Genomic DNA, 109765 nt, shown 5'->3' on the forward strand with positions numbered 1-109765 from the left:
TCGCCCATACCGGCTGCACCGAGCTGCACATCGTCGCCAACATGCACCAGCGCAAGGCGATGATGACCGACCTTGCCGACGGCTTCGTCACCATCCCCGGCGGCATCGGCACGATGGACGAGCTGTTCGAGGCGCTGAGCTGGGCGCAGCTCGGCTATCATGCCAAGCCGTGCGGGCTGGTGAACGTGGCGGGATTCTACGACCATCTCACCGCCTTTCTCGACGGCGTGGTCGCGGCCGGGCTGCTGCGGCCGGCGCATCGCGCCAATCTGGTGGAGGCGGGCACGATCGAGGAGCTGCTGGACAAGTTCGCCGATCACAAGATCGCGCCCAGCGTGGTGCAGATGGTGCGGCGCGACCTGTGATATTGTCGGCCTATCTGCTGCTGGCCGGCGCGGCCGTGCCCGAGATTTCCGATTTCGCGCGGCAGGGCGAATTCGCCGTCCAGCAGATCATCACCGACGACGCCGCGGCGCTGCTGCGCGAATGGAACGGGCCGGACCATGCGGGGCGGCCGCCGATCATCGACCGGATCGGCCGGGAGAAGGTGGTGGACAGCTTCATCGTCTTCACCGGCTGCACGCCCAATCCGGTCAACCAGTGCAACGTGACCGCCGATTTCACGCTGATCGGGCCGCAGGGGCAGGTCTATGCCCGGCATCGCGACACCGAATTATGGGTGGGCAAGGCCCCGCCCGCCGGCGGCGCGCTGACCCTGTCGGACGCGTCGCTCGGCATCTTCATCGACCCGGAGGATCCGGCGGGGGATTATGTGGTGCGCGCCAGGGTGACCGATCATGTCGCCGGCATCACGCTGCGCACCGAAAAGCGGCTGACCGTGGTGGAGGGCGACTGACTCCCTCCCGGATTTGCCGGCGGGGGCGGCCCTTCAGGCCGCCCGGTCGCTCGCCAGCCAGCCTGTGAGCAGATAGAGCAGGATCATCGCCGGACCGCACAGGCAGACCGTGAGCAGGATCGCGCCGACCCGGACGAGCAGCGGATCGATCCCGGTATAGTCGGCGAAGCCGGCGCAGACGCCCATCAGCTTGCCTTCGCGCTTGTTCAGATAATAACGGCTGGTCATCGTCTTTTCCCTTGAGAAGATATGGCGGCCGATCAGCAGCGGGGCGCTTCGATCGGCGCAGCGCGGACGGGGGCGACAGCGGCGGTGACGCAGGCTGCGCTCAGCATCAGCGCGCCGACCAGCGAAACCAGAACCTGCTGGACCTTGGATTTCTCGAACTTGAACATGGCCTTCACTCCCTTATGTGGCCGGGCGACGATCCCGCCCGGTGATGCCAGGAACATTGCAGGGAGCGTGCCAACTGCCCGAACCAGCCGGAATGCAGGGAATTTTCCCCTTCACGGGCATTTTCACTGGAAAATATCCGCCTGATGTTGGCTAATTTCACCTATAGACGGCGAATTCCACATATCGCCCGAAGCGTGCCGCCCGCAACCGTCCGATAGCGGACACCGGCTGTCCGGTTCCGATCAGGCCGGCAGGCGCGGCCCTTTGCCGCATCGCATCATGGCTGTTATGAGGACGGCCCGCCGCACAGCGACGAAAGGGCCCGGATGAAGCTCGCTTATCTGATGAACACCTATCCGGTGACGAGCGGCACCTTCATCCGGCGGGAAATCGCAGCCATCGAGCAGACCGGGGTTCCGGTGACCCGCTTTGCCGTGCGGCGCTGGACGGAGGCGCTGGTCGACCCGCTCGACCAGGCGGAACAGGCCAGGACCCGTTACCTGCTGAGCGGCAATGCCGCGGGGCTGGTGCTGGCGATGCTGGCCGAGCTGCTCACCCGGCCGCATCGCGTGGCCCGTGCATTGCCGGCCTGGGCGGGGCTGTGGCGGGCCGGCGGCGGCTTCGTCCGCCATGTCGCCTATCTGATGCAGGCGGCCGCGCTGCGGCGGCAAACGGCGGCGGCCGGCATCACCCATGTCCATTGCCATTTCTGCACCAACGCCGCCGCCGTGGCGATGCTTTCGCGGCTGATGGGCGGGCCGGCCTACAGCTTCACCGTGCACGGGCCGGACGAGCTGGTGGACCTGCCGGCGCAGGGCATCGCCGCCAAGATCGCCAACGCCGCCGCCGTGATCGCGATCACGCGATACTGCCAGGGGCGGCTGCGCGAACATGTGAGTGCGGATCTGTGGCCGCGCATCCACATCGTCCATTGCGGGCTGAAGCTGGAGGATTTCCCCGACACCGCCGGCAATCCCCGCGGCGAGACGCTGGTCTGCGTCGGCCGGCTCTGCCCGCAAAAGGGGCAGGTGCACATCCCCGCCGCCGTCGCCGCCGTGCGCGGGCGCTTTCCCGGCCTGCGCGTGATCCTGATCGGCGACGGCGAAAGCCGCGCCGCGATCGAGGCCGAAGTCGCCCGCCATGGCGTGGGCGACATGGTGGCCCTGGCCGGGTGGAAATCCAATGCCGAGGTGCGCGCCGCCATCGCCGATGCGCGCGCCCTGCTGCTGCCGAGCTATGCCGAGGGGCTGCCCATCGTCATCATGGAAGCCTTCGCACTCCGCCGGCCGGCGCTTTCCACTACGATCGCCGGCATCCCCGAGCTGGTCGACGCGGAATGCGGATGGCTGGTGCCGCCCGGCGACCATGACGCGCTGGTGGCGGCGCTCGCCGATGCGATGGCCGCTTCCCCCGAAAGGCTGGCGGCGATGGGCGCCGAGGGCCGGGCACGGGTGGAGGCCCGGCACGATCTGGCGGCGATCGCCCCGCGCCTCGTCTCCCTGTTCGCCGCATAACGCTTCGTCGATCCCGCGGCACGGGACGTCGACGGGCATGGGCTGGTTGCCTACCGTTCAGGTGGAGATCGCCATCAGGACCGCATCAACAGAACCGAACATTGCAAGGGGACTGATATCATGCGGAAATTGATGCTAGCGCTGGGCGCCGTTTCCCTCGCGCTGCCGGCGGCGATGACGCTGCCGACCGAAAAGGCCGAGGCCCGGAAGCATCATCGCTACAAGGAATGGCGGGGCCGCGACGGCCGCACCTATTGCCGCAAGTCGAACGGCACCACCGGCCTGATCGTGGGCGGCGCGGGCGGCGCGCTGCTGGGCCGCGCGGTCGATACCGACGGCGATCGCACCACCGGCACGCTGCTGGGCGCGGCCGCTGGCGCGCTGGTCGGCAAGGCGGTCGATAGCAAGCGCACCTGCCGTTGATGGGGTGCGCCTGACGGCGGCCGTTGATGGGATGCGCCTGACGGCGCATGGCGGCGGCCCCCGCTTTCCCACCCGGCTACCCAACGGCAGTTCTTATGGGTGGCGGGGTGAGGGAGCGGCTGGCACCGCACGCAAAATGCGCCCTTGCGCGCGTCTTGCCGATCAGGCCGGCGGCGCGAGTTCGGCCGGCGCGTTGTGGAAATAGCTCTTCTGTTCGCGCCGTTCGGCGATCCGCCAGCCCTTTTCGGTGCGGACCAGCTTGTCGCAATACCAGAGGCCGACGAAGAACACCTTGTCGTTGCCGGGCACTTCGGTGCCGTCCGGGAACATGATCATCGGGTTGAACAGGATCGTCCGCGCGGTGGCCTTGTCGCCGTCCAGCTTCAGCTCGGTCGTGGCGACCATGTGCTGGAAGCCCTTGAACTTCTTCATCGCCTCGCCCAGCCAGGCCTGAATCTCGCGGAACGGCCCGCGTGATCCGCCGACCTCGGTATAGTCGATGATCGCATCCTCGGTGAACACGTCGTCCAGCCCCGCCCAGTTGCGATCATCGATCGCGAAGGAATAGCGGGCGAACAGGTCCTGTATTTCGAGGCGGTCGGAAATCTCCTGCAGGCTGAGCATCGGCATCCCTCTTCCGTTTCGCATTTTCGATGGCCGGACCATAGATGGTCCAATGGCCGCCGCCTATCGGCCGCACTGTCGCCACGCGCGCCGGGACACGGAAAAGGAGACGGAAATTGCTGATCCGCGAGGGCGTGGCCCGCACGCCGGACGACCGCTTCGCCGGCCTGCCCGATTTCCCTTTCGCGCCCCATTATCACATGGCGCTGGACGCGCGGCTGGGGCCGCTGCGCATGCATTATCTGGACGAAGGCCCACACGACGCGCCGGTGATGCTGCTGCTGCATGGGGAACCGAGCTGGAGCTTCCTCTACCGCCGGATGATCCCGCCGCTCGTGGCCGCGGGCTATCGGGTGATCGCGCCCGATCATGTGGGCTTCGGCCGATCGGACAAGCCGACCGCGCGGGAAAGCTATAGCCAGGCCGCCCTGGTCGGCTGGCTTGCCGATCTGGTGACGGCGCTCGATCTCCGCCGGATCACGCTGGTCTGCCAGGATTGGGGCGGGCCGATCGGCCTCAACCTGCTGGCGGCGATGCCCGAGCGGTTCGAGGCGGCGGTGGCCGCCAATACGCTGCTGCCGACCTGCGAGCCGCCACCGCTGGGCGTGGCAGGCTGGCCGGGGCCGATCATCACCGCCTGGACCGAAACCTGCCGGACGAGCGACGACCTGGCGGTGAGCGAGGTGATCGCCGCCGTCTGCGTGAGCCGGCCCGATCCGGCGGTGCTCGCCGCCTATGACGCGCCCTTCCCCGATGCCGGATACAAGGCCGGCGCGCTGGCCATCACCGGCTGCATCCCGCTCGCCCCCTCGGCGCCGGGCATCGCGGCCAACCGGGCGGCATGGGCGGTGCTGGAGCGGTTCGACAGGCCGTTCCTGACCTTGTTCAGCGATTCCGACCCGTCGACCATCGCCTGGGAAGCTGTGTTCCAGGCGCGCGTGCCGGGCGCCGCCGGCCAGCCCCATGCCCGCATCGCCGGCGCCGGCCATTTCCTGCAGGAGGAACAGGGCCCGGCCATGGCGGAACGGATCATCGCCTGGAAGCGGGCGGGCCAGGCGGCGTGAGCAGATTCCGATAGTGATCGACTGTCGGGTTTCGGGAATCGCCTAACAACCTGCGGATGGCCGGAAAGTCGGGGGGAAGCGGACTATCCCAACTCGCTCTATATCGTCTTGCTAGCGGTGGTAACGAGCCTTCCATAGCAATAACAATTATCACCCAATGTCATCACCGCGATAAAAACGATAAACTCCGTGGAAATTAGAAACAAAAAATAACAGCAATCCGATAATAAATTCTGGAAGGCATGCGTCTCCACCGCTTCTCGAATATCCCATTAATGTCAACGAGAAGACAGTGAGAATGATTCGAGGAAATAGGAAATTTAGATATCCGTCATTGGAGCTGTATTGCCCGGCAAGCAGGCCGGCCAGCCGAGAGTATAGAATCCAATCGGTCATCAAGCCGAACAGAATTACGAGAGCCAAGTGCAGCATGTGGAGTGACGTGCTCCCCTTTTCTCCTCCACTCATAAGTAGAGTCCGGGGTTGCCAGGGTGCCCTGGCGGGTTGGGTTGTGCAACCCGCCCGGCAGCATTGGCGGGCGTCAGCCCGCCTATCCCGCTATGCGGCCGCACGTAGTTGTAGTCGTCGCGCCATGCCCGCAGCACCGACCGCGCATGGCTGAGGGACGCGAACAGCGTCTCGTTCAGGCATTCGTCGCGCAAGCGACCATTAAAGCTCTCGACGTAGCCGTTCTGCTGCGGCTTGCCCGGCGCGATATAGTGCCACTCGATCCCCCGGTCCTGCGCCCAACGCAGGATCGCGAGGCTGGTCAGTTCCGTGCCGTTGTCGCTCACGATCATCAGCGGCTTGCCGCGAACCGCGATGATCGCATCGAGCTCGCGCGCCACACGAGCACCCGACAGCGACGTATCGACCACCAGCGCGAGGTTCTCCCGCGTGAAGTCGTCCACCACCGCAAGGATACGGATACGCCGGCTGCACACCAGCGTGTCGCTCACGAAGTCCAGGCTCCAACGCTGGTTCGGACCTTGCGGTAACGTCATCGGTGCTCGCGTGCCCATCGCTCGCTTGCGGCCCCGCCGGCGCCGCACACGCAAGTTCTCCTCGCGATATAGCCGCAGCAGCTTCTTGTGGTTCATCACGATGCCCTCGCGGGCCAGCATGGTCCCCAGCCGCCGGTAGCCGAACCGGCGACGTTCAAGCGCGATCTCGCGAAGACGCGACCGCAGGTCGCCATCATCACCACGCCGATGCGCATAGCGCATCGACGATCGATCCACGCCAAGGATGGCACAGGCCCGACGCTCGCTGATGCCGAAGGCCTGCCGAACATCCTCGACAGCCCTTCGACGAGCGGCAGGCCCGAGGCGCTGCACGGCACCTACCGGCTGCGCAAGGCGCTGGGTGAGGGGCTTTGGGCGGAGATGCTTCCCGGGCAGCTTGATGGCGACACGTCCATGCCGCCATACGTCGCCTTCCACTTGTAGAATGTCGCACTGCTCACGCCGTGCTTGCGGCACACATCCCCCGTCTTCGAACCGGCCTCCTGCTCCCGCAAGATCCCGATAATCTGCTCCTCGGTGAACCTGCTGCGCTTCATCGTCGTCCTCCTTCATGAAGGACTCTAGCTCAGACTGGCGGAGTTTCAGGGGAGCACGTCAGGAGGCACAACCTTTCGTCAGCATGATGCCGCCAAATCGAAATGCCTGCAATGTCGTCGAGTCCGGAATGGCTGCTCTGTCGGCGCATCCCGACAGGCAGCAATTGGGTCGAAAATCCCAACAGCGGCCGTGATCCGAATTTGTCCAGGCCACCTAGGGCCGATCGGCTTTCAGCCCTGACGACCTGCAAATGGCGATTTTCGCTCCGCCCCACATCTGAATGTCGATCGGTCCTGGAATCGAGCCCGTTTTCAGTTTGCAGCGGCGGTTTTCCCGATCGGGCTTCGCCTGTGCCGATGGGTGGATGCTGAAACGAGTTCGGCATGACGGATTGGGGCCACGGCGCCTCCACCGGCGCCCCCGCACATCGAGACCAGGCCCCGCCTCAGTCGCCCGCCTCGGCGATCTGGGCGATATAGGCGTCGTCGACGATGCGGATGCGGCCATTGGCCAGCTCGATCACGCCGGCTTCCACCCAGGAAGCAAGCTGGCGGTTGATATTCTCCCGGCTCATGCCGACGAAATTGCCGAGCTCGCTCTGGCTGAGGTCGCCGGCCAGCTTGTGGCCGTCGGCCTTGCCGTCCGTCAGCCGCTTGAGGAAGCGGGCAAGGCGCGGGCCGGCGGCGAAGGCGCGATCGCTTTCGATCGTCGTATCGGTATCGCGCAGGCGGCGCGCCATATCGCGCAGCATCCGGAGCGCGACCTTGGGATGGCCTTCGATCAGCCGTTCGAAGGCGGCGCGGCCGATGCGGAGATAGCGGCCGGCATAGCGCGCGGTGGCCGATGCAGTGCGCGGCTGGCCGTCGAGCAGCGCGATTTCCCCCAGCACGGCGCCGCGTTCGGCATAATCGAGCACGATTTCCTGCCCGTTGGGGGCGATCATGCTGACCCGGGCGATGCCGGCCAGGATCACCACCGCCGCATCGCCTTCGTCCCCCTGCCGCAGGATGGTGTCGCCCGGCTTCATCGCATGGACGCTGGAGGAGGAGAGGAGATCGGCGAGTTCCGCCGGCGTGCAGGCCGCCAGCACCGAATGGGGCGGCAGCATCGCCAGCACTTCCTGGGCATCCATCGTCGGCACGGCCTTCCTGTTCGGCCGGGCGACGGCGGGTAAGAAACGGGTGCCACGCCCGAATACGCTACACGAGCGAGGCGAATCGTCCTTAACGCCCGCTGCCCGGCGGGGACTGTGATTGCCGTCACAGCATAGGGGCAATCCCCGCGACAGGGAAAGCCAAACCCCTGGAATCGAGCCGCAAGATGATCGCGGCCGCCGAAAGATGAAGGAATCCGCCGCCACAGCATCACGAAAAATCGGCAACAGAATTAACGAACGGCAAAGCATGTTCGCCCTAGGGTCGCCCGATATGCTGCCCACGGGTGATCGATGCGCCACGCCTTGCTGAAAGTTCCCCCCCTCGACCTGGCCGATTCGTCCGGCACCGGCGGGCAGGCGAGCCTGCGCAGCCGCATCGCCGCCGATATCCCGCCGGGCGATCCCCGCACCGAGGCCCTGTGGCGCGCCGCGCCGTGGATGGCGGGGCTCAGCGTCACCTGCGCGCTGGTGGTGCTGTGGGGCCTGATGCGATCGGTGCCGGTGACGGCGCTTTCGGCCTGGGCCGCGCTGATCGTGGCGGCGAACTTCGTGATCGTCCGCGCCCGGCGCCGGGCGGCCGGCTATGATTCGGACGAACTGCTGCGATCGCCCTACTGGACGGTGTTCGAGGCGGCGATGCACGCCCTGCTCTGGTCCGCCCTGCCCTTCTTCGCCTTTGCCGATCAGCCGCCCCAGACGCAGATGATGCTGGCCGGCGCGATGGCGACGATGATGGCCGGCGCCTTCCTGCTGGCGCTGGTGCCGCTGGCGGCGGCGGTGTGGGTGGTGGTGATCGCCACCGCCCTGCTGTGGGGCCTGCACAATGCCAGCGACTTCGCGATCGGCGTGGCGCTGCTGCTGATCGCCGGCTATGTCGCCGTGGTGCTGACCGGCTGCCTGACGATCGAGCGGCTGCTGACCCGGTTCATGCGCCAGGCGACCGAGGAACGCGGCCGGCGGGAGGCGATCGGGCTGCTCCTGAAGGAATATGAGGAACAGGGCGCGGGCTGGCTGTGGCAGATCGATGCCGCCAACCAGCTGACCTATGTGAGCCCGCGCATATCATCGATGCTGGGGCGTTCGACCGGCCAGCTTATCGGCCAGTCGCTGCCGGTGGTGCTGGGCTGCGATGCGCGGCTGGGCGGCGCGCTGGTGGCGCGCGAGCCCTTTTCGGGCTTGCATATCGATGTCGAGACGCCCGGAGGCGCGCGATCGGTGGCGCTTTCCGGCACGCCGATCTTCGCCCCGGACGGCGCGTTCGAGGGCTTTCGCGGCGTGGGCAGCGACATCACCGAGATCCGCCGCAGCCAGGACCGGCTGACCCACATGGCGCGCATGGACATGCTGACCGGCCTGCCCAACCGCCAGCACATGCATGAGCTGTTCGCCGACGGCGTGGCCCGCGCCAAGGCGAGCAATGTGCCCTGCGCGCTGATGTTCCTCGACCTGGACGGGTTCAAGCCGGTGAACGACAGCTTCGGCCATTCGCTGGGCGACGAGGTGCTGCGCACGATCGCCCAGCGGCTGCAGGCCGAGGTGGGGCCGCGCGGACGGATCGGCCGGCTGGGCGGCGACGAATTCGCCCTGCTGCTGACCGACGGACAGAGCCGGCAGGCGGTGGAGGAGCTGGGCCACAAGCTGATCCGCGCGGTGAGCCAGCCGCTGATGCTGCCTTCGGCCGAGATCCGCATCGGCATGTCGATCGGATCGGCGATCGCGCCGATCGACGGCGATCAGGTGGACGACCTGCTGCTGAAGGCGGACCTCGCGCTCTACGAGGCGAAATCGCGCGGACGCGGCACCTTCGTCCATTTCGAGCCCCGCCTGCAGCAGAATGCCGAGGACCGCGTGCGGCTGGAGCATGACCTGCGCCAGGCCCTGAAGCGCGACGAGTTCGAGGTGCATTACCAGCCGGTGGTTTCCGCCGTGACGCAGGCGGTGGTGGGGTTCGAGGCGCTGCTGCGCTGGCGCCACCCGGAACGCGGGCTGATATCGCCGGCCATCTTCATCCCCATCGCCGAGGAAAGCGGGCTGATCGCCGATATCGGCGAATGGACGCTGCGCCAGGCCTGCAAGCATGCCGCATCCTGGCCGGGCGACATCCATGTCGCGGTGAACGTCAGCCCCCGCCAGCTGGTGCTGCCGGCGCTGCCCAACGCGGTGAGCGACGCGCTGGCGGCCGCGCGGCTGCAACCGTCGCGGCTCGAGCTGGAAGTGACCGAAAGCGTGTTCCTGAGCGACACGGACGGATCGCTGGACGTGCTGCGCCGGGTGCGATCGATCGGGGTGGGCATCGCGCTCGACGATTTCGGGACGGGCTATTCCTCGCTCGGCTATCTCAACAAGACGATCTTCCACGCGCTGAAGATCGACGGATCGTTCGTGCGCGATGCCGCGCGGCGCAGCGAGACCGTGTCGATCATCCGCGCGATCGTGACGCTGGCCAACAGCTTCCGCATGACCATCACCGCCGAGGGGGTGGAGACGGTGGCCGATTTCGAGCGGATGCGCGACCTCGGCTGCCACCGCATCCAGGGCTATCTGTTCGGCCGGCCGGTGCCGTTCGGGGAAACGCTGGCGCTGGTGGGCCAGCGCTTCGAATATGGCGCGCGGGCGGCAGGGTAAGCCCCGCCGCCCCCGGCAATCAGATCAGGCTGATCCGCACGTCCAGCCCGTTGCGCGTGGCGTGGCTGTAGGGGCAGACGATGTGGGCCTGATCGACGATCCCCTGCGCGGTTTCGCGGTCGACGCCCGGCAGCGAGACCTTGAGCGCGACATCGAGGCCGAAGCCCTGGCCGTCATCGCGCGGGCCGATGCCGACGGTGGCGGTGACGCTGCTGTCTTCGGCGATCTTCACCTTCTTCTGCGCGGCGACGAACTTGATCGCGCCCAGGAAGCAGGCGGAATAGCCGGCGGCGAAAAGCTGTTCGGGATTGTTGCCGGCGCCGCCCGGCCCGCCCAACTCCCTGGGCGTGACGAGGGTGACGGAAAGCGCGCCGTCGGCGGTGGAAGCGGAACCGGTGCGGCCGCCGGTGGCGGTGGCTTCGGTGGAATAGAGCGTCTTCATGGGGCTTGCCTTTCGCTGTGCCGGCGCGGCCTTCGCACCGGGCTGATGGGGTATATATATCGTGCACGATCTAATCGTGCGATAGTTTATAGCTCGGATGGCCACAAGAATATCTTTCTTGCGATCATATCGTGCACGATATATATTCGCCGCGAAGGAGTGCGCCATGCCCGCCGCCGATCATCTCCGCCTCGACGAGCAATTCTGCTTCGCGGTCTATTCCACCGCCCACGCGCTGAACCGCGTCTACAAGCCCCGGCTGGACGCGATCGGCGTCACCTACCCGCAATATCTGGTGCTGCTGGTGCTGTGGCAGGATGACGGGCTGACGGTGGGCGCGATCGGCGAGCGGCTGGGCCTGGAATCCTCCACGCTGACCCCGCTGCTGAAGCGGCTGGAGGGCGCGGGCTTGATCGCGCGCGCGCGCAGCCGCGAGGATGAGCGGCAGGTGATCGTCTCGCTCACCGACAGCGGCCGGAACTTGCGCGAGAAGGCGCGGCGCATCCCGCTCGACATGCTGGCGGCGACCGGGCTGGAGGCGACGGCGCTGGGCCGGCTGCGCGATGCGCTGGTGGGCGTGCGCGAATCGCTGGCCGATACCGCCGAGGAGGAAGCCGCGTGAGCGAAGGCGATGTCCGCATCGCCGGCGACGGGATCGCGGCGACGATCGCCCCGCTGGGGGCCGAGCTGCAATCGCTGACCGACGCCGAGGGGCGGGAGCTGCTGTGGGACGGCGACCCCGCTTTCTGGGCCGGCCGCGCGCCCATCCTGTTTCCGATCGTCGGCACGCTCCGCAACGACAGCTATCGGATCGACGGCGAGACCTATCGCCTGCCCCGCCACGGCTTCGCCCGGCGGCGGCGCTTCGACCTGGTCGAGGCGACGGCGGCGCGGGCCTTGTTCCGGCTGGCGGACGATGCCGAGACACGGGCGGCCTACCCCTTCGCCTTCCAGCTCGACATGGCCTTCGCCATCGCCGGCGGCACGCTGGAGATGAAGGCGACGGCGCGGAACATGGGCGACAGGCCGCTGCCGGCGAGCTTCGGCTTCCATCCGGCGCTGCGCTGGCCGCTGCCGGGCGCCGGCCCGCGCAAGGCGCACCGGCTGGTCTTCGCCGCCGGGGAGCCCGCGCCGGTGCGGCGCGTGGATGCCGACGGCCTGATCGATCCCCTGCCCCGCCCCACGCCCATCGCCGGACGCGAGCTGGCGCTGGACGATGCCCTGTTCGCGGAGGACGCGCTGATCCTGGACGATCTCGCCAGCCGGTCGCTGCTCTATGGCGTGCCGGGCGGGCGGATGCTGGAGATCGGCTTCCCCGACATGCCGGCGCTGGGCCTGTGGAGCAAGCCGGGCGCGGGTTTCCTCTGCATCGAACCGTGGCAGGGCCATGCCGACCCAGCGGGCTTCGCGGGCGATTTCCGCGACCGGCCGGGCGTGGTGGAGATCGCGCCCGGTGCCGAGCGCAGCTTCACGATGACGATCAAGGTTTGAAAAGGCGCGGGAAGGGCAGGTTTTGCGTGCGGCGCGAGGCGCATCCTCAGGCGAGCCGCGGATGGACCTTCACGTCGCGGGCGATGGCCAGCGCGCCGAAGGCCGCCAGCACGCCGATCGAGCCGGCGATCATGAAGGCGGGGCCGTAGCTGCCGGTCATGTCGCGCAGCAGGCCCGCGCCGAGCGCCGCGACGGCCGCGCCGATCTGGTGGCCGGATGCCACCCAGCCGAACACGATCGGCGCATCGCGATCGCCGAAATGCTGGCCGGCGAGCTTCACCGTCGGCGGCACGGTGGCGATCCAGTCCAGCCCGTAGAAGACGGCGAAGACCGAAAGCGCGACGATATCGAAGCCGGTGAAGGGCAGCGCCACCAGCGAAAGCCCGCGCAGCCCGTAATAGACGAACAGCAATTTGCGCGGATCATAGCGATCGGTGAGCCAGCCCGAGGCGGTGGTGCCGAACAGGTCGAACACGCCCATCACCGCCAGCAGCCCCGCCGCCTGCACCGCGCCCATGCCGTTATCGCCGCAATAAGCGATCAGATGCGTGCCGACGAGGCCGTTGGTGGTGAGGCCGCAGACGAAGAAGGTGCCGAACAGCAGCCAGAAGACCGGCGTGCGCGCGGCCTTGCCCAGCGCGCGGAAGGCGAGCGCCACGCTTTCCCTGGGATGGGCCGGCGGCTCCGGCGGGCGGGGCGCATCGGCGCCATAAGGCAGCAGCCCCGCATCGGCCGGCCGTTCGGGCAGCAGCAGCGCGACCAGCGGGATCAGCGCCGCCGAGACGATCGCCACCGCCATCGCCACCGGCCGCCAGCCGCCCTGTTCGGAAAGCCAGGCGAGCACCGGCAGGAAGAGCAGCGATCCGGTGGCCGTGCTGGCGCTGAATATGCCCATCACGAGGCCGCGATGGCGATCGAACCAGCGCGACGCGACGGTGGCCCCCAGCACCAGCGCCACCGCGCCGCTGCCGAGGCCGGAAAGCAGCCCCCAGGTCAGCACATAATGCCACGGCTCGGTCATGAAGAGGCTCAAGCCCGTCGAGACCGCCATCAGGCCGAGGCCGCCGATCAGCGTGCGGCGGATGCCGATCGTCTGCATCAGCGCGGCCGCGAACGGGCCGACCATGCCATATAGGAAGATGCCGAAGGCCGCCGCCGCCGAGACCGTCGCCCGATCCCAGCCGAAGGCCGCCTGCAGCGGGGTCATCATCACGCCGGGGGCGGAACGCAGGCCCGCGGCGGCCAGCAGCGACAGGAACGTCACCGCCACCACCACCCAGGCATAGTTGCGGCCGAAGGGTCTCGCGATCATGGGGCCGGAGGTAGCCGTGCCCAGGGCAATCGAGAATTATCCTTGGGTATATGTCACGGCCGGCTGCCGAGCAGCGCGAGGCCGAAGCCGATGAAGATGCCGCCGGTCAGCCGGTTGAAGGCGCGCTTCAGGCCGGGGCGGGTGAGGAAGCCGGCGAGCTTCTGGCCGCCGATGCCATAGACCGCATACCAGAACATCTCGGTCGCGGCGAAGGTGGCGACCAGGATCGCGAACTGCGGGATTTCGGGCCGGGCCTTGTCGATGAACTGGGGCAGGAAGGCGGCCGCGAACATCAGCGCCTTGGGGTTGCTGATGCCGATCGCGAAGCCGCCCCGGAACATGGCCGGCGGCGAGAGTGAGGGAACCAGCGCCCGGCCATCGACGTCGATCGGCGCGGCATCGCTGCGCCACGCCCTGATGCCGAGATAGACGAGATAGGCGACGCCGGCATAGCGCAGCACATCGAACAGCCGGGGCGAGGCCATCAGCAGCGCGCTGAGCCCGGTGGCGGAGGCGAACAGGATCAGCACCAGCGCGGCGAGGCAGCCGGCCATCGCCGCGACGCTGCGCCGCGCGCCGAAATGCACGCTGCGCGTCATCACATGCAGCATGTTGGGGCCGGGCGTGCCGCACAGCAGGAACACCGCGAGGAAGAACAGCCACCAGGTGTGAAGCGACATCGGCCCGATCCGTTGGAGGAGACCGGCGCGGTTTACAGGAGCGGAGGCCGCGCCGGCAAGCCGGGCGCGCGATCAATCCCCCGCGCGATCCGCCAGCCGGGCATAAGCGATCGCGGCATCGCGGGTCCGCGGATCGTCCTTGAAGGCGGTGGCGGGATCGGGCGCCTCGCCTATGCCATGGAGCAGCGCCCACAGCGCGAAGCGGCGGCCGGGCTCCGTCTCGGTGGCGAAGGCGATCGCCAGCCGGTCCACGCCGTCCGCGAAGGCCGCGTCATCGAGCGAGGCGAGATCGGCCGTGCCGAAATAATTGGCGAGGAGGGCATCGAGGTCCATGCCCCGCCGTTGCGCCAGCCCGCCGCGAAACGCAAGGCGACGGGCTGGTCCTCCCGCCGCCTTGCCCGGATCACTCGGCGGCCATCGCCACGCCGTGCGCCGGATCGGAACGGGCATCCTGGCTGGCATCGGTGGTCCACGCCCAATGGCCGGCGGGCGGCGCGCCAGTGATGCCATATTCCTCGCGTATGTCCTCCACCTTCCAGTCGAGATGGTCGCGCCAGCACACGATCATCAGCGGCACCTTCCAGTTCTTGCCCTGGGCGGCGCCGATATCCTCGGCCTCCAGCATCTCCGGGATCACCTGCGGGTAATAGAGCCCCATCTTCATCGTCGTCTTGGCCTTCAGATAGGTGCCGACGCGATTGATGAAGGCTGCCAGCTCCGGCCGGAAATAGCGGAACAGGCTGCGGGCGTTGGCGGCGAGCAGCGCCACCTCCCCGCAGAAGTTCGTTTCGAACCCCGTTATCATATGCTCGATATCGTGGGTGAAGACGCGTTCCTTCAGGTAGAAGGTGTAATCGCTGTCGATCTTCATCCCCTGGAAGAAGTGATCGATATCGTAGCCGCTGTTGGCGAGGAAATCGTGGATCACATGGCCCAGCGTGCCGGGCGGATAATCCTTCACCTCGTCCGCCTTGAAGTCCGAGGTGACGCGCCGATCCAGCCAGCGCTTGAATTCGGGCAGGCGCTGCTTCTCCTCCTCGAACAGGCGGATGATGCCGGGCATGTCCTCCATCTCGTGCAGGATCGCGGCGACCTGCGGGATGAAGGCGGTGTTGGGCAGGTCCGCCCCGTTCCGGCGCAGCATCTCCTGCGCGATCAGCGCGCGCAGGCCGGCATGGTTGAGATATTTGGACGAGCTGATCAGCACCGAGCTTTCGGTGGTGAAGGTGCGCATCCCGTTGTGATAATAATCGATGTCCGCCTGGCTGACGTTCGACATGGCCGGATCCTCCCTTATTCGGCCGCGACGGCGGCGGCGTGGGCATCGTTGGCGGGGGCGAGGAAGGTGCCCGGCGTGGCCCCGGTATATTTGCGGCCGTCGAAGGTCGGCTCGCCATTCACCAGCGTGAGCCGCATCGGCGCGGCCTTGCGGGTGAAGCGCCAGGTGGTGCCGCCCTTGCCGTCCGGCACGTCGAACGCCTTCTCCATCTCGCGGCGCTGAATTTCCTCGAGGTTGAAGACGGCGATGTCCGCGCGCTTGCCGACCTTGATCTCGCCGCGATCGGCGAGGCCGAAGAAGTTGGCGAGCTTGCCGGTCATGACGTGGACCGCCTGTTCCAGCGACATCAGCTTTTCGTCGCGGACATATTTGGTGAGGAGCAGGATATTCTCGCCGCCGCCGCACAGCATCTGCCCGTGCGCGCCGGCGTCCGAGATGTTCCCCACCGTGCGAGGATCGATCATCAGATCGACCGTCAGCGCCTCGTCCTTAGGGAAGGGCGACATGTGCACCGTGGAGCGCGTGCCGTTGGCGAGGATCCATTCGGCCATCGCATCCGAACGGTGCAGCCCGCGGCTGTCGGCATAATCCTTGAGCGTGACGCCGACGGGGCCGGTGCCGTTTTCCGAATCGATCAGGTGCAGGTCCTGCGGATTGTTCATCGGCGAATGGGGCCAGGCCTTCGTATCCCAGCTTTCGCGGGCGCGGGCACGCCAGTCGGGATCGGCGAGCAGGCGGGCCTTTTCCTCGTGGGTTTCGGCCAGCACCACCTCGTGCCAGGCATAATCGTTCGACTGGGCGAAGATCAGCGACTTGACCAGGCTGAGCGTGCTGGTGGGCGAGACATGGGCGATGCCCGGCCACAGATCATAGCCCTTGGCGCGCATGTCAGCGACGCGGGCCTGCAAGGTCGGCAGGATATCCTTCTGGAAGGCCAGCGTCGGCACCGCGCCCGCCACCTGCATGCGGATGCCGCGTCCCTTGGTCAGCCGTTCCAGCCGTTCCAGCGAGGCCGGGCCGGTCTTGCGCATGAAGGTGTCGATGATGACCTGATAGGTCGCGGCCGGATAGCGCTGGAGCACGTCGAACAGCGCCTCGAACTCGGCATCGTCGGCCACCAGCGTCGGGATCGGCCGGTCCTGCCCGTCATGATCGTGGAGATTGTCCGACAGACCGAGCGCGCCGGCGGCCAGCGCGTCATCCAGCAGCTCGGCCATGCGGCGGATCTCCTCCGCCGTCGCCGCGCGTTCCCACGCATCGAGGCCCATCACCGCGAGCCGGATGGCAATATGGCCGACGAAGGCGGCATAATTGGCCGGCACCTTCACCTTCGCCACCATCGACGCCTTATATTCCGACCATTTCCGCCAGTCCCACGGCAGATGTTCGAGGAAGGGACCTTCGGGAATATCCTCGAAGAAGGAAAATATCTTCACCATCTCCAGCTGCGCCGCCTTTTCCGGGTGCAGCGGGGCGGCGGTGAAGCCGCAATTGCCGAGGATAACGGTGGTCGCGCCATAGCCGGGCAGCGGATCGAGATCGGGCTGCCACCACATCGTCGCGTCGAAATGGGTGTGGCTTTCGATGAAGCCGGGGGTGACGTAGCAGCCGTCGGCGAAATGGACGCGCTCGCCATCCGGCTTCAGATCGGGGCCGATCTCCGTGATCGTGCCCTGGTTGATCCGCACGTCCGCGCGATAGGCCGGCGCGCCCGTGCCATCGACGACGGTGCCGCCCTTGATGAGGATATCCGACATTCTTCTCTCCGTTTTCGAGGGTGCCTTTGCGGCCTTATCCCCGGCCGTGATCCGGCCTGACCAAGCGGAGAATAAGCTTGCCTTGCCGGCCCCGCAGCTACATTCAGGGGCTATGGATCATGAAATGAGCCCTTCGGGATCAACTGACGATCCCGTCGAAAAAGAGACCGAGGCGATGCTGGCCGCGCTGCGCCGCGCGCTCAGGGCCGCAGGCTGGACGCAGGCCCGGCTGGCCGAGACGCTGGGCGTGGGCAGCGCCACCGTGAAACGCTGGCTGCACGGGCGCGGGCTGACCTTGCGCACGCTGGAGCGCATCGCGGCGATCGCGGGGCTGAGCCTGGCCGAGCTGATCGAGGGCCGCCGCCCCGGCGACGCGGAAGCCGAACAGCTGACGCTGGCGCAGGAGGAGGCGCTGGGAAAGGATTCAATCCTTTCGACCATCTTCTTCCTCATCCTGAACGGCTGGCCGCCGTCGGAGGCGGTGGCGTCCTTCTCCGTGCCGGCCGAGGAGGTGGAGCGCCATGTCCACCGGCTGGAACGGCTGGCGCTGATCGACCGGCTGCCGAGCGGGCGGCTGCGCGCGCGGCTGGACCCGGCGCATATCTGGCAGCGCGAGCCGCTGCGCCGCCATTTCGACCGGCTGCTGAAGCCGCATTTCTTCGCGCTGGATTACAGCCGGCCGGAAACCATCTTCGGCGCGGAGACGATCAAGCTCTCCCCAACCGGCGTCGCCCGCCTGCGCGAATGGATCGAGACGTGGCGCGCACAGCTGCGAGCGCTGGAGCGCGAGGACCGCCGCACCGCCAAGCTGCCAGGGGAATGGTATGCCGTGCTGGCCGTCGCCCGGCCGATGCGGCAGATCGTGGAGATCAACCGCCGCCAGCGGCAGCGGAAGAATTGAAGGCCATTACCGCGCGTAGGGCCAATATTGGGGTTCGACCACGCGCCCGCGCGGCAGGCGGGTATTTTCGAACGAGATGATCGCACCGGCATTCTCGCCGAGCGGAACCGCCGCCGTGCCAAACACGCCGCGCGCGCCGCCGGTGCCGATCATGAAGCCCGCCTCGCCATGGATCTGGGGGCCGCCCGCCCCCGCGCCCGAGACCCGCGCCGGGGACGCATCGGCGCTTTCGCTGCCGCCGCCGCCCGAGGCGCGGCGCAGCGCGGCATCGGCGTCCGCTTCCGTATTGCGGCCGAGAAGCTGTTCCTTTTGTTCAGGCGTGAGGCTGATGACCTGGCCGCCGGCCGGGCCATCGGCTTCCTCCGCCGCCCAGGCGGGGGCCGCGATCATCGCGGCGAGGAGCAGGAGGGAACAGGATTTCATCATGCCACCCGAGGTGCGCCCCCGGAAATGAAGGCTGGCTGAACATGGGGATAGCCCGCACCGCCCTCCGGCGCCAGCCCGAACGCGCGCCGCGCGGTCAGGCGGGCTGGCGGCCACGCTGCGCGGGTTCGGCACGGCGCTGGACGATCCCTTCCGCCAGCCGGGCCGATACCTCGGCCAGATGATCGAAATGCGCCTCATATCGCGCCATGCCCTGGCTGAGCGACCGCAACTCGCCCTCCAGCCCGTGCAGCTCGGATTCGGGCACCAGCACCTCGATCGCGTCCCAGCGCGACCAGCCGTCCTCCGGCGCCATGCCCAGCATCTGCCCGCGCCGGCTGGCCACCGCCGATCCGATGCGCGAGGTGGCGCTGCCGGGGGCGTGGATCGTGACGTGCGCCACCGGCTCCAGCAGATAGGGCGCGGCGGCGGCCAGCGCCTCCGCCACGGCCAGCCGGCCGGCGGTGCGGAAGGCGAGTTCGGAGCTGTCGACGCTGTGGAAGGCGCCGTCCACCAACGTGACCGCCACGTCCACCACCGGGAAGCCGAGCGGCCCGCGCGCAACCGCATCGCGCGCGCCCTGCTCCACCGCCGGTATCCATTGCCTGGGCACCGCGCCGCCGGTGATGCGATCCTCGAAGCGGAAGCCCTCGCCGCGGTCCAGCGGGCGGATTTCCACGGTCACGTCGCCGAACTGGCCGTGGCCGCCCGACTGCTTCTTGTGCCGGCCACGCTGGCTGCAGGCCTTGCGGATCGATTCGCGATAGGCGACGCCCGGCTGGCGGACGCTGACCGCGACGCCATAGCGCCGCTTCAGCCGATCGAGCGCCACCGCGACATGCTCGTCATTGATGCCGCGCAGCAGGGTTTCGCGCGACTCGCCATCCTGCCCCCAATGGAGCCCGGGATCCTCCTCCGCCAGCCGGTTGAGCGCGGTGGACAGGCGAACCTCGTCCTTCTGGTTTTCCGCCGCCACCGCCCGCACGCAATTGGCGACCGGCGGATCGACGGGCAGGAGAAATTCGGGCGGCGGCGCGCCGATGCCGATCAGCTCGCCCGCGCGCGCCATGTCGAGCTTGGCGATGCCGACGATATCGCCCGCCTCCGCCCGGCCGACCTTAGCGGTCGCCGCGCCCTGGAGGGTGAAGAGCGCGCCCGCCCGCGCGGCCCGGCCATCGGCGGCGAAGAGATCGGCGCCTTCCGCCAGCGGCCCTTCGAACAGCCGGGCGATCGCCAGCCGGCCGATCGCGCTGCCATGCGATATCTTGAGGACGAGGGCGGCGGCGCGATCCACGCCGAGCCGGGCGGCCGCACGATCCGGGGCCGGCGCATCGTGGCGCAGCATCTTGAGCAGGCGGCGGATGCCGTGGCCGTCGGTGGCGGAGCCGAACAGCACCGGCACGACCAGCCCGTCGCGCGTTTCCCGCCCGAGATCGCCGAAGACGAGATTGAGATCGGGCACCTCGTCCGACAGCAATTGCTCGAGCAGCGCATCGTCATGATCGGCAAGCTGCTCCAGCATCGTCTGGCGGGCGGCCGCCTCCTGCGCGCGCAGGGCATCGTCGATCGGCACCTGTTCGGACGCGGCGCCCGGCCGGTAATGATATGCGCGTTCCAGCGCGAGATCGACGAAGCCGGCCACCACATCGCCCGTCATGATCGGGATCTGGCGGGCGACGAAGGGCGCGGCGCTCATCGGCTTCAGCGCGATCAGCAGATCCTCGATCCGGCCGTGGGCCTGATCGATTTTGTTGACGAACAGGGCATGCGGCACGCCCATCGCCTCCAGCCGGCGCAGGGTGGGTTCGGCAAGCGGCGCGCGCGTCGGATCGGGATCGATCACCACCAGAGCGAGATCGGCGGACGCCACCGCCAGATCGGCATCGGCGGCAAAGCCCGCGCCGCCCGGCGCATCGACCAGGACGAAGCCGTCGCCCTGCCAGTCGAAGCGCATCAGGTTGAGCTCGGTCGATCCGCCGCGCGCGCGCGCCTCGGCGCTGGCATCGCCCACGCTGCTGCCGGCGGCGACCGCGCCCTGCCGATCGATCGCGCCGGCGGCGTGGAGCAGCGCCTCCGCGAGACTCGTCTTGCCCGCGCCCGCCGGACCGACGAGCGCGATGGCCCTTATGCCTTTGCTGATCCCCACCATCGCTGCCATCCTCCTGCTGCGCCGTGACCGGCCAGAGCGGTGCAATCGTGATCGTGACGGCAGGGAGGGTCGCGCCATAAGCCGGCGAGCGCAAGCCCCCCGGAAGGGATAATCGCACGCCCCGTCGCGCGGAGGGATCAGGCGGGTTCGAGAACCTCGCCGCCCGCCGCCTCCAGCAGGCGACGTTCCAGCGCCTTGAGGCGGGTGGCGCCCGTCACCTTGTCGCCGGTGAGGTCGGTCACGTAGAACACGTCGACCGCGCGCTCGCCATAGGTGGCGATGTGGGCGGAATGGATCGTCACCTTCGACTGGAAGAGCGCGTGGGCCAGCGCGTTGAGCAGCGCGGGGCGATCCCGGGCGTTGATTTCCACCACGGTATAGCGGTTGGACGCGCGGTTATCGATCAGCACCACGGGTTCGATCGGAAAGGCTTCGGCCCGCGCGCGGGGCAGCGGCTTGGCGGCCAGGCGATCGGCGATGCGGCTGCGATTGGCGAGCGCGTCGTCGATCATCGACTCCAGCCGGCGCAGGCGATCCTCCTCGTCGAAGGGGCGGCCGAACGGGTCCTGCACCAGGATATTGTCCACCGCCATGCCATCGCGCGTGGTGTGGATGCGCGCATCGATGATGCTGCCGCCGGCCAGGTGGATGGCCCCGGCGATGCGATAGAAGAGGCCGGGATGATCGGCGGCATAGATGGTGACGAGGGTGGCGCCGCGTTCGGGATCGGCCACCGCCCCGATCGAAAGCGGGCGATCGCCGGCATCGGCATCGTGGATCAGCCGCATGTTGCGTTCGATCACGTCCACGCCCTCGGCCACCCAATAGGCTTCGGGCAGGCGCTTCACCATCGCGTCGAAGCGATCGGCCGGCCAGCCGAGCCGGTCGCGCACCGCCGCCTGCTTGGCCTCCACCCGTTCCTTCCGCCCGCGCTGCTTGTGGCCGAGGCGCAGCACCTCCTCCGCCGCCTCGTAGAGATCGGAGAGGAGCTGGCGCTTCCAGCTGTTCCACACGCCCGGCCCGACGGCGCGGATATCCACCACCGTCAGCACCAGCAGCAGGCGCAGGCGTTCCGGGCTCTGCACCGCCTCGACGAAATCGAGGATCGTCTTGAAATCGGCGAGGTCGCGCTTGAAGGCGGTGGCGGACATCAGCAGGTGCCAGCGCACCAGCCAGGCGACCAGCTCGGTCTCCGCCGCGGTCAGCCCCAGCCGGGGGCAGAGCTTGAGCGCCACCTCCGCGCCCAGCTCGCTATGGTCGCCGCCACGGCCCTTGGCGATATCGTGGAGCAGCACCGCGACATAGAGCGCGCGGCGCGACACGAGCTGGCGCATGATGAGGCTGGCCAGCGGATGATCCTCGTCCAGCTCGCCCTTCTCGATCGCGGAAAGCAAGCCGATGGCACGGATGGTATGCTCGTCCACCGTGAAATGGTGATACATGTCGAACTGCATCTGCGCGACGACGCGGCCGAAATCGGGCACGAAGCGGCCGAACACGCCCGCCTCGTTCATCCAGCGCAGCACCGTTTCCGGGTTTCGCCGGCTGGTGAGCACATCGAGGAAATAGGCGTTGGCGCGCGGATCGCGGCGGACGCGATTGTCGATCAGCCGCGCGTCGCGCCCCGCCTGGCGCATGGCGACGGGGTGGATCTCCAGCTCATATTTGTCCGCCAGCGCGAACATCTGGAGCAGGCGAACGGGGTCCTGCACGAAAAAATCGTCATGCGGCGTGGTGAGGCGCCCGCGATCGAAGGCAAAGCCTTCCAGCTTGCGCGGCTTCCGGCGCAGGCGCGGCAGCGCGAAGCGGCGGCCGCGCGCGGCGAACTCCTCATCCAGATGCGCCAGGAACACGCCGGTCAGATCGCCCACCCGCTTCGCGGTGAGGAAATAATGCTGCATGAAGCGTTCGACCGCCGATCGCCCCGGACGATCGGCATAGCGCATGCGCCGGGCGATATCGGGCTGGACATCGAAGGTCAGCCGGTCCTCCGCCCGGTTGGTGAGGATGTGGAGGTGGCAGCGCACCGCCCACAGGAAATTCTCCGCCTTCTGGAACTGGCGCAGCTCATCGGGCGTGAGCAGGCCGGTATCCACCAGTTCCGGCACGGACCGCACCCGGTTCACATATTTGCCGATCCAGAAAAGAGTGTGGAGATCGCGCAGGCCGCCCTTCCCCTCCTTCAGATTGGGTTCGACGACATAGCGGCTGTCGCCCATGCGGCGGTGGCGCTCGTCGCGCTCGGCCAGCTTCTCGGCGACGAAGGCGCGCGCGGTGCCGGCCACCACCTCCCGGTCGAAACGGGCCGAGGCCTCGTCGTAAAGCGCCTCGTCCCCCCAGACGAAGCGGCCTTCCAGCATCGCGGTGCGGATGGTGAGATCGCTTTTCGCCATGCGGACCATATCGTCCAGCGAACGGCTGCTATGCCCCACCTTCAGGCCGAGATCCCAGAGCAGGTAGAGCATGGATTCGATCACCTGCTCCGCCCAGCCCGTCTGCTTCCAGGGGGTGAGGAAGGCGATGTCCACATCCGAATGGAGCGCCATCTCCGCCCGGCCATAGCCGCCGACCGCCATCAGCGTCAGCCGCTCGCCCGCCGTGGGATTGTTGAGCGGGTAGAGCCGGCCGGTGGTGAAATCGAACACCAGCCGCAGGATCTGATCGGTGAGGAAGGCATAGCCGGTCGCCGCATCGGTGCCGCGCGTCGGGGCGGCCGCCAGCCGGGCGGCGATCTCGGCCCGGCCATGTTCCAGCGCCGCCTTCAGGATCGCCGTCGCCTCGCGGCGGAGGGCGGCCGTATCCTTCCCCTCGATCTCGTCGAGCCGGCCGGCGATATCGCGACGATCGATGATCGCGCGGCGATTGCTCAGGGATTCGAGGCGGACGGCCATGGCTCTGCCCTAATCAGGTTGCGGCGGTAAGCAAGCTTACTGGCCAGGAACCGCCAGCCCCGTCCACCGCGCGGCGAAGGCCCAGAGATCGGCGAACTCGGCGATCAGCTTATCCGTCGGCTTGCCCGATCCATGGCCGGCGCGGGTTTCGATGCGGATCAGGTGCGGGCGATCGCCGATCCGCGCGGCCTGCAGCGCGGCCACATATTTGAAGCTGTGGCCGGGCACCACGCGATCGTCGGTATCCGCCGTCGTCACCAGGATCGCGGGATAAGGCACGCCGTCGCGGATGTTGTGATAGGGCGAATAACGGCGCAGCACATCGAAATCGGGCTGGCGATCCGGGTAGCCATAATCGTCCACCCAATAGCGCCCGGCGGTGAAGCGGTCGAAGCGCAGCATGTCCATCACGCCCACGGCCGGAAGCGCCGCGGCGAACAGGTCCGGCCGCTGGTTGGTGACGGCGCCGATCAGCAGGCCGCCGTTCGACCGGCCCATGATCGCCAGCCGGCCCCTGCCGGTGATGCCTTCGTTGATCAGATATTCGCCGGCGGCGATGAAATCGTCGAACACGTTCTGCTTGTTGGCCAGCCGCCCGGCATCGTGCCACGCCTTGCCATATTCGCCGCCGCCCCGGATGTTGGCCAGCGCATAGACGCCGCCCATCTCCATCCAGGCGAGGTTCGCCGGGCTGAAGGACGGCCGCGAGGCGATGTTGAACCCGCCATAAGCGTAAAGCAGCGTCGGCAGGCCGGCCTTGAGGTTCGCGCCCTTGCGATAGACGACGAACAGGGGCACGCGGGTGCCGTCCTTCGAGCGGTAGAAGCGCTGTTCCACCACATAATCGGCCGGATCGAACGCCACCTTGGGCACCGCGAAGGGCGTGACCGCGCCGGTCGCCACGTCATAGCGGTAGATCGCCTTGGGCACGTTGAAGCTGGTGAAGGCGAAGAAGGTTTCCGGGTCGCCCGCATCGCCTTCGAAACCGATGGCCGTGCCGATGCCGGGCAGGTCCACCTTGCCGGCGGGCTGGCCGTCGAGGCCGAACAGCCGCACCTCCGTCCGGGCATCGACCAGATAGGTGACGACCAGCTTGCCGCCGACGATGGCGGCGCTGTCGATGGTCGCCTTGTCCTGCGGCACGATCTCCCGCACCGCGCCGGCGGCGTCGAGCGCCACGATCCGCTGGAGCGGCGCGTCCTTGTTGGTGACGAAATAGAAGGTGTCGCCCGCCGATCCGGCGAGCGTCCAGTTATTCTCCAGTCCCTTCACCAGCGTGACGGACGCGGCGCCGGGCTTGCGCAGGTCGATCAGCGTGATCTCGTAACGGTCGTCCGTGCCCTCGGCCGAGGTGACGACCAGCCAGGCGCCGTCCTCCGTCACCTGCGCGCTGTGGCCCAGCTTCGGCCGGTCGGGCGTGGCATAGACCAGCACGTCCTGCGCCTGCGGCGTGCCGAGGCGGTGGAAATAGACCTGCTGATTCTCGTTGAGCGCCTGGAAGGCGGCGCCGGCCGCCGGCTCGGCGAAGCGGGAATAATAAAGGCCGCTGCCGTCCTTCGCCCAGGCGAGGTTGGAGAATTTCACCCATTTGAGCTCATCGGCGAGCGGCTGCGCGGTCGCGACGTCGAGCAGGCGGACGGTGCGCCAGTCGGTGCCGCCGTCCTGCACGGCATAGGCCAGCTTCGTCCCGTCCTTGGAGGGCTTCCATTCGGCGAGCGCGGTGGCCCCGTCCTTCGCCCAGCCATTGGGATCGACCAGCGCGCGCGGCGTGCCTTCCAGCCCGGCGCGGACGTAGAGGACGGACTGGTTCTGCAGGCCATCGTTGCGGGTGTAGAAATAATTGGCGCCCGCCTTTTCCGGCAGCTCGAACCGCTCATAGTTCCAGAGCGCGGTCAGCCGCTGCTTGATCGCGGCGCGGCCCGGCAGGGTCGAAAGATAGGCGTTGGTGACGCCGTTTTCCGCCGCCACCCATTCCGCCACCTTGGGATCGGTGCGCACGTCATTTTCCAGCCAGCGATAGGGATCGGCGATGGGCTGGCCGAAATGATTTTCCACCACGGGTCCACGTTCGGTGACGGGATAGGTGATGGGGGCTGCGATCACGGGAGCGGCGGCGCCAAGCAGGAGGGCTGCGACAAGATTTTTCATCGGCGGCGGGAACTTTCAAGGCGAACGGGCAAAAAGAAAGGCCGGAGACTAACGCCTCCGGCCTCTCATGCAACTTTGCGAAGAAACCTGAAGATCAGGCCGCTTCGTCCAGATCGTCCTCACCGGCGACCGGGCCCGAATCCTGGCCCTTGGCCGAAACGTCGCGATCGACGAATTCGATGATCGCGATCGGCGCGGCGTCCGACGCGCGGATGCCGGCCTTGATGATGCGGGTATAGCCGCCGTTGCGATCCTTGTAGCGCTCGGCCAGCACCTCGAACAGCTTCTTGAGCTGCGTTTCGTCCTGCAGGCGGGCATGGGCGAGACGACGGTTGGCCAGGCCACCCTTCTTCGCCAGCGTCACCAGCTTCTCGACATAGGGGCGAAGCTCCTTCGCCTTGGCGAGCGTGGTGGTGATCTGCTCATGCTTGATGAGCGCCGCCGACTGGTTGCGGAACAGGGCGGTACGATGGGACGCGGTCCGCTGAAGCTTACGACCGCCAACGCGATGACGCATGGTATTTCCTTCCAGTTCGTTCAGGGGCCGTATCAGGTACCCCGGACCAGGCGGCCGTTAAGGGCGCCGCCCATTCCCCTTCTTCGACGTCATCCCAGCGAAGGCTGGGACCTCCCACGATGGAGAGCGGCGCTCCCGTCCGGCGAGACCCCGGCCTGCGCCGGGGTGACGATCGGCGGGAATGCCGCCGATCGTCAGAATTCCTGTTCGAGCTTCTTGGCCATTTCCTCGATATTCTCGGGCGGCCAGCCGGGGATTTCCATGCCCAGGCGCAGCCCCATCGAAGCGAGGACTTCCTTGATCTCGTTGAGCGACTTGCGGCCGAAGTTCGGCGTGCGCAGCATCTCCGCCTCGGTCTTCTGCACGAGATCGCCGATGTAGATGATGTTGTCGTTCTTGAGGCAGTTGGCCGAACGGACCGAAAGCTCCAGCTCGTCCACCTTCTTGAGGAGGTAGCGGTTGAGCTGGTTGGCGTTCTGCTCCGGCTCGCCACCGGCGGCGGGCGCCGCGGCGACGCCGCCGGCCGACGGAGCGGCCTGGACGAGCGCATCGTCGAAGTGGACGAAGAGCTGGAGCTGGTCCTGCAGGATGCGGGCCGCATAAGCGATCGCATCTTCCGGGGTGACGGTGCCGTCGGTCTCGATCGTCAGGGTGAGCTTGTCATAGTCAAGCTCCTGGCCGACGCGGGTGTTTTCCACCTTGTAGGCGACCTGGCGGACCGGCGAGTAGAGCGCGTCGACCGGGATCAGGCCGATCGGCGCGTCGGCCGGACGGTTGGCGGCGGCGGGAACGTAGCCCTTGCCGACATCGGCGGTCAGCTCCATGTTGAGCGACGCGCCCTCGTCGAGGTGGCAGATCACCAGTTCGGGGTTCATCACCTCGATATCGCCGGTGGTGGCGATGTCGCCGGCGGTCACCTCGGCCGGGCCGGTGACGGAAAGCTGGAGCCGCTTGGCGCCTTCACCCTGCATGCGCAGCGCGATCTGCTTCACGTTCAGCACGATGTCCGTCACGTCTTCGCGAACGCCGGTCAGCGACGAGAATTCGTGAAGCACGTTCTCGATCTTGATCGAGGTGACGGCCGCGCCCTGCAACGAGGAGAGGAGCACGCGGCGCAGCGAGTTGCCCAGCGTCAGGCCGAAGCCACGCTCCAGCGGCTCGGCGACGAAGGTCGCCTTGCGCTTGCCGTCGCCGCCCGCCTTCTTTTCGAGGCCCTGCGGCTTCTTCAGTTCCTGCCAGTTCTTTGCGTTGACAGCCATGGACTTCCCCTTGGGGGTTGGACCACGGCGCGTCCGCCGTGGCCGGAAAACTCAGCGGCGAAGGCCCGAAGGCCCCCGCCAAGCACAATCAGACGCGGCGGCGCTTGGAAGGACGCACGCCATTGTGCGGGATCGGCGTCACATCGCGGATCGAGGTGATGTGGAAACCGACCGCCTGCAGCGCACGAAGCGCCGATTCACGGCCCGAACCGGGGCCCTTGACCTCGACCTCGAGGGTGCGGACGCCATGCTCGGCGGCCTTCTTGCCGGCATCCTCGGCCGCGACCTGAGCGGCGTAGGGGGTCGACTTGCGGCTGCCCTTGAAGCCCATCATGCCGGCGGACGACCAGGCAATCGCATTGCCCTGCGCGTCGGTGATGGTGATCATGGTGTTGTTGAAGCTGGCGTTCACATGGGCGACGCCGGCGGTGATGTTCTTGCGCTCGCGACGGCGAAGGCGCTGGGGTTCACGTGCCATGGATAGATCCTGACCTTAATCTCTTGCGTGGCGCCGGGGCGGTCTCTGCGAGGCCTCGCCCCCGGCGGAAAAGTAAGGAAACCAGTCGCCCGGACTGATTTCTATCTTACTTTTTCTTACCGGCGATCGGCTTGGCCTTGCCCTTGCGGGTGCGCGCATTGGTGTGCGTGCGCTGGCCGCGGACCGGCAGGCCCTTGCGGTGACGCAGGCCGCGATAGCAGGCCAGGTCCATCAGGCGCTTGATGTTCATCGCCACCTGGCGGCGAAGATCGCCCTCCACGGTGTAGCCGGCGTCGATCGTCTCGCGGATCTGAAGGACTTCCTGGTCCGACAGGTCCTGAACGCGGCGCGCGGGCTCGATGCCCAGCTTGGCGGTGATTTCCTTGGCCTTGGCCGGGCCAATGCCATGGATGTAGGTCAGCGCGATTTCGACGCGCTTGTTGGTCGGGATGTTGACACCCGCAATACGTGCCACTTGTCTATTCTCCTGCTCCACAGGACGGGTGGCTTCCCCGTCCCATCTCGACGCACCCCGTAGAGAACGAAAAAACGGCGCACGCCGAAACGCCGCCGGAACCGGTCTCTAGGGATGAGCTGCGCTTAGGGCCGGGGCGGGGCGGAGTCAAGCACGCAATCCCGGCGGGCGGAGGCGGCCCATGCACCGCGCCCGCCTGCTTTGCAAGCGCCGCCGCCTTCCGCTAGGGCGCCCGCGATGGCGATATTGGACCAGCATCGGGCGGACCTCGCCGCGCTTGCCCGCCGTGGCCGGCGGCGCAGCCTTATCCCGCGTGCGGGCGCGGATTTCGCCTCCAACGACTATCTCGGCCTCGCCGGATCGGGGCGGCTGGCCGAATCGGTGGCGGCGGCGCTGGCGCGTGGCGTGCCGGTGGGCGCCGGCGGATCGCGGCTGCTGCGCGGCAACCATCCCGAGCATGAGGCGCTGGAGGCGGAGGCCGCCGCCTTCTTCGGCTGCGAATCGGCGCTGTTCTTCTCATCCGGCTTCGCCGCCAACGCGACCGCCTTCGCCACGCTGCCCCGGCGCGGCGACCTGATCCTGTATGACGAGCTGATCCACGCCAGCGCGCACGAAGGCATGCGCGCCGGCAAGGCGGACCGCGCCAGCGCCGCGCACAACGACGCGGACGCCTTCGCCGATGCCATCGGCTCATGGCGCGCGGGCGGCGGCAAGGGCCGGGTGTGGATCGCGGTGGAAAGCCTCTACAGCATGGACGGCGACCGGGCGCCGCTGGACGCGCTGGCGGCGCTGGCGGACGAGACCGACGCCTTCCTGCTGATCGACGAGGCGCACGCGACCGGCGTGTTCGGGCCGGACGGGCGCGGGCTGGCGGCGCCGTGGCAGGGGCGCGACAACGTCATCACGCTCAGCACCTGCGGCAAGGCGCTGGGCTGCGAGGGCGCGCTGCTGTGCGGCCCCGCCGCGATCACCGACTATCTGGTGAACCGGGGCCGGGGCTTCATCTTCTCGACCGCGCCTTCCCCGCTGATGGCCGCGGCAGTGCGCGCGGCGATCGGCATCGTCCGGCACGAGCCGGAACGGCGCGCGGCGCTGTCGGCGCTGATCGGCCATGCGGCGGCGGCCGGGCTGCCGGCGACGGGATCGCAGATCATCCCCGTCATCATCGGCGACGACAAGCGGACCATGGAGATTGCCGGCGCGGTGCAGGCGGCGGGCTTCGATGTCCGGGGCATCCGGCCGCCGACGGTGCCGATCGGCACATCGCGGCTGCGGATATCGCTGACGCTCAATGCCGGCGCCGATGCCGTGACCGGCCTGTCCGCCCTGCTGAGGGACCTGCTGTGAACGCGCATGTCGCCCACGCCTTCGGCCAGGCGCGCGATTATGACGCGGCGGCGCGGGTGCAGGCCCATGCCGCGCGCCGGCTGGCGGAACGCATCGGCGCCCTGTCCCTGCCGCGCCGGCCGCGCGTGCTGGAGATTGGCTGCGGCACGGGCCTGCTTTCCGAGGCGCTGATCCGGCGGATCGGGCTGGGCGACTGGCTGCTGACCGATATCGCGCCCGCCATGCTCGATCGCTGCGCGGAACGGATCGGCCCGCGCCTGGACGTGGGCTTCGCGCTGGTCGATGGCGAGCGGCCGGAGGTGGAGGGCGATTTCGACCTGATCTGTTCGAGCTTCGCCTTCCAGTGGTTTGCCGACCTGCCGGGCGCGATCGGCCGGCTGAAGGCGCTGCTGCGCCCCGGCGGGCGGCTGGCCTTCGCCACCATGGCCGCCGGCAGCCTGGCCGAATGGGATGCCGCCCACCGCGCCGCGACGGGCGAGGCCCCGGCCATGGGCGACTATCCCGCCCCCGAGGCCATGACGGCGCTGGGGGCGACGGTGGAGAGCGAATATTTCGTCGATCGCCATGCCGATGCCCGCGCCTTCCTGGCCGGGCTGCGGGCGATCGGCGCGCACCGGCCGCGCGTGCCGCGCCCGCCCGTGCCGGCGCCCGCCCTGCGCCGGGCCATGGCGGCATTCGAAGCGGAGGGCGCCGGGGCCACCTACCATATCGCCTACGGAACCCTGAACGCATGACCCGATATGTGATTACCGGCACCGACACCGGCATCGGCAAGACGGTGCTGGCGGCAGCCCTCACCGCGGCGCTGGACGCGACCTACTGGAAGCCGATCCAGGCCGGGCTGGACGAGGAGACCGACAGCGAGATCGTGGCGCGGCTGAGCGGCCGGCCGGTGCTGCCCGAGGCGCATCGCCTGATCCACCCGCTTTCCCCGCATCGCGCGGCCGAGCTGGAAGGGATCGCCATCGACGCGGCGGCGATCGCCCCGCCCGCCCTGCCCGGCCCGCTGGTGATCGAGGGCGCGGGCGGGCCGCTGGTGCCGGTGACGCGCACGACGCTCTATGCCGATATCTTCGCGCGCTGGGGCCTGCCGGTGGTGCTGGCGGCGCGCACCGGCCTGGGCACGATCAACCACAGCCTGTCCGCGATCGAGGCCCTGCGCGCGCGCGGCGTGCCGATCCACGGCATCGCCTATATCGGCCCGGCCAACGAGGATAATGAGGCGACCATCGCCGCGATCGGCCAGGTGCAGCGGCTGGGGCGGCTGCCCCACCTCGATCCGCTGACGCGCGATATGCTGGCGGCGGCCTTCGCCGAGGGATTCGATATCGCCGATTTCAGGGCCGGGCAGGCATGAGCGCGTCGCCCTCCCCCGTCTGGCACGCCTTCACCCAGCACGGGCTGGGCGACGAGATACCGCTGATCGACCGGGCGGCGGGCGCGACCCTGTATGGCGCGGACGGGCGCGCCTGGATCGATGCGATATCGAGCTGGTGGGTCATCACCCACGGCCATTGCGAGCCGCGCATCCAGGCGGCGATCCGCGCCCAGACCGACCGGCTGGACCAGCTGATCTTCGCCGGCTGGACCCATGAGCCCGCCGAGACGCTGGCGCGTGGGCTGATCGCCATGGCGCCCGCCGGCCTCGCCCATGTGTTCTTTTCCGACAGCGGATCGACCAGCGTGGAAGTCGCGCTGAAGATGGCGCTGGGCTACTGGCTGAACCGGGGCGAGCCGCGCCACCGCATCCTGGTGCTGGAACATGGCTATCATGGCGACACCATCGGGGCGATGTCCGTCGGCGAGCGCGGCGTCTACAACCGCGCCTACCAGCCTTTGCTGTTCGACGTGGGCACCATCCCCTTCCCCGCCGAGGGCCGCGAGCAGGCGACGCTGGATGCGCTGGAGGCCGCCTGCCGGGGCGCGGACAGGCCCGCCGCCTTCATCCTGGAGCCGCTGGTGCTGGGGGCGGGCGGCATGATGATGTATGGGCCGCAGGTGCTGGCCGCCATGCGGGCGATCTGCGCGGCGCACGGCGTGCTGTTCATCCTGGACGAGGTGATGACCGGCTGGGGCCGCACCGGCACGACCTTCGCCTGCGAGCAGGCCGGCATCGCGCCCGACATCCTCTGCCTTTCCAAGGGGCTGACCGGCGGCGCCCTGCCGCTGGCGGCGACGCTGGCGACGCCTGCCATATTCGAGGCGCATCTTTCGCCGGATCGCGGGCGGATGTTCTTCCATTCGTCCAGCTACACCGCCAATCCGGTGGCGTGCGCGGCGGCCAACGCCAACCTCGCCATCTGGCGCGAGGAGCCGGTGGCCGATCGGATCGCGGCGCTGGCGGCGATGCAGGCGGAACGGCTGGCGGCGCTGGACGGGCGCGGCCGGATCAGGGCGAAGCGCCGGACCGGCACGATCGCGGCGATGGAGTTCGTGGAGGAAGGCAGCGACTATCTTTCCGCGATCGGCCCGCGCCTCAACGCCTTCTTCCGCGACCGGGGGCTGCTGCTCAGGCCGATGGGCAATGTCGTCTATATCCTGCCGCCTTATTGCATCACCGCCGGCGAGCTGGACCGCATCTATACCGCGATCGAGGAAGCGGCCGAATGGATCGGGCGGGAATAACGAAGGGCGCGGCGGATCGGCGGCCTCAGCCCGCCGCGACCAGGCTCTGCGCCACGGCCTCGGCCACCTTGATGCCGTCCACGCCCGCCGAAAGGATGCCGCCGGCATAGCCCGCCCCCTCCCCCGCCGGGAACAGGCCGGCGGTGTTGAGGCTCTGGAAGTCCCTGCCGCGCGTGATGCGGACCGGCGACGAGGTGCGGGTTTCCACGCCCGTCATCATCGCATCGGGATGATCGTAATTGGCGATCTGGCGGCCAAAGACGGGCAGCGCCTCGCGGAAGGCATCCACCACGAAATCGGGCAGGCACTGCGCGAGATCGGTGAGGTGCACGCCCGGCTTGTAGGACGGCATGACCTCCCCGAATTCGGTGGAGGCGCGGCCGGCGAGGAAATCCCCCACCTTCTGCCCCGGCGCCTGATAGCTGGACCCGCCCGCCACGAAGGCGCGCGATTCCCAATGCCGCTGGAGGTCGATGCCGGCGAGCGGGTGGCCGGGATAATCCCGTTCGGGATCGATGCCGACGACGAAACCCGAATTGGCGTTGAATTCCGCGCGGGAATATTGACTCATCCCGTTGGTGACGACGCGCCCTTCCTCCGACGTCGCCGCCACCACGCGCCCGCCGGGGCACATGCAGAAGCTGTAGACGGTGCGGCCGTTGGAGCAATGGTGCGACAGGCTGTAGGCGGCCGCCCCCAGATCGGGATGGCCGGCGCAGGTGCCGAAGCGGGCGCGATCGATCCAGGATTGCGGATGTTCGATCCGCACGCCCATCGAGAAGGGCTTGGCCTCGATATGGACGCCGCGATCGTATAGCGTCTGGAAGGTGCCGCGCGCGCTGTGGCCGACGGCCAGCACGACATGGTCGGCCTCCAGATATTCGCCGGTGTGGAGGTGGAGCCCGCGCAGCCGGCGGCCGCCATCGGGCGCGGTGGCGATATCGAAATCCTCCACCCGATGTTCGAAGCGATATTCGCCGCCCAGATCCTGGATGGTCCGGCGCATGCTTTCCACCATCGTCACCAGCCGGAAGGTGCCGATATGGGGGTGCGCCTCGGTAAGGATCTCCTCGGGCGCGCCGGCCTTGACGAATTCGGTCAGCACCTTGCGGCCCAGGAAGCGCGGGTCCTTGATCTGGCTGTAGAGCTTGCCGTCGGAGAAGGTGCCGGCGCCGCCTTCGCCGAACTGGACGTTGGATTCGGGGTTGAGCACGCCGCGCCGCCACAGGCCCCAGGTATCCTTGGTGCGTTCGCGCACCACCTTGCCGCGTTCCAGGATGATCGGGCGGAAGCCCATCTGGGCGAGGATCAGGCCGGCGAACAGGCCGCACGGCCCCGCCCCGATCACCACCGGGCGCAGGCCCCTGCGACCGGCGGGCGCCTGCGCGGGCGGGCGATATCCGGTATCGGGCGTGGGCTGGACGTGGCGATCGTCGGCGAAGCGGGCGAGCACCGCCGCCTCGTCCTTCAAGGTCACGTCGACCGAATAGACCATCTGGATCGCCGATTTGCGCCGGGCATCATGGGCGCGGCGGGCGACGGCGTGATCGATCAGTTCCTCCGGCGCGATGCCCAGCCGATCGCGGATCGCGGCGAGGAGCGCCTCGGGCGGATGGCCGAGCGGCAGCTTGAGTTCGGTGATGCGCAGCATCCGCGCGCCCTACAGCGATTCCGCCGCGAACGAAATGCCTCCGGTCCGCGGTCCAGCGGATCGGGCACCGGACGAAAGCGGATGCCTTTGCCCGATGCGATCCACTAGGATGGCGGCCCAAGGAGATTCATCGATGCTGCCCTACCTGCTGCTGGCCGCGGCACCCGTCCCCGCCGCCACCGCGCCCTATCCGCCCGCCACCTTCGAACATACCGCCATCATCGCCCATCTCGCGCTCGACGGGCGCGGCCATGTGCTGGGCTGCACCATGGAGACCGCGGGGCGCAGCGTGGCCGATGCCGCGCCGGAATGCGATGCGATCGCCGATCCGGCCTTCCTGAAGGCGGTGCTGGGCGAGGATTATCGCCGGGCGATCGCGATCGACGCGCGGCTGATCGGCGAGGCGGTGGGCACGCTGGGGCCGCTGCCGGGCAGCGAGCGGCGCTTCGACCGGCGGCGGATGCTGGGCACGGCGGATATCGAGATCGGCCGCGACGGCCATGTCCGCCGCTGCCGCCCCGGCCAGGCCATCGCCATCGGCGGCGCGCCCTTCAACCTGTGCGGCGCGGTGAACGGCGAGGCACAGGCCTTCGTCGCCGATCCCGCCGCACCCGAGCCCCGGCTGCTGAAGCTTTCCTTCGAGCTGGGGATGATCGCGCGGTAGAGCGTCCGCGCACGGCTTCGCTCAATAGCCAGAACGGACGCAGAGCACGTCGGCGAGGTAGACCGCGCGGCCTTCCGATTCCAGCGCCTCGCTCTTCGATCCGTTCCAGCCCTGCGCGCGGCAGAAAGCGTCGGCGCTGCGGGCGGCGCAATTGGCCGTCGCGCTGCCCGTGGCGCAGGCGGCGACGCGGCGCCCGTCCCGCACGGGGCGGGGGAAGAATTCGGCCGCCATGCCGCGCAGCGACTGGTTGGGCACGGGGCGCGGCGGCTCCGCCCCGATCGGGCGGATCGAGACGAGGCGGCTTCCCGGCCCGAGCTGGTTGCCGAGGTTCGACGTGCTGCGCGAAACCGTGATGCAGCGGCCGCCATAATTGCGCTGCGGGCAGAGCTGCCAGGTGCCGCTGTTGACGCGGATGCTGCGCACCGGCCAGGCGAGGCCCATGTCCGGGTTGGCGCGGCCGACCGCGACGGCGGGGCCGCTATAGCCGGCATCGCGATAGACGATCGCCTCCGGCTGGCCGCCGGGGCGGCGCTCCTCGGCGGCAGGGGCGAGCATGGCGGCGAACAGCATCGACAGCAGCATGGCATCCTCCTCCGTCCCGCCGGGCGCAGGCCCGGTCGGGGCAATCGATCATATCGCCGCTGTTACCATAAATTGCACGGGCACCAGCGCGATAACATGTTATCTGATCGCGCGATCCGTAGGGGGCGTTCGATGATGCGCAGCTTTTCGACAGCAGCCAGGGTGATGGGTGCCGCCGGTCTCCTTGCGATGACGCCGCTCCAGCCTGCCGGCGCGGAGCCGGATGCCGACGCCGACACGGCCGAGATCGTCATCGCCGCCGGCCCCTGCTTCGGCCGCTGCCCGGTCTACAGCACCCGCATCCTCGCGGACGGCGGCGGCCGCTTCATCGGCACGCGCTTCGTCGCCAAGGTGGGGGAGCAGGCGCTGCTGGTGGAGCCCGCCACCTTCCGCGCGATCGAGAAGAGGCTCGCCCCCTATCGCCCCGCCGCCGACCGCCGGATCGGGCCGGAGGAATGCGAGAGCTTCCGCACCGACGCGCCGAGCTGGACGGTGCGCTGGGTCGACAAGTCGGGCGAGGCGGTGACGCTGTCCTTCAGCCTGGGCTGCACCGACCTGCGCTACGTGCCGCTGGCCGAGGCGATCCGCTCGTCGAACGAGATGCTGCCGATCGGCCCGCTGGTGGGCGATCGCCAGCGCTGACCGGCGCTCAGGGCGTGCGGGTGGCGCGGAGGTAGTCGGCGAGGCGCTGGAGCTGCTCGCCCATCACCTGATCGACGGCGGGCGCGATCTTGTCCGCCCCGCCGCGAACATGGCCGCTGACGCTGTAGGTCTGGACGATGCGGACGCCGGCGGGGTCGGCGGCGAGCGTCCAGCTCATCACCCCCGCGACGGCTTCGGCCTGCAAGGGCCCGAGCGCGCCCGACAGGCGGAGCAGGCGGCCGGGGCGGACGGCGATCACGCGCATATGTTCGATGGAGCCGCCATCGGCCAGCTTCTCGCAGAAGCAGCCGCCGGCATGGAGGTCCAGCGTCATGTTGGCGGCATTGCCCGAATAGCTGTGTGCGCTGCTCCACCAGCGGCCGACATGGCCGAGCGCGCCATAGGCCGCATCGGGCGTGACGGGGACGGTGACGCTGCGCGATATCTCGAACGCACCGGCGGAGGCGGAAACGACTTCCGCGTCCGCAGGCGCCGCGGCGGCCAGCGCCGCTCCACCGATCGTGGCCAGACCGAACGGGGCCGTAAAACGCATCATCCCCTCCCCCGGATATCGGGAGAGGGGATGATAGCATGACGAGGCGGCGGCCCGAAGCGGGTGCCCGCGCCTCCTATCGGGGGCCGAGGATCCGTTCGATCGCGGCCTCGACATCGGCAATCGGCGCCATGCCGTCGACGCGGGAGACCAGGCCCCGCGCCTCGTAGATCGGCAGGATCGGCGCGGTCTTGGCGCGATATTCGGCCATGCGGGTGCGCACGGTTTCCTCATTGTCGTCGGGCCGGCGCTTGAACTCGTGGCTGCCGCAGACGTCGCAGGTGCCGGGCACCTTGGGCAGCTTGAACTTGTCGTGATAGCCCTCGCCGCACTGCGCGCAGGTGAAGCGGCCGGTAATGCGTTCGACCAGCGCGTCCTCGTCCACCTCCAGCTCGATCACATGATCGAGGGTGCGGCCGCGCGCGGCGAGCAGGCCGTCGAGCGATTCGGCCTGCGCGGCGGTGCGGGGATAGCCGTCGAAGATCACGCCGGTATCGGGCGACAGCGCGTCGAGCTGCTCGCCGATCAGGCCGGAGACGATCTCGTCCGAGACGAGGCCGCCCGATTCCATCACCGCCTTGGCCTGGAGGCCGATCGGCGTGCCCGCCTTGACGGCGGCGCGCAGCATGTCGCCGGTGGAAAGCTGCACCATGCCGCGTTCGGCGACCAGCCGGCCCGCCTGGGTGCCCTTGCCCGCGCCCGGAGGCCCCAGCAGAATGATGTTCATCGGAAGCTAGTCCCCCCTATTGCCGGTTTGCCGGTCTTTGCCGTCAGCGGCGGTTGCCGCCCTTCAGCTTCGCCTTCTTGATGAGATCGCCATATTGATGGGCGAGCAGGTGGCTCTGGATCTGCGTGACGGTATCGATCGTCACGTTGACCACGATCAGCAGGCTGGTGCCGCCTAGCGCGAAGCTGATGCCCGCCCGCGAGGCCAGATATTCCGGCACGAGGCAGATCAGCGTCAGATAGGCCGCGCCGATCACGGTGATGCGGGTCAGCACGAAATCCAGATAGTCGGCGGTGTGCTTGCCCGGGCGGATGCCGGGGATGAAGCCGCCGTAACGCTTCAGATTGTCCGCCGTCTCCTCCGGGTTGAAGACGACCGCGGTGTAGAAGAAGCAGAAGAAGATGATGCCCGCCGCATAGAGCAGCATGTAGATCGGCGCGCCATGGGCGAGGTTGAGGTTCAGCCAGCTCAGCACCGATCCCCACCAGGTATCGTCGTTCACGCGCTGGCCGGCGAACTGGCTGATCGTGAGCGGCATCAGCAGCAGCGACGACGCGAAGATCGGCGGGATGACGTTGGCGGTGTTGATCTTGAGCGGCAGGAAGCTGCGATCGCCCTGCATCATGCCGCGCGCGGTCTGGCGCTTCGGATACTGGATCAGCACCCGGCGCTGCGCGCGCTCCATGAAGCAAATGAACAGGATCAGGCCCGCGATCAGCGCGACCACGCCGAGGATCAGCACCGGCGACAGCGAGCCCGATCGGCCGCCCTCGAAAAGCTGGGCGAGGTGCGTGGGCAGCGAGGCGACGATGCCGGCCATGATGATGAGCGAGACGCCGTTGCCGATGCCACGGCTGGTGATCTGTTCACCCAGCCACATCAGGAACATCGTGCCGCCGATCAGCGAGATGACGGTGGTGACGCGGAACAGGATGCCCGGATCGATCACGGCGGACATGCCTTGGTCCGCACCCCAGGCTTCCAGGCCGACGGCGATGAAATAGCCCTGGATCGCGGTGAGCAGCACCGTGCCGTAGCGGGTATATTGGTTGAGCTTCTTCCGCCCGCTCTCGCCTTCCTTCTTGATCGCGGCGAGCGACGGCGACAGCGAGGTCGCGAGCTGTACGACGATCGAGGCGGTGATGTAGGGCATCACGCCGAGCGCGATCAGGCTCATGCGCGAGAGGCTGCCGCCCGAAAAGGTGTTGAAGAAATCGAGAACGCCGCCCTTGGTCGTTTCGAACTGGGCGTGGAGCGCCACCGGATCGATGCCGGGCAGCGGCACGAAGCTGAGCAGGCGGAACACGATGAGCGCGCCCAGCGTGAACCACAGCCGCTTCTTGAGATCGGTCGCCTTGGCGAACTGGGAAAGACTGACGTTGGCGGCCAGTTGTTCGGCTGCGGATGCCATGCGTTTAACGACCCCGGAAAAATTGAAGGCGGCGGAGTGCCTCTACGCCCCCCGCCGCCTCATATAATGCCCCTGTCGCGCTTGTCAGCCCCGAACACCAAGAACGGGCCGGAAAGCGCAACCGGAAATTCAGGCCTTGGCGGCCTTCTTGGCGGCGAGGGTCTTGCCCTTCTTGGCGGCAGCCTTTTCGGCCGCCGGAACCACCACGATCACCTCGACCGAGCCGCCGGCCTTCTCGACCGCCGCCTTGGCGCCAGCGGACGCACCGGCGACCTTGAGCGACAGCTTGGCCTTGAGCTCACCCTTGCCGAGCAGGCGCACGCCATCCTTGCCGCCACGGGCGACGCCCGCCGCCTTGAGCGCGGCGTGATCGATCACGCCGTCGGTGGCGAGCTTGCCGCCGTCGACCAGCGCCTGGATCTGGCCCAAGTTCACCTCGGCATAATCCTTGGCGAAGATGTTGTTGAAGCCGCGCTTCGGCAGGCGCATGTGGAGCGGCATCTGACCGCCCTCGAAGCCCTTGATCGAGACGCCCGAGCGGCTCTTCTGGCCCTTCTGGCCGCGGCCGCCGGTCTTGCCGAGGCCCGAGCCGATGCCGCGGCCCACGCGGACCCGGCCCTTGCGCGCGCCCTGATTGTCGCGGATGTCGTTCAGTTTCATATCGTGCACTCGCTTTCGCTTTTGTCGCGCTGAGCCCGCCCCGCATCGCGGGAATCGGATTCGATCTGTCTGGCTAGAGGCCGAGGCCCCTACCCCGTTCGCCGCTGGGCCGTAAAGCCCAAATCGGCCCATGGACCAAATCGACAAAGAGCCGCGATGCGGCCGAAGCCATCATCGCGGCGCCTTGTGAGCCCCGGCAATCGGCCGGGACGGCCGAGGGGATCAGCCCTCGACCTTCACCATGTGCTGCACCTTGCGGATCATGCCGCGCACTTCCGGAGTATCCTCCAGCTCGCGGGTCCGGTGCATCTTGTTGAGGCCCAGGCCGACGAGGGTCGCGCGCTGGTCCTTGGTCCGGCGGATCGGCGAGCCGACCTGCGTCACCTTGATGGTCGCCATGTCCGATTACTCCGTAACGGCCGCGGCTTCGGCTTCCGCCACCTCGGCCGAAGCACCGCCACGACCCAGCAGGTCGGCGATCTTCTTGCCGCGGCGCTGGGCCACCGACTTCGGGCTGGTCTGATCCGAAAGCGCCTCGAAGGTCGCACGGATCATGTTGTAGGGGTTCGAGGTGCCGACCGACTTGGTCACCACATCGGCCACGCCCAGGCTTTCGAAGATGGCGCGCATCGGGCCACCCGCGATGATGCCCGTGCCCTGCGGCGCCGAGCGCAGCGTCACCCGGCCCGCGCCGAAATGGCCGTTGCCGTCATGGTGCAGCGTGCGGCCTTCGCGCAGCGGAACGCGGATCATCGCCTTCTTGGCGGCAGCCGTCGCCTTCGAGATGGCTTCCGGCACTTCGCGCGCCTTGCCATGGCCGAAGCCGACCCGGCCCTTGCCGTCGCCGACGACGACCAGAGCCGCGAAGCCGAAGCGCTTGCCGCCCTTCACGGTCTTGGAGACGCGGTTGATGTGGACGAGCTTCTCGATCAGCTCCTCGCCACCTTCCTCGGCGCCACCGCGACGATCGTCGCGACGGCCACGGTTGCCGTCGCGGCCACGGCCGCCACGATCACCGCCCGGGCCACGGCCACGGCCGCCACGCGGACCACGGCCCTGGCGCTCGCCTTCCGGCGCGCCGCCAGCGGCGGGCGCATCGGCAGGAGCGCCCGCCTGGATTTCGGTTTCGTCAGCCATATTAGAACTCCAGTCCGCCTTCGCGGGCGGCGTCGGCGAGAGCCTTCACCCGACCATGGAACAGAAAGCCACCGCGATCGAATACGACCTTGGTGACGCCGGCGGCCGAGGCACGCTCCGCCAGGCGCTTGCCGACGGCAGCCGCGGCTTCCGCCGTGGCGCCGGTCTGGCCGCGGACATCCTTGTCCAGCGTCGAGGCGGCGGCGACCGTGCGGCCGGCGGCGTCGTCGATCACCTGGGCATAGATGTGGCGGCCCGAACGGTGCACCGAAAGGCGCGGACGGGTGGCGCCACGAGCCCGCAGCGCGGTGCGGACGCGCTGGCGGCGCTTCGCGAAAAGAGAGAGCTTGGCCATTACTTCTTCTTCCCTTCCTTGCGGAAGATGAACTCGCCGGCATATTTGATGCCCTTGCCCTTATAGGGCTCCGGCTTGCGCCAGCGGCGGATCTCGGCGGCGACCTGGCCGACCTTCTGCTTGTCGATGCCGCTGATCTGCACCGTCGTCTGGTCCGGCGTCGCGATCGTGATGCCTTCCGGCACCGCGAAATCGACGTCGTGGCTGTAGCCGAGCTGCAGCTTCAGGTTCTTGCCCTGAAGGTTGGCGCGGTAGCCGACGCCGGTGATCTGCAGCGTCTTCGAGAAACCCTCGGTCACGCCCGTCACCAGATTCTGCACCAGGGTGCGCTGCATGCCCCAGAAGGAGCGGGCGCGCTTGGTGTCGTTGGCCGGCTGGATCGCGATCTGGCCGTCCTCGATGGCGTAGGTCACCTCATCGGCCAGCGGCAGGGTGAGGGTGCCCTTGGGCCCCTTCACCGAAAGCTCGCGGCCCTCGATCGTGGCCGTCACGCCCGCGGGAATGGCGACCGGCTTCTTGCCCGTGCGGCTCATCAGAAGACCTCCGCGAGAATCTCGCCGCCGACATTCTGCTCGCGCGCTTCCGCGTCGGACAGAACGCCCTTCGGCGTCGAGACGATGGTGATGCCGAGGCCGTTGCGGATGCGCGGCAGCTCCTTGGCGCCCGAATAGACGCGGCGGCCCGGCTTCGAGACGCGGGCGACATGCTGGATCGCCGGCTGGCCCTCGAAATATTTCAGCTCGATGCGCAGGCCATCGTGGCCGGCGAGATCTTCCGAGCTGTAGCCACGGATATAGCCTTCGCGCTGCAGCACGTCGAGGACGCGGGCACGCAGCTTGGACGCCGGGGACAGGACGCTGTCCTTGCGCGCGCGCTGGCCGTTGCGGATGCGGGTGAGCAGATCACCCAAAGGATCGGTCAGAGCCATCTTCAGTTCCTTACCAGCTCGACTTCGTGACGCCCGGGATCAGGCCCTTGTTGGCCAGATCGCGCAGCTGGACACGGCACAGCCGGAACTTGCGGTAGTAAGCGCGCGGACGCCCGGTCAGCTCGCAACGGTTGCGAACGCGGGTGGGGTTCGCGTTGCGCGGCAGCTCGGCGAGCTTCAGGCGCGCGATCAGGCGCTCCGTCTCGTCCTTGCCTTCATCGTCCGCGATCGCCTTGAGGCGCGCATACTTGCCAGCATATTGCTTGACGAGCTTCTTGCGCTTCTCGTTCTTGTTGATCGAACTCAGTTTCGCCATGACTTAAGTTCTCTTTCCTTATCGGATCGAGCCAGTCTCCCCCAGGGAGATCAGGCCGCCTTCTTTTCTTCGACGACGGGCTGCGGGAACGGGAAGCCGAACAGGCGAAGCAGCTCGCGCGCTTCCTCGTCGGTCTTCGCCGTCGTCGCGACGACCACGTCCATGCCACGGATCTTGTCGATCTTGTCGTAGCTGATTTCCGGGAAGATCAGCTGCTCCTTCAGGCCGGTGGCATAATTGCCGCGGCCGTCGAACGACTTGTCGGAAAGGCCGCGGAAGTCGCGGACGCGCGGCAGGGCGATCGTCACGAACCGGTCGAGGAATTCGTACATCCGCTCGCGACGAAGGGTAACCTTCGCGCCGATCGGCATGCCTTCACGCAGCTTGAACTGCGCGATCGACTTCTTCGCCTTGGTGATGACGGCCTTCTGGCCGGCGATCGCGGTCATTTCCTGGGCCGCGACCTCGACCTTCTTCTTGTCCTGCGTCGCCTCGCCGACGCCCATGTTCAGCACGATCTTCTCGAGCCTGGGCACCTGCATCGGGTTGGTGTAGCCGAACTTCTCCGTCATCGCCTGGACGATGCGGTCCTCGTACAGCTTCTTGAGGCGGGGCTTGTAAGCGTCAGCCATTGATCTGCTCCCCGGACTTCACGGCCACGCGGACCTTCTTGCCGTCCTTGATTTCGAAGCGGACGCGCGTCGGCTTGCCGTCGGCGGTCACATGCGCGACCTTCGAGACATGCAGCGGCGCTTCCACGCGCTCCAGGCCACCCTGCGGGTTGACCTGGGTCGGCTTGCGGTGGCGGGTCGCGACGTTCACGCCGGACACGATCACCTTGCCCTCCTTGGGCAGCGACTTGGTGACTTCGCCGGTCTTGCCCTTGTCCTTGCCGGACAGGACGATGACCTTGTCACCCTTCTTGATCTTCAACGCGGCCATCACAGCACCTCGGGCGCGAGCGAAATGATCTTCATGTGGCCCGCCTGGCGCAGTTCGCGCACCACCGGCCCGAAGATGCGGGTGCCGATCGGCTCCCCGCTATTCTTGTTGATCAGAACGGCGGCGTTGCCGTCGAACCGGATCGTCGAACCGTCCGGACGATGAATGTCCTTCGCGGTGCGGACGATGACGGCGCGGTGCACGTCGCCCTTCTTCACCTTGCCGCGCGGGGCGGCTTCCTTGATCGACACGACGATCACGTCGCCGACGGTGGCGGTGCGGCGCTTGGAACCGCCGAGCACCTTGATGCACTGGACGCGCTTGGCGCCCGAGTTATCGGCCACGTCCAGGTTGGACTGCATCTGAATCATGGGTCAGTCCTCCTTAACCGGCGACGGCGGGGCTTTCGGCCCCGACCTTGCCCAGAACGCGCCACGTCTTCAGCTTGGAGATCGGCGCGCATTCCTCGATGCGGACGGTCTCGCCTTCCTTGAACACGTTGCCCTCGTCATGGGCGTGATACTTCTTCGAACGGCGGATGATCTTGCCGTAGAGCGGGTGCTTCACCTTACGCTCCACCAGCACCACCACCGTCTTGTCGGTCTTGTCGGAGACCACAGTCCCCGTCAGCACGCGCTTCGGCATGACTGGTGTCTCCTTACTTGGCGGCCGAGCGCGCGCGCTCGGTCTGGAGGGTCTTGATCTGCGCGATGGTGCGACGCACCTCACGCACCCGCGACGGCTTCTCCAGCTGGCTGGTGGCGGCCTGGAAGCGCAGGTTGAACTGCTCGCGCTTCAGCTCGCCCAGCTGCTCGGAGAGCTGGTCGTCGGTCTTCGTCTTGAGATCGCTGATCTTGGCCATGTCACGCAGCCTCGTAAATCGATTCACCGAGGCGGGCGACCACCTTGGTCTTGATCGGCAGCTTCTCCATCGCACGCTCGAAAGCGACGCGGGCGAGCGGGCCGGGAACGCCGTCCAGCTCGAACAGGATGCGGCCGGGCTTGACGCGGGCGGCCCAGAATTCGGGCGAACCCTTACCGGAGCCCATGCGGACTTCGGCCGGCTTCGACGAGACCGGAACGTCCGGGAAGATGCGGATCCACAGACGGCCCTGGCGCTTGATGTGGCGCGTGATGGCACGGCGGGCCGCCTCGATCTGGCGGGCGGTGATCCGGTCCGGCTCCAGCGCCTTCAGGCCGAAGGCGCCGAAGTTGAGCTGAGTGCCACCCTTGGCATCGCCGTGGATGCGGCCCTTGAAGGCCTTGCGGAATTTTGTGCGCTTTGGTTGCAGCATGTCTTAATCGCCTTCTGACACCGATTGTCCGGTCGATCAGGCGACGTGGAAAGGGGCGAACCCCTTACCGCGCCGGCCGGACCCCCGACGTCTGAGCTTCCATCATGAGCCGATCCTGGGCGAGCGGATCATGGCCGAGAATCTCGCCCTTGAAGATCCACACCTTGATCCCGCACACGCCATAGGCGGTGTGGGCTTCGGCTTCGGCATAATCGACGTTCGCGCGCAGCGTGTGCAGCGGCACGCGACCTTCGCGATACCATTCGGTCCGCGCGATCTCCGCGCCGCCGAGACGGCCGGCGCAGGTGATCCGGATGCCTTCCGCGCCGAGACGCAGCGCCGATTGCACCGCGCGCTTCATCGCACGGCGGAACGCGACGCGGCGTTCGAGCTGGTCGGCGACGCCCTGGGCCACGAGCTTGGCGTCGATTTCCGGCTTGCGGATCTCGACGATGTTCAGGCTCACGTCCGACGACGTCATCTCGCCCAGCTTCTTGCGAAGCTTCTCGATATCCGCGCCCTTCTTGCCGATGATGACACCGGGACGGGCAGCGTAGATCGAAATGCGGCACAGCTTGGCCGGACGCTCGATCACCACCTTGGAGATCGCCGCCTGCGGCAGCGCCTTCATGATGAACTTGCGGATCTTCAGATCCTCAAGCAGCAGGCGGCCATAATCGGCGCCTTCGGCGAACCAGCGGCTATCCCAGGTGCGGTTGATCTGCAACCGCATGCCGATCGGGTTGGACTTCTGACCCATGTTATTCTCCAGCCTCTTCCTGCTCGCGGACGACCACGCGCAGGCGCGAGAACGGCTTGACGATGCGGGTGGAACGGCCGCGGGCGCGGGTGGCGAAGCGCTTCATGACGAGGCCCTTGCCGACCGAGGCTTCCTTCACGACGAGCGCGTCCACATCGAGATTGTGGTTGTTCTCGGCGTTGGCGATCGCGCTCTGAAGCACCTTGCGGACGTCAACCGCCATCGCCTTCTTGGAGAAAGCGAGGATGTTGAGCGCGTCGCCGGCCTTCTTGTTGCGGATGAGGGCCGCGACCAGGTTCAGCTTCTGCGGCGAGCCGCGGACGGTGGTGGCCACCGCCAGCGCTTCCTTATCGCCGACCTTGCGGGGGGATGCAGGCTTCGACATCAGCGCTTGCCCTTCTTGTCGGCGGCGTGGCCGGGGAAATAGCGCGTCGGCGCGAATTCACCCAGCTTGTGACCGACCATGTCTTCGTTGACCGACACCGGCACGAACTTGCGGCCGTTGTAGAGGTTGAAGGTCAGGCCGACGAACTGCGGCAGGATCGTGGAGCGGCGCGACCAGGTCTTGATCGGCGCGCGGGCACCAGATTCCTGCGCGGCCTCGGCCTTGCGCAGAAGGTGCAGGTCGACGAACGGACCTTTCCAGACGGAACGGGCCATGGCTTACCTCTTCTTCTTCGCGTGACGCGAACGGATGATGAACTTGTCCGTCGCCTTGTTGCTGCGGGTGCGGGCGCCCTTGGTCGGCTTGCCCCACGGGGTGACCGGGTGACGGCCGCCCGAGGTGCGGCCTTCACCACCGCCATGGGGGTGGTCGACCGGGTTCTTGGCGACGCCGCGGGTGAGCGGACGATGGCCGAGCCAGCGGTTGCGACCGGCCTTGGCGAGGTTCTGGTTCGCGTTGTCGGGGTTCGACACCGCGCCCACCGTGCACATGCAGTCCGAACGGATGTAGCGCTGCTCGCCCGAGTTCAGGCGAACCATCACCATGCCCTTGTCGCGGCCGACGATCTGCACATAGGTGCCGGCGGCACGCGCGATCTGGCCGCCCTTGCCGGGCTTCATCTCGACATTGTGGACGATCGTGCCGACCGGGGCCTGGCCGATCTCCATCGCGTTGCCGGGCTTGGTATCGGTCTTCTTGCCCGCCACGATCACGTCGCCGGCAGCCAGACGCTGCGGCGCGATGATGTAGGCCTGCTCGCCGTCCTCATACTTCACCAGCGCGATGAAGGCCGAGCGGTTCGGGTCATATTCCAGGCGCTCGACGGTCGCGGGCTGATCCCACTTCCGGCGCTTGAAATCGACGAAGCGATACTTCTGCTTGTGGCCGCCAGCGATGCCGCGCGCGGTGGCGTGGCCCATGTTGTTGCGGCCGCCAGACTTGCGCTTGCCTTCGGTAAGCGCCTTGACCGGCTTGCCCTTCCACAGCGACGACTTGTCGACGAGGATCAGGCCGCGCCGCGCCGGGCTGGTCGGGTTATAATGCTTCAGCGCCATGGCGTCAGATCCCCGTGGTCACGTCGATGGACTGGCCTTCGGCCAGCGTCACGATCGCCTTCTTCACGTCCGAGCGGCGGTAGGGCGCGCCCTTCCACTTCTTCGTCTTGCCCTTCTGGACGATGGTGTTCACGCCCGTCACCGAGACGTTGAACAGCGCTTCGACAGCCGCCTTGATCTCGGGCTTGCTGGCGTCGCCGGCGACCTTGAAGACCACCGCATTATGCTCGGAGAGCAGCGAGGTCTTCTCGGTGATGTGCGGCGCGAGCACGACGTCATAATGACGCAGTGCCACCGCTTCGTTCTGCTTCTTAGCCATTGAGGCGCGCCTCCAGCTTCTCGACGGCGGCGCGGGTCAGCACCAGCGTGTCATGCTTCAGAATGTCGTAGACGTTCGCACCGATCGCCGGCAGCAGGTTGACGCCCTTGATGTTGCTCGAAGCCAGCGCGAAGCTGACGTTGAGCGCATCGCCGTCGATCACCAGCGCCTTCGTGCCGAAGCCCAGCTTCGCGAGCTGGCCCGCGAGCGTCTTGGTCTTGCCTTCGGCGACATCCAGCGCGTCGACGACGATCAGGTTGCCGTCCTTGGCCTTGGCCGAGAGCGCCATCTTCAGGCCGAGCGCGCGAACCTTCTTGTTCAGCGACGGATTGAAGTCGCGAAGGCGGGCACCGTGGGCCTTACCACCGCCGATGAAAACGGGGGCGCGGCGATCGCCGTGACGGGCCGTGCCGCCGCCCTTCTGGCGACCGAACTTCTTGCCCGAGCGGGCAACGTCCGAACGCTCGCGGGTGGGACGGGCCGTGCCGCGGCGCTTTTCGAGCTGCCAGGTGACGACGCGGTGCAGGATGTCCGCGCGCGGCTCGAGGCCGAACACCTCGTCCGCGAGTTCGATGTCGCCCGACGCCTTGGCGTCGAGGGTCTGAACCTTGACCTTCATGATCAGCCCTCCTGGCCTTCAGCGGCTTCGGCAGCGACTTCGGCGGGAGCCTCGGCCTGCGGAGCGCTATCGTTGCTGCCAGCCTTCTTCACGGAGGCCGGATAGGGCGCATCGGCGTGACGCGCGACCTTGACCGAATCCTTGACGATCAGCCAGGCGCCCTTCGATCCGGGCACCGAGCCCTTGACGAAGATCAGACCGCGCTCGACGTCGGTGGAGACGATCTCGAGGTTCTGCTGCGTGCGCTGGCGATCACCCATGTGACCGGCCATCTTCTTGTTCTTGAAGACCTTGCCCGGATCCTGGCGGTTACCGGTCGAACCGTGCGAACGGTGCGAGACGGAAACGCCGTGCGTGGCGCGCAGACCGCCGAAGCCCCAGCGCTTCATGGCGCCGGCGAAGCCCTTGCCCTGCGTCTGGCCGGCAATGTCGACATACTGGCCCGGCACGAAATGGTCGGCGGCGATTTCCGCGCCAACCTCGAGCACGGCGTCATCGGCCACGCGGAATTCCACGAGGCGCGCCTTGGGCTCGACTTCCGCCTTGGCGAAATGCCCGCGCTCGGGCTTCGAGATGTTCTTTACCTTCGCGGTGCCCGCGCCGAGCTGCACGGCCACATAGCCGTCGCGCCCCTTGTCACGGACCGAGACGACCTGATTGCCTTCCAGGGACAGAACGGTAACCGGAACGTGCCGGCCGTCTTCCTGGAACAGGCGGGTCATCCCCATCTTCTTCGCGATCACGCCAGTGCGCATGATCCGTTCCTTCCAACAGAGGCTCCCGTCAGCGGGGAGCGTGCCAACGAAAAAGGCCCCGGCGTAACCGCCGAAGCCCAGCCCAATGAACCCTTGCCCCCGTCAGGGCCATCATTTCCGCTTCGTAAAAAGCGAAAGACGGGGACTCGGTCGCCAGCCCTGAAGGCTGGCCGGTATCCCTACTCTTCCGTCGCGCGATCGAAGGGCCCGGGGGCCGATCGCCTTTCGACTTACGCCGCGTGGCGGAAAATCGCGCGAGGCGCCGCAGCCGATTCGGCCGCGACGGGAGGTGGCCTATTAGGCCAGTTTGATCTCGACATCAACACCCGCGGCGAGATCGAGCTTCATAAGAGCGCCGACCGTCTGCGGCGTGGGCTGAACGATATCCAGGAGGCGCTTGTAGGTGCGCACCTCAAACTGTTCGCGCGACTTCTTGTCGATGTGCGGTCCACGGTTGACCGTGAACTTTTCGATGCGCGTCGGGAGGGGAATGGGGCCGCGGATGAGCGCGCCGGTGCGTCGGGCGGTGTCGGCGATGTCGCCGGTGGCCTGATCGAGCACGCGATGGTCGAACGCCTTCAGGCGAATACGGATGTTCTGCGTTTCCATTTCTCTACCGATGCGAAAGAGCCGTGCCCCTGGAGCCGGACCGAATCTGCCGGCCGAATCCTTCGGGGCGAAAAAATACCGGCCGGCTCCGTAGGGGAGCCGGCCGGCTCATGCAAGCAATTACTTGACGATCGTGCCGACGACGCCGGCGCCGACCGTGCGGCCGCCCTCGCGAATGGCGAAGCGCAGGCCCTGGTCCATGGCGATCGGGGCGATCAGCTTGACGCCGATCGAGACGTTGTCGCCCGGCATCACCATCTCGGTGCCTTCCGGCAGCTGCACTTCGCCCGTCACGTCGGTCGTGCGGAAGTAGAACTGCGGACGGTAGTTGGCGAAGAACGGCGTGTGACGGCCGCCTTCGTCCTTCGACAGGACGTAGACCTCGGCCTTGAACTCGGTGTGCGGGGTGATCGTGCCCGGCTTCGCGAGCACCTGGCCACGCTCCACCTCGTCACGGCCGACGCCGCGGATCAGCGCACCGATGTTGTCGCCGGCCTGGCCCTGGTCGAGCAGCTTGCGGAACATTTCGACGCCGGTCACGACGGTCTTGCGGGTGTCCTTGATGCCGACGATCTCGACTTCCTCGCCCACCTTGACGACGCCGGTCTCGACGCGGCCGGTCACCACGGTGCCGCGGCCCGAGATCGAGAACACGTCTTCGATCGGCATCAGGAACGACTTGTCGAGCGGACGCTCCGGCTGGGGGATCCAGCTGTCGACGGCCTGCATCAGCTTCAGCACGGCGTCATGGCCGATTTCCGGGGTCTTGCCTTCGAGGGCGGCGACCGCCGAGCCGGCGATGATCGGAATGTTGTCGCCGTCGAAGTCATACTTCGAGAGCAGCTCGCGGATTTCCAGCTCGACGAGCTCGAGGATCTCGGCGTCGTCGACCAGGTCGACCTTGTTCAGGAACACGACGAGCTGCGGCACGCCGACCTGACGGGCGAGCAGGATGTGCTCGCGGGTCTGCGGCATCGGGCCGTCGGTGGCGGACACGACCAGGATCGCGCCGTCCATCTGCGCGGCGCCGGTGATCATGTTCTTCACATAGTCGGCGTGGCCCGGGCAGTCGACGTGGGCATAGTGACGGTCGGCCGTCTCATACTCGACGTGCGCGGTCGAGATGGTGATGCCGCGCTCGCGCTCTTCCGGCGCCTTGTCGATGTTGGCGTAGTCGACGAAGGTCGCGCCGCCGGTCTCGGCGAGCACCTTGGTGATCGCGGCCGTCAGCGAGGTCTTGCCATGGTCGACGTGACCGATGGTGCCGATGTTGCAGTGCGGCTTCGTCCGCTCGAACTTAGCTTTCGCCATTGTATCCTACCTTCTTCTCAAACCGTTTTCCGAGCGCGCCGCCCGATGCGGACGCGCCCATAACCACAAATTCAGCTTTACGCCAGCTTCGCCTTCACCTCGTCCGCGACGTTCGCCGGGACTTCGTCATAATGCGAGAACTGCATCGTGTACTGCGCGCGCCCCTGCGTGAACGAGCGGAGCTGGTTCACGTAGCCGAACATGTTGGCGAGCGGCACCATCGCCTCGACGACCTGGGCGTTGCCCCGGCTGTCGGTGCCCTGGATCTGGCCGCGACGGCTGTTCATGTCGCCGATCACGTCGCCCAGATAGTCTTCCGGCGTCACCACCTCGACCTTCATGATCGGTTCGAGCAGCTTGATGCCAGCCTTCTGCGCCGCTTCGCGCATCGCGCCGCGGCCGGTGATTTCGAACGCAAGCGCCGACGAGTCGACGTCGTGATACTTGCCGTCCAGCAGCTCGACCGAGAAGTCGATGATCGGGAAGCCGATCAGCGAACCGGTCTCGGCGGTCTCGCGCATGCCCTTTTCGACCGAGGGGATATATTCACGCGGAATATTGCCGCCCTTGACCGAATCGATGAACACGAAGCCGGTGCCGCGCTCGCCGGGGGTGAGCTTCACCTTCACTTCGCCGAACTGGCCGGAGCCGCCCGACTGCTTCTTGTGGGTGTAGGTGACTTCCACCGGCTTCGCGAGATATTCGCGATACGCCACCTGCGGCGCGCCGACATTGGCCTCGACCTTGAACTCGCGCTTCATGCGGTCGACGAGGATCTCGAGGTGGAGCTCGCCCATCCCCTTGATGATCGTCTGGCCCGATTCGTGGTCGGTCGAAACGCGGAACGAGGGGTCTTCGGCGGCCAGGCGGTTGAGGGCGACGCCCATCTTCTCCTGGTCGGCCTTGGTCTTCGGCTCCACCGACAGCTCGATCACCGGCTCGGGGAATTCCATCCGCTCCAGGATGATCGGAGCGGTCGGCGCGCACAGCGTGTCGCCGGTGGTGGTTTCCTTGAGGCCGGCGAGCGCGACGATGTCGCCCGCATAGGCTTCGTCGATGTCCTCACGCGAGTTGGCGTGCATGAGGAGCATGCGGCCGATCTTTTCCTTCTTGTCCTTCACCGAGTTCAGGTAGGTGCCCTTTTCGAGCTTGCCCGAATAGATGCGCGCGAAGGTGAGCGAGCCCACGAAGGGATCGTTCATGATCTTGAACGCCAGCGCCGACATCGGCGCCGTATCGTCGGCCGGACGCGAATCCTTGGTCTCGCCGTCCAGCTTGACGCCTTCGACCGGCGGGATGTCCAGCGGGCTCGGCAGGTAATCGACGACGGCGTCGAGCAGCGGCTGCACGCCCTTGTTCTTGAAGGCCGAGCCGCACAGCACCGGCACGAACGAGAAGTTCAGCGTGCCCTTGCGGATCAGCGCCTTCAGCGTGGCGGCATCCGGCTCATTGCCCTCGAGATAGGCTTCCATCGCCGCATCGTCCTGCTCGACGGCGGTCTCGATCAGCTCGCTGCGCGCGGTGGCCGCGGCATCGGCGAGGTCGGCGGGGATGTCCTGATATTCGAACTTCGCGCCGAGCGATTCCTCGAGCCACACGATCGCGCGGTTGTTCACCAGGTCGACCAGGCCCTTGAAGCCGCCTTCGATGCCGATCGGGAGATAGAGGACGAGCGGACGGGCGCCGAGACGATCCTTGATCATCTCCACGCAGCGCTCGAAGCTCGCGCCGGTGCGGTCAAGCTTGTTGACGAAGCACATGCGCGGAACCTTGTACTTTTCCGCCTGGCGCCACACGGTTTCGGACTGCGGCTCCACGCCGGCCACGCCGTCGAAGCAGGCGACCGCGCCGTCGAGCACGCGCAGCGAACGTTCCACCTCGATGGTGAAATCGACGTGGCCGGGCGTGTCGATGATGTTGATCCGGTGGTCGTCCCAGAAACAGGTCGTCGCGGCCGACGTGATCGTGATGCCGCGCTCCTGCTCCTGCTCCATCCAGTCCATCGTGGCGGTGCCTTCGTGGACTTCACCGATCTTGTAGGACTTGCCGGTGTAATAAAGAATGCGCTCGGTCGTCGTCGTCTTGCCGGCGTCGATGTGCGCCATGATGCCGATATTGCGATACTTGGCGAGCGGGTGGCTGCGGGCCATGATCTAATCTCCGATGTCGGGGATCGGAGCGTGCGCTCCGTCCCCGACGATATGGGAAGTATGTGTGACTCTTTCGAGTCCCGCCGATTACCAGCGGCGGTTACAAACCCGTCGTTACCAACGGTAGTGCGAGAAGGCGCGGTTCGCTTCCGCCATGCGGTGCGTATCCTCGCGCTTCTTCACCGCGTTGCCGCGGTTGTTGGCGGCGTCGAGCAGCTCGCCCGAGAGACGCGCCGACATGGTGTTCTCGCTGCGCGCGCGGGCGGCGGCGATCAGCCAGCGGATCGCCAGCGCCTGCGAACGCTCCGGACGGACTTCCACCGGCACCTGGTAGGTGGCGCCGCCGACGCGGCGGCTGCGGACCTCGATGCCCGGACGGATGTTGTTGAGCGCATCGTGGAACACGCCCAGCGGATCCTTCTTGGCGCGCGCCTCGACGGTATCCAGCGCCGAATAGACGATGCTTTCGGCGACCGACTTCTTGCCGTCGAGCATGACGGAGTTCATGAACTTGCTGAGCACGACATCCCCGAACTTCGGATCGGGCAGGATTTCGCGCTTTTCGGGACGACGACGACGAGCCATCTCGTTACTTCCTTATCTAGGCGCCCGGGGCCGCGAGGGCCGCGCCGGGCATGTCAACCGGTCTTGGCCAGAGCTTACTTCGGACGCTTGGCGCCGTACTTCGAACGGCTCTGCTTGCGATCCTTCACGCCCTGCGTGTCGAGCACGCCGCGCAGCACGTGATAGCGCACGCCCGGAAGGTCGCGCACACGGCCGCCGCGGATCAGCACCACCGAGTGCTCCTGCAGGTTGTGGCCTTCGCCGGGGATGTAGCTGATGACTTCGCGCTGGTTGGTCAGGCGGATCTTCGCGACCTTGCGGAGAGCCGAGTTCGGCTTCTTCGGGGTGGTCGTGTAGACACGCGTGCAGACGCCGCGCTTCTGCGGGTTCTGCTCCATCGCGGGAACCTTGGACTTGGCCTTCTGCGGCTCGCGTCCCTTGCGGATCAACTGATTGATCGTCGGCATGAAGCCCTTCACCTTTTGTTACCGGAAAAACCGGCGGTTACTTTACCGATGCCCGAATTGCCCCGGGGCATGCCCGGAACGCGCAAAGGCCCCGGCGGCCTAACGACCCGCCCGGACCATTGCGTGCATCAGCAATGTTCAAGCTAGTCCGCCATCCGGGAATCCGGCGGACGAACAGCGCGGCGCTATAGAGAGAGAGTCGCCCTGGGTCAACGGGGGCCGCCTCGCGCCCGCCGGCCGCCCCGGCCGGGGCAAGGGATACCCCGCCGTCCCGCCCGATTCCATCGGTGCGGCGCCGGAATGGCTCGCGCCGTCCATTCTGCCCCGGCGGCGCGGTTGCAAAGGCCGGCCTGCTCCATATCGTCGTCACCGGGGGGTCGCGATTCGCCCGTATGTCCGGGCAAATCGATCGATCAGGGGACATTACGGATGGGATGGTTCAACGCATTCGCGCAGGCGGCCATCATCGGCACCGTCCGCCCTTATGTAAGCCGGGAACTGCCCGGCTGGGGCAAGCTCTACAACAGGCTGATCGGCACCTACGCCCATGACGGCTTCTGGGCGGGGCAGCCGCCCCGCTGGGTGCGCGGCAAGCTGCACGGCTATGAGATGCGGGTGGATATCCGCCGCTGGTCCAACCGGGCGACCTTCTTCCTGGGCCGCTTCTACGACCTGCCGACCCAGCTTCTGATGATGGGCGTGGTGCGGCGCGGCGACACGGTGGTGGACATTGGCGCCAACGAAGGGATGATATCGCTGCTGCTGAGCCGGCTGGCCGGGCCGGATGGACGGGTGATCGCCTTCGAGCCCAATCCCGGCCCGCGCGCCGTGTTCGAGGCCAATCTGGAACGCAACCGCATCATGAACACGCGCGTCCACGCCTGCGGCCTGGCCGACGAGCCGGGCACGCTTCCGCTGTTCGTGCCGCACATGAACAGCGGCGAGGGATCGTTCGGCGCGCGGCGCTACGATGCGGACGAAGGCGAGACCATCGCCTGCCCGATCGGCGTGGGCGACGAGATGCTGGCGGGCGAGATACCGGCGGTGATCAAGATCGACGTCGAGGGGTTCGAGCTTCGCGTGCTGCGCGGGCTGAGCAAGACGATGGCCCAGGCCAAGCCCGTGATCGTGATGGAGATGGTGGCGAGCCACCTCGCCCGCGCCGACGCCTCGCCCGCCGCGCTGATGGAGGAGCTGGCGCGCCACGGCTATGTCGGCCACCGCCTCGGGGTCGAACGGGTCGGCGGGCGGCAGGCCCTGCGGCTGATCCCCGTCGATCCGGCGGCGGAGTGGACCGACGGCGATCTGGTGTGGACGGTGCCCGGATCGGCCGGGCACGACGCGATCGAGGCCATCAGGCAGCCGGCGGGATAAGCCGCCGGCCGCCGTTCAGCGCAGGTCCTTCACCACGTCCCCGCCCTTCATCACGAAGGGCACGGATTCGAGCAGGCGGACATTGGCGGTCGGATCGCCGGAGACGGCGATGATGTCCCCATAGCGGCCGGGCTCGATCGCGCCGACGCTCGATTCGCGGCCCAGCGCCTGCGCGGCGGTGAGGGTGGCGGCGCGGATCGCCTCCGCCGGTGTCATGCCGTAGCGGACCATGATCGCGAACTGGCCGGCGGCGGTGCCGTGCGGCATCACCCCGGCATCGGTGCCGAACACCAGCTTCACGCCGGCATCATGCGCCTTGCGGAAATTCTGGCGCTGGATCTCGGCGATCTCGCGGTCCTTGCGGAGATTATCCTCCAGCACGCCGTTCTTCGCGCCTTCCGACTGGGTATATTCGGTGTTGAAGATATCCATGGAAAGATAGGTGCCACGCTCCCTGGCCAGCCTGATCCCCTCATCGTCGATCAGGCTGGCATGCTCGATCGTGTCGATGCCGGCGCGGATCGCCGCCTTGATGCCGGCGGTGCCATGGGCATGGGCGGCGACCTTCAGGCCCCACATATGCGCTTCATCGGCAATGCCCCGAAGCTCCGCCTCGCTAAGCTGCTGCTGCCCCGGCTCGGTATTGCGGGAGAAGACGCCGCCCGTCGCGCAGACCTTGATGACTTCCGCGCCATATTTGCGCTGCTCGCGCACCCGCTGGCGAAGCTCGTCCACCGAATCGCCGACCGCCTTGCCCTTCGCCTCGAACGAGGGCGGCAGATAGGTCTCGTCGCAATGGCCGCCGGTCGCGCCCAGCGCGTGGGCCGCGGGCACGATGCGCGGGCCGGGGATCAGCCCTTCCTCGATCGCCTGCTTCATGCCGACATCGGCATAATTGCCCGATCCGACGTTGCGGACGGTGGTGAAGCCGGCTTCCAGCATCGCCTTGGCATTGGCGGTGCCCTGGATCGCCCAGAAGCTGTCGGTGAACTGGAGGCCGGTATAGCCGCCATAATGCGGGTTGCCATCGAGGTGGACGTGCATGTCGATCAGGCCCGGCAGGATCGTCATCTCGCCGAGATCGACGCGCCGAATCCCCCCCGGAAACACATGCCGAGCATCACCGCGCGTAGTGACGGATTGTATGCGGCCGTCGACGATGGCAACGACTGGATCGTCAAGCAGCTTGCCTGATTTCGCATCGAACATATGTGCGGCCGTGACGACCACGGTTTCCGCCGAAGCCGGCGCGGCGACAGTGGCGAGCAACAGCGCGGAAAGCGCCGCAAGCGATTGTTTCATAAGACCCCCTTCGTCCTCTGCCGTCAGTCGTAACCCCGCCTCCCGCCGCCGGCAATCGGGCATTCACCCCCGGCGGGCGAGGCGGAGGCAGCCGGCGACCCACAAGAGGCCGATCGCCCAGCCGGCGGCGACGTCGCTCGGCCAATGGACGGAGAGCATCACCCGCGACAGGCCGACGGCGAGCGCGAGCGCAAGGGCCGCCGCCGTCCATCCCCAGGCCGGCGACCAGAGACGGGCGGCCGCGAGCCACACGATCAGGTTGTTGGCGGCATGGCCGCTCGGCATGCTGGCGGAGCGGACGATGTCCTGATGCGGCAGCAGATCGGGCCGGGGCCGGCCGATCGCCGACTTGAGCAGCAGGACGAGGAGCGCCCCGCCCGCGACGATGGCGAGGAACAGGCCGGCGCGCCTGGGGCCGCGCCGCCAGCCGATCAGCGCCGCAAGCAGCAGAACGATAAGAAAACGCGGCCCGGCATCGCCGAACCGCGTGAAGAAAAGCGCAAGTCCGGCGGCGGCCGATCCGGGTTCGACCGCCAGCGCGTGGAGCAGGGCGGCATCGAGGCCGGCCGTCATCCCTGCCCCCGCCCCCGCCGCTCCGCACCTTCCGGGCGGAGCGTCAACGGATCCTGACTTTCGTCAGGATGGCGGGGCATGGGGAGGATCGCCCTGCCCTAGAAGTGCAGCGCGCGGCCGTAGGCGGAAAGCACGCTTTCGTGCATCATCTCGGACAGGGTCGGGTGCGGGAAGACCGTCTCGATCAGTTCCGCCTCGGTGGTCTCGAGCTGCTTGGCGACGGTATAGCCCTCGATCAGCTCGGTCACTTCCGCGCCCACCATGTGCGCGCCGAGCAGCTCGCCGGTCTTGGCATCGAACACCGTCTTGATGAAGCCTTCCGCCTCGCCCAGCGCGATCGCCTTGCCGTTGCCGATGAAGGGGAACTTGCCGACCTTCACCTCATAGCCGGCTTCCTTGGCCTTCGCCTCGGTCAGGCCGACGGACGCCACCTGCGGCCGCGAATAGGTGCAGCCGGGGATGTTGCGCTTGTCCATCGCGTGCGGGTGCTGGCCGGCGATCGCCTCGGCCGCGATCACGCCTTCGTGGCTCGCCTTGTGCGCCAGCCATGGCGGCGCGGTGACATCGCCGATCGCCCAGAGGCCGGGCACGCCGGTGCGGCCCATCGGATCGGTATCGATATGGCCCTTGGTGGTCTTCACCCCCAGCGCCTCCAGCCCGATATTCTCGGTATTGGGGACGATGCCGACCGCGACGATGACATGGCTGAACTCGGTCGTCTCGACCTTGCCGTCCTTGCCCTTGATCTGGGCGGTGACGCCCTTGGCGCCCGTCTTCAGCGATTCGACGCCGGCGCCGGTGAAGATCTTCATCCCCTGCTTGGTCAGCGCCTTTTCCATGAAGGCGGAGACTTCCTCGTCCTCCACCGGCAGGATGCGGGGCAGCATCTCGACGATCGTCACGTCGACGCCCATGTCCGAATAGAAGCTGGCGAATTCCACGCCGATCGCGCCCGATCCGATGACGAGCAGCTTCGTCGGCACTTCCTTGGGCGTCATCGCGTGGCGATAGGTCCAGATCCGCTCGCCGTCCGCCTTGGCGAAGGGCAGGTCGCGGGCGCGGGCGCCGGTGGCGATGAGGATGTCCTTGGCGGCGAGATCGGTCTTCTTGCCGTCCTTCTCGACGCTCAGCCTGCCATTGCCGGTGATCGTGCCGGTGCCTTCGACGACGGTGATCTTGTTCTTCTTCATCAGCGTCTTGACGCCGGCGTTGAGCTGGGCGGCGACGCCGCGCGACCGCTTCACCACCTTGGCGATGTCGAAGCCCGGCTTCTCCACCGACAGGCCATAGGCCTCGGCATGGGTCATGTAGTGATAGATTTCCGAGGTGCGGAGCAGCGCCTTGGTGGGGATGCAGCCCCAGTTCAGGCAGATGCCGCCGAGCAGCTCGCGCTCGACGATCGCGACCTTGAGGCCGAGCTGCGCGGCCCGGATCGCGGCGACATAGCCGCCGGGACCGGAGCCGAGGACGATGAGATCATAGGTGTCAGCCAAGGAAATGCTCCCGATCCAACTGCGATGCGGGAGGAGCGCCCCCGCATCGACGATTATCTAGTTCGCCGCTCCGTCCGCCGGCAGCGGGGGGACGCGGCGGGGCTGCCGGTCCTCGCCGATGGCGACGAAGGTGAAGGTGGCGTGCGTCACCTGATAGCTGCGGTCGTCGTGCCGGGCGCGGCGCCAGGCCTGCACCTCGATCTTCATCGAGGTGCGGCCGACGCCGACCAGCGACGCATAGACCGACACCTCGTCGCCGACGACGACGGGACGGTGGAAGGTCATCCCCTCCACCGCGATCGTCACCGCGCGGCCGTGCGAGTAGCGCGAGGCGACCGATCCGGCGGCCGAGTCCATCATGCTCATCAGCCAGCCGCCGAATATGTCCCCATAGGGGTTCGTATCGGCCGGCATCGCGATCACGCGGATCGCCGGTTCGCCCGAAGGCGGGATATCGTCGTCCCGGCTCAAGCCAGCATGCCCAGCGGCTTTTCGACGAGGCGCTTGAACGCCGCCATCAGCTCGGCGCCGACGGCGCCGTCGATGGCGCGGTGATCGAAGCTGCCGGTCGCCGTCATCACCGTGGCGATGGCCAGCGCGTCATTGACGACATAGGGCCGCTTCTCGCCCGCGCCGACCGCGAGGATCATGCCCTGCGGCGGATTGATGACGGCGTCGAACTGCTTGATGCCGAACATGCCGAGGTTGGAGATGGAGGCGGTGCCGCCCTGATATTCCTCGGGCGCGAGCTTGCCTTCGCGGGCACGGGCGGCAAGATCCTTCGCCTCGGTGGCGATGCGCGACAGCGGCTTGTTGACGACGTCCGTGATCACCGGGGTGATGAGGCCGCCGGGGATGGCGACCGCCATCGAAATGTCCGACCGCTGGAATTTGACAAGGTTGTCGCCGGCGAACTGGACGTTCGCATCCGGCACCTCGGCCAGCGCCACGCCGAGCGCCTTGATGAGGAGATCGTTGACCGAAAGCTTGACGCCCCGGCCCTCCAGCCCGGCGTTGAGCTCGCCCCGCAGCTTGAGCAGCGCATCGAGGTTGCAGTCGATCGTCAGATAATAATGCGGCACCGTCTGCTTCGACTCGGTGAGCCGCTTGGCGATCGTCTTGCGCATGTTGGAAAGCTTGATCGTCTCGGCCGGGATGCCGGCCGGAGCGGCGGCAGGCGCGGGCGCGGGCGCGGGCTGGGCAGCGGGCGCACCGGCGGCAGCGGCCGGGGCGGCCGCGCCCGGCTTAACGCCTTCCACGTCCGCCTTGACGATGCGGCCGTGCGGCCCCGATCCGGTGACGGCGGCAAGATCGATGCCCTGGGCCTGGGCGATGCGGCGGGCGAGCGGGCTCGCCTTCACGCGATCGCCCGATGCGGCCGGCTGGGCGGCGGGACGGGGCGCGTCCGCCTTGGGGGCTTCGGCCTTGGCGGTCGCGGGTTCGGCCTTCGGCGCGGGGGCTTCGGCCGGCTTTTCCGCCTTGGGCGCGGGCGCGGAGGACGCGGCGGCGGAGGCATCCTCGCCCTCGCCGGCGATCAGCGCGATCACCTCGCCCACCTTCACGCCATCGGTGCCCTCGGGGATGACGATCTTCGCGATCGTGCCTTCATCGACCGCCTCGAACTCCATCGTCGCCTTGTCGGTCTCGATCTCGGCCAGGAGATCGCCGGACTTCACCGTATCGCCTTCCTTCACCAGCCATTTCGCCAACGTCCCCTCCTCCATCGTCGGCGAGAGGGCGGGCATTTTGAGTTCGATGGGCATAAGGCTGGCCTCGAATATCTGGGCAGGGAACAGGCGACCGTCTCTCGGACAAGCGGCCCTGCCGGTCAAGGCCCCCTTCCCCCGCGTCATGCTTGCCTGCGCGCTTCATTTCACCCATGTCTTGCCCCCAACAGGGAGAGACGAGCGATGCGCACCTATCTGGTGGTGATCGACGATAATGACGAATCGCGCGTCGCGCTGCGCTTCGCCGCGCGCCGCGCCGCCAAGACGGGCGGCGCCGTGGAGATCGTGGCGCTGATCCCGCCCCCGGAGTTCGTGCAATGGGGCGGCGTGCAGGCGGCGATGATGGAGGAAGCCCGGCTGCGCGCCGATGCGCTGGTGGCGCAGGCGGCGGGCGAGCTGATCGAGGAAACGGGTCTGCGCCCTTCCATCACCGTGCGCGACGGCGATCCGGTGGCGGCGGTGCGCGCGATGCTGAAGGAACGGCCGGAAACCGCCGCCCTGGTGCTGGGCGCCGCCGCATCCGGCGCGCCGGGGCCGCTGGTCGCCCATTTCGCCGGCCAGGACGCCGGCAAGCTGCCCTGCCCGGTGATGATCATCCCCGGATCGCTGAGCGACGAGGCGCTGGACCGGCTGAGCTGAGCCTGCCTTCTATTCGCCGATCCGGCCCGCCAGGATCACCGCCAGCGCGGTAATGCCGGCCACATCCTCGGCATCGAAGCGGTTGGGGGTGGGGCTGTCGAGATCGATCACCGCGATCACCCGGCCGTCGCGCTTCACCGGCACCACCAGTTCGGAGGCGGAGGCCGCGTCGCAGGCGATGTGGCCGGGAAACGCATGGACATCGGCCACGCACTGCGCCCGCCCGCTTTCCGCCGCCGTGCCGCACACCCCCTTGCCGAAGGGGATGCGGATGCAGGCGGCCTTGCCCTGGAACGGCCCCAGCACCAGTTCGCGCCCCTGCGCGCGATAAAAGCCGGCCCAGTTGAGATCGGGCAGATATTCCCATAGCAGCGCCGCCGCATTGGCCATGTTGGCGACCGGATCGGGCTCGCCCGCCGTCACCGCCTCCAGCGCGGCGGCGAGATCGCGGTAGACGGCCGGCTTGTCCTGCCCATCGGCCATGGCGAACTGATACATCGGATATTCCTTCAATCCATGCGGACCTTGCCGCGTCCGCGCTTGATTTCGGATCGCTGCGACTTTCCTTCAAGCCGGCGCGCCTTGGCCGCCTTGCCGGGCTTGGTCTTCACCCGGCGCACGGGGCGGACATGGGCCTTGGCCAGCAATTCCCCCAGCCGTTCGCGCGCCTCGGCCCGGTTCGCCTCCCGCGTGCGGTGGGTGCGGGCCACCAGCACGATCGCGCCATCGGCGGTGAAGCGGCTGCCCGCCAGCTCCTTCAGCCGGCGATAGACATCGGGCGCGAGGCCCAGCGCGAACACGTCGAGCCGGATCTGCACCGCCGTCGCCACCTTGTTGACATTCTGGCCGCCCGGCCCGGTGGCGGCGAGGAATTTCTCCTCCAGCGCGTCCTCCGGGATCGGCCAGGGTTCAGGCGGCGGCATCGGGAACGGCGGCATGGGCCGCGAACGGCCCGAAGCTGGGCGGCGGATCGGCCAGCGCCGTCACCGGCGACTTGCCTTCGCGCGGCACCGTGAGGGCGCGGGCGTGGAGCAGCATCGCCCCGGCATCGCCCCGGCCATAGACCGGATCGCCGACGATCGGCGCGCCGAGCCCCGATGCGGCATGGACGCGGATCTGGTGGGTGCGGCCGGTTTCGGGCCGGAACTCGATCAGCGCCCGGCCGTCCGCTTCCATCAGCTTGCGCCAATGGGTGCGCGATGCCTTGCCGCGATCGTCCACCACCATCCGCCACCCTTCCTCGCGGGTCGAAACCTTGAGGAGCGGCAGATCGATCACCCCTTCCGCCTCGGCCGGCGGCGGGCTGACGACGGCCCAATAGACCTTGGTGACGCTGCCCGCCTCGAACGCGGCCGAAAAGCGCTTGTGCGCCTTGGGGTTGCGCGCGAGCAGCAGGCAGCCCGAGGTATCGCGATCGAGCCGGTGGACGATCTGCGGCCGGCGCTGGAAACCGAAGCGCAGCGAATCGAGATGGTTCTCCACGCTCAACGATCCGTCCCGCACCGGCGTTACCGGCAGACCGGCGGGCTTATCGACGACAAGCGCCTCGGCATCGATGAAAAGGACATGATCGGAGAGCATCCGCCCGCTCTGTCACGGAGCGGGGCGGGGCGCAACTTCGGCGGCGCGCGCCTTAGTCGTGAGCCTCGTCGCGACGGAAGCGCCGGCGCAGCCAGCGCGCCGCGAAGATCAGGCCACCCGCCGCCAGCACCCAGGGCAGAATGGTGGCGACCAGCGTGACCAGCAGGCCCAGACTTTCCCCGAAAAAGCCCGCGACATTGCCCACGGACCGCCGCAATGGCTGCCAGAAGCCGGCATCATCCGGCGCGTAGCCGATCTCGATGGTCGACATCGCCACGCGCCCGCGCGCTTCGGCCAGCCAGGATCGGGCGGCGTCGATCTCCTCCTGCACCTCGGCCACCGCCTTTTCCGCCGCGACAAGATCGGCGACGGGGCCGTTGCGCGTCTGGAGCAGGGCCATGAGCCGGTCGGCAAGCGCTTGCCGGGCGCGCACCCGCGCCTCCGTGTCGACGATGCGCTTGGAAAGATCCTCCGCCTCGATGCTCGCATCGCCCTGGCGGCCACCGGCGGATGCCACCGCCTGCCCCAGCGCCGTGCCGAAATTGCGGGCGATTCCCGCCTCGACCGCGAGCGTCATCGAACCGGAGGCGCCGCCATCGTCCCCCGAGGCACGGCCCATCGCCAGCACGCGGCAGCGCGCCGGCCCCAGCCGATCGCACATCGCCAGATGGCGATCCTGCGCGCGGACGATCGCATCGGCGGGCAGCCGGAAGGAATAATGATAAGTATAAGCGATCTGCGGCACGCTGACCTGGATCGCATCTCCGCCCTTTTCTAGGCTTGCGGGGGCTTCGGCCAGTTCCTCGGTGGACGGCGGCGGCTCGACCGATTTGCTGCAGCCGCCCAGCATCAGGGCAAACGCAATCAATCCCCACGACCAGAACCGCCCCATATAGTCCCCAATGCTTCCCCGGTGCGGCGCGACCTTAGATTGAAACCCGATCAATTCCAGAGAAGTTTCGGCGACGGGCGCATTCCGCTCGACGTGAACTTTGGCAGCCTATAGCGTCCTGGGAAGGCGGGGGAGAATCAGGGCGTTGCTCGAATTTCTGGGGGCTGGGGAAAATCTGGCGTTCGCGGTCGCGCTCGCCCTCATGCTGCTGATCGGCGCGGTGGAGGCCGTGGGGCTTTCCGCCGGGATGATCGGCCATGAGATCGACCTGGACGGCGATGGCGACTGGCTGGGCTGGCTGGGCATCGGCCGCATTCCGCTGCTGATGCTGCTGTGCGTGCTGCTCGCCTGCTTCGGCCTGATCGGGCTGATCGGGCAGCAGGTGGCGCTGAATCTTACTGGCGCACTGCTGCCCGGCTGGATCGCGGCGCCGGCCGCCGGCGTGGCGGCGCTGCCCGTCACCGGCATTCTCGCACGCGCGCTGGGCCGCATCCTGCCCCGCGACGAGACCACCGCGATCGACCCCGGCGAACTGGTGGGCCTCGGCGCCACCATCGTCGTCGGCCGCGCCTCTCCCGGATCGCCCGCCAAGGCGCGGGTCCGCGATCATCATGGCCAGACCCATTATGTGATGGCCGAACCCGACAATCACGGCCAGGTTTTCGGCGAGGGCGAGGAGATTCTGCTCGTCCGCCGCGAAGGCAACGTCTTCCGCGCCATCGCCACCGGCCGCCCATCATCGCTGCAACTGGAAGGCTAGATGAGCAACATCGTACCCGTGACCGAACAGGGCAATTCGCTGGTCAGCATCGGCATCTATGCCGGCATCGCGCTGGCACTGATCCTGACGCTGGGCTTCATCATCGCCCGGCTCTACAAGCGCGCATCCAAGGAGATCGCCTTCGTCCGCACCGGCTTCGGGGGCGAGAAGGTGGTGATGAACGGCGGCGCGCTGGTGCTGCCGGTGTTCCACGAGACCATGCCGGTCAACATGAACACCGTGCGCCTGGCGGTGGAGCGCAAGAACAGCGACGCGCTGATCACGCTGGACCGCCTGCGCATCGACGTGAAGGCCGAATTCTATGTCCGCGTGCGGCCCGATCGCGAGGCGATAGCCATCGCCGCGCAGACGCTGGGCATGCGGACGATGAATCCCGATGCGCTGAAGGAGCTGGTGGAGGGCAAGTTCGTCGATGCGCTGCGCTCCGTCGCCGCCGGTATGACGATGAACCAGCTGCACGAGCAGCGGTCCGATTTCGTGCAGAAGGTGCAGCAGGTTTCGTCGGCCGATCTGGCGATGAACGGGCTGGAGCTGGAATCGGTTTCGCTGACCGGGCTCGACCAGACATCGATCGAGCATTTCAACGCCAACAACGCCTTCGACGCCGAGGGTCTCACCAAGCTGACCGAGCAGATCGAGCTGCGCAAGAAGGCCCGCAACGATATCGAGCAGGATACCCGCGTCCAGATCGAGGCGAAGAATCTGGAGGCCGCCCGCCAGTCGCTCACCATCGGCCGCGACAGCGAGTTCGCGCGGCTGGAGCAGGAGCGCGAGGTGGAGATGCGCCGCGCCGAGCAGACGTCCGAGATCGCCCGCCAGCAGGCCGAGCGGCAGCGCGAGGCGGACCAGGCGCGCATCCTCGCCAAGCAGCAGACCGACGCCGCCCAGATCGAGGCGGACCGCGCCGTCCAGCAGGCCAAGATCGCCCAGGCGCAGGCGATCGAGATCGCGCGGCAGGAACAGCAGATCGCCGTGCAGAACAAGAGCCGCGAGGAAAGCCAGGCCAAGGCCGAGGCGGACAAGGCGCGCGCGGCCGCCGTCGCCGCCGAGGAGCAGGTAGGGACCGCCCGCGAGACCGAGGTGGCCGAGCGCGTCAAGCGGATCGAGCTGATCGACGCCGCCCGTGAGGCCGAACGCGCGGCCATCGCCATCCGCGTGCAGGCCGAGGCGGAAAAGCAGGCCGCCGCCGACCGGGCCGAGGCGCTCCGCGCGGCGGCGCAGGGCGAGGCCGATGCGGAGAAGCTGAAGGCCGACGCCGCGCGGGTGCGCTTCGAGGTCGAGGCCGCCGGCCAGCGGGCGATCAACGAGGCGGCGAACCTCCTCTCGTCCGACCAGATCTCGCTCCAGACCAAGATGGCGCTGCTCAAGGTGCTGCCGGAGGTGATCCGCGAGGCGGCGAAGCCGATGGAGGCGATCGACAGCATCAGGATCGTGCAGGTCGACGGCCTCGGCGGCGGCGGGGTCGCGGCCGCCAATGACGGTGGATCAGGCGCGGCGGGCGACGGCAACCTCGCCAACTCGGCGGTATCGGCGGCACTGCGCTATCGCGCGCAGGCGCCGGTGATCGACAGCCTGATGCGCGAGCTGGGCTTCGACGGCGCCACGCTCGATTCGCTGGTGGCGGGCGCGGCCGGCGGCGATACCAAGGCGGTGGCGCCGCCGCGGAACGGCGTGAGCTTCGCCGCCCCGGTCGCCGCCAAGGCCCCCCGCGACGCCGAGCCCACCAAGGACTGAAGCACGGGGAAGAATAAGGGCGCGCGGGGCGATAATCCCCGCGCGCCTTATTCTTTGGAAGCGAGGCCTCAGGCCCCGATCAGCATGCCCGCCAGCGCCGCCGACATCAGGTTGGCGAGCGATCCGGCGATCAGGGCCTTCACCCCCAGCCGGGCGATCATCGGCCGCTGGTTGGGGGCGAGGCTGCCGGTCGCGGCCATCTGGATCGCGATCGAGCTGAAATTGGCGAAGCCGCACAGCGCGAAGGTGACGACCGCCACCGTGTGCGGCGAAAGCTGATCGAGCTGCTGGCCGAGCGAGATATAGGCCACGAATTCGTTGAGCACGACCTTCTGGCCGAACAGGCCGCCGGCGATCCCCGCCTCGTTCCACGGCACGTTCAGCAGATACATGATGGGCGCGAAGACGAAGCCCAGCAGCTTCTGGAAGCTCAGCCCCTCCAGCCCGAACAGGTTGCCGACCCCGCCGAGAATGCCGTTGGCGAGCGCCACCAGCGCCACGAAGGCGAGCACCATCGCCCCCACCGAAACCGCGATGCGCACGCCCGTCTGCGCGCCCTGGGCGGCCGCCTGGATGATGTTGGCGGGCTTTTCCTCGTCATGCGTCGCCTCGGCGATGGCGATCTGGCATTCCTCGTCCGGCGCATCCGGCGCGTCGGGCATGATGATCTTCGCCATCAATATGCCGCCGGGCGCGGCCATGAAGCTCGCCGCCAGCAGATAATCGATGCGGATGCCCATCGATGCATAGGCCGCGAGGATCGTGCCCGCCACGCCCGCCATGCCCGACGACATCACCGTGAAGAGCTGGGCGGGCGTGAGCGAGGCAAGATAGGGCCGGATCACCAGCGGCGATTCGCTCTGCCCGACGAAGATGTTGGCGGCCGCGCACAGCGATTCGACCTTGGAGACGCCCGTCACCTTCTCGATCCCGCCGCCGATCCAGCGCACCACCAGCGGCATGATGCCGAGATGGTAGAGGATCGAGACGAGCGCCGCGAAGAAGATGATCACCGGCAGCGCCTGCAGCGCGAAATTCTTGCCGAGCCGGTCGGCCGCGAGATCGCCGAACAGGAAGGACGTGCCCTCGTTCGCATAGCCGAGCAGGTTGGATACGCCCGCCGACAGCCATTCCAGCGCCCAGCGCCCGGCCGGCACGTAGAGGACCAGGATGGCGATTCCCACCTGGAGGGCGAAGGCCGCGCCGACGACGCGCAGCCGGATGGCCCGGCGATTGGACGACAACAGCACGGCGATCGCCAGGATCAACGCGATCCCGGCCAGGCCGATCAGGAACTTGGTCATGAAGTTTCGAAAACCCCCGGATGCCCCGCGCCGCATAGCCAGGCGCGCCGGGATGCGGTGATCGCATGCCGCGCCGCAATAGGCCAGCCGCTTTCGTCGCAAACAGGGCGTGACACGGTTTCAAGCAGGCGCCACCGCCATCCCACTTTCGCGGGTGCGGGAAAGCCGTTAACGGGGGCCATGACGAACCCGGCCGCGCCCGCCATCCGCCCTTCCCTCTTCCTCTACGCGCTCCTCTACGGCGGCATGACGTGCATCGCCGGCGTGCTGGGCAACAAGCAGGTCGATCTCGGCCCGCTGGCGGTGGAAGCCGGGATCTTCGCCTTCCTCCAGCTCGTGGTGCTGTCCAGCGCGGTGGCGGAGCTGCACGGGCGGGCCACCGCCAACCGCATGGTGCTGTGGGGATTCGCACCTCTAGTGATGTCGATCCTGCTGATCCTGCTGGTGCTGGCGCTGCCCGCCGCCGACGAGATGGACCCGGCCCGGCGTGACGGCTTCCACCTGGTGCTGGGGCAGAGCCCCCGGCTGATGGCAGGCGGCATCGTCGCCTACGGCACGTCGCAACTGCTGAACGTCACCATCTTCAGCGCGCTCCGGCGCGGCGAGGGCCGGCTGCTATGGCTGCGCGCGGGGCTGGCGAGCATCGCATCGCAGGTGGTGGATACCTTCCTGTTCGTGACGATCGCCTTCCTGGGCGTGTTCCCGATCGGCGAGCTGATGCTGGGCCAGATGATCGCCAAGGTGGTGCTTTCGATCGTGCTGGTGCCGCCGCTGATCTATCTGGCCGTCGGCATCGGCCGGAAGCTGGACGCGCGCGGCTGAGCCAGGCCGCCGGCCCACCGGGGCGCAACCAACAGGTGACGCAAGCCCCCGTCCCCGCTATGGGCGCGCCATGACCGACCACGCCATCGATCCCGCCCTGCTGTCCAAGGCCGAAACGCTCGTCGAGGCGCTGCCCTATATGCAGCGTTATGCCGGCGAGACCTTCGTGGTGAAATATGGCGGCCACGCCATGGGCGATCCCGAGGCGGCGGCCGATTTCGCCGAGGATGTCGTGCTGATGAAGGCGGTGGGGATCAACCCCATCGTCGTCCATGGCGGCGGCCCGCAGATCGGCGCGATGCTGAAGACGCTGAACGTGGAGACCAGCTTCGTCGACGGCCTGCGCGTGACCGACGCGCAGACCGCGCGCGTCGCCGAGATGGTGCTTTCGGGATCGATCAACAAGGAAATCGTTTCCTGGATCGGCCGCGCGGGCGGCCGCGCCGTCGGCATTTCCGGCAAAGACGGCCGGCTCGTCACCGCCGAGAAGGTGCACCGCACCCAGCGCGACCCCGACAGCAATATCGAGCGCGCCGTCGACCTGGGCTTCGTCGGCGAGCCGGCTGACGTGGATTGCCGGCTGCTGGAAACCATTTCCAAGTCCGGCATGATCCCGGTGGTGGCGCCGATCGGCGTGGGCACGGATGGCGAGACCTACAATATCAACGCCGATACCATGGCCGGCGCCATCGCCATCGCCACGGGTGCGGCCCGCCTGTTCCTGCTGACCGACGTGCCCGGCGTGCTGGACAAGCAAAAGCAGTTGATGCCGGACCTCACCCCCACCCAGATCGCGACGCTCCGCCAGGACGGCACGATTTCCGGCGGCATGATCCCCAAGCTCGAAACCTGCGTGCACGCCGTGGAAGGCGGGGTGGACGCGGCCGTGATCCTGGACGGACGGGTGCCGCACGCCATGCTGCTGGAAATCTTCACCCGGCGCGGCGCCGGCACGCTGGTCCGCGCGGGCTGATCTCGATCCCGGCGACACCCGCCGGATCGTGACGGCGCGACAACCGGCCTCGAACTCCGCCGGGACGGCTGCTCATGCGGCCCCCTCCATTCCGCCCGTCGCCACCCTTATATTGCCCGGAAACGCCTCTCCGGCTAATCGAAACATCCAACGGCGGATCAGGGAAACTTGCTGATGTATCTTGTAGGGGCGCTGCTGAGCGTCATCGATCTTCTCATCAACATCCTGGTCGCGATCTTCATCGTCCAGATGGTGCTGTCGCTGCTGGTCGCGTTCAACGTGGTCAACACCTATAACGAATTCGTCCGGCGGCTGATGGAGGCGCTCTATCGCGTCACCGAGCCGCTGCTGCGGCCGATCCGCCGCTTCATGCCCGATCTGGGCGGGCTCGATTTCTCGCCGATGGTGCTGATCCTCGGCCTTATCATCCTGCAGAAGCTGCTGGCCGGCATGGCCTATCAGGTGGCCTACGGCGGCTGAGGCGCTGCCCTGGAGCATCGCCGGGGACGGCGTGCAGCTGGCCGTGCGCGTCACCCCGCGCGGCGGCCGGGATCAGGTGGCGGGGCTGTGGCGTGACGCAGCCGGGCGATGCTATCTGGCGGTGAAGGTGGCGGCGGCACCCGCCGACGGCGCCGCGAACGATGCGGTGCGGGCGCTGCTGGCCAAGCGGCTGGGGCTGGCGCGGGGCGATGTGGCGCTGGTCCATGGCGCGACATCGCGGGAAAAGAGATTCAGGCTGGCGGGCGATCCCGCGGCCCTGGCGAAGAAACTGGCAGAATTGGGACAGGCGGAATGAGCGCGGAACGGATCGACGGCAAGGCATATGCGGCGGGCCTGCGCCAGCGGCTGGCGGCGGCGGTGCCCGCGTTCGAGCGGGCGACGGGCCGGGTGCCCGGCCTCGCCGTGGTGCTGGTGGGCGAGGACCCGGCGAGCGCCGTCTATGTCCGCTCCAAGGGCAAGGCGACGGTGGAAGCAGGCATGGCGAGCTTCGAGCACAAGCTGCCGGCCGACACCTCCGAGGCCGATCTGCTGGCGCTGGTCGACCAGCTGAACCGCGACGCAACGGTGGACGGCATCCTCGTCCAGCTGCCGCTGCCCAGGCAGATCGACGAGCAGCGGGTGATCGCCGCGATCGATCCGGACAAGGACGTGGACGGCTTCCACGTCGCCAATGCCGGCCGGCTCGCGGTGGGCCAGCCGGGCTTCGTTCCCTGCACGCCGCTCGGCTGCCTGATGCTGCTTCAGGATCGGCTGGGCGATCTTTCCGGCATGGAGGCCGTGGTGATCGGCCGTTCCAACATCGTCGGCAAACCGATGGCGCAGTTGCTGCTGGGCGCCAACTGCACCGTCACCATCGCCCACTCGCGCACCCGCGATCTGCCCGCCGTGGTGCGCCGCGCCGATATCGTCGTGGCCGCCGTCGGCCGGCCGGAAATGGTGAAGGGCGATTGGCTGAAGCCCGGCGCGGTGGTGATCGATGTCGGCATCAACCGGGTGCCGGCCGCCGAGGAAGGCAAGACCAGGCTGGTCGGCGACGTCGACTATGCCAGCGCCGCCGAGGTCGCCTCCGCGATCACGCCGGTGCCGGGCGGCGTCGGCCCGATGACGATCGCGGTGCTGCTGCGCAACACCCTGGTGGCGGCTTTCCGCCGCGCCGGATTGGCCGCGCCGGAGGGACTGTGATCCAGGCGGCGCTGCTGCTGCTCACCGCGGCAACCGCGCCCCCTGCCTCCATCGGCGCCGAACAGGCCGAGCGCGCCTTCGCCGCCATGGCGCAGCGCGATGGCCAGTGGACCGCATTCCGCGCCTTTGCCGCCAGGGACGGGCTGATGTTCGCGCCCGAGCCGGTGAAGGCGCAGGCTTTCCTCGCCGGCCGCGAGAACCCGCCGGTCCCGGTGATGTGGTGGCCGGCGACGGCGATCACCGCCTGCGACGGCAGCCTCGCCATATCGACCGGCCCGTGGATCGGCGCGGCCGAGGGCGGCACCGGCACCTTCACCACCGTGTGGCGGCGGCAGGCCGACGGCGGCTGGAAATGGCTGCTCGATCATGGCCGGTCCACCCCGGCCTTCGTGCCCGCCGGACGGGAGGTGGCGCATATGTCCCCCGATTGCAGCAGCCGGACGGAAAAGACGGCGCGCGCGCAACGGCTGGCCGAGGAAACATCCCTCGCCCCCGACCGCAGGCTCGCCGCCGATGCCGTGCAGCAGCGCGAGGGACGCATGCCGGAAAAGGCCGTGCGCACGCTGGCCCTGCAACCGCAGGGCGCGCTGATCGCGGAAGGCCGGTCGGACGATGCGACGCTCGCCTGGCAGGCCCACGCGCTCAAGGGCGGCAAGCCCGGCGCCCATGACCTTGCCGTCTGGCAATGGCGCGGCGCCGATGGCTGGCGGATCGTGCTCTACGAGACCATAGGGATCGAATGATCGAGCTGTTCATCTCCGCCTTCGTCACCTTCTTCGTGGTGATCGATCCGCCCGGCTGCGCGCCGATCTTCGCCAGCCTCACGGCCGGCGCGACGGCCGCGCATCGCCGGGCGATGGCGGTGCGCGCGGTGATCGTGGCGGCGTGCATCCTCCTCGTCTTCGCCTTGTTCGGCGAGGATTTCCTGCGGGCGCTGGGCGTGAGCCTGGATGCCTTCCGCATCGCCGGCGGCATCATGCTGTTCGTGATCGCGATGGAGATGGTGTTCGAAAAGCGCACCCAGCGCCGCGAGGACCGGGCCGAGAAGATATTGCAGGAACATGTGGAGGACGTGTCGATCTTCCCCATGGCCATCCCGATGATCGCCGGCCCCGGATCGATCGCCAGCGCCATGCTGGCCATCGGCAAGAGCCACGGCTGGGTGGAAGGCGCGGTGGTGCTGGCGGCGATGGGCGCGATCCTGCTGCTGACGCTGGCGGCCCTGCTCACCGCCGGGCCGCTGATGCGGCTGGTGGGCCAGAATGTGGAAGCCGTGGTCTCCCGCCTGCTCGGCGTGATCCTGGCGGCGCTGGCCGCGCAATTCGTGATCAACGGCATCCACGGGTCGTTCGGGCTGGGGTGAGCCGGGCACGACCCCAGACTATCGCTTCACGGCCGCCCACGAATCATGGAGCCGCCGCCCATTCTCCCACCGGGCCGCGGCCCCTACCCCCGCACGCGCCAGAGGCGGAATGGGGATCCCTTGGGGAGGGCCACGGGCTGCAGCCAGTCCGGCGCCTTGTCGTCGCGCAGGCGGGCGTAGAAGCCGTGGGGGGCCTCGCTCGCATAGACGGTCGATTCGGACATGCCGGGGCAGATCAGCACCATCGTCACCCCGTGCCGGGCGATGATGCCGCGCGCCTGTTCCGCCGATCCGCGGAAGGCGTGCTGCACGTCGAGGATCGCCTGCTGGTTGCGATGATAGGGGCCGGCGATCGCCTTGTGGTGCGTCATCGCGATCAGGCGGGGGCCGAAATCGACGAAGGTGAGGATCGTCGCCGCCGGCATATGCGCGATCGGCCGTAGCGCCGGCAGGGTCGGGCAACGGCGGTTGGCGGTGTTGATCGCCTTGCGATAGGCGTTCGGCGCCTCCGCCGGGATCATGTCCACCGCAAGCCGGCCGAACATGCCCGTCACCACCAGCACCAGCAGCGCCGGCACGCCGATGCGGGTGAGCGGCCGGGCCTGCCGGCGCGCCCAGCCCAATCCCGCCCAGCCGAGCGCCGCCGCCCCCGGCACCGCGAGCAGCTGGGCAGCGGCCCCGGCGCGGAGCTGCCACAGCAGCATGGCGGCGGCGGCGGCGGCCAGCAGGCCGGCGCCGATCCACGGCATCAGCATCGGCGTGCGGCGCGCGCGCCAGATCGCGAAAAGGCTGCCGATCAGGCCGATCACCGGCAGCGCCGCCGTGGGCAGCGCCACCCGCCAGCCATGGGTGTAGATCGGCCGCGCCTCGCGCACCTTGCTGAGCCACAGCCTGTCGAGTTCCGGCGAGACGCCTTCGGGGCGCGACAGGCAATGCGGCCAGGCCAGCGCGAAGCAGCCGCCGATCACGGCCGCCGCCAGCACCGCCAGCGCCAGCCGGGCGGGCCAGCCGCGCACCGGCAGCAGGGAAAGACCGACGAGAAGCGCGCCGCCGCCCAGCGCCGCCGAAAGCCATACCGGCGACAGCGCGTCGCACACCGCCCCGCGATTGTCGTTCGAGGCGAAGACCAGGAAACCGATGGCGCAGCCGGCCGCCAGCGACACGCCATAGGCGCGCAGCCGTTCCGCCTCGCCCCCGTCCACCACCCAGCGCAGGCCGGTGATGCCGGCGATCAGGACCAGATAGGGGAACATCTCCAGCCCGATCACCAGCGACAGTGCGGTGGCGATGCCGATCGTGGCCCCGCCCCGCGCCTGGCGCGGATCGGCCATCCCGGCGACGGCAAGGGCAAGGAAGGCGAGCTGCCAGCCGTGATGATCGATGCGCAGCGGCGTCCACATCGCCATTGCCTGCCCGCCGAAGACGAGGATCAGCAGCCCCAGCGCGAAGGCGGCCGGCGCCACCAGCCGCCGCACGGCCAGCGCCATCGCCGCCATCGATGCGCCGAGCGCGAACAGGGGCGCGATCGCCGCCGCCCATTTTTCCGCCATGATGCCGCCGAGAAAGGGGCGCAGGCCCAGGATCAGGCCCGCGATCGGCAGGTCGACGAGGCGCGACCAGTGGATGTTGGCGCCGCCCGGCGGATCGAGCTTATACTGGCGCAGGTCGAACCAGGCCTGCCCGTCCAGCCAGGCGCGCACCTCCGCCAGCCGGAGATTGTCGTCGGTGTCGAGCAGCGCGAACCAGCGGATCGCACCCCATTTGGACGCGATCATCGCTATGGCGGCGATCGCCCAGAAGAGCAGCACCCAGCGCAGCCAATGGCGCGCGAACGGATCGTCTTGCACACTTCCCATAAGTGTTTTCCGCCATTAGTGGCTCGGGGGCAAAGGGCAAGCGGACAGACATGAACGGCACCATCGGCCCCTGGGCCCAGTATCGCGCATTGCTGGCGCAATTCTTCCGTTACGCGCTGACGGGCGGGCTCGCTTCCTTCGTCCATCTCGGCCTTTACTGGTCGCTGGCGGAGCTGGCCGGCGTCGCGCCGATGGTATCGAACCTGCTCGGCTTCTCGGCCGCGGTGGTGGTCGGCTATGTCATCCACAGCCATTGGAGCTTCCGCGGCCACGGCCGGCGCGGCAACCTCGCCCGCACGGGCGGCCGCTTCATCGCGGTGTCGCTGGTCGGCCTCGCGCTCAACAGCTTCTGGGTATGGCTGTTCGTGGAACGGCTGGGCGGGCCGACCTGGTGGCCCATGCCGTTCATGGTGACGGCCACGCCGCTGCTGGTGTTCTGGCTCAACCGCCGCTGGGTGTTCGCCTGAGATCGTTCCGGCCTTGCCCCCGGAATAGCGGCGCTACAGCCCTTTCTGCCAGGGCAGGCGATCGAGATCGACATTGCCGCCGGTGAGGATCACCCCCACCTCGGCGCCCTTCACATCCACCTTCCCTTCGATGAGCGCCGCCACCGGCACGGCGGAACTCGGCTCGATCACGATCTTCAGCACCTCCCACACCAGCCGCATCGCCTCGACGATCGCGGCCTCGCTCACCGTCACGAAATCGTCGAGCAGGGCCGAAAGGATGAGGAAGCCGTTGGCGCCGAGCGTGGTGCGCAGGCCGTCGGCGATCGTATCGGGCGGATCGCCGGCGACGCGCTCGCCCGCCTTCCACGATCGCCAGGCATCGTCCGCCTGCGCGGGTTCGGTGGCGATGATGCGGATCGACGGCTGCAGGGTGCGCGCGGCGACCGCCGTGCCGGACATCAGCCCTCCGCCGCCCACCGGCGCCAGGATCGCATCCAGCGGGCCGGCCGCGTCCAGCAATTCCATCGCCGCCGTCCCCTGCCCCGCGATCACCATCGGATCGTCATAGGGATGGACGAGGGTGGCCCCGCGCGCCGCCACGATCGCGGCCGCCGCCGCTTCCCGCGCGGCGATGGTGGGCGCGCAGAATTCCACCTGCCCGCCCAGACGCAGCACCGAATCGACCTTCGCGCGCGGCGCATTTTCCGGCATCACAATATAGGCCGGCACGCCCCGCGTCGCCGCCGCGAGGCTGAGCGCCGCGGCATGGTTGCCCGACGAATGGGTGACGACGCCGCGCGCGGCCGCCGCCGCATCCAGCGCCAGCACGGCATTATGCGCGCCGCGTGCCTTGAACGCGCCGATCCGCTGGAAATTCTCGCACTTGAAGGCCAGCCGCGCGCCGAGGATATCGTCCAGCCGGCGCGACCGCAGCACCGGCGTATGGTGGACATGGCCTTCGATGCGGATCGCGGCCTCGGCGACGTCGGCAAAGCTGATCGGCAGATCGGCGGTCATGGCAGGCGCTCCGTCAATGGGCCAGCTTCAGGCCGGCGATGCAGCCGACGAGGCCGACGATCAGCGCCAGCCGCACCGCGTTGATCGGCTCGCCGAACCAGAGGATGCCGACGATCACGGTGCCGAGCGCGCCGATCCCGCCCCACACGGCATAGGCCGTGCCCATCGGGATGGAACGCGAGGCGATCTCCAGCAGCGCCATCGACAGGCCGACCGATACCAGGAATCCGAACGTCCACGGCACGTTGCGGAATCCGTCGACGAAGCGGAGGCAGGTGGTGAAGCCGACCTCGAAACAACCACCCAGCACAAGCCACAGCCACGCCATCGATTTTACTCCTCCCACATCGCGACCTGCGATAGTCTTCCCCGCCATGGCAAAGCGCGGACGCGAGGGCAAATCCGGGGGCATCGGCAATCGCATCGCGCCGCCGCGCTTCATCGCCGGCGGCGTGATCGCGGTCGTCGCCTCCGCGATCTTCTGGGGCGCCAGCCGGGACTGGCGGCTCGCGATCCTGCTGGGCTTCGATGCCGCCGCGATCGTGTTCCTCGTCTCCTGCATATCGCTGTTCGACAATGAGGCGAGCGAGATGCGCGCCGCCGCCAAGGCCAATGACGCCAACCGCGTCGGGCTGCTCGCCATCACCGGCGTGGTGATGCTGGTGATCCTCGTCGCCATCGGTGCCGAATTGCGGCTGGGGCAGCAATCGGCCGGCGCCGCGATGCTGATCGTCGCCACGCTGGTGATCGCCTGGCTGTTCAGCAACATGGTCTATACCCTGCACTATGCCCATCTCTTCTACAGCGAGGGGCCGGAGGGCGGCGACAGCGGCGGCCTCGGCTTCCCCCATGTGCGCGAGCCGGATTATTGGGATTTCGCCTATTTTTCCTTCACTTTGGGAATGACGTTCCAGACATCGGACGTCGACATCTTCGACCATGATATCCGGCGCACCGTGCTGCTGCACAGCATCGCCGCCTTCGTGTTCAACATCGGCGTGCTGGCCTTCACCATCAACGTGCTGGGGGGATAAGGGGCAAGTCCTCCCTATTCCTCCTGCATCGCGGCCAAAGCGGGGCCGTCCAGCCGCCACGGCTCCCAGCCGGTGGAATGGTAGCCGCCGATGCTGCGGTAGAAGCGCTTGGCATCCTCGTTCCAGTCGAGCACCGCCCAGTCGATCCGCGCGCAATCGCGCTTGCGGGCCTCCTCCGCCAGCCCGCGGAACAGGGCGCGGGCGATGCCGGCGCGCCGCGCCTCGGGATCGACGAACAGATCCTCCAGATAGAGGCCGGGCCGGCCCGTCCAGGTCGAGAAATTGAGAAACCAGAGCGCCAGCCCCACCGGCCGGCCGGCCAGCTCCGCGATCAGCGCGAAGACCTGCGGGTCGGGGCCGAACAGCCGGTCGGCCAGCATATCCTCCGTCGCCCGCACGGCATCGGGCTGGCGCTCATAAGCAGCGAGCGCGCGGATCATGCGGAGAATCTCGCCGACGTCGGCGGGTGCGGCGGGGCGGACGGTAACGGTCATTGGGCTCCTTCCAGATTGCCCATCGGCACGGGCTTGCGGCGGGCGGCCAGCAGGCAGCCGCCCGCGATCAGCATCGCGCCGGCGACGGTGAAGGCGCCGACATGCTCGCCGAAGACGAGATAGCCGAGGATGCTCGCCCAGATGAAGGCGGTATATTCCACGGGCGCGAGATAGCTCGCCTCCGCCCGGCGATAAGCCCAGGTGAGCAGGAACAGCGATATGGTGGCGAGCAGCGCCGCCCCCGCCAGCGCCGGCAGGTGGACCGCATCGGGCACCACTGCCAGCCATGGGGCCGCCAGCGCCAGGAACAGGCCGACCATGATATTCTGGTAGAAGGCGACCTCGCGCCCGTCCGCCACCAGCGCCTGCCGCCGCATCAGGATGATGTTGTAGGCATAGCAGACGGCGGAAAAGAGAATGGAGATCGCGCCCAGCAGCGCCTCTTCCCCCAGCTCCGCCCGCGCCTGGCCGGCGAGGATGGTGGCGACGCCCGCCAGCGCGATCAGCGAGGCGAGGATGGCGCTGCGGTCGATCCGCTCCTTCAGCAGCCATGCGGCCAGGAACAAGGCAATCAGCGGCGCGATGAAGGTGAGCGCCACCGCCTGCGCCATCGGCACCCGCGCCAGCCCCCAGAAGAAGGTGACCGCCATCACCGTCGCCACCGCGCCCCGCCGCACATGGATGGCCAGCACCGGGGCCGCGGGCCAACCCGGCCGGCGGCGGAAATGGGGTATCGCGGCGATGGCGGCGCCCGCGAAGGAGCGCCACAGCAACGTGTTGTAGGTGCCGATTTCCAGGGTGAGCCCCTTCATCAGCGCATCCATGCAGGAAAATACGGCGATCCCGGCCATCGCCACCGCAAAGGCGATGGCGGGCGGCGTGTGGCGGCTCATGCCGGTCCGGTCACCAAGAATGAACGCCTCCCCTGCTCACCACCCAACGAAAGCCACGCCCCACGCCGGGGCGGATCGACGCCCGCTACACGCCATCCGCATCTTATCCAGGGACTGCCGCTTTGGGAGCCGGCGGATGCTATTCCGCCGCCTCGCTGGCCTCCGCCGCTGCATTGGCGGCCTCGATCTCGGCCGCCTTGGCCTCCACCAGCCGCACGATATGCTCGATCATGTCGGCATCCTCGACATGATGGTCGGTGACGCCGGAAAGGTAGACCATGTGCCGGCCGTTCCCGCCGCCGGTGATGCCGATATCGGTTTCCCGCGCCTCGCCGGGGCCGTTGACCACGCAGCCCAGCACCGAAAGCGACATCGGCGTGGCGATGTGCTTCAGCCGCTCCTCCAGCTTCTCCACGGTGCGGATCACGTCGAAGCCCTGCCGCGCGCAGGACGGGCAGGATACGACGCGCACGCCGCGCGTGCGGATACCCAGCGACTTCAATATCTCGTAGCCGACGCGCACTTCCTCTTCCGGCTCGGCCGAAAGCGAGACGCGGATCGTGTCGCCGATGCCGGCCCAGAGCAGGTTGCCGATGCCGATCGCCGATTTCACCGTGCCGCCGATCAGCCCGCCGGCTTCGGTGATGCCCAGATGCAGCGGGCAATCCACCGCTTCGGCAAGCTGCATATAGGCCGCGACGGCGAGGAACACGTCCGACGCCTTGACCGCCACCTTATATTCGTGGAAATCGTGATCCTGCAGCAGCTTGATATGATCGAGCGCGCTTTCCACCAGCGCTTCCGGGCAGGGCTCCCCATATTTTTCGAGGAGGTCCTTCTCCAGGCTGCCGGCGTTCACGCCGATGCGGATCGCGCAACCATTGGCCTTGGCGGCGCGCACCACCTCGGCCACGCGCTCGGACGATCCGATATTGCCGGGATTGATGCGCAGGCACGCCGCCCCCGCATCCGCCGCCTCCAGCGCGCGCTTATAGTGGAAATGGATGTCGGCGACGATCGGCACGCGGGCCGCGCGCACGATCTGGCGGAAGGCCGTCGTCGATTCGACATCGGGGCAGGATACGCGGATGATGTCCGCGCCGGCTTCCTCGCAGCGGCGGATCTGATCGATCGTCGCCCCGGCATCGCTGGTCGGCGTGTTGGTCATCGTCTGGACCGTGACGGGGGCATCGCCCCCCACCGGCACCTTGCCGACCATGATCTGGCGGGATTTTCGGCGCGCGATATCGCGCCATGGGCGAATGGACATGAACCCGTCTATAGCCTCTGGCGTTGACAACTCAAAGACACGACCGGGAGCAGGATCATAACCTTTGGCAAGATTTCACCGCCGCCCCGGCGGCATTATGGCTTGGACTGGCTTCGCATCGCCGCCTTCGTCCTCCTCATCGTCTACCATATCGGCCTGATGCTGTCCCCCTGGGACTGGCATGTGAACGGCGAGGAGCCGGTGGAATGGATCGTCTATGTGCTGGTGGCGATGAACCCGTGGCGGATGATGCTGCTGTTCATCGTATCCGGCTACGCCACCCGCGCAGTGCTGGCGCGCGCGCCTTCGATCCGCGCCTTCGTGCGATCGCGCAGCGCCCGGCTGCTGCTGCCGCTGATCTTCGGCGTCTGCTTCGTCGTGGTGCCCCAGCCCTGGATCGAGCTGCGGCAGAAGCTGGGCTATGCGCAGGGCCTCGGCCATTTCTGGCTGCATGATTATTTCGGCTTCGGCCCGCGCGACTATCACACGCTCGGCTTGTTCCACCTGTGGTTCGTGGCCTATATCTGGGTCTATTGCCTCGTCGTCGCGATCGCGGCCGCGCTGCTGCCCGAAGGCGCGCAGCGCAAGGCGCAGCGCTGGTTCGAACGCGCGCTTTCGGGCTGGCGGCTGGTGGTGGTGCCGGTCGCCTGGCTGCTGATCGTCCGCTTCCTGCTGATGCCGGGGGCGAGCCCCACCAACCATGTCGCCACCGACCTGCCCGGCCACCTCATCTACCTGCCCGCCTTCCTGTTCGGGTTCGGCCTGGCCCGCGCCGAAGGCATGTGGCCGGATATCCTGCGCCAGCGGCGCCCGGCGCTAGCGATGATGATCGTGGGCTATGCCCTGCTGCTCTGGCGGATGGCGGGCAATCCGGGGATGGACTGGCTGAAGCCGATGCATCAGGCGGAGCTTGGCCCGGCATCGCTGATGGGCTGGGGGGCGATCCTGCTGCTGCTGGGCGGGGCCGAACGCTGGTGGAACCGCGACCATCGCTGGCGCGCGACGCTGACGGAGGCGGTATTCCCCGTCTATCTCGTCCACCAGACGCTGATCGTGACGATCGGCTGGTGGCTGATCCGCCATAATCTGGGGGCGGGCGTGGAATTCCTGATCCTGATCCTCGGCACGGCGGCGGGCTGCTGGGCCTTTTACGAGGCCGGCCGCCGGATCGGCTGGCTGCGGCCGCTGATCGGCCTTTCCCGTCGCCAGGCGCGGCCCGCCGGTGTAGAGCGCCCGGCACCACCCGCCAGGAGCACGACATGACCGCCGCCGCCGATACCCCCCGCTGGACCATCGTCATCCACGGCGGATCGGGATCGATGCGGCGCGGCGTGCTTTCGGATGCGGACGATGCCGGCGGCCGCGCCGGGCTGAAGGCCGCGATCGACGCCGCCACGGCGATCCTTTCCGCCGGCGGCCCCGCGCTCGACGCGGTGGAGACCGCGATCCGCGTCCTGGAGGACGATCCCCATTTCAACGCCGGCCGCGGATCGGTGTTCACGGCCGAGGGCCGGATCGAATGCGACGCCGCGATCATGGCCGGCGCGACGCTGGCGGCCGGCGCGGTGGCCGGCGTGCGCGCCACCCGCAACCCGATCACGCTGGCCCGCGCGGTGATGGAGCGCAGCAGCCATGTGTTCCTGGCCGGCGCCGGCGCGGACGGCTTCGCCCGCGCGCAGGACATCGAATCCGCCCCGCCCGAATGGTTCGAGACGGCCGAGCGCCGCCGCCAGCTGGACGAGATTCTCGCCGATCCCGACGCGCCGTTCGATTCGGCGATGAAATATGGCACGGTCGGCGCGGTCGCGCTCGACACCCGCGGCCATGTCGCCGCCGCCACCTCGACAGGCGGACTGACCGGCAAGAAATGGGGCCGGGTGGGCGATTCCCCGCTGATCGGCGCCGGCACCTATGCCGACGATCGCGCCTGCGCGGTTTCCTGCACCGGGGCGGGCGAATATTTCATCCGCCTGGGCGTGGCGCACGAGATCACCGCGCGCGTGCGCCTGGCCGGCGAGACGATCGAGGATGCCGCCGACGGCATGATCGCGGAGTTGACCGAGATGGGCGGCAAGGGCGGCGTGATCGTGGTTTCCGCCGACGGATCGGGCGGCTGGGCGTTCAACACGCCGGGCATGTATCGCGCCATGGCGACCCACGACGCACCGCCGGAAATCGCCATCTACGGGGACGAGTAAGCCGGATTGCGCTGCCTTTCAGGCCGGGCGGCGCCCTACAGCCCCGCCAGCACCTCGCCCACCAGGTCCGCTTCGGCATCGTCATTATAGGCATGGAAGGACAGGCGCAGCACCGCGCCGCGCCGGTCGAACCGGCAGCCGGCGGCCGCCAGCGCCGCCTCCGCCGCGCCATCGGCCCTGATGCAGAGCGTGCCGCCGAAGCCCCGCCGATCGGCCGGGAACCAGCGGTCGCCCGCCCGGTTCGCCACCCGCGCGGTGAGCCGGCGGTTGTGGGCGAAGATCTGCGGCACGCCGATGCCGGCGACGGTGGCGATGCCGCCCGCCGCCAGCGCGAAGGGCGCGATCGAAGGCGTGCCGCCCCAGAAGCGCCGGGCATCGGGGGCATAGCGGAAATCGCGTATGTCGAAGGCGAAGGGATCGGCATGGCTGAACCAGCCCACTTCCAGCGGCTGCGCCCGCGCGGTGAAGGCGGCATCCGCCCACAGCCAGCCCGCGCCCGGCCCGCCGCACAGCCATTTGAGGCAGGAACCAACCGCCGCGTCGACGCCCCAGCTCGGCATGTCGATCGGCACCACGCCGGCCGATTGCGCGACATCGACGATGGAGGCCGCACCGGCGCCCCGCGCCAGCGCGGCGATTTCCGCCACGGGCGCCACCGCGCCGCTATTGGAATGGACATGCATCGGCACCACCGCCGCCACGCCGGGATGGATCGCCGCCGCCCAGCTGGCCGCGTCGGCGGGATCGCCGGTCAGCAGCTCCAGCCGGTAGCCCAAGGGGGCGAGCGCCGCCATCGCATAGCCGATCGAGGGGAAGCTCTGCTCCGACGCCAGCAATATATCCCGCCCCGGCTCGCGCGGCATGGCGGAAAGCAGGCGGAACAGCGCGCCCGAAACATTGGCCTGCGGGCAATATTCGGCCGGCACGCCGCCCAGCAGCCCCGCCAGCCCCATGCGGAACTCGTCGATTGCGCCCAGCCAGTCGTCCCACGCGCCCGCGCCCTGCGTGGCCCAGGGCTGGAGCACCGCCGTCTCGATCCGCGATCGCGCGGCGTGGGGCAGCGCGCCGGCCGAATGGGCGAGCAGGTAAGGCCCGCCTTCCGGCACGTCGAACAGGGCGCGCCAGGGCGTCACGCGGCGGCGCCCGCGGAAAGGCTGTCGCGCACCCGGCCATAATCGCCACCCCAGGCATCGGTCATCGCCACGCGCACGTCCCAAAGCTCGGGGAAGAAGCGATGCTTCGCCCCCGCCTGCAACAGATCGACGGAACGCCCCTTCAGCGATGCCGATCCCATGCCGATCGAACGGTGGATCAGGAAAAGGTGGTGCCAGCGGAACTTGCCGAACAATTCGTCGAACTCGATCAGCGCCTCGGCCACCGCATAGGCCGCGTCATGGGCATAATCCTGGTCGTAGATCGACCGCACCGTCCGCCCCTCGGGCGTGAGATAATGGCTGACGAAACTGGTCCACAGATGCGGCGGCATTTTCAGAAGCGTTCGGAAACCCGGCGATTCCTGCCCGCTGCCATTGCCGAGCTGCAGGCGAATCTGCTGATATTCCTTGGGCGACATGGTTTCGAGCAGGTCGAGCTGCGCCGTCATCAGCCGGAGCAGGCGGTGGCAGCGGCCCATCAGGGTCAGCACCCGATGGGTGTCGCGCGCCTGCAGATAATCGTCGACGTCGAGCAGCGTGTAGGCGATCAGCTTCATCCACAGCTCCTCGACCTGGTGGACGATCTGGAACTGAAGCTCGTCGCGGTTGACGAATTCGTCAAACCCCTTCTGGCAGCCGAGCAGCGAGCCGGTATCGAGATAGAGCTCGTAATCGAGCGTGGGGGGAGCGCTCATCATTGCGTAGAAAGCCTGCCGGTCCATCGCATCCTCTGGGTTCTGTCGAACCGCCAGACTAGCAGCAGGGCCACGGAACATTGTTCGGGAAGGATGGAGTGGCCAGCGGGATTTTCAGCAATCGTCCTTCCGATTGCCGATATACAGGCCATTCGTGCTACGATCCGGCACCACCGGAGATCATATGGACCGCATCGACCATCAACTGCTCGCCCTGCTGGAAGCCGATGCCCGGCTTTCCTTCGCCGATCTCGCCGAACGCACCGGCCTTACCAAGACGCCCTGCTGGAAGCGGGTGCAGGCGCTGGAGCAGGCCGGCGCGATCCGGGGCTATCGCGCGGCGATCGATCCGGCGGCGCTCGGCCTCGCCACCAGCGCCTTCGTGCGCGTCATCGTCGCCTTCGACCGGCATGACGCGTTCGAGGCGGCGGTGATCCGCCATCCCATGATCCTCGCCTGCCATGCCACGGTCGGCGAAACGGATTATCTGCTGCACGTGCTGGCCCGCGATCTCGCCGCGCTCGACGATTTCCTGCGCGGTCAGCTCTGGCGGCTGCCGGGGGTGGAGCGCTTCACCACCACCATCGCCACGCGGGAGATCAAGGCCGCCGGATCGATCACGGCCTGCGCCGTTGAGACGCCGACGCTCTAGCCGCCCCAAAAAGGGGGAGGACGGCCGGTCAGCCCCGATTTTCGATGAGCGGGCGCAGCACCAGCATGCCGGGCAAGGTGCTGAGCACGCCCATCAGCAGCGATATCAGGATGTCGGTCGTCACCGCATGCACCCAGCCGGCGACAGCCGCGAACAAGGCGGCGATCAGCAGCAGGGCGACGGTGCCCGGCGCCGGCATGAAGCGCGGGCGGGATGCCGCCGCCGGGCGCGCCGGCACGGCCGTGCGGGCCGGCGCCATGGGCGGCAAGGCGGTCGATCGCGCCCAGGCGCTGCGCACGCGGCGGTCGGCGATCGACGGGCGCGTGCGACGGCCGGGCGCGGGATGGGGGATGGCGGTTCCGGTCCGCCGCGAACGGAGGGCGGGCATGGCCATCATGCCGCTTCCATCATGAGGACGATATCCGGCTGCGTCACCGCAAGAGCCGGCCGGCCGGCGAGGCCCGCGATCACCTGGGCGATCTGCGTTTCGGAAAGATCGCCGCCGTTCAGCACCGCCAGCACTTCCGCCACGGCATAGCCCAAAGTGAACAGGAAGGCGGCGCGGCGCAGCCGTTCGAGATCGGCATTGGCGAGCGCGTGGGGAGAGCGCAGGCCCAGCCCCGCCGTCACCAGCCGGGCGAGGCGCGGCATCGCCGCCAGCCGGTGGAGGAGGCGCGCGCCGGGCATCCGCGCATCGCGCACACCGATGGCGATCGCCCGCAAATGGGTCTGGGAAAGCCGGCCGCGCACGGATGCGCCCTCTGCCGGGCTCGCGACGGCGCGGCCCGCATGGTCCGACAGGGATGTGACGTTCATCGAAAGGCTCCAGGCCGCCGGGCGTTCGCGGCGACCTTCGTCGCGCACCGCCTCGGGGCATTTCACCGGCCCATATAGGTCGGCGAAACGATCATTCAAACTGAGGTAATTGTGACACTACCCATCTGCAAACCAGATGGATCAGGCCTGTTCGGCAATCCCCTGCTTCAGCCGCTCGATCAGCCAGCGCGCGGCTATGCCGGGAGGGCGGCTGAACTGCTGGACCAGATAGACGCGCAGCGAGAAATCGGGGATGCCATGGAGGTGCAGCCGCTTCAGCGTGCCTTCGGCCAGCGGCGCGGCCACGAAGTGCGCGGGCATGTGGCTCCAGCCGAAGCCCGCGATCAGGAAGGCCAGCCGCGTGCGCAGGTCGGCCACCCGCCAGATTCTCGGGCTGATCACGCCGCGGGTCCAGCCGCTCTGCCCGCTGCCGCTGGTCAGCACGATCTGGGTGAACTGCTCCAGATCCTCCCGCCCCACCGGCTCGGGCAGCGCCGCCAGCGGATGCCGGGCGGAGACGACCGGCACCATCTCCACATCCATCAGGAAATCGGCGTGCAGATCGGTCGCGCCCGTGGTCTCCAGCGCATAGATCGCCATCTGCACCGCCCGCTGCGCAGATGGCGTTCCGGCCCGCCGATGCTTTCGGTCAGCACGGTCATCGGGATGGTCGGGAACTGCCGTTCGAACGCGGCGAGGCAGTCCATCGCGATCGCCGGCGGGAACAGGGGATCGATCGCCAGCCCCAGCTCGGGCTCCAGCCCCTCCGCCATCCGCCGCGTCCTGACCCGGAGCGCATCGGCGAGATTGATGATCCGCCGCGCGTCGATCAGGATCGACCGGCCGGCTTCCGTCATCTGCGGGACGCGGGTAGCGCGGTCGAACAGGGCCACGCCCAGCGCGTCCTCCAGCGATCGCACGCTCTGGCTGATCGCCGATTGCGCGCGCATCAGCTTGCGCGATGCGGCCGAGAAGCTGCCGGCATCGGCGATCGCCACGAAGATGCGGAGCTGATCCAGGGTGAGCTGATCGAGCATCGCGCGGCAGGCTATCCCAATTCCGCCGCCGGCGGAATCGGCCTTGTCCCGGCCGCGCCCCAAAAAGCGTCGCGGCGGGATCGTTCGGCCCCGCCGCCGGTTGAACCGCGCGGCCCCGCAATGGCATATCCGTTTCGGCGGCGGCACCCCTTGTGTTGCAAAATAGCCACACCATATCGCCCGGCGAAAGGGAGGGACCATGAACCTCGAAAAATTCACCGATCGCGCCAAAGGCTTCCTGCAATCGGCGCAGACCGTGGCGATCCGCCTCAACCACCAGCAGATCACCCCCGAACATATATTGAAGGCCCTGCTGGAGGATGAGCAAGGCATGGCCGCGGGGCTGATCCGCGCCGCCGGCGGCCAGCCCGAAACCGCGATGCGCGAAACCGATGCCGCGCTCGCCCGGATTCCCGCCGTATCGGGCAGCGGCGCCCAGGCCACGCCGGGCCTGACCAACGATGCCGTTCGCGTGCTCGACCAGGCGGAGCAGATCGCGACCAAGGCGGGCGACAGCTTCGTCACCGTCGAGCGCCTGCTGCTCGCCCTCGCCCTTTCCAGCACCGCTGCCGGCAAGGCGCTGGCGGCGGCCGGCGTGCATGCCGACAGCCTGAACCAGGCGATCAACCAGCTCCGCAAGGGCCGCACCGCCGACACCGCCGGCGCCGAGGACCGTTACGACGCGCTCAAGAAGTTCGCGCGCGACCTCACCGAGGCGGCGCGCGACGGCAAGCTCGATCCGGTCATCGGCCGCGATGAGGAGATTCGCCGCACCATCCAGATCCTCGCCCGCCGCACCAAGAACAATCCGGTGCTGATCGGCGAGCCCGGCGTGGGCAAGACCGCCATCGCCGAGGGGCTGGCGCTGCGCATCGCCAATGGCGACGTGCCCGATACGCTGAAGGATCGCACGCTGATGGCGCTCGACATGGGATCGCTGATCGCGGGCGCCAAATATCGCGGCGAGTTCGAGGAGCGCCTCAAGGGCGTGCTCGACGAGGTGAAGCAGGCCGAGGGCGACATCATCCTGTTCATCGACGAGATGCACACGCTGATCGGCGCGGGCAAGTCCGAAGGCGCGATGGATGCCTCCAACCTGCTGAAGCCGGCCCTGGCGCGGGGCGAGCTGCACTGCATCGGCGCCACCACGCTCGACGAATATCGCAAATATGTGGAGAAGGACCCCGCGCTCCAGCGGCGGTTCCAGCCCGTCTTCGTCGGCGAGCCGACGGTGGAGGACACCATCTCCATCCTGCGCGGCCTCAAGGAGAAATATGAGCTGCACCACGGCGTGCGGATCACCGACGGCGCGCTGGTATCGGCCGCCACCCTCTCCAACCGCTACATCACAGATCGCTTCTTGCCCGACAAGGCGATCGACCTGATGGACGAGGCGGCCAGCCGACTGCGCATGGAGGTGGAGTCGAAGCCCGAGGAGATCGAGAATCTCGACCGCCGGATCATCCAGCTCAAGATCGAGCGCGAGGCGCTGAAGAAGGAGACCGACCAGGCCTCCAAGGACCGCCTGGGGGCGCTCGAATATGATCTCGCCCAGCTCGAGCAGCAATCCGCGGAGCTGACGACGCGCTGGCAGGCCGAGAAGGAGAAGATCCACGCCGAGGCCAAGATCAAGGAACAGCTCGATGCCGCGCGCATCGAGCTGGACCAGGCGCAGCGCAGCGGCAACCTCGCACGAGCCGGCGAGCTCAGCTACGGCGTGATCCCCCAGCTCGAAAAGCAGCTCGGCGAGGCGCAGGCCGCTTCCGAGAGCGCGATGCTGCGCGAGGAGGTGACGAGCGAGGACATCGCCTCGGTCGTCAGCCGCTGGACGGGCATTCCGGTCGACAAGATGCTGGAGGGCGAGCGCGAGAAGCTGCTCAATATGGAGGAGGAGCTGGGCAGGCGCGTGATCGGGCAGCAGGACGCGGTTTCCGCCGTCGCCCGCGCCGTGCGCCGCAGCCGCGCGGGGCTGCAGGACCCGAACCGGCCGCTCGGCTCCTTCCTGTTCCTCGGCCCGACGGGCGTGGGCAAGACGGAGCTGACCAAGGCGCTGGCCGGTTTCCTGTTCGACGACGATTCGGCGATGGTCCGCATCGACATGAGCGAGTTCATGGAGAAGCATTCGGTCGCCCGCCTGATCGGCGCCCCTCCCGGCTATGTCGGCTATGAGGAAGGCGGCGTGCTGACAGAGGCCGTGCGCCGGCGCCCCTATCAGGTGGTGCTGTTCGACGAGGTGGAGAAGGCGCACAACGACGTGTTCAACGTGCTGCTCCAGGTGCTCGACGACGGGCGGCTGACCGACGGCCAGGGCCGCACGGTCGACTTCTCGAACACGCTCATCATCCTCACCTCCAACCTGGGCAGCCAGTTCCTGTCCAGCCTGCCCGATGGCGCGGACGTGGAATCGGTGGAACCGCAGGTGATGGACGTGGTGCGCGCGCACTTCCGCCCGGAATTCCTGAACCGGCTGGACGAGATCATCCTGTTCCACCGGCTGGGCCAGGAGCATATGGGCCCGATCGTCGACATCCAGGTCGCGCGCGTCCAGAAGCTGCTGAAGGACCGCAAGATCGCGCTCTCGCTCACCGATGCGGCGCGCGCCTGGCTGGGCCGGGTCGGCTACGATCCGGTCTATGGCGCCCGGCCGCTGAAGCGGGCGGTGCAGAAATATCTGCAGGACCCGCTGGCCGACGCGATCCTGAAAGGCGAAATCCGCGACGGATCGCTCGTCACCATCGACGAGGGCGATGGCGCCCTGGTGCTGAAGACGGGCTGAGCGGCATGGGAGGCGGGTTCACACGGACCCGCCTCTTTTCATGTCGCGATCACATCCCGCCCCGTTCGCGGGCCGGATTGCGGCTGCTGGCATCGGCGAGCGCGAAATAGCGGCAGAGCAAATCCCGCTCGGCCGGGCTGATGAATGGATTCCATACGTCGAAGATCAGCACGGCGCGCAGCTGATCGCTGTCGTTCCAGGCCTCATGCTCGATCGTATCGTCGAACGCAAAAGCCTCGCCGACCCGCCAGCTCCGCGTTTCCCCGCCGACCCGGAAACCGCACCCTTCGGGCACGATCAGCGGCAGATGGATGATCGTGCGGGTGTTGGTGACGCCGGTATGCGCCGGAATCCGGGTATGGGGCCGCAGGATGGAGAAGAAGACGGTGGGGGCGCGGCCGGGTATCTCGGCCCGGGGAATGGCCTCCAGCACCTTCACCGTGCGGGGACACAGGGCATGCGCCTCCGCATTGGCGACGCCATATTCCCAAAGGAAATAAGCGCTCCAGTCGAGCGAGTTGTCGAGCGGGGTCCACTTATTCTCCGGCGTGCCCCGGTCCATCGCGACATAGGGTCGCATCGGCTGCGACCGGGCGAGCAGCGCCTCGAATTCGGCGCGGATGGTTTCGGTATTGGCCTCCAGCTCGGCAAGCCAGGGGAAATGATCCCGGTCGAAGAATTCGTAGGCCGGCAGGAAAGGATAATGCACGCCGGAGCATTCGTTCCGGTAGATCCGGCGGCGGCCGAAGGCGTTGTCGAGGCAGGCATCGAAGCGCCGCAGCGCCGCTGGCGGGACATCCGCCCGCGCATCGGCCATGCCCTGCTCGACCTCCTCGGCGAAGGCCTGCGTCTGCTCCGCAACGAAAGCGCGCGCATGCGCCAGCACATCGACGAGCGCCGGCGGCACGGGATCGAGGCCGGCACTGAGGCTGAGCACCGCCTGCCACGCCTCGACCGCATGCGCCGTCTCGCCAAGGCGCTCGTGCAATTCCGCGCTTCGCAGCCGACCCATGAAATGGCGCTGATCGATGGCGAACACACGATCCAGGCTCTGGCGTTCGCCCGCGGCATCACCCTGCTCGCGCTGGGCCCGCGCCAGATTCATCCAGAGGGCGGGCTCTGTCGGATCGGCCTCTGCGGCGCGGCGGAAATGGCTTGCCGCATCGGTAAAGTCCCGCGCCGCCAGCGCCGCCATTCCCCTGGCGTTGTTGGCGTGCGGATTATCGGGATCGATCGCCAATATGGCATCGATCAGACGGCGTTCCTCGGCTTGGTTCCCCTGTTGACGCGCACTCGCAACCGCCTGCAGCAGGCGGCCTACTCGTTCATCCTGATGTTTCATCGTCCCCCACGGACACGCCCCTCTGGCAAGGCGGAATTGACCCTGATGTAAGGAGTAATGAGATGGCGGGAGCGGCGCAAGCGGCCTCGCCGGCTTGTGGCGTCGATGCCCAATGTGCGATCAGTCTGCGCGTGACCGACAAGCAGATATCAGCGCTCGACGTGGTTCGCGACGCCGAATGGCTCCCCCACCGCTATGATCCCCAATATGATGCCGTCCATTTCCGGCACACGCCGCGCGACGAGCATGAGCGGGCAACCTTCCTGACCGACGACTATCTGCCACAGGAAGCGCCTAAGCTAGTGCTGCGCCGGGACGAAGCGGCCGGGGCCGCGCCGGCGGAGGCCCCGATCCACTATATCTTCCATTCGGCCTTCTGCTGTTCGACCCTGCTCGCCCGGGTGTTCGAGCGGCCCGGTTACGCGATGGGGCTGAAGGAGCCCGTCCTCCTCAACGACCTGGTGGGCTGGCGCCGCCGAGGCGGCGAGCCGAAGCGGATCGCCATGGCGCTCGACCATGGGCTGCGGCTGCTGGGCCGCCCATTTTCGCCGGGCGAAGCAATCGTCATCAAGCCATCCAACATCGTGAACATTTTGGCGACCGCGATGCTGGGCATGCGCCCCAATTCACGGGCCTTACTGCTCCATGCCCCCCTCCGGACCTTCCTCACTTCGGTCGCGAAGAAAGGAATGGACGGGAGGCTTTGGGTGCGGGAGCAGTTGCTGGGCCAGATCATGGACGGCCTGACGCCGTTCGGTTTCAGCGAGAAGGATTATCTCGGCCAAACCGACCTGCAGGTCGCGGCCGTCGGCTGGCTTGCCCAGCAGTCGCTCTTTACCGATCTGATCGCGCGTTTCGGAGAACGGGTCCGCAGCCTCGACAGCGAGACGCTGATGGCGCGGCCCGAGGAGGCGCTTCGCGCGCTTTCGGCCTTTTACGGTCTTCCCTTGAGCGATGCGGCCATTGCCGAAATCCTGGCCGACGGCGCATTCACCCGCCATTCGAAAACCGGCAGCGATTTCGGCATCGATGCCCGAGCCGCCGAATATCGCACCGCCACCGCAACCCATGGCGACGAGATCGAGAAGGTCGCGCACTGGGCCGGGATCGTCGCCCAAGGCGCGGGGCTTTCGCTGACGCTCAAGGCGCCGTTGCTGGACTGATCCGCGCGATCCCTCCTCCGGTAACGCTCAGACTATCCCTCAACCCATAAAAAAGGGGCGGTCCCGAAGGACCGCCCCCAATTTTTTGCAATCGGTCGACCGCTTAGAAGCGGACGCGGCCACCGATCGCGAAGCGACGGCCCAGAGCGTCGTAGGTCGACGGATAGGTGTTGCCGCTGTTGTAAGTTGTCGAACCGATCGAATTGCCGACAACCGGCGGCTTCTTATCGAACAGGTTGGTAACCGTAAACGTAACGTCGAAATTATCCGAAACCGCGACGCGAGTCGCAAGATCGAAATAGTCGTAAGACTTGATCTTGCGGAAGCCCGGCTCGACGATGCAAGCTTCGGGATCAGCGCCGTTTGGATCAACGCAGCCCACAGCCGCCTCCTGGTCCGCCTCAAACTGCAGCGGCTCGAACTTCACGCCATCGATATGGCGCCACAGGAACGACACATCGACCTTCTCGAAGCTCAGCGTAGCACGGGTATTCCAGCTCAATTTCGGCTGGATCGACCCCGAAAGACCGCAGTTTATGCTGTAATAGCCGACACACTCGCGGTTAATTGAGGTATCGGTGGCCTTAAACTTCTGGCTGTTCGTCCAGTTACCGTTGAACGTCAGGTTAAGCGTCGCGAAATCGAACTGATGGCGATAATTCATCGTCAGATCGATACCGTCGGTCGTGATCGTACCCAGGTTGGACAGGTTAGCAATCAGACCCAGCGTGGTCGCAGGGTCACCATCCAAGCCGCCTGTGGCCGGGTTACGACCAAAGGACTGACAGGCGACACTCGTGGCAGAGCTTGCCGTCACATCATCGAAGCAGGCGCTCATGATGTCATCGACAGTCGGCGTCGTGATCGCCTTCTTGATCTTGATATTATAATAATCGATCGTCAGCGAGAAGCCCGGCACAACCTTCGGCTGGATCACGGCACCGATGACATAGCTGTCGGCCTTTTCGGGGCGAAGATTCACATTACCGCCCGTGGTAATGTTGATCTGGCCAGAACTTGGCTGATTGATCGTACCGATCTGATTGAGCGGCGCCCCCTGAGCCACGCAGACCGCAGCCAGATTCGCATCGTTCAACGGCGCCGAGCCAGCACAAGGATCAACCGCAAGGTTAGTCAGACCAGTGGTGACTGGCGTAAACAGCTCGCCGATGTTCGGGGCGCGGACCGAGCGCTGATACATACCGCGAAGCTTGACATCTTCAATCGGAGCCCAGGTACCGCCGGCCTTCCACGTCGTGGTCTTGTAACTGGGCGACGTCGGAGCGTCCACGCTGTAGCTCGAATAACGGATACCCGCTTCGAGTTGCAAGCTATGGAAGAACGGACGATCAGTGACCAGCGGAGCGATTAATTCGCCATAGGCTTCGTAAACGTCATAACCACCGTCAATATTCGGCGCAGCGCCACCGGCACCGCCCAACTCGCCCGGAGTCTGCGCGAGCAGATCGGACTCCTGCTTTGCGCCATATTTCCGATATTCGCCGCCTACGGCAAATTGGATGGGGTCCTCCGCAAACGGGCTAGCGACGCCGAAATCACCGCTGACGAGGGCGCGGACCTGAGCCAGCGTCGAACGAACCGAAACCGTCGAATTGGCGGTCAGATACGGGATCTGGTCCGGGTTGATGCTACCGTCGCCACCAAAGATGTTAAGCGGCACGCATCCTTCGTTCCCGCTGAGACAGCTGGTGGTGTTGGTCGCCATCAGCGCATCGCGTGTGCGCGACATCAGCATATACCCGCGCTGGGTCTGCGTATTCTCGCTCTCGCCATAGGCGCCCGCCACATCGAAATTGATCGTGTCGGTGATGCTCCCCCGCACGCCCAAACGATAATCAAAGATAGTGGTCACATAGTCGCTTATGCGCGGGCCAAATTCGGTCGCACGGCGCAACACGTTAGTGGTGAAGGTACGGAAATCAGCACTCGTTGGATCGGTTGCAGCCGCAGCTGCCGAACAAGCGGCCGCGGAAAGGCCATTTGCGTTACAGAACTGGTTGCGCACAGCCTCGGGCAGATACGGATTGCTGTACGGAATTTCCATCGAGCTGTTGAAGATACCCGATGGTGCAATGATCGTCGACACGGTGTTCTTGGAGAACATACCGCGCGTGTAAACCTCAATACCATCGGCAACTTCATAGTTCGCCTGGCCAAACATGTTGAAACGCTCGAACGGCGTCTGGAACACGTTATAGGGATTGAAGTTGAAGCTGGCGTAGATCGGAACGAGCGTACCGGTTGTCGGATCGATCTGCAGAACGCCGCTGCCGGGAACGGAGAAACGCGCCGGCACCGCCGTACCCGAACCTTCGGGCTGGCCGTTATAAGAGTTGATGCTCTCACGCGAGTAAGGACGATCGCTCTGATAAACAGCATCGGACTGTTGATAGCCAATGCTGAAAACGGCATTGCCTTTACCATCGTCAAAATTGCCGCCGATGGTGGCGTCGACGCGGAATACGTTTCCGTCACCCTCTTCGGTGAGCTGGTTGCTAATGTTCAGCTCGACACCCGAGAAGTCCTTCTTGGTGACGAAGTTGACCACGCCGGTGATCGCATCGGCACCATAAGTCGTCGAAGCACCCCCCGTCAGCGAGTCGACGCGTTCAACGAGGGCCAGCGGGATGTTGTTGAGGTCGACGCGACCGCTCACGTCACCGGGAACGATACGCGTGCCGTCAAGCAGAACGACGTTGCGACGCGAACCGAGACCGCGAAGGTCGACGTAGGAGGCACCGCCGTTGCCGTTGTTAACGGCCGAACCAATGCTGGCGACCGCGCCCGGCATGTCGCGGAGAATCTCTTCAGCGGTGTTCGACTGACGGAGCGCGATTTCCTCACCGCCGATCACCGACACCGGGCTGGTGGCGACGATGTTCGGATTCTTGATGAGCGTGCCGGTCACGACGATCGTGCCGGTATCTTCCGCCGTGCTGGCGGTGTCATCCTGTGCGAAGGCCGGCGCGGCGACGAGCGCGAGGCCGATGACCCCCGTGCTCAGTGCCGAACGGCCCAGGAATTTCTGCGTTTTGGTCACTATCCAGTCCCTTATTCTGGAGTGTGGTCGGGCCGTGGCGCGGCCCAATGTCCCAACCGTCCGGCAGCCAATGCGCGACAGACGCGCAGCCGACCCCCTCCGGCATGGCTCGGGTGATGCCGGATGGGCTTTACGCTTGTAAAGCTGAGGTTCAGGTAAAATGGCGGTTCGCCATTCGCTGTCGCACAAATGCAACAGTGGCCGAGCAGGCCGGACCATGGCATTCTAGCTGCTGCGCAATTTATCGGCAATTTGGGGAGGTTTCGATGAAATTTTCGGCAAGCGGATGGGTGGCGGCCACCTGTGTCCTGGCCACACCAGCACTCGTGCTTGCCGCGGAGCAGCGTGAAGGGAGGCCCGAGATCTTCACCAAGTTGATCGAGTGCCGATCGATCGCCGACGCCGCCCAACGGCTCGCCTGCTATGACGAACGGGTGGCCGCCCTCGACACCGCCGAGGCCCAGAGCGACGTCGTCGTGGTCGACAAGGGGCAGGTGCGCAAGGCCAAGCGGACGCTGTTCGGCCTGAGCCTCCCGGCGCTGACCATCTTCGAAGGCAACGACAAGGAGAAGGCGCGCGAGGAGGAGATCAAGGAGATCGAATCGACGATCAAGGAGGCGAGCCCGCTGAAGGGAACGCAGGATCGCTGGGTGATCGTGCTCGAGGATGGCGCCCGCTGGGTGCAGACGGAAGCCAAGCGCATCAACCGCGCGCCCAAGCCGGGCATGCCGATCAAGATCCGTCAGGCGGCGCTGGGCAGCTATTTCGCCAATATCGACGGGCAGACCGCCATCCGCGTGCGCCGCGAAAATTGAAGCGCGCCGTCACGAACTGGACAGGCCGGGGCGGCCGTGGCGGCATTCCATTCCTGGGGTCGCATCTATGACGATGCGGCCCATGGGCGTTGCGGCGGGGAATTATAGCCGCCTAGCCGGCCCCGATCGCCCAAGCGTGTGTCGCCGACGGCTCACTGGAATGTCGTCCGGCCGTCATCATCCTCGTCGCGCATGCGAAAGAACTGCATGAACTGGATGAGGAGGTCGGCGCGCTCGGCGATGGTGGGGCTTTCGAGCAGGGCCTGCTTTGCCGCCACGTCGAAGGGCGCGATCTGGGCGATGCCGTTGACCAGCGATTCATCGTCCAGCCGCGCCACCGCGTCCCAATCGACCACATAGCCGCGCGCGGTGGCGAAGCGCTTCGATTCCTGTTCCAGCGCGGCGCGGATCATCAGCTCCAGCGGCTCGCTTTCGGCATCGTCGTCGAAATCGTCGAAGCTCGCCTCGATCTGCCGAAACAGCGTGGGGCGATCGAGCTCCCCCGCCACGCGGAAGCGGCTCTGTCCTTCCAGCACGATGTTGAAGCGGCCATCGTCCAGCGCCTCGACATGGGCGATCCGGCCGACGCAGCCGATGTCGTAGAGCGCGGGCGGGTGCCCTTCCCTTTCGGGTTCGCGCGGCTGGATCATCGCGATCCGGCGATCACGGGCCAGCGCGTCCTTCACCAGCGCGCGGTAGCGCGGCTCGAAGATATGGAGCGGCAGCAGCGCGCGCGGGAACAGCAGGGCGCCCGCCAGCGGAAAGATCGACAGGCGAACCGCCGCGCCCGCCACGGTCATGTGAACAGCACGGCCGAAAGGCGGCGGCGCTGGGCGCTCACCCACGGATCCTCGAGCCCCACCGCCTCGAACAGGTTGAGCAGGCGCGCGCGCGCGGCGCCTTCGTTCCACGTGCGGTCGCGGGCGATGCTTTCGAGGAGGGCATCGGCCGCGCCGTCGCGGTCGCCCGCCGCCATCAACCCGCCGGCCAGCTCATAGCGCGCCTCATGATCGTCCGGATCGGCGGCCGCCCGCGCGCGCAGGCCGCCGAGATCGTCGACCGGCATCGCATCGCGGGCGAGCTGAAGCGCGGCCTTGGCGCGCGCGATGCCGGCATCCCTGGCCTTGTCCTCGGGCACCGTCGCCAGCAGCGCCTCCGCCTCCGCGCCCCGGCCGAGCGCGATCAGCGCCCGCGCCTGGCCGGCGATGACGGATACATCCTCCGGCGCCATTTCGGCGACCTGGTTGAAGATGGAGAGCGCGCGCTCGGCATCGCCCGAATCGAGCACCTCCTCGCCCATCGCCACCAGGGGCGCGATATCCTGCGCCAGCAGATCGTCCGCGCCCTGGACCGGCAGCTGCTTCAATATCTGGTCCAGCATGCCCTTGAGCTGGCTTTCGGTGCGGGCGGGCGTGAGATCGGCGACGAGCTGCCCCTGGAACAGCGCATAGACGGTGGGAATGGACTGGACGCGGAACTGCGCGGCTATCAGCTTGTTGGCGTCGACATCGATCTTGACCAGCTTCACGCCGCGGCCGGCATAATCCTGCGCCACCTTGTCCAGTACGGGGCCCAGCGCCTTGCAGGGGCCGCACCATTCCGCCCAGAAATCGAGGATGACGAGCGCAGTCATCGACGGTTCGATCACGTCCCGCTTGAACGTCTCGATCGCCTCGCGATCCGCGCTGCTCATACCCAAGGTCGCCACCGGCCGCTCCTATTTCCAAGTCCAGGCTGCTTATATCCGAAGCCCCTTATGTGGGCGCGGGAGCGCCGCTGCCAAGCCCCGCAGCGCCTTTGCGACGCCCATGCAATTTTTCTTCACAACGGGGGTTGCCGACCCGAAAACCCTCCGCTATTAGCCGCGCCTCACCCGCCGGGCACGCCCGGCCGAAACGCCAGAGCGGGCGTAGCTCAGGGGTAGAGCACAACCTTGCCAAGGTTGGGGTCGAGGGTTCGAATCCCTTCGCCCGCTCCAAATCTTTAGATTCCACTAAAGATTTGAAAAACAAAGACAAAAATCAACCATTTTAGCCTGTGTAGGTACTGTGCAGAAAAATTTGCGGAACCGCTTTGCGGGTATCGCAGAAAATGCACCCTTATGCTCCGCAGATTTCGCCAAGCAGAACGGCTCGCCCTTCGGCTATAGGGCTGATTCTGGCTTCGCCGGTGGCCGTCTCCCGGACAATCGGTTATGGCGTGGGCCGTCCGTACAATACGCGGGACACGGTAGAGTCAGACAATGCGGGCAAAGCGCAGACAAGACGAAGAGCGGATGAAAGCGCGGGCACGCCGTGTCATGAAGCTGTGGTCGCGCGGCCTCTCCGATGCGCCTGCGCATTCGCCGCGCGCGGTCGGGCGCAATGCCTCTACGCATTGCCGCCCTTGCTCCTGCTGGCTGTGTAGCGGCCATAAAGATGTGCCGCGCAAGCGCGAGCGCGGCTTCGAGGATTATCAGGGCTGAAAGCTTTCTGTCCGGCGCGGCCCAAAGGTCGCGCCGCCTACTCAGGGGTGGGTTGGGCGGGATAAGAAATAGCCGCCGTTTACCATGACGGCGGCTCCGCCAGATGCCGGAGGGTCGCCCCTCCGGCGTTTTCGATTCAGGCGGCTTCCTTCACCTCGTCGGGTTGCGGCTGCAAGCTGTGGAGATAATCGGCGGCGCGCTGCGCATGGGCGGCGGCGCTGAAGATGGCGCGCTTGTCCTCCTTCAGCACCTTGAGCCAGTTGCCAATATAGGCGGCATGCTCGTCACGGGGTTCCGGCGACAGGCTGAGGTCGGCGCAAAGGAACGCCGCGCCAAGCTCGGCGACATATCCTGACAGTCCAGCCCTAATTTGAATTTTTGGGGGTCGAGCGGAGGTGCTGGTCATGCTGCCAACTCCTCGCGCTGGGGCTGCTGCGCCCACATCCAGTCGGCGGCTTGCTGGGCCTTGCTGGCGGCGGTGAAGATCGCCCGTGGATCTTTCTTCAGAGCACTGAGCCACGATGCCACATAGGCGGCGTGATCGGGGCGCGGATGATGGGCAATGCCGAGGTCCGCCAGGACGAACGATGCGGTGAGTTCGGCGCAGGCTTCTTCGATCGGCAGCCAATCGCGCTTGAACCGGTCCTGGAAGTTGCGGTCGAGCCGATGCTTTGCCCCTGTGGCGTGGCCGGACTCGTGCAGCAGGGTGCCCATGTGAGCGGCTGCATCGTGAAACGCCGAGAAAGGCGGCATGAAGATCTGGTCGAGATCGATGCGATAATGGGCATCGTAGGCGCCTTCGGTGATCGGAATGTTCAGCGCCGCGACGAATGCTTCGGCATGGGCGAGGCGTTCGGTCTCCGGCAATAGGGTGACCGGCGCAGGCTCATAACCTTCGACCTGCGCGAGGTTGAACACGGTGAAAGCGCGAGCGAACATACGACCGGGCCGCTGATCGCCATCGTCATGGTCTTGATCGACGTTGGACGCAGCCTGCTTCCAGAAAACGACTGTCGTGCCGCGTTCGCCCTTGCGAACCTGGGCGTCGACCGCCTGCCACTGCCGATAGGTGCCCCACAGGCCGCTGGCATAGCCGCTCACCTGTGCGGCCGCCCACAACGCGAGCACGTTCACGCCCCGGTAGCGCTTATGGGATGAGAAGTTCTCGGGCCGCGTGACGGCGGCGCCATCATGATGCCAGGGCATGCGCCAGGTGCCCGCGCCCGCCTCGATGGCGGCAATGATCTCGGTGGTGATGCGGGTATAAACGTCGGCGCGCTCGGCCGGCGCTGATGAGCGGGACATGTTCGATCTCCACGACGGGCGAAGCAGGCCTCTCCCGCTCCTCATCCCGTCACCCCATCTCCAGGCCCTCCTCTCCCTCTACCGCCGCCCGAAAGGGCGGCGTCGCGCCTTCAGGCGCGATCTGGGCCAGCACGCCCTCGATCCGGTCAACCTCGTGCTGGAGCGCTGCTCGTTGCAATCCAGGCAGGCGCTTCTCGCGCAGCAACATCCGCGCCTCGGTGGCGCTCCGCTCCCAGATGGGCCGGTGACGTTCGGCGATGCAGGCGTTCGGACAGCGGGTCGGTTCGCAAAGTGCTGTCAACGGCCGGTTCGCCGAGGAATCTGTCGCACGCTTGAGGCACAAGGCTGTTGCCGGATCGAAGAAGCAATCGGCCAGCGTGCCGACATGCAGGGTGCGGGCAAGGCTGGCGAGCATGGTGCGCAGACGGGACCGGTCGGCGATCATCGCTGGCAATGGGCTGAGTTGCGTGGCCGTCTCATCGAGGACGCGCTCGATGCGCCGGCCCGCTGGTCCGGAAAGGGAGGCCCCACCTCGCCGCCTGTCGAAATAATCGAGCAAGTCGTCGAGCTGGCCGAGTCCGCGCTGCGTCTCCACCTCGGCGCGGAACCCGGAGGCGCTGCTTCCTGCGTAGCCCTCGAAGGCGGCAACGGAGGCATGCTTGTACTGGATCATGCCAGCCACCGTTCCGAAGGGGCGGTTGGCGATATGCCATGCAATGGTGCGGCGAAACTGGCGGGTCGTAATCCGCCAGGGCTTGCCGTCCGGTCCTGGCGGAATAGCGGGCGCCTCGTCCGAACCGAACAGCGTGTTGAGATGGTCACGGTAGGCGTTGATCTGACGGACGATCTCCGCGGAAACGTGCGACTTGCGGCTCCGCGTCAGTGACAGCACGGGCCAGAGTGTATCAAGGCCGCGAGCGTCGGCCGCACGCTTGCACAATAGCTCGAGCACACTGATCGCATCAGCGACAGGAGCAATGGTCACCCACTCGGCCGGCGCTCCCCCGCTACCCTTGCCCTTGTAGGCGGTGGAACGCACGCGGTGCCGTGACACGACGCCATCCTCACTCCGCTTGAGGGTCAGGCATCCCCGACGCATCGCCTGCACCTCGCAATCGCGCATCCCGGTCAGATAAGCGCAGACCACATAGGCTGCCGCCTGCAGCATGCGCTCTTCGAGGATAAGGGACTTGGCATCGAAACGGGGCCGCCATGGTAAACCACGATCGGGATCAATCGAGATCGGCGTATCCATACCGCCAGGTTCGACGCCCATATCCGCGATGGCAGCTTCAATGAGATCGGAAGCACCGCCAGCGAGAGTAAGGTGCATCGCCGGTTCTGCGGCGGCGTCGACCCCGACGTGGAGATGGAGAAGCTGCACGTTGACGACTGGCATGGTCGTCCCGCTGGCCGGATCGATGGAGGCAGATCCGTTGGGTGGGCTTACCCAGACCGGTACGCCTCGGCCTTGCCGCGCGCGCGACCGGAAATAGCGCTGCAATCGCATCCGCTGCCGTTGACGACGCTCGGCGTGTGCCAGTCCCCGTTCGGCAGCAAACCAGCGGTCACGTTGGGCTTCGAGGCGATCAAGCTCACGCCGGGCCGCGAAAATATCCTGCGCGAAGACGGTGACATAGCGCAGCGACCAGGCCAGCAGCGGGGTGATGATCCCCTCGGGCATACGCGGTGTGCGGTTCTCCCGGACATGCCGATAGCCAGCGACGCGCGCAGGAGCCCGTCCTTCCCAAGGCTCAAACGACAGGCCGCCACCGGGAAGATGGTCGCGGTAATGGTATAGATCGATGATCACCTCGAGAAGGTGGCCAACGATGACGGGCCTCCTTGCGGGATCATCACGCAGATGGCGGGCATAAGCATCGATCAGCGCGGGATCGATGCGGCTAAGGTCGAGCACACCCAGTCGTCCGCGCGCAAAACCGAAGAAGCGCCGCGCCCGATTGAACGCTTGCCGGATACAGGCGGGCAATAGCTTCGGACGGTAGCCGGGGAGATCGACGTTGAGACGGGCATAGAGATAGGCGCGCATCGTCGCCTGCACATCGGCATGTTCAAGCACGTCGAAATGCACGGTGACATGGCAGCGCCGGGCGTTCTCGCGGAAAACAGCGGGTCCAAGATCCCAGCTCGGGTCACCGACACGCGACAGTGCCTCACGGGAATGGCCCGGCTTGAGCGGCACAATCGTCAACACGGGCCGATCATCGAACGCGAGCGCCGGGACATAGGCGGGGGCCGTCATGCGCGCGTCTCGGGCGGGAGATAGAGATGCTCGTCGGTTGCGCGCAGCCGCGCTTCGGCGACGACCGCATCGGAAAATGCTGGCAGAATCTGGTTGACTATCCGGGCATGAACCTGCCCGAACTTGGCCATCCAGTCAGAACCAGGCAGGCCCTGCCGTTGATCTTCGACGAATGCGAGGAAGGCCAGGATCGCGGGCAGCTTGCGCGCGGTGATGACAGCGTTGGGGCAATGGAGACACCCCCAGAAAGGCTGAGAACAGGGCGAACCAACCTCGGCGAAGGGACTGCGATGGAAGCCCGCACAAGCGGCGAGCCAGACATCCTGTTCGCCGTCGAGCAGCGGATCGACCGTATCTGGCGGCATCAGCGGCGCGGCCTGTTCGGGCCCTTCGCGCAGTGCCTGCTCCGCAGTGGGCGGGAGTATGGTCGGCATCGCAGCGGCGACCGCCTCGCGGAAGGCATCGGCGACCGCGGCCTCGTGCAGGGGCCGGAGCGAGGGTAGATCCGCGTAATGGCGCGCGGCGACCTCACGGCTATGCCCGACCGCGAACCGAGCCATATGCCCTTCGGTCTTGGTGTACCACAGCGCCTTGTGGGTCTTGCGAAGGCGGGAAAGCAGAAGGTAGAGCGGCTTGCCGTCGTCATCGACAATCCGGTGCCGAGCCACCCACGCATCGAGACGTTCGCGCGGATGACGAATACCGGCGTGCAGCCCGCCAGCGTTGTGGTAGACCCAGAGACAATCAGCGGACAGATGTTGGCGCGCAACTGCCGTGACCTCGATCAGCCGGCGGATAAGGCCACCTGGCGTGCCGATGCCGCCGTCGCGCACGCGCATACTCTTGTGCTCGGCAGCGCGGGCGCGTCGCTTCAGGTAACGCAACTCGACAGTGCCAGCGGATGGGTTGGCCAGGCAATCAACCGTCAACGCCTTCAAGCACTCGGGCTCCAGGCCAGTATCGAGCGAAAGTAGCACGAACAATGGGGGGATATCGGTGACGTGAAGATGATGGCGGCGATGCAGGTCATCGACCAGCGTGCTGATCGGCAGGCCGCGCCGTGCGCGCATGAAATAGAGGCTCTTCAGCGCGGGATGGTCTGCGACGATAAAGCCCTGCCGCGCGATGACCGCTTCGACTTCAGCGCGCGCCCTGGCGATGATCGGATCGCCCTCATCGGTGTGGTCGTCATCGGCGCCGAAACGGCGGAACATCGCTTCGATATCGGCCCTTGCGGCGTCGCGCAGTGCGCGAGCGACGAACGGACTGTAGGCATCGCGCGGGGTCGAGCGACCTGCCGAAGTGGCCAACGTGTAACGAAGCCGCTCATGCAGGTCGGGCGCGATCCGGTCGGGCCGATCTGCCTCCATCATGCGCAATGTGTTGATCACCTTGCCCACGATTATGTGCCGGTGGATCGCGCTCTTCCCGAGTCGCTCGAGCGTGGAGGAAAAACCATCGATATGGGCCGCGTGGAGATCACTGATGCCGGCCACCTTCGGCGCTTCGTCGGCAAGCCAGGCGAAGAAGTGACGATAGACCTGGAGATACTGCTTGATGACGCTGGCCGCACCGATTGATCCGCCGAGTGCCGCTGACCGATGGAGCGCGCCGGCAAAGGCAATGGCGAGCGGACGAGGCTCGAGCCCGGTCATATCGACCAGGACGGTCCCGCCATGCCGCGCCTCGATGGTGAACTTGAGGCCGAGCACCGGATCGGGCTGCACAGCCTCCGGGGTGATCGGAGCGAAAGCGACAGGCCGGCCCCTGCGGGGACGCCCGCTCATGCGCCCTGCGGTCCCGGCAGCAGCGCGAGTAGCTCCTCTACGGCTGCGTCGACCGTATCGGCGCGGGTCGCGATATGGTCGAGGTAGATATAGGTGGTCGTAAGGCTCGCGTGGCCGAGCAGGCGTTGCACCTGTTGCAGCGGGTCGCCCAAGATCAGCCGGTAGCTCTCTACCGCCCCCGCCGGCAATGCGGCTTCGCGTAGTCGCTGCTGGATCAGCAACGCGAGCATATGGACTGCGAAGGTGTGGCGAAGCTGGTGCGGGCTGATCGACAGCGGAAAACCGTTCTCCGCGCACCGCTTGCAGGCCCGAGTGAAGATCACCTCCCACGAGTTGGGACGGACAGGTTGCCCGACCTCGGTCAGCCATAGCGCCGCCGGCTCCCGGAGCGTTCCATCCTCATCACACAGGATCAGGCGGCATCGTTCCTCCGGGGTGCAGATATCCCGCATGCGGTCGAGACCGGCGCGAGTGACAGGGATCGGTCGCTCAAAACTGGCCGCGCCATCGCGCGCGGCAAACTTGGCAACGCCTGCGGCCCGTTCGACGGCGACATAGGCGGCGATCTGACGAAGCAGCCGGCGCGGGACCAGAACGCTGCGTCCTCGGTCGCCCTTGGTGAGCGGCGGCGGGAGAGGCAGCCAAAGTTGTTGTCCATCACCGTCTTCGCGGTCGATCGCCGTGAGCTCGGCAGCGAGCAGGCACGACGCCTCTTCGAGGCGCAGGCCGGTGGTGACGAGAAGATCGGCGAACAGCGCGTTGCGCAGCCCGTTCCGATCGCGCGCGCCAGGGCGCTCGGTGCCGTCAGGGGCGAGACCGCGCAGGCCGACCTCACGGAAAATGCGGTAGTCGTCCATCGGGACGAACCGAACATCCGACCGCCTCGCGACACGTTCATAGGCGTCGTTGCGCGCCGCGATCATGCCGCGACGGCCGCCCTGCGCCGGTCGCCACACGGCACGGCGGCTGAACGGCGCCTCGGCGATCAGCCCTTGCTGCTCGCCCCAGCGGTAGAGGCGATCGAGACTGGCGACGGCCCGGTTCCAGCTTGCCGCCGTGATCCGGTTATCAGCCTCGTCGCGGCGTCGCTCACGATGATAGGCGACCACATCGTCGCGGGTCGCAGTCCACACGGTCTTGCCAAAGGCATCGAGAAAGCGAAGCCAGACCGCGACATCGTAGGCACAGGCGCGAAGCGAGTGCCGCGAGCGGACGCCCGACAGCGGCAGGTCGAGAAAGAAGCGATCCAGATCGGGATCGTAAAGCGCGTCGTCGCGCAAGATCAGCGGCACATGCGCATCGAGACCCTTGGCCTCGCGACGCTCGCAGACAGAGATGATCGACATCAGCGCGAAACCCTCCCCCCGGACCCCCCACCCGGAAGCTGACCTCGCACCGTTGCGCCCTATGGCCCGTCAGTTATCAGGCTGGCCTCCGCCAGCTCTTGGGTCAGCGCTACGGCCAGCCTGATAACTGCCTACCGTCGGCGTCCATCACCACATCCTACTGCAAAGTGCCATGCGGTGCAGACTGTCCAGATAATGCGACAAGTTCCTCCATCGCATAGCCTTCATCGCCCCACCGCTTGCGGCCAAAATCTCGCTCCAAGCGGTTCGCGCCTTTCGTCCAGTGGGTCATTTCATGGGCAAGGGTGGCGTAATAGGCTTCGGCTTCGCGGAAGGCTTCAAAGGGCGGCATTTGCACAAAGTCCTGTGCGGGGCTGAAAAATGCTCGGCTGCCGCCGTGGCGAATATCCGCACGGGTGGCGGCAAAGAAAACCTCGGCGTGCGCAATGCGCTGCAAGGTATCGGCGGGACGCTCGGCCAGCGCATAGAAATGCGCGGGCAAGCCCTCCACCTGCTCCACGTTGAACACGGTATAGCCCTTCATAAAAGGAATATCGCGCTCGGATTCCTGCCCGTTCTCGTCGGTTTCGGTCTTGGTGATAGTGTTGGCGTAAACGACAAGATTTCCCTTCTCGCCTTTGCGGACGTTGCCGCCAAGCTCCTGCGCCTGTTTGTAGGTCATCCAGATCGGCGCGTTATAACCGCGCTCACAGGCTGCGCCCCACAGCATCAGGACATTGATTCCACGGTAGGGCTGACCGTTTGCGCGCAGCGGGCGGGTGATGCGCCCTGCGGCATGTTCGGCGCTCCACGGCTGGAACCACGGGCGGACGCCGCTTTCCAATGCGGTCACGATATGGGCCGTTACTCTCTCATAAACATCTTGTTTCATTGCCTTTTCTTCCTTGGCTGATGGGTTGCGCATGCAACCGACTAGCCACGCGGCAATGAGCGGGGATTCAGCCGTCCAGACCGGAAAACGGGGGATGGCGCGGGCCGGAGCGCAGCGACTACACGGCTCCCGTTTTCCGCACCCAAGCTTGTCTTGGGGCTTGGTCTTGACGGTGAAGGGCGGCACGCCCCCAAAGAAAGAAGTAATGCGGACAAAGGCCGCGCCTTATCCGCGCGCGGGATTGTTACCGGATGGCAGAGACGCGGCTGCGCGGCTGCGCGGTGCCGCAAGGCATAAAGCCCACTCCGGCTCCACCGGACGCGCCCTCGATAATCGGAGGATTAAATCGTAAGATATGTCATTATAAATCAAATAATTATGGATATAATTATGAACAAAATTCCGATTCATCAACTCGAAAACACAATGAAGCGATTTGATAAACTTCATACAGAGATAGTCGAGTCTTTAAAGTCAAACGCCAGCGTTTCAGATGGATACTTATCTGACGTCAATTTTCTCTATTGGACACTCTGCGAGAAGCTGGAAGACTTTCTCTCATCCAACGCTCGAAGTTGAACTCTTGTTAGCGCTGCGCACTCGCGCCAAAGGCTCAGTCTAGCGGCATACAGTCGTCGAAACGCTGCGCGCCAGCAACGCCACCGCTTCCGCTTGCCGATGGGTGCCTGTCTTGGCCAGAATCCGCTTGAGATGGCTGCGCACGGTCGCGAGGCCGATGCCCATATTTACGGCTATATCCTCAAGCGAGGCTCCGCGCCCGAGAGCGGCTGCAACCGCGCCTTCGGTGCGCGTAAGGCCGAACAGCTCGCGCAGGCGAGCGGCGGGGAGCGGCGCTTCGGGGTCGCGGATGAACACCAGCACGGCAGGAAGCTGTTCGCCAAAGGCGGAAGCCGAGGGGCGCAAGGGGGCAACCTCAAGGGCCAGCGGCATGCGATGCGGACGCGGAATGGCGAGCGCAGAGCCGGGTTTGGCAATCTTACCCCGCGAGGTATCCATCGCCCCGCGCACCTGCGCCAAGAGCTTATCGTGAAGGGCGGGCGGGCGCAGCGCCAGCCGCCCGCGAATAACCGCAAGCTCCGGATTCTCGTGCAGCAGCCGCTCCGCCATGTCGCTTGCGTGGATGATACGGCCCGTGCCGTCCACCATCAGCACGCCCGTATCCAGCCTGTCGAGGGCCTGCAAGGCGGCGGCATGGGATTGAGATACCGCCGCAAAGCGCTGCCCGAGACGCAGCGCCCGCTGCAAGTGCGGCAGCACCAGTGCCGCCTGCTTCCGTTCGTGGTTGGTATAGGCTCCCGCACCCTGCGGCCTGTGGATGCCGAGAACGCCAATCGCCCCGTCCGCTGCCGGAAACACCGCACCAATCATATGATGAATATCCAGATGCCGGAGCCATTCCTGATAAAAGCCGCTGCGCGCCTGTTCCTCGCGCGTTACCAAATCCTCGTCGGTGATGATACGCTGCATGCCGTAAGCTACGCTGCGCTCAACCCATAAATCTTTGCGGTGCCAGTCGTCCGCCCAAGCCTGTTCCCGCTCGGACACTATGAGGTTGTCCGTGCATTCGAGAAGGTTCACGCGGGCATTGTCGCCGTGCAATTTAAGAACAGTGCTGGTCGAGCCGAGCGTTTCCGCGATGCGGGATGCTGTACCCGCCCAAAGGCTATCGTCCACCGCTGCATCGTATAGATGCGCAATCAATCCCGAGAGACGGGGTTCGAGGACTTCTTGGGACAGCATGGCCGCGTAACGCTCCCCGTACTTATGCGGTGACAACAGTTAACCTTATCCGCCCTGCAAATAACCTTGCATGAACAACGCCGCATGGCGGCATTGCTCAAGGCTTCGTGATTTCTCCCCTGTTTAGGGGACGAATGGGCCTCCGCGCCACCTTAACCGTAGCGGGAAGGATTTTCACGCGCGGAGATGTCATGAGCCAAACCCGTTTCATCATAATGCCGCTGATCTTGGCGACGGGGCTTGCCGCCTGCGGCCAGCCCGCCGATACGGCGGAAAATCAGAACGCCGCGACGGCGGAGAATGCCACCGTCACAGAGGGCGTAGCTGCACCGGCGAACGGCAACGCGGCGGACGCAACCGCAGCAACCAAAGTTGCCACCACAACCCCTGTCTCTGCACCCGCAACGCCGGGGGCGCCTCCGGCTCAGGTGGAAGCTGCGGTGGTCACGGTGCTGCCGCTCAAGCGCGGCTATTATGTCGCTAGCGACACGCCTTGCGGCCAAGCCTCCAACGCCACCACGACGCTGCTGCGCCGCGAAGGCATCGGGGGCGCGCGGGATTTCTGCGAGTTCAAGAAGATCGAGCAATCCGGCCCGAACACCTTTCGCGTCACGGAAGCCTGCGGGGATTTGCAGGACAACGTCCCGCCAGAAACCAGCGTCACGACCTATACGCTCAAGGGCGATACGGCGTTTACGTCCAAGAGTGCAAGCGGCTGGGAACACAGCGCCCGCTACTGCGCCCAATCGAGCATGCCGCCTGATTGGCGCGCCAATGACATCAGCGACGTGACGCGCTGAACATAGAGGTAGATATGGAACTCACCACACTGAGCGGGCCTGTCAGCGGTATCCGCCATTCCACCGAAACGCGCGGCACGGTGGGCCGCAATGGCGGCTCCGTGAAAACAGGACAGGTCATCGCGTTTCGGGTGGGCGAGCGCTCCGCGCAAATCAAGCTGGCCGATGTGCCGGACATTCGGGATGGCGATGAGGTGACGCTGGCCGGACGCGAAAAGAACGGCGTGTTCAAGGCCCTTGCACTGCGGAACGACAAGACGCGCGCTGTCTATAGCATCCCGACGACGGTCGGCTATCTGATGGGCGCGACGCTCATCGCGCTTGGCGTGATGACGCTCGTTTTCCTGATCGGCGTCGTGTTTATCGCGGGCGGTTTGTGGACGATTTACGAGGCGTACAACTACACGCAGGCGGCGAACATGCTCAGGGGGTGAAGCTCCACCATCCGCGCGCGGATGGGATTCAGGCGGTTGGCTCCGGCAAACACGAGGTTCAGGGCGATTCAGAAACCGGCGCGGGGCAATCTCCCTGCGTGTCCGCCCTCATACGTCCTATCCATCATGCACCCTGCCAGCGGTCTTGCCTGCTGGGCGCAAGCCCGTGCGGGCTTCTTCTCTCCGTTGCGGTCCTACGGATGCACCCGGCAATCCCGCTGGCGTCATCGGGGGGCATGAAAGGCCGTAGTGGTTGCGGCCTCAAGCAATAGGGAGACAGCCCATGCGCCTCATCGTCGCTTCCGAACTCGACAACCTGCCGGAAACCGCTCTGCACTCCAAATTCTACCGCGTGCAGCAGGAACTGGCCTTCACCGAGCCCGCCACCACCGAGCGCGCGAATGCGCTGGCATCCCTCGAAAACATCAACCGCGCGATCATCACGCGCCGCGTCAAAGGGCCGGGCTTTTAAGCCTCCGCCCAAAAGAAAACCGCCAGCGGACGAGACTCCGCTGGCGGCTTTTCTCGGAGGAAAGCGCCTTGTCTTACGCGGCCAGCAGGTGGCCGTTGGCAACAAGCGTGTCCACATCAGGAAGCGAACTGTACCTGTTCTTTTCCACAGCAGCGTCCAGAGCGGGCATCCCCTGAAACTCCGCCAGTCTGAGCTAGAGTCCTTCATGAAGGAGGACGACGATGAAGCGCAGCAGGTTCACCGAGGAGCAGATTATCGGGATCTTGCGGGAGCAGGAGGCCGGTTCGAAGACGGGGGATGTGTGCCGCAAGCACGGCGTGAGCAGTGCGACATTCTACAAGTGGAAGGCGACGTATGGCGGCATGGACGTGTCGCCATCAAGCTGCCCGGGAAGCATCTCCGCCCAAAGCCCCTCACCCAGCGCCTTGCGCAGCCGGTAGGTGCCGTGCAGCGCCTCGGGCCTGCCGCTCGTCGAAGGGCTGTCGAGGATGTTCGGCAGGCCTTCGGCATCAGCGAGCGTCGGGCCTGTGCCATCCTTGGCGTGGATCGATCGTCGATGCGCTATGCGCATCGGCGTGGTGATGATGGCGACCTGCGGTCGCGTCTTCGCGAGATCGCGCTTGAACGTCGCCGGTTCGGCTACCGGCGGCTGGGGACCATGCTGGCCCGCGAGGGCATCGTGATGAACCACAAGAAGCTGCTGCGGCTATATCGCGAGGAGAACTTGCGTGTGCGGCGCCGGCGGGGCCGCAAGCGAGCGATGGGCACGCGAGCACCGATGACGTTACCGCAAGGTCCGAACCAGCGTTGGAGCCTGGACTTCGTGAGCGACACGCTGGTGTGCAGCCGGCGTATCCGTATCCTTGCGGTGGTGGACGACTTCACGCGGGAGAACCTCGCGCTGGTGGTCGATACGTCGCTGTCGGGTGCTCGTGTGGCGCGCGAGCTCGATGCGATCATCGCGGTTCGCGGCAAGCCGCTGATGATCGTGAGCGACAACGGCACGGAACTGACCAGCCTCGCGATCCTGCGTTGGGCGCAGGACCGGGGGATCGAGTGGCACTATATCGCGCCGGGCAAGCCGCAGCAGAACGGCTACGTCGAGAGCTTTAATGGTCGCTTGCGCGACGAATGCCTGAACGAGACGCTGTTCGCGTCCCTCAGCCATGCGCGGTCGGTGCTGCGGGCATGGCGCGACGACTACAACTACGTGCGGCCGCATAGCGGGATAGGCGGGCTGACGCCCGCCAATGCTGCCGGGCGGGTTGCACAACCCAACCCGCCAGGGCACCCTGGCAACCCCGGACTCTACTTATGAGTGGAGGAGAAAAGGGGAGCACGTCACCGGCTACCTCAAGAACATGCTTCAAGACACGCAGAAATCCGTGTTTGAGCATGTTATCTACGATTCCGGTGGCGTCGAGCGCACTTTCGCCGAACAGCTCGAAAAGAATGAGGCGGTGAAAGTTTACGCCAAATTGCCCGGTTGGTTCAAAGTTCCCACGCCGCTCGGCACCTACAATCCCGATTGGGCTGTGCTGGTGCAGGTGGACGGCGAGGAACGCCTCTACTTCGTTGTCGAAACCAAGGGTGATCTATTCGACGACGCCTTGCGCGGTAATGAAGCGGCAAAGATCGCCTGTGGCGAGGCGCACTTCAAGGCGCTCGCCGTTGACGAAAATCCTGCCAGCTACATCAGGGCCAGAAATATTGAAGACCTGATGGAGCATTGCTGATGCCCGCCACCAGCATCACCCTCAAAAGAGGGTGAGCTGGCGCGCGGCGGCCTCGTGCCGCCGCCAGTCCGACGAGGCCGCTTCCTCGTCGAGCCATGTGCGCACAAGGGCCACCGGCCCGCCCATGGCGGCGACGGCATTTGCCGTCGTGAAGTGCGAGCGGTAGCCGGTTTCCGTGATGGGAAGCGGCGCACGCTCTGGCGCGATGGCCTCGATTTCGAGGTAGGCCGT

122 protein-coding genes and 1 tRNA gene (2 of these 123 cut by a window edge) are annotated in these 109765 nt (G+C 67.1%); 40 read left to right on the forward strand and 83 right to left on the reverse strand.

What is annotated here, in order from left to right:
- Together G432_RS07905 and G432_RS07910 are read left to right on the forward strand one after the other, a co-directional pair.
- Positions 1-365, forward strand: partial view of a TIGR00730 family Rossman fold protein gene (locus G432_RS07905; RefSeq protein ID WP_015458305.1) — the 3' portion only. The gene continues 217 nt to the left of window position 1, outside the view; only the last 365 of its 582 coding nucleotides appear in the window; the start codon falls outside the window, past its left edge; its stop codon occupies positions 363-365.
- Positions 362-856 carry a hypothetical protein gene (locus G432_RS07910; protein ID WP_015458306.1) on the forward strand — a complete coding sequence of 165 codons (495 nt, stop codon included), beginning with the start codon at positions 362-364 and terminating at the stop codon, positions 854-856. The genes G432_RS07905 and G432_RS07910 overlap by 4 nt, the downstream gene beginning before the upstream one ends.
- 33 nt (positions 857-889) lie before the next feature.
- Here the strand turns inward: G432_RS07910 and G432_RS07915 are convergent, their stop codons facing one another.
- Together G432_RS07915 and G432_RS24270 are read right to left on the reverse strand one after the other, a co-directional pair.
- Positions 890-1084: a PspC domain-containing protein gene (locus G432_RS07915; RefSeq protein WP_015458307.1), complete on the reverse strand. Its 195-nt coding sequence runs from the start codon at positions 1082-1084 to the stop codon at positions 890-892.
- A gap of 32 nt (positions 1085-1116) precedes the next feature.
- The gene (locus G432_RS24270; protein WP_269078704.1) at positions 1117-1251 is read right to left on the reverse strand and encodes a hypothetical protein; all 135 of its coding nucleotides are present in this window, start codon (positions 1249-1251) and stop codon (positions 1117-1119) included.
- Positions 1252-1578: 327 nt separating this feature from the next.
- Between G432_RS24270 and G432_RS07920 the strand changes: the two genes are divergently transcribed.
- The gene (locus tag G432_RS07920) at positions 1579-2766 is read left to right on the forward strand and encodes a glycosyltransferase family 4 protein (RefSeq protein ID WP_015458308.1); all 1188 of its coding nucleotides are present in this window, start codon (positions 1579-1581) and stop codon (positions 2764-2766) included.
- A 120-nt stretch (positions 2767-2886) separates the two neighbouring features.
- Entirely contained in the window at positions 2887-3189 is a 303-nt protein-coding gene (locus tag G432_RS07925; protein ID WP_041864842.1) for a glycine zipper 2TM domain-containing protein, read from the forward strand.
- A 162-nt stretch (positions 3190-3351) separates the two neighbouring features.
- Here G432_RS07925 and G432_RS07930 read toward each other — a convergent pair whose 3' ends face one another.
- Positions 3352-3819 (reverse strand): nuclear transport factor 2 family protein, encoded by a 468-nt coding sequence (locus tag G432_RS07930; protein WP_015458310.1) that lies wholly within the window; start codon positions 3817-3819, stop codon positions 3352-3354.
- Positions 3820-3929: 110 nt separating this feature from the next.
- Here G432_RS07930 and G432_RS07935 point away from each other — a divergent pair, with 110 nt between their 5' ends.
- Positions 3930-4877, forward strand: a complete 948-nt coding sequence (locus G432_RS07935) for a haloalkane dehalogenase (RefSeq protein ID WP_015458311.1) — start codon at positions 3930-3932, stop codon at positions 4875-4877.
- Between the two features lie 464 nt (positions 4878-5341).
- On the opposite strand, the gene G432_RS22510 is transcribed toward G432_RS07935, so the two are convergent.
- A protein-coding gene (locus G432_RS22510; protein ID WP_443024284.1) for an IS3 family transposase occupies positions 5342-6438 on the reverse strand; the annotation gives its coding sequence in 2 pieces (ribosomal slippage) (positions 5342-6274 and positions 6277-6438; 1095 coding nt in all).
- A 446-nt stretch (positions 6439-6884) separates the two neighbouring features.
- Positions 6885-7571 (reverse strand): Crp/Fnr family transcriptional regulator, encoded by a 687-nt coding sequence (locus G432_RS07950; RefSeq protein WP_015458312.1) that lies wholly within the window; start codon positions 7569-7571, stop codon positions 6885-6887.
- A 327-nt stretch (positions 7572-7898) separates the two neighbouring features.
- Between G432_RS07950 and G432_RS07955 the strand changes: the two genes are divergently transcribed.
- Entirely contained in the window at positions 7899-10220 is a 2322-nt protein-coding gene (locus tag G432_RS07955; protein ID WP_236626874.1) for a putative bifunctional diguanylate cyclase/phosphodiesterase, read from the forward strand.
- 19 nt (positions 10221-10239) lie between these two features.
- Here the strand turns inward: G432_RS07955 and G432_RS07960 are convergent, their stop codons facing one another.
- Positions 10240-10662 carry an organic hydroperoxide resistance protein gene (locus G432_RS07960; protein ID WP_015458314.1) on the reverse strand — a complete coding sequence of 141 codons (423 nt, stop codon included), beginning with the start codon at positions 10660-10662 and terminating at the stop codon, positions 10240-10242.
- Positions 10663-10828: 166 nt separating this feature from the next.
- Between G432_RS07960 and G432_RS07965 the strand changes: the two genes are divergently transcribed.
- Entirely contained in the window at positions 10829-11284 is a 456-nt protein-coding gene (locus G432_RS07965; RefSeq protein WP_015458315.1) for a MarR family winged helix-turn-helix transcriptional regulator, read from the forward strand.
- A complete protein-coding gene (locus G432_RS07970; protein ID WP_015458316.1) occupies positions 11281-12153 on the forward strand; it encodes an aldose 1-epimerase family protein in 873 nt (290 codons plus the stop codon). The genes G432_RS07965 and G432_RS07970 overlap by 4 nt, the downstream gene beginning before the upstream one ends.
- 46 nt (positions 12154-12199) lie before the next feature.
- On the opposite strand, the gene G432_RS07975 is transcribed toward G432_RS07970, so the two are convergent.
- From G432_RS07975 to G432_RS07995, 5 genes are all read right to left on the reverse strand, one after another.
- Entirely contained in the window at positions 12200-13465 is a 1266-nt protein-coding gene (locus G432_RS07975; protein ID WP_015458317.1) for an MFS transporter, read from the reverse strand.
- 53 nt (positions 13466-13518) lie between these two features.
- Entirely contained in the window at positions 13519-14145 is a 627-nt protein-coding gene (locus tag G432_RS07980) for a LysE family translocator (protein ID WP_015458318.1), read from the reverse strand.
- A 72-nt stretch (positions 14146-14217) separates the two neighbouring features.
- Positions 14218-14478 carry a hypothetical protein gene (locus tag G432_RS07985; protein WP_015458319.1) on the reverse strand — a complete coding sequence of 87 codons (261 nt, stop codon included), beginning with the start codon at positions 14476-14478 and terminating at the stop codon, positions 14218-14220.
- 70 nt (positions 14479-14548) lie between these two features.
- Positions 14549-15424 (reverse strand): Coq4 family protein, encoded by an 876-nt coding sequence (locus G432_RS07990; protein WP_015458320.1) that lies wholly within the window; start codon positions 15422-15424, stop codon positions 14549-14551.
- A 14-nt stretch (positions 15425-15438) separates the two neighbouring features.
- On the reverse strand, positions 15439-17181 hold the full coding sequence (locus G432_RS07995; protein ID WP_015458321.1) for an N-acyl-D-amino-acid deacylase family protein: 1743 nt from the start codon (positions 17179-17181) through the stop codon (positions 15439-15441).
- A gap of 124 nt (positions 17182-17305) precedes the next feature.
- On the opposite strand from G432_RS07995, the gene G432_RS08000 reads away from it, so the two are divergent.
- Positions 17306-18082 carry a helix-turn-helix domain-containing protein gene (locus tag G432_RS08000; protein ID WP_015458322.1) on the forward strand — a complete coding sequence of 259 codons (777 nt, stop codon included), beginning with the start codon at positions 17306-17308 and terminating at the stop codon, positions 18080-18082.
- A 6-nt stretch (positions 18083-18088) separates the two neighbouring features.
- Here G432_RS08000 and G432_RS08005 read toward each other — a convergent pair whose 3' ends face one another.
- The 8 genes from G432_RS08005 to rpsM all read right to left on the reverse strand — a co-directional run bounded on the left by G432_RS08005 (position 18089) and on the right by rpsM (position 28422).
- Positions 18089-18505: a hypothetical protein gene (locus tag G432_RS08005; protein WP_139181779.1), complete on the reverse strand. Its 417-nt coding sequence runs from the start codon at positions 18503-18505 to the stop codon at positions 18089-18091.
- A gap of 97 nt (positions 18506-18602) precedes the next feature.
- Positions 18603-20654 (reverse strand): elongation factor G, encoded by a 2052-nt coding sequence (locus G432_RS08010; RefSeq protein WP_015458324.1) that lies wholly within the window; start codon positions 20652-20654, stop codon positions 18603-18605.
- Positions 20655-20791: 137 nt separating this feature from the next.
- Positions 20792-23545, reverse strand: coding sequence for a [protein-PII] uridylyltransferase (locus G432_RS08015; protein ID WP_015458325.1), 2754 nt, complete (start codon positions 23543-23545; stop codon positions 20792-20794).
- Between the two features lie 36 nt (positions 23546-23581).
- The gene (locus G432_RS08020; RefSeq protein WP_015458326.1) at positions 23582-25693 is read right to left on the reverse strand and encodes a prolyl oligopeptidase family serine peptidase; all 2112 of its coding nucleotides are present in this window, start codon (positions 25691-25693) and stop codon (positions 23582-23584) included.
- A 94-nt stretch (positions 25694-25787) separates the two neighbouring features.
- Positions 25788-26210: a 50S ribosomal protein L17 gene (rplQ, locus tag G432_RS08025; protein ID WP_015458327.1), complete on the reverse strand. Its 423-nt coding sequence runs from the start codon at positions 26208-26210 to the stop codon at positions 25788-25790.
- A gap of 194 nt (positions 26211-26404) precedes the next feature.
- Complete coding sequence (locus G432_RS08030) at positions 26405-27469, reverse strand: DNA-directed RNA polymerase subunit alpha (RefSeq protein WP_015458328.1); 1065 nt, start codon at positions 27467-27469, stop codon at positions 26405-26407.
- 88 nt (positions 27470-27557) lie between these two features.
- Positions 27558-27947, reverse strand: coding sequence for a 30S ribosomal protein S11 (rpsK, locus tag G432_RS08035; protein ID WP_010123860.1), 390 nt, complete (start codon positions 27945-27947; stop codon positions 27558-27560).
- 106 nt (positions 27948-28053) lie between these two features.
- The gene (gene rpsM, locus G432_RS08040; RefSeq protein WP_015458329.1) at positions 28054-28422 is read right to left on the reverse strand and encodes a 30S ribosomal protein S13; all 369 of its coding nucleotides are present in this window, start codon (positions 28420-28422) and stop codon (positions 28054-28056) included.
- Positions 28423-28659: 237 nt separating this feature from the next.
- Here rpsM and G432_RS08050 point away from each other — a divergent pair, with 237 nt between their 5' ends.
- The 4 genes from G432_RS08050 to G432_RS08065 are packed head-to-tail and all read left to right on the forward strand — an operon-like array spanning position 28660 to position 32394.
- Positions 28660-29769: an 8-amino-7-oxononanoate synthase gene (locus G432_RS08050; RefSeq protein ID WP_015458330.1), complete on the forward strand. Its 1110-nt coding sequence runs from the start codon at positions 28660-28662 to the stop codon at positions 29767-29769.
- A complete protein-coding gene (locus G432_RS08055) occupies positions 29766-30503 on the forward strand; it encodes a methyltransferase domain-containing protein (RefSeq protein WP_015458331.1) in 738 nt (245 codons plus the stop codon). Before G432_RS08050 ends, G432_RS08055 begins: the two co-directional genes overlap by 4 nt.
- Positions 30500-31126 carry a dethiobiotin synthase gene (gene bioD / locus G432_RS08060; protein ID WP_015458332.1) on the forward strand — a complete coding sequence of 209 codons (627 nt, stop codon included), beginning with the start codon at positions 30500-30502 and terminating at the stop codon, positions 31124-31126. Before G432_RS08055 ends, bioD begins: the two co-directional genes overlap by 4 nt.
- Positions 31123-32394 carry an adenosylmethionine--8-amino-7-oxononanoate transaminase gene (locus G432_RS08065; protein ID WP_015458333.1) on the forward strand — a complete coding sequence of 424 codons (1272 nt, stop codon included), beginning with the start codon at positions 31123-31125 and terminating at the stop codon, positions 32392-32394. The genes bioD and G432_RS08065 overlap by 4 nt, the downstream gene beginning before the upstream one ends.
- Before the next feature lie 25 nt (positions 32395-32419).
- Here G432_RS08065 and G432_RS08070 read toward each other — a convergent pair whose 3' ends face one another.
- Positions 32420-34045 (reverse strand): NAD(P)/FAD-dependent oxidoreductase, encoded by a 1626-nt coding sequence (locus tag G432_RS08070; protein ID WP_015458334.1) that lies wholly within the window; start codon positions 34043-34045, stop codon positions 32420-32422.
- A gap of 133 nt (positions 34046-34178) precedes the next feature.
- Between G432_RS08070 and G432_RS08075 the strand changes: the two genes are divergently transcribed.
- Positions 34179-34709: a hypothetical protein gene (locus G432_RS08075; RefSeq protein WP_015458335.1), complete on the forward strand. Its 531-nt coding sequence runs from the start codon at positions 34179-34181 to the stop codon at positions 34707-34709.
- Between the two features lie 21 nt (positions 34710-34730).
- On the opposite strand, the gene G432_RS08080 is transcribed toward G432_RS08075, so the two are convergent.
- Positions 34731-35291, reverse strand: a complete 561-nt coding sequence (locus tag G432_RS08080; RefSeq protein ID WP_015458336.1) for a beta/gamma crystallin-related protein — start codon at positions 35289-35291, stop codon at positions 34731-34733.
- Between the two features lie 132 nt (positions 35292-35423).
- Between G432_RS08080 and G432_RS22090 the strand changes: the two genes are divergently transcribed.
- Entirely contained in the window at positions 35424-35933 is a 510-nt protein-coding gene (locus G432_RS22090; RefSeq protein WP_144062012.1) for a DUF6438 domain-containing protein, read from the forward strand.
- Positions 35934-35940: 7 nt separating this feature from the next.
- Here the strand turns inward: G432_RS22090 and G432_RS08090 are convergent, their stop codons facing one another.
- The 28 genes from G432_RS08090 to rpsL all read right to left on the reverse strand — a co-directional run bounded on the left by G432_RS08090 (position 35941) and on the right by rpsL (position 53311).
- Positions 35941-36486 carry an SRPBCC family protein gene (locus G432_RS08090; RefSeq protein WP_015458338.1) on the reverse strand — a complete coding sequence of 182 codons (546 nt, stop codon included), beginning with the start codon at positions 36484-36486 and terminating at the stop codon, positions 35941-35943.
- A gap of 76 nt (positions 36487-36562) precedes the next feature.
- Positions 36563-37213, reverse strand: coding sequence for an adenylate kinase (locus G432_RS08095; protein ID WP_015458339.1), 651 nt, complete (start codon positions 37211-37213; stop codon positions 36563-36565).
- Positions 37214-37256: 43 nt separating this feature from the next.
- Positions 37257-38624 (reverse strand): preprotein translocase subunit SecY, encoded by a 1368-nt coding sequence (gene secY / locus G432_RS08100; RefSeq protein ID WP_015458340.1) that lies wholly within the window; start codon positions 38622-38624, stop codon positions 37257-37259.
- A 129-nt stretch (positions 38625-38753) separates the two neighbouring features.
- Positions 38754-39284 carry a 50S ribosomal protein L15 gene (gene rplO, locus G432_RS08105; protein ID WP_015458341.1) on the reverse strand — a complete coding sequence of 177 codons (531 nt, stop codon included), beginning with the start codon at positions 39282-39284 and terminating at the stop codon, positions 38754-38756.
- 222 nt (positions 39285-39506) lie between these two features.
- A complete protein-coding gene (gene rpmD, locus G432_RS08110; RefSeq protein WP_015458342.1) occupies positions 39507-39683 on the reverse strand; it encodes a 50S ribosomal protein L30 in 177 nt (58 codons plus the stop codon).
- A 6-nt stretch (positions 39684-39689) separates the two neighbouring features.
- The gene (gene rpsE, locus G432_RS08115; protein WP_015458343.1) at positions 39690-40421 is read right to left on the reverse strand and encodes a 30S ribosomal protein S5; all 732 of its coding nucleotides are present in this window, start codon (positions 40419-40421) and stop codon (positions 39690-39692) included.
- Position 40422: 1 nt separating this feature from the next.
- The gene (rplR, locus tag G432_RS08120; RefSeq protein WP_015458344.1) at positions 40423-40776 is read right to left on the reverse strand and encodes a 50S ribosomal protein L18; all 354 of its coding nucleotides are present in this window, start codon (positions 40774-40776) and stop codon (positions 40423-40425) included.
- Complete coding sequence (gene rplF, locus G432_RS08125; RefSeq protein WP_015458345.1) at positions 40776-41309, reverse strand: 50S ribosomal protein L6; 534 nt, start codon at positions 41307-41309, stop codon at positions 40776-40778. The genes rplR and rplF overlap by 1 nt, the downstream gene beginning before the upstream one ends.
- Complete coding sequence (gene rpsH / locus G432_RS08130; RefSeq protein ID WP_015458346.1) at positions 41309-41704, reverse strand: 30S ribosomal protein S8; 396 nt, start codon at positions 41702-41704, stop codon at positions 41309-41311. Before rpsH ends, rplF begins: the two co-directional genes overlap by 1 nt.
- A 10-nt stretch (positions 41705-41714) precedes the next feature.
- A complete protein-coding gene (rpsN, locus tag G432_RS08135) occupies positions 41715-42020 on the reverse strand; it encodes a 30S ribosomal protein S14 (protein WP_015458347.1) in 306 nt (101 codons plus the stop codon).
- Positions 42021-42070: 50 nt separating this feature from the next.
- A complete protein-coding gene (gene rplE / locus G432_RS08140) occupies positions 42071-42652 on the reverse strand; it encodes a 50S ribosomal protein L5 (protein ID WP_015458348.1) in 582 nt (193 codons plus the stop codon).
- Positions 42645-42962: a 50S ribosomal protein L24 gene (gene rplX, locus G432_RS08145; protein ID WP_015458349.1), complete on the reverse strand. Its 318-nt coding sequence runs from the start codon at positions 42960-42962 to the stop codon at positions 42645-42647. The genes rplE and rplX overlap by 8 nt, the downstream gene beginning before the upstream one ends.
- Entirely contained in the window at positions 42962-43333 is a 372-nt protein-coding gene (gene rplN, locus G432_RS08150; protein ID WP_015458350.1) for a 50S ribosomal protein L14, read from the reverse strand. The genes rplX and rplN overlap by 1 nt, the downstream gene beginning before the upstream one ends.
- A gap of 13 nt (positions 43334-43346) precedes the next feature.
- Positions 43347-43607: a 30S ribosomal protein S17 gene (rpsQ, locus tag G432_RS08155; RefSeq protein WP_015458351.1), complete on the reverse strand. Its 261-nt coding sequence runs from the start codon at positions 43605-43607 to the stop codon at positions 43347-43349.
- Between the two features lie 13 nt (positions 43608-43620).
- A complete protein-coding gene (rpmC, locus tag G432_RS08160) occupies positions 43621-43824 on the reverse strand; it encodes a 50S ribosomal protein L29 (RefSeq protein ID WP_015458352.1) in 204 nt (67 codons plus the stop codon).
- Between the two features lies 1 nt (position 43825).
- Positions 43826-44257, reverse strand: a complete 432-nt coding sequence (gene rplP, locus G432_RS08165) for a 50S ribosomal protein L16 (RefSeq protein ID WP_015458353.1) — start codon at positions 44255-44257, stop codon at positions 43826-43828.
- Positions 44258-44321: 64 nt separating this feature from the next.
- Positions 44322-45017, reverse strand: coding sequence for a 30S ribosomal protein S3 (rpsC, locus tag G432_RS08170; protein WP_015458354.1), 696 nt, complete (start codon positions 45015-45017; stop codon positions 44322-44324).
- 1 nt (position 45018) lies between these two features.
- Positions 45019-45402, reverse strand: a complete 384-nt coding sequence (rplV, locus tag G432_RS08175) for a 50S ribosomal protein L22 (RefSeq protein WP_015458355.1) — start codon at positions 45400-45402, stop codon at positions 45019-45021.
- Complete coding sequence (gene rpsS / locus G432_RS08180) at positions 45402-45677, reverse strand: 30S ribosomal protein S19 (RefSeq protein ID WP_010127197.1); 276 nt, start codon at positions 45675-45677, stop codon at positions 45402-45404. Before rpsS ends, rplV begins: the two co-directional genes overlap by 1 nt.
- Before the next feature lie 3 nt (positions 45678-45680).
- Positions 45681-46517 (reverse strand): 50S ribosomal protein L2, encoded by an 837-nt coding sequence (gene rplB, locus G432_RS08185; RefSeq protein WP_015458356.1) that lies wholly within the window; start codon positions 46515-46517, stop codon positions 45681-45683.
- 4 nt (positions 46518-46521) lie between these two features.
- Complete coding sequence (locus G432_RS08190; RefSeq protein ID WP_015458357.1) at positions 46522-46836, reverse strand: 50S ribosomal protein L23; 315 nt, start codon at positions 46834-46836, stop codon at positions 46522-46524.
- Positions 46829-47455 (reverse strand): 50S ribosomal protein L4, encoded by a 627-nt coding sequence (gene rplD, locus G432_RS08195; RefSeq protein ID WP_015458358.1) that lies wholly within the window; start codon positions 47453-47455, stop codon positions 46829-46831. Before rplD ends, G432_RS08190 begins: the two co-directional genes overlap by 8 nt.
- A 2-nt stretch (positions 47456-47457) precedes the next feature.
- Positions 47458-48210 (reverse strand): 50S ribosomal protein L3, encoded by a 753-nt coding sequence (rplC, locus tag G432_RS08200; protein WP_015458359.1) that lies wholly within the window; start codon positions 48208-48210, stop codon positions 47458-47460.
- A gap of 297 nt (positions 48211-48507) precedes the next feature.
- A complete protein-coding gene (rpsJ, locus tag G432_RS08205; protein WP_015458360.1) occupies positions 48508-48819 on the reverse strand; it encodes a 30S ribosomal protein S10 in 312 nt (103 codons plus the stop codon).
- Positions 48820-48939: 120 nt separating this feature from the next.
- Complete coding sequence (gene tuf, locus G432_RS08210) at positions 48940-50130, reverse strand: elongation factor Tu (protein WP_015458361.1); 1191 nt, start codon at positions 50128-50130, stop codon at positions 48940-48942.
- A gap of 77 nt (positions 50131-50207) precedes the next feature.
- Complete coding sequence (fusA, locus tag G432_RS08215) at positions 50208-52280, reverse strand: elongation factor G (protein WP_015458362.1); 2073 nt, start codon at positions 52278-52280, stop codon at positions 50208-50210.
- Positions 52281-52394: 114 nt separating this feature from the next.
- Positions 52395-52865, reverse strand: a complete 471-nt coding sequence (gene rpsG, locus G432_RS08220; protein ID WP_015458363.1) for a 30S ribosomal protein S7 — start codon at positions 52863-52865, stop codon at positions 52395-52397.
- Positions 52866-52939: 74 nt separating this feature from the next.
- Positions 52940-53311, reverse strand: a complete 372-nt coding sequence (gene rpsL, locus G432_RS08225; protein ID WP_010127208.1) for a 30S ribosomal protein S12 — start codon at positions 53309-53311, stop codon at positions 52940-52942.
- 429 nt (positions 53312-53740) lie between these two features.
- Here rpsL and G432_RS08230 point away from each other — a divergent pair, with 429 nt between their 5' ends.
- A complete protein-coding gene (locus G432_RS08230) occupies positions 53741-54685 on the forward strand; it encodes an FkbM family methyltransferase (protein WP_015458364.1) in 945 nt (314 codons plus the stop codon).
- A 15-nt stretch (positions 54686-54700) separates the two neighbouring features.
- Here G432_RS08230 and G432_RS08235 read toward each other — a convergent pair whose 3' ends face one another.
- The 5 genes from G432_RS08235 to G432_RS08255 form a co-directional block, all read right to left on the reverse strand.
- Positions 54701-55987 (reverse strand): Xaa-Pro dipeptidase, encoded by a 1287-nt coding sequence (locus G432_RS08235; RefSeq protein WP_015458365.1) that lies wholly within the window; start codon positions 55985-55987, stop codon positions 54701-54703.
- A gap of 63 nt (positions 55988-56050) precedes the next feature.
- Positions 56051-56560 (reverse strand): phosphatase PAP2 family protein, encoded by a 510-nt coding sequence (locus G432_RS08240; protein WP_015458366.1) that lies wholly within the window; start codon positions 56558-56560, stop codon positions 56051-56053.
- 98 nt (positions 56561-56658) lie between these two features.
- A complete protein-coding gene (gene lpdA, locus G432_RS08245) occupies positions 56659-58053 on the reverse strand; it encodes a dihydrolipoyl dehydrogenase (RefSeq protein WP_015458367.1) in 1395 nt (464 codons plus the stop codon).
- A 57-nt stretch (positions 58054-58110) separates the two neighbouring features.
- A complete protein-coding gene (locus G432_RS08250; protein ID WP_413818452.1) occupies positions 58111-58467 on the reverse strand; it encodes an acyl-CoA thioesterase in 357 nt (118 codons plus the stop codon).
- Between the two features lie 53 nt (positions 58468-58520).
- Positions 58521-59816: a pyruvate dehydrogenase complex dihydrolipoamide acetyltransferase gene (locus G432_RS08255; RefSeq protein WP_015458369.1), complete on the reverse strand. Its 1296-nt coding sequence runs from the start codon at positions 59814-59816 to the stop codon at positions 58521-58523.
- 147 nt (positions 59817-59963) lie between these two features.
- Here G432_RS08255 and G432_RS08260 point away from each other — a divergent pair, with 147 nt between their 5' ends.
- Positions 59964-60419 (forward strand): universal stress protein, encoded by a 456-nt coding sequence (locus G432_RS08260; protein ID WP_015458370.1) that lies wholly within the window; start codon positions 59964-59966, stop codon positions 60417-60419.
- 9 nt (positions 60420-60428) lie between these two features.
- Here G432_RS08260 and G432_RS08265 read toward each other — a convergent pair whose 3' ends face one another.
- The 4 genes from G432_RS08265 to G432_RS08280 are packed head-to-tail and all read right to left on the reverse strand — an operon-like array spanning position 60429 to position 62892.
- Positions 60429-60917: a GAF domain-containing protein gene (locus tag G432_RS08265; RefSeq protein ID WP_015458371.1), complete on the reverse strand. Its 489-nt coding sequence runs from the start codon at positions 60915-60917 to the stop codon at positions 60429-60431.
- Between the two features lie 11 nt (positions 60918-60928).
- Positions 60929-61342, reverse strand: coding sequence for an alternative ribosome rescue aminoacyl-tRNA hydrolase ArfB (gene arfB, locus G432_RS08270; protein WP_041865257.1), 414 nt, complete (start codon positions 61340-61342; stop codon positions 60929-60931).
- Positions 61329-62000 carry an RluA family pseudouridine synthase gene (locus tag G432_RS08275; protein WP_015458373.1) on the reverse strand — a complete coding sequence of 224 codons (672 nt, stop codon included), beginning with the start codon at positions 61998-62000 and terminating at the stop codon, positions 61329-61331. The genes arfB and G432_RS08275 overlap by 14 nt, the downstream gene beginning before the upstream one ends.
- Before the next feature lie 52 nt (positions 62001-62052).
- On the reverse strand, positions 62053-62892 hold the full coding sequence (locus G432_RS08280; protein WP_015458374.1) for a DUF4349 domain-containing protein: 840 nt from the start codon (positions 62890-62892) through the stop codon (positions 62053-62055).
- A 145-nt stretch (positions 62893-63037) separates the two neighbouring features.
- On the opposite strand from G432_RS08280, the gene G432_RS08285 reads away from it, so the two are divergent.
- Together G432_RS08285 and G432_RS08290 are read left to right on the forward strand one after the other, a co-directional pair.
- Positions 63038-63652 carry a YqiJ family protein gene (locus G432_RS08285; RefSeq protein ID WP_015458375.1) on the forward strand — a complete coding sequence of 205 codons (615 nt, stop codon included), beginning with the start codon at positions 63038-63040 and terminating at the stop codon, positions 63650-63652.
- On the forward strand, positions 63653-65407 hold the full coding sequence (locus G432_RS08290; RefSeq protein ID WP_015458376.1) for a flotillin family protein: 1755 nt from the start codon (positions 63653-63655) through the stop codon (positions 65405-65407).
- Positions 65408-65475: 68 nt separating this feature from the next.
- On the opposite strand, the gene G432_RS08295 is transcribed toward G432_RS08290, so the two are convergent.
- Positions 65476-66711, reverse strand: a complete 1236-nt coding sequence (locus tag G432_RS08295; RefSeq protein WP_015458377.1) for a NupC/NupG family nucleoside CNT transporter — start codon at positions 66709-66711, stop codon at positions 65476-65478.
- Between the two features lie 180 nt (positions 66712-66891).
- Between G432_RS08295 and G432_RS08300 the strand changes: the two genes are divergently transcribed.
- The 7 genes from G432_RS08300 to G432_RS08330 all read left to right on the forward strand — a co-directional run bounded on the left by G432_RS08300 (position 66892) and on the right by G432_RS08330 (position 71552).
- Positions 66892-67533, forward strand: a complete 642-nt coding sequence (locus G432_RS08300; RefSeq protein WP_015458378.1) for a queuosine precursor transporter — start codon at positions 66892-66894, stop codon at positions 67531-67533.
- 70 nt (positions 67534-67603) lie between these two features.
- Entirely contained in the window at positions 67604-68506 is a 903-nt protein-coding gene (gene argB, locus G432_RS08305) for an acetylglutamate kinase (RefSeq protein WP_015458379.1), read from the forward strand.
- 174 nt (positions 68507-68680) lie between these two features.
- Positions 68681-68986 (forward strand): YggT family protein, encoded by a 306-nt coding sequence (locus tag G432_RS08310; RefSeq protein WP_015458380.1) that lies wholly within the window; start codon positions 68681-68683, stop codon positions 68984-68986.
- Between the two features lie 31 nt (positions 68987-69017).
- On the forward strand, positions 69018-69302 hold the full coding sequence (locus G432_RS08315) for a DUF167 family protein (protein WP_015458381.1): 285 nt from the start codon (positions 69018-69020) through the stop codon (positions 69300-69302).
- Positions 69299-70189, forward strand: coding sequence for a bifunctional methylenetetrahydrofolate dehydrogenase/methenyltetrahydrofolate cyclohydrolase FolD (gene folD / locus G432_RS08320; RefSeq protein ID WP_015458382.1), 891 nt, complete (start codon positions 69299-69301; stop codon positions 70187-70189). Before G432_RS08315 ends, folD begins: the two co-directional genes overlap by 4 nt.
- On the forward strand, positions 70186-70932 hold the full coding sequence (locus G432_RS22095; protein WP_015458383.1) for a hypothetical protein: 747 nt from the start codon (positions 70186-70188) through the stop codon (positions 70930-70932). The genes folD and G432_RS22095 overlap by 4 nt, the downstream gene beginning before the upstream one ends.
- Positions 70929-71552, forward strand: a complete 624-nt coding sequence (locus G432_RS08330) for a MarC family protein (RefSeq protein ID WP_015458384.1) — start codon at positions 70929-70931, stop codon at positions 71550-71552. The genes G432_RS22095 and G432_RS08330 overlap by 4 nt, the downstream gene beginning before the upstream one ends.
- An 83-nt stretch (positions 71553-71635) precedes the next feature.
- Here G432_RS08330 and G432_RS08335 read toward each other — a convergent pair whose 3' ends face one another.
- Positions 71636-73408 (reverse strand): hypothetical protein, encoded by a 1773-nt coding sequence (locus G432_RS08335; protein ID WP_015458385.1) that lies wholly within the window; start codon positions 73406-73408, stop codon positions 71636-71638.
- A gap of 50 nt (positions 73409-73458) precedes the next feature.
- On the opposite strand from G432_RS08335, the gene G432_RS08340 reads away from it, so the two are divergent.
- Positions 73459-73875 carry a GtrA family protein gene (locus tag G432_RS08340; RefSeq protein ID WP_015458386.1) on the forward strand — a complete coding sequence of 139 codons (417 nt, stop codon included), beginning with the start codon at positions 73459-73461 and terminating at the stop codon, positions 73873-73875.
- A gap of 33 nt (positions 73876-73908) precedes the next feature.
- Here G432_RS08340 and G432_RS08345 read toward each other — a convergent pair whose 3' ends face one another.
- Positions 73909-74874 (reverse strand): threonine ammonia-lyase, encoded by a 966-nt coding sequence (locus G432_RS08345; RefSeq protein ID WP_015458387.1) that lies wholly within the window; start codon positions 74872-74874, stop codon positions 73909-73911.
- A gap of 13 nt (positions 74875-74887) precedes the next feature.
- Complete coding sequence (locus tag G432_RS08350; protein ID WP_015458388.1) at positions 74888-75202, reverse strand: DMT family transporter; 315 nt, start codon at positions 75200-75202, stop codon at positions 74888-74890.
- Between the two features lie 46 nt (positions 75203-75248).
- Between G432_RS08350 and G432_RS08355 the strand changes: the two genes are divergently transcribed.
- On the forward strand, positions 75249-75908 hold the full coding sequence (locus G432_RS08355; RefSeq protein WP_015458389.1) for a DUF1345 domain-containing protein: 660 nt from the start codon (positions 75249-75251) through the stop codon (positions 75906-75908).
- A 14-nt stretch (positions 75909-75922) separates the two neighbouring features.
- On the opposite strand, the gene G432_RS08360 is transcribed toward G432_RS08355, so the two are convergent.
- The 3 genes from G432_RS08360 to ispG all read right to left on the reverse strand — a co-directional run bounded on the left by G432_RS08360 (position 75923) and on the right by ispG (position 78565).
- Complete coding sequence (locus G432_RS08360) at positions 75923-76402, reverse strand: GNAT family N-acetyltransferase (RefSeq protein WP_015458390.1); 480 nt, start codon at positions 76400-76402, stop codon at positions 75923-75925.
- Complete coding sequence (locus G432_RS08365) at positions 76399-77295, reverse strand: DMT family transporter (protein WP_015458391.1); 897 nt, start codon at positions 77293-77295, stop codon at positions 76399-76401. Before G432_RS08365 ends, G432_RS08360 begins: the two co-directional genes overlap by 4 nt.
- 139 nt (positions 77296-77434) lie before the next feature.
- The gene (gene ispG, locus G432_RS08370; RefSeq protein ID WP_015458392.1) at positions 77435-78565 is read right to left on the reverse strand and encodes a flavodoxin-dependent (E)-4-hydroxy-3-methylbut-2-enyl-diphosphate synthase; all 1131 of its coding nucleotides are present in this window, start codon (positions 78563-78565) and stop codon (positions 77435-77437) included.
- Between the two features lie 102 nt (positions 78566-78667).
- Between ispG and G432_RS08375 the strand changes: the two genes are divergently transcribed.
- Entirely contained in the window at positions 78668-79828 is a 1161-nt protein-coding gene (locus tag G432_RS08375; protein ID WP_015458393.1) for an acyltransferase family protein, read from the forward strand.
- Positions 79825-80763 (forward strand): isoaspartyl peptidase/L-asparaginase family protein, encoded by a 939-nt coding sequence (locus tag G432_RS08380; protein WP_015458394.1) that lies wholly within the window; start codon positions 79825-79827, stop codon positions 80761-80763. Before G432_RS08375 ends, G432_RS08380 begins: the two co-directional genes overlap by 4 nt.
- A gap of 35 nt (positions 80764-80798) precedes the next feature.
- Here the strand turns inward: G432_RS08380 and G432_RS08385 are convergent, their stop codons facing one another.
- Both G432_RS08385 and G432_RS08390 read right to left on the reverse strand, forming a co-directional pair.
- Entirely contained in the window at positions 80799-81896 is a 1098-nt protein-coding gene (locus G432_RS08385; protein WP_015458395.1) for an aminotransferase class V-fold PLP-dependent enzyme, read from the reverse strand.
- Positions 81893-82615 carry a tryptophan 2,3-dioxygenase family protein gene (locus tag G432_RS08390; RefSeq protein ID WP_236626875.1) on the reverse strand — a complete coding sequence of 241 codons (723 nt, stop codon included), beginning with the start codon at positions 82613-82615 and terminating at the stop codon, positions 81893-81895. Before G432_RS08390 ends, G432_RS08385 begins: the two co-directional genes overlap by 4 nt.
- A gap of 181 nt (positions 82616-82796) precedes the next feature.
- Between G432_RS08390 and G432_RS08395 the strand changes: the two genes are divergently transcribed.
- Entirely contained in the window at positions 82797-83264 is a 468-nt protein-coding gene (locus G432_RS08395) for an Lrp/AsnC family transcriptional regulator (protein ID WP_015458397.1), read from the forward strand.
- A 28-nt stretch (positions 83265-83292) separates the two neighbouring features.
- Here G432_RS08395 and G432_RS08400 read toward each other — a convergent pair whose 3' ends face one another.
- From G432_RS08400 to G432_RS23925, 4 genes are all read right to left on the reverse strand, one after another.
- Entirely contained in the window at positions 83293-83661 is a 369-nt protein-coding gene (locus tag G432_RS08400; RefSeq protein ID WP_041864847.1) for a hypothetical protein, read from the reverse strand.
- The gene (locus G432_RS08405) at positions 83658-84080 is read right to left on the reverse strand and encodes a hypothetical protein (RefSeq protein ID WP_139181781.1); all 423 of its coding nucleotides are present in this window, start codon (positions 84078-84080) and stop codon (positions 83658-83660) included. Before G432_RS08405 ends, G432_RS08400 begins: the two co-directional genes overlap by 4 nt.
- Before the next feature lie 141 nt (positions 84081-84221).
- The gene (locus G432_RS23920) at positions 84222-84680 is read right to left on the reverse strand and encodes a substrate-binding domain-containing protein (protein WP_015458400.1); all 459 of its coding nucleotides are present in this window, start codon (positions 84678-84680) and stop codon (positions 84222-84224) included.
- Positions 84623-85117, reverse strand: coding sequence for a LysR family transcriptional regulator (locus G432_RS23925; RefSeq protein WP_015458401.1), 495 nt, complete (start codon positions 85115-85117; stop codon positions 84623-84625). Before G432_RS23925 ends, G432_RS23920 begins: the two co-directional genes overlap by 58 nt.
- A gap of 199 nt (positions 85118-85316) precedes the next feature.
- On the opposite strand from G432_RS23925, the gene clpB reads away from it, so the two are divergent.
- Complete coding sequence (clpB, locus tag G432_RS08415) at positions 85317-87893, forward strand: ATP-dependent chaperone ClpB (protein WP_015458402.1); 2577 nt, start codon at positions 85317-85319, stop codon at positions 87891-87893.
- 49 nt (positions 87894-87942) lie between these two features.
- Here the strand turns inward: clpB and G432_RS08420 are convergent, their stop codons facing one another.
- Positions 87943-89235 (reverse strand): aspartyl/asparaginyl beta-hydroxylase domain-containing protein, encoded by a 1293-nt coding sequence (locus tag G432_RS08420; protein WP_015458403.1) that lies wholly within the window; start codon positions 89233-89235, stop codon positions 87943-87945.
- Positions 89236-89297: 62 nt separating this feature from the next.
- Between G432_RS08420 and G432_RS08425 the strand changes: the two genes are divergently transcribed.
- On the forward strand, positions 89298-90398 hold the full coding sequence (locus tag G432_RS08425; RefSeq protein WP_015458404.1) for a hypothetical protein: 1101 nt from the start codon (positions 89298-89300) through the stop codon (positions 90396-90398).
- A gap of 103 nt (positions 90399-90501) precedes the next feature.
- Here the strand turns inward: G432_RS08425 and G432_RS08430 are convergent, their stop codons facing one another.
- Positions 90502-93462: a TonB-dependent receptor domain-containing protein gene (locus G432_RS08430; protein WP_041865263.1), complete on the reverse strand. Its 2961-nt coding sequence runs from the start codon at positions 93460-93462 to the stop codon at positions 90502-90504.
- Positions 93463-93725: 263 nt separating this feature from the next.
- On the opposite strand from G432_RS08430, the gene G432_RS08435 reads away from it, so the two are divergent.
- The gene (locus G432_RS08435; protein ID WP_015458406.1) at positions 93726-94274 is read left to right on the forward strand and encodes a hypothetical protein; all 549 of its coding nucleotides are present in this window, start codon (positions 93726-93728) and stop codon (positions 94272-94274) included.
- Between the two features lie 152 nt (positions 94275-94426).
- Here G432_RS08435 and G432_RS08440 read toward each other — a convergent pair whose 3' ends face one another.
- Together G432_RS08440 and G432_RS08445 are read right to left on the reverse strand one after the other, a co-directional pair.
- Positions 94427-95074: an LON peptidase substrate-binding domain-containing protein gene (locus tag G432_RS08440; protein ID WP_015458407.1), complete on the reverse strand. Its 648-nt coding sequence runs from the start codon at positions 95072-95074 to the stop codon at positions 94427-94429.
- Entirely contained in the window at positions 95071-95967 is an 897-nt protein-coding gene (locus G432_RS08445; RefSeq protein ID WP_015458408.1) for a tetratricopeptide repeat protein, read from the reverse strand. Before G432_RS08445 ends, G432_RS08440 begins: the two co-directional genes overlap by 4 nt.
- A 210-nt stretch (positions 95968-96177) precedes the next feature.
- Here G432_RS08445 and G432_RS08450 point away from each other — a divergent pair.
- Positions 96178-96252, forward strand: a tRNA-Gly gene (locus tag G432_RS08450).
- A 622-nt stretch (positions 96253-96874) separates the two neighbouring features.
- On the opposite strand, the gene G432_RS08455 is transcribed toward G432_RS08450, so the two are convergent.
- From G432_RS08455 to G432_RS08485, 7 genes are all read right to left on the reverse strand, one after another.
- Positions 96875-97144 carry a zincin-like metallopeptidase domain-containing protein gene (locus G432_RS08455; protein ID WP_015458409.1) on the reverse strand — a complete coding sequence of 90 codons (270 nt, stop codon included), beginning with the start codon at positions 97142-97144 and terminating at the stop codon, positions 96875-96877.
- Positions 97141-98043, reverse strand: a complete 903-nt coding sequence (locus G432_RS08460; protein WP_015449374.1) for an ArdC family protein — start codon at positions 98041-98043, stop codon at positions 97141-97143. Before G432_RS08460 ends, G432_RS08455 begins: the two co-directional genes overlap by 4 nt.
- 49 nt (positions 98044-98092) lie before the next feature.
- The gene (locus tag G432_RS08465; RefSeq protein WP_015449375.1) at positions 98093-100306 is read right to left on the reverse strand and encodes a phage integrase; all 2214 of its coding nucleotides are present in this window, start codon (positions 100304-100306) and stop codon (positions 98093-98095) included.
- Positions 100303-102093: a hypothetical protein gene (locus tag G432_RS08470; protein ID WP_037465845.1), complete on the reverse strand. Its 1791-nt coding sequence runs from the start codon at positions 102091-102093 to the stop codon at positions 100303-100305. Before G432_RS08470 ends, G432_RS08465 begins: the two co-directional genes overlap by 4 nt.
- Positions 102090-103439, reverse strand: a complete 1350-nt coding sequence (locus G432_RS08475; protein WP_015449377.1) for a tyrosine-type recombinase/integrase — start codon at positions 103437-103439, stop codon at positions 102090-102092. The genes G432_RS08470 and G432_RS08475 overlap by 4 nt, the downstream gene beginning before the upstream one ends.
- Before the next feature lie 157 nt (positions 103440-103596).
- Positions 103597-104331 (reverse strand): ArdC family protein, encoded by a 735-nt coding sequence (locus G432_RS08480; protein ID WP_015458410.1) that lies wholly within the window; start codon positions 104329-104331, stop codon positions 103597-103599.
- A 618-nt stretch (positions 104332-104949) separates the two neighbouring features.
- A complete protein-coding gene (locus G432_RS08485; RefSeq protein WP_041864849.1) occupies positions 104950-106092 on the reverse strand; it encodes a helix-turn-helix transcriptional regulator in 1143 nt (380 codons plus the stop codon).
- Between the two features lie 191 nt (positions 106093-106283).
- Between G432_RS08485 and G432_RS23205 the strand changes: the two genes are divergently transcribed.
- The 5 genes from G432_RS23205 to G432_RS08515 all read left to right on the forward strand — a co-directional run bounded on the left by G432_RS23205 (position 106284) and on the right by G432_RS08515 (position 109534).
- Positions 106284-106892: a hypothetical protein gene (locus G432_RS23205; protein ID WP_015458412.1), complete on the forward strand. Its 609-nt coding sequence runs from the start codon at positions 106284-106286 to the stop codon at positions 106890-106892.
- 14 nt (positions 106893-106906) lie between these two features.
- Positions 106907-107326 carry a hypothetical protein gene (locus G432_RS08495; protein ID WP_015458413.1) on the forward strand — a complete coding sequence of 140 codons (420 nt, stop codon included), beginning with the start codon at positions 106907-106909 and terminating at the stop codon, positions 107324-107326.
- A 283-nt stretch (positions 107327-107609) separates the two neighbouring features.
- On the forward strand, positions 107610-107798 hold the full coding sequence (locus tag G432_RS08500) for a hypothetical protein (RefSeq protein WP_015458414.1): 189 nt from the start codon (positions 107610-107612) through the stop codon (positions 107796-107798).
- A 221-nt stretch (positions 107799-108019) separates the two neighbouring features.
- Positions 108020-109116, forward strand: a protein-coding gene (locus G432_RS22525; protein ID WP_443024284.1) for an IS3 family transposase whose coding sequence is annotated in 2 segments (ribosomal slippage) — positions 108020-108181 and positions 108184-109116 — 1095 coding nt in all. Because the reading frame shifts where the segments join, the coding sequence is not laid out codon by codon here.
- A 67-nt stretch (positions 109117-109183) separates the two neighbouring features.
- Positions 109184-109534: a restriction endonuclease gene (locus tag G432_RS08515; RefSeq protein WP_041864850.1), complete on the forward strand. Its 351-nt coding sequence runs from the start codon at positions 109184-109186 to the stop codon at positions 109532-109534.
- 21 nt (positions 109535-109555) lie between these two features.
- Here G432_RS08515 and G432_RS08520 read toward each other — a convergent pair whose 3' ends face one another.
- On the reverse strand, positions 109556-109765 hold the 3' portion of the coding sequence (locus tag G432_RS08520) for a hypothetical protein (RefSeq protein WP_015458417.1). The gene runs 117 nt beyond the window's last position; 210 of the gene's 327 nt are visible here — the last part of the coding sequence; its start codon lies beyond the right edge, outside the window; it ends in the stop codon at positions 109556-109558.

The organism is Sphingomonas sp. MM-1 (assembly GCF_000347675.2).
In the GTDB taxonomy this organism is placed as follows: Bacteria; Pseudomonadota; Alphaproteobacteria; order Sphingomonadales; family Sphingomonadaceae; genus Sphingomonas_E; species Sphingomonas_E fennica.

Coding starts and splice junctions, on each gene's coding strand:
- rpsK (WP_010123860.1), bottom strand. CDS start 27,947: ATGGCACGTGAACCCCAGCGCCTTCGCCGTCGCGAGCGCAAGAACATC.
- rpsS (WP_010127197.1), bottom strand. CDS start 45,677: ATGGCCCGTTCCGTCTGGAAAGGTCCGTTCGTCGACCTGCACCTTCTG.
- rplX (WP_015458349.1), bottom strand. CDS start 42,962: ATGGCCGCGTTGAAGATCAAGAAGGGTGACAAGGTCATCGTCCTGTCC.
- rpsN (WP_015458347.1), bottom strand. CDS start 42,020: ATGGCGAAACTGAGTTCGATCAACAAGAACGAGAAGCGCAAGAAGCTC.
- fusA (WP_015458362.1), bottom strand. CDS start 52,280: ATGGCCCGCAGCCACCCGCTCGCCAAGTATCGCAATATCGGCATCATG.
- arfB (WP_041865257.1), bottom strand. CDS start 61,342: ATGCCGCCGCCTGAACCCTGGCCGATCCCGGAGGACGCGCTGGAGGAG.
- G432_RS08365 (WP_015458391.1), bottom strand. CDS start 77,295: ATGAGCCGCCACACGCCGCCCGCCATCGCCTTTGCGGTGGCGATGGCC.
- rpsC (WP_015458354.1), bottom strand. CDS start 45,017: ATGGGTCAGAAGTCCAACCCGATCGGCATGCGGTTGCAGATCAACCGC.
- G432_RS08360 (WP_015458390.1), bottom strand. CDS start 76,402: ATGACCGTTACCGTCCGCCCCGCCGCACCCGCCGACGTCGGCGAGATT.
- G432_RS07930 (WP_015458310.1), bottom strand. CDS start 3,819: ATGCCGATGCTCAGCCTGCAGGAGATTTCCGACCGCCTCGAAATACAG.
- G432_RS23920 (WP_015458400.1), bottom strand. CDS start 84,680: ATGGCGATCTATGCGCTGGAGACCACGGGCGCGACCGATCTGCACGCC.
- G432_RS08075 (WP_015458335.1), top strand. CDS start 34,179: ATGCTGCCCTACCTGCTGCTGGCCGCGGCACCCGTCCCCGCCGCCACC.
- G432_RS08095 (WP_015458339.1), bottom strand. CDS start 37,213: ATGAACATCATTCTGCTGGGGCCTCCGGGCGCGGGCAAGGGCACCCAG.
- G432_RS08005 (WP_139181779.1), bottom strand. CDS start 18,505: ATGAAATCCTGTTCCCTCCTGCTCCTCGCCGCGATGATCGCGGCCCCC.
- G432_RS08290 (WP_015458376.1), top strand. CDS start 63,653: ATGAGCAACATCGTACCCGTGACCGAACAGGGCAATTCGCTGGTCAGC.
- G432_RS08485 (WP_041864849.1), bottom strand. CDS start 106,092: ATGCTGTCCCAAGAAGTCCTCGAACCCCGTCTCTCGGGATTGATTGCG.
- G432_RS08445 (WP_015458408.1), bottom strand. CDS start 95,967: ATGAGCAGCGCGGATCGCGAGGCGATCGAGACGTTCAAGCGGGACGTG.
- G432_RS07925 (WP_041864842.1), top strand. CDS start 2,887: ATGCGGAAATTGATGCTAGCGCTGGGCGCCGTTTCCCTCGCGCTGCCG.
- G432_RS07985 (WP_015458319.1), bottom strand. CDS start 14,478: ATGGACCTCGATGCCCTCCTCGCCAATTATTTCGGCACGGCCGATCTC.
- G432_RS08355 (WP_015458389.1), top strand. CDS start 75,249: ATGGCAAAGCGCGGACGCGAGGGCAAATCCGGGGGCATCGGCAATCGC.
- G432_RS08460 (WP_015449374.1), bottom strand. CDS start 98,043: ATGTCCCGCTCATCAGCGCCGGCCGAGCGCGCCGACGTTTATACCCGC.
- G432_RS23205 (WP_015458412.1), top strand. CDS start 106,284: ATGAGCCAAACCCGTTTCATCATAATGCCGCTGATCTTGGCGACGGGG.
- G432_RS08440 (WP_015458407.1), bottom strand. CDS start 95,074: ATGACCGTGGCGGGCGCGGCGGTTCGCCTGTCGATCTTTCCGCTGGCG.
- G432_RS08405 (WP_139181781.1), bottom strand. CDS start 84,080: ATGAACGTCACATCCCTGTCGGACCATGCGGGCCGCGCCGTCGCGAGC.
- clpB (WP_015458402.1), top strand. CDS start 85,317: ATGAACCTCGAAAAATTCACCGATCGCGCCAAAGGCTTCCTGCAATCG.
- G432_RS08010 (WP_015458324.1), bottom strand. CDS start 20,654: ATGGTGGGGATCAGCAAAGGCATAAGGGCCATCGCGCTCGTCGGTCCG.
- rplR (WP_015458344.1), bottom strand. CDS start 40,776: ATGGCCAAGCTCTCTCTTTTCGCGAAGCGCCGCCAGCGCGTCCGCACC.
- G432_RS08015 (WP_015458325.1), bottom strand. CDS start 23,545: ATGGCCGTCCGCCTCGAATCCCTGAGCAATCGCCGCGCGATCATCGAT.
- G432_RS08250 (WP_413818452.1), bottom strand. CDS start 58,467: ATGCCGGCCGATACGAACCCCTATGGGGACATATTCGGCGGCTGGCTG.
- G432_RS07920 (WP_015458308.1), top strand. CDS start 1,579: ATGAAGCTCGCTTATCTGATGAACACCTATCCGGTGACGAGCGGCACC.
- rplD (WP_015458358.1), bottom strand. CDS start 47,455: ATGAAGGTCAAGGTTCAGACCCTCGACGCCAAGGCGTCGGGCGACATC.
- G432_RS08310 (WP_015458380.1), top strand. CDS start 68,681: ATGTATCTTGTAGGGGCGCTGCTGAGCGTCATCGATCTTCTCATCAAC.
- G432_RS07950 (WP_015458312.1), bottom strand. CDS start 7,571: ATGGATGCCCAGGAAGTGCTGGCGATGCTGCCGCCCCATTCGGTGCTG.
- G432_RS08335 (WP_015458385.1), bottom strand. CDS start 73,408: ATGGGAAGTGTGCAAGACGATCCGTTCGCGCGCCATTGGCTGCGCTGG.
- G432_RS08240 (WP_015458366.1), bottom strand. CDS start 56,560: ATGACGGCCGGCCTCGATGCCGCCCTGCTCCACGCGCTGGCGGTCGAA.
- G432_RS08190 (WP_015458357.1), bottom strand. CDS start 46,836: ATGGCTAAGAAGCAGAACGAAGCGGTGGCACTGCGTCATTATGACGTC.
- G432_RS07960 (WP_015458314.1), bottom strand. CDS start 10,662: ATGAAGACGCTCTATTCCACCGAAGCCACCGCCACCGGCGGCCGCACC.
- G432_RS07975 (WP_015458317.1), bottom strand. CDS start 13,465: ATGATCGCGAGACCCTTCGGCCGCAACTATGCCTGGGTGGTGGTGGCG.
- G432_RS08425 (WP_015458404.1), top strand. CDS start 89,298: ATGGCGGGAGCGGCGCAAGCGGCCTCGCCGGCTTGTGGCGTCGATGCC.
- rplE (WP_015458348.1), bottom strand. CDS start 42,652: ATGGCTGACGCTTACAAGCCCCGCCTCAAGAAGCTGTACGAGGACCGC.
- argB (WP_015458379.1), top strand. CDS start 67,604: ATGACCGACCACGCCATCGATCCCGCCCTGCTGTCCAAGGCCGAAACG.
- G432_RS08435 (WP_015458406.1), top strand. CDS start 93,726: ATGAAATTTTCGGCAAGCGGATGGGTGGCGGCCACCTGTGTCCTGGCC.
- rpsG (WP_015458363.1), bottom strand. CDS start 52,865: ATGGCTCGTCGTCGTCGTCCCGAAAAGCGCGAAATCCTGCCCGATCCG.
- rpmC (WP_015458352.1), bottom strand. CDS start 43,824: ATGGCCAAGATCAGCGATCTCAAGACGAAGACCGACGACCAGCTCTCC.
- G432_RS08475 (WP_015449377.1), bottom strand. CDS start 103,439: ATGTCGATCATCTCTGTCTGCGAGCGTCGCGAGGCCAAGGGTCTCGAT.
- rpsL (WP_010127208.1), bottom strand. CDS start 53,311: ATGCCGACGATCAATCAGTTGATCCGCAAGGGACGCGAGCCGCAGAAG.
- G432_RS23925 (WP_015458401.1), bottom strand. CDS start 85,117: ATGCTCGATCAGCTCACCCTGGATCAGCTCCGCATCTTCGTGGCGATC.
- rplV (WP_015458355.1), bottom strand. CDS start 45,402: ATGTCGAAGCCTGCATCCCCCCGCAAGGTCGGCGATAAGGAAGCGCTG.
- G432_RS08090 (WP_015458338.1), bottom strand. CDS start 36,486: ATGCGTTTTACGGCCCCGTTCGGTCTGGCCACGATCGGTGGAGCGGCG.
- G432_RS07980 (WP_015458318.1), bottom strand. CDS start 14,145: ATGTCGCTTCACACCTGGTGGCTGTTCTTCCTCGCGGTGTTCCTGCTG.
- G432_RS24270 (WP_269078704.1), bottom strand. CDS start 1,251: ATGTTCAAGTTCGAGAAATCCAAGGTCCAGCAGGTTCTGGTTTCGCTG.
- G432_RS08295 (WP_015458377.1), bottom strand. CDS start 66,711: ATGACCAAGTTCCTGATCGGCCTGGCCGGGATCGCGTTGATCCTGGCG.
- G432_RS08395 (WP_015458397.1), top strand. CDS start 82,797: ATGGACCGCATCGACCATCAACTGCTCGCCCTGCTGGAAGCCGATGCC.
- G432_RS08495 (WP_015458413.1), top strand. CDS start 106,907: ATGGAACTCACCACACTGAGCGGGCCTGTCAGCGGTATCCGCCATTCC.
- G432_RS08480 (WP_015458410.1), bottom strand. CDS start 104,331: ATGAAACAAGATGTTTATGAGAGAGTAACGGCCCATATCGTGACCGCA.
- G432_RS08380 (WP_015458394.1), top strand. CDS start 79,825: ATGACCGCCGCCGCCGATACCCCCCGCTGGACCATCGTCATCCACGGC.
- G432_RS08255 (WP_015458369.1), bottom strand. CDS start 59,816: ATGCCCATCGAACTCAAAATGCCCGCCCTCTCGCCGACGATGGAGGAG.
- rplO (WP_015458341.1), bottom strand. CDS start 39,284: ATGAAACTGAACGACATCCGCGACAATCAGGGCGCGCGCAAGGGCCGG.
- G432_RS07915 (WP_015458307.1), bottom strand. CDS start 1,084: ATGACCAGCCGTTATTATCTGAACAAGCGCGAAGGCAAGCTGATGGGC.
- rpsE (WP_015458343.1), bottom strand. CDS start 40,421: ATGGCTGACGAAACCGAAATCCAGGCGGGCGCTCCTGCCGATGCGCCC.
- G432_RS08260 (WP_015458370.1), top strand. CDS start 59,964: ATGCGCACCTATCTGGTGGTGATCGACGATAATGACGAATCGCGCGTC.
- rplQ (WP_015458327.1), bottom strand. CDS start 26,210: ATGCGTCATCGCGTTGGCGGTCGTAAGCTTCAGCGGACCGCGTCCCAT.
- ispG (WP_015458392.1), bottom strand. CDS start 78,565: ATGTCCATTCGCCCATGGCGCGATATCGCGCGCCGAAAATCCCGCCAG.
- G432_RS22090 (WP_144062012.1), top strand. CDS start 35,424: ATGATGCGCAGCTTTTCGACAGCAGCCAGGGTGATGGGTGCCGCCGGT.
- G432_RS08420 (WP_015458403.1), bottom strand. CDS start 89,235: ATGAAACATCAGGATGAACGAGTAGGCCGCCTGCTGCAGGCGGTTGCG.
- G432_RS08000 (WP_015458322.1), top strand. CDS start 17,306: ATGAGCCCTTCGGGATCAACTGACGATCCCGTCGAAAAAGAGACCGAG.
- G432_RS08465 (WP_015449375.1), bottom strand. CDS start 100,306: ATGACGGCCCCCGCCTATGTCCCGGCGCTCGCGTTCGATGATCGGCCC.
- G432_RS08070 (WP_015458334.1), bottom strand. CDS start 34,045: ATGCTGCGCATCACCGAACTCAAGCTGCCGCTCGGCCATCCGCCCGAG.
- G432_RS07990 (WP_015458320.1), bottom strand. CDS start 15,424: ATGTCGAACGTCAGCCAGGCGGACATCGATTATTATCACAACGGGATG.
- G432_RS07965 (WP_015458315.1), top strand. CDS start 10,829: ATGCCCGCCGCCGATCATCTCCGCCTCGACGAGCAATTCTGCTTCGCG.
- G432_RS08065 (WP_015458333.1), top strand. CDS start 31,123: ATGAGCGCGTCGCCCTCCCCCGTCTGGCACGCCTTCACCCAGCACGGG.
- bioD (WP_015458332.1), top strand. CDS start 30,500: ATGACCCGATATGTGATTACCGGCACCGACACCGGCATCGGCAAGACG.
- rpmD (WP_015458342.1), bottom strand. CDS start 39,683: ATGGCGACCATCAAGGTGACGCAGGTCGGCTCGCCGATCCGCCGGACC.
- rplP (WP_015458353.1), bottom strand. CDS start 44,257: ATGCTGCAACCAAAGCGCACAAAATTCCGCAAGGCCTTCAAGGGCCGC.
- rplF (WP_015458345.1), bottom strand. CDS start 41,309: ATGAGCCGCACGGGCAAGAAGCCGGTCGCCATTCCCGCGGGCGTGACG.
- G432_RS08400 (WP_041864847.1), bottom strand. CDS start 83,661: ATGATGGCCATGCCCGCCCTCCGTTCGCGGCGGACCGGAACCGCCATC.
- G432_RS08455 (WP_015458409.1), bottom strand. CDS start 97,144: ATGACCAGCACCTCCGCTCGACCCCCAAAAATTCAAATTAGGGCTGGA.
- rplC (WP_015458359.1), bottom strand. CDS start 48,210: ATGCGCACTGGCGTGATCGCGAAGAAGATGGGGATGACCCGCCTGTTC.
- G432_RS08345 (WP_015458387.1), bottom strand. CDS start 74,874: ATGACCGCCGATCTGCCGATCAGCTTTGCCGACGTCGCCGAGGCCGCG.
- rpsH (WP_015458346.1), bottom strand. CDS start 41,704: ATGGCTCTGACCGATCCTTTGGGTGATCTGCTCACCCGCATCCGCAAC.
- G432_RS08300 (WP_015458378.1), top strand. CDS start 66,892: ATGACGAACCCGGCCGCGCCCGCCATCCGCCCTTCCCTCTTCCTCTAC.
- G432_RS08350 (WP_015458388.1), bottom strand. CDS start 75,202: ATGGCGTGGCTGTGGCTTGTGCTGGGTGGTTGTTTCGAGGTCGGCTTC.
- rpsJ (WP_015458360.1), bottom strand. CDS start 48,819: ATGGAAACGCAGAACATCCGTATTCGCCTGAAGGCGTTCGACCATCGC.
- G432_RS08280 (WP_015458374.1), bottom strand. CDS start 62,892: ATGGGGCGGTTCTGGTCGTGGGGATTGATTGCGTTTGCCCTGATGCTG.
- G432_RS08390 (WP_236626875.1), bottom strand. CDS start 82,615: ATGATGAGCGCTCCCCCCACGCTCGATTACGAGCTCTATCTCGATACC.
- G432_RS08235 (WP_015458365.1), bottom strand. CDS start 55,987: ATGAAACAATCGCTTGCGGCGCTTTCCGCGCTGTTGCTCGCCACTGTC.
- G432_RS08230 (WP_015458364.1), top strand. CDS start 53,741: ATGGGATGGTTCAACGCATTCGCGCAGGCGGCCATCATCGGCACCGTC.
- G432_RS08265 (WP_015458371.1), bottom strand. CDS start 60,917: ATGTATCAGTTCGCCATGGCCGATGGGCAGGACAAGCCGGCCGTCTAC.
- rplB (WP_015458356.1), bottom strand. CDS start 46,517: ATGGCGCTGAAGCATTATAACCCGACCAGCCCGGCGCGGCGCGGCCTG.
- rplN (WP_015458350.1), bottom strand. CDS start 43,333: ATGATTCAGATGCAGTCCAACCTGGACGTGGCCGATAACTCGGGCGCC.
- rpsQ (WP_015458351.1), bottom strand. CDS start 43,607: ATGCCGAAGCGCGTGCTGACGGGGACTGTGGTCTCCGACAAGACCGAC.
- G432_RS08340 (WP_015458386.1), top strand. CDS start 73,459: ATGAACGGCACCATCGGCCCCTGGGCCCAGTATCGCGCATTGCTGGCG.
- G432_RS08080 (WP_015458336.1), bottom strand. CDS start 35,291: ATGCTGCTGTCGATGCTGTTCGCCGCCATGCTCGCCCCTGCCGCCGAG.
- G432_RS07995 (WP_015458321.1), bottom strand. CDS start 17,181: ATGTCGGATATCCTCATCAAGGGCGGCACCGTCGTCGATGGCACGGGC.
- tuf (WP_015458361.1), bottom strand. CDS start 50,130: ATGGCGAAAGCTAAGTTCGAGCGGACGAAGCCGCACTGCAACATCGGC.
- folD (WP_015458382.1), top strand. CDS start 69,299: ATGAGCGCGGAACGGATCGACGGCAAGGCATATGCGGCGGGCCTGCGC.
- G432_RS08050 (WP_015458330.1), top strand. CDS start 28,660: ATGGCGATATTGGACCAGCATCGGGCGGACCTCGCCGCGCTTGCCCGC.
- G432_RS08470 (WP_037465845.1), bottom strand. CDS start 102,093: ATGAGCGGGCGTCCCCGCAGGGGCCGGCCTGTCGCTTTCGCTCCGATC.
- G432_RS08030 (WP_015458328.1), bottom strand. CDS start 27,469: ATGGCTGTCAACGCAAAGAACTGGCAGGAACTGAAGAAGCCGCAGGGC.
- G432_RS08500 (WP_015458414.1), top strand. CDS start 107,610: ATGCGCCTCATCGTCGCTTCCGAACTCGACAACCTGCCGGAAACCGCT.
- G432_RS08330 (WP_015458384.1), top strand. CDS start 70,929: ATGATCGAGCTGTTCATCTCCGCCTTCGTCACCTTCTTCGTGGTGATC.
- G432_RS08275 (WP_015458373.1), bottom strand. CDS start 62,000: ATGCTCTCCGATCATGTCCTTTTCATCGATGCCGAGGCGCTTGTCGTC.
- G432_RS08020 (WP_015458326.1), bottom strand. CDS start 25,693: ATGAAAAATCTTGTCGCAGCCCTCCTGCTTGGCGCCGCCGCTCCCGTG.
- secY (WP_015458340.1), bottom strand. CDS start 38,624: ATGGCATCCGCAGCCGAACAACTGGCCGCCAACGTCAGTCTTTCCCAG.